Below are 115,343 nucleotides of genomic sequence, written 5' to 3'. Positions count from 1 at the left end.
TCTGGGGTTCCCGGGATCTGATCCCTTAAATTGCACGGTCGCTTTTCCGTTTAAATCGGTGACAGAGGTTGCAACATATTTCAGTGCGGAGACCGGCTGGTTGATCCATGGGATTTTAGCCAGCGGAGGTTTGGGGTTTTCGGTACTTCCGCCACCACCTCCCGAACCAGGCTTGTTAGACATTATGGTGATGGTCTGACCAGCTGCCGGCTTTCCCCACTGATAAGTATAGAAGTCGGCAGAAATAGTTTCTCCGGGGTCGAGTCTGATGACATTTTGGTCACACCTAATGTACCATCCTTCCGCCGCTTCCCGGCAAAGCAATATGGTATTCTTGCCAAATCTTGCTAACAAAAGGACTTGTCTTTCTTTTATTAATAATTGTTGAGCCGGGGTTATGCTGATATCCCAGATACCTCCTGTATTGAGTAGCCATTGTGGGTCTGAGGGTACATTCAGCGTGGAGAGCAGCTCATAGGTTGCCGGGTCGAGATTTTGAGTAGTGTCGCTGCTGGAAATTGGTGTACCGGTGCACACTGCCAGGAATAGTTCTTTAAAAGCAGGGTAAGGGCTTCCCAGCGGATCTGCCATGGGAAACGACATTCCCAGGTCTACTCTTATTCTACCCGGTTGTACCAAAAAATTGGTGTCAGTGAAATAGCTTTGGTCAGTGGTCCACAGCCTTCTGGTTGCGGCAAACCTAAGAGGTTCCGTTTTTTTCCATGGGCCTATTGAACCAATAACTTTACCGAGCGAAAACCTGCCGTCCTGGTGTGCATAATAATAAGCAGATACAGAAAATCCGATGCTTAGTTTATTGTCCTGGGTCTCCTTTTTTAGTTCGGTAATCAACGGAATCTGAGTTGCCTTTTCAGCCCAGGTTATATTTTCAATTATGCTGACGTAATGCGCACCAAGACTTTGTCCGTTTCTAACGTAAGCAGTGTCCTGATTGTTTTTGGGGAACTGGCGGGTGCCAAGATCACGGAAACCTGTCGGGTGAAGATCTCCTTCTAACAGGAGGGAGCCGTCGGGAGCGCTTATTCTTATTTTAACTGCCCAAAGTTCAGAAGTCATTTGCATTTGTGGATCCAGGTCTACCATCTTTCCGGGAGCCCTGTCTTTAGCACCGGATAACTCAAAGCCAATCAGTTCTTCAGCACTAGCCGTACTGCCGGGGCTTGATGTAGTCTGACGGATCTTACAGTTAACAAGGTTAAACGTTGCGCCCCCATCAGGGTTCCACCAGCCGTTCTCAATACTGAGAGATTGACCATCGGGACCGTCTATGGTCTCAGGTGCTGCCTGAAAGCGCTTTTCAAAAGTTTTAATGTCGTAGTGTCGGACATCATTATTTACTGTGGATACATCCGACTGAAAGTCGCCGGAAAATGTGATCCCTGGAGAGTTGAGATAAGACATGCGTTAATTGAGTTAGTATTGTTGTAAACAATTTGTTCTTCCAAGTTAATGAGATTTTTTCTTTTTTTTTTATCAGCAATGAATGTGTTTGCAAAAAGGGGTTTTGCTTATAAAAAGGACATACTATCCTGTTGCAGGTTATTTGTGGTTTGGAAGTACGAAATTCGCTAATCATCTCAAATCATGCAGAAAAAGTCCCGGGATTTGTACACGGGGGATGACGTTAACCGACGGATTTTTCGTTTGAGCTTACCTTGGTATATTTTGCATCATATTTAGACAAAATAAGAGCAGATTCACTTTTAATTTTTGATGATATTTATCGGGTCTATGGAGAAAGAGGCTAAATTGGCCTGGCTTATTTTAGAAAAAGACAAGTAAAACATTTTAAATTTTGAATATGAAAAAATATCTGTTGCTTTTATTAACTGGCATTTCATCGACCGGTTTAATGGCGCAAAAAAACATTGATGTTCCTTTCCAATTACAAGGGACGGTTAATTTGCCTGCTTACGATTCGGCCAATCGGGCAATTTATTTTACCTATCACAGAAATGGAAAAGATGTTTTAGATAGCGCGGTAATTAAAGACAATAAATTCAGTTTTAGAAGTACTGCTGATGTAGACATTAAAGCTTTATTACAATTTACTAAGCCAAATACTTCGCCAAATACAGCAGCTGACCCTAATTCGTTAAATTTATATCTCTATAAAGGATTGGTGACCGTTACTGCAAAAGGCTATTTGCGTAAAGCCATCATCAGTGGCTCTGTCGTAAATGATGATTATATGGTGTTTAAAAAGCCATATTTAAAGTTAGATACTTCATTGCGCTTATTAGGTTGGAAAAAAAGGCGGGTAAAAGCCGAAGATACCATTCGAGGGAAAAGTGTGGATGTAGAGATAGATAGTGTGAAGAATTTGAAACTTGCGCAATTGTCGGAATTTTTATCGAAAAATATTACCAAACCTTATGCTGCCGAAGCGCTGCTAATTTATGTAAGTACTGACGGTTCTGCTTTCAATGTCAATAAAGCGCAACAATTTTTTGATCAGCTGCCGGCCAAACAAAAAAATGCTACGCTGGGTAAGGAGATCACAAATGCCTTAACCAGGTTAAAAGAGAAGACGGTAACGGTTAATGTTTTAAAAAATGTTGATTTTTATGATGGTTATGCACAAAAGGTAGCTCAGCCGGTGGCTAAGGGGTTGACACGCATCAGCAATGCAGAGTACTTGTATCAGCTTAGTTCAGCCGAAATAGACAAGATTGGTCAAACATTAAAAATAAAAGTTACCGTAAAATCAGGATGCGATAACTATGATAGAATTGGCCACGTGACTTTGGCACTTATGCCAAAAGGTGAACAATTTAAGTTAGAAAAAGCGGAGCAATTTGAGCTTTTAAGGATCATGACACCATTTATGTATCGTACTCGTCAGCCAGACCATATTCCTTACGAAGCACAGATAGACCAAATGGTTAGTACGATAAAACAAGCTGGAAAGGATGTTTATTTATTGACAGAAGTATTTGGTACAACCGGAGCCGGGCAACGGGAGGTAATCGGTTGCGATGGCTCATTGTTAACTTTTAATGTGTCTGTAGATTTAATCAGCGATAAAACGAAAAACCTGTCTACCCGGAAGGGAATTTCATTATTAAGTTATTATAGTTTAGACGGCAAAGATAAAGCTGCCGGGAAAAACAGCAAACAAGTGAGTTTCGAACTGCCTGACGACACTAAAACAACCGTTCTTTATGTCATTTCTTCAGGACATGGAGCGGCCGAAGGTGGAGAAGAATACAATTGGAGAGAACATATAGTAGATCTGGACGGTAAAGAATATACCAGATTAGAAATGAGCCAGAATTGTGCACCTTTTGAAATGTATAACACGCAACCTAATGGTATTTATTTCGGTGACATTAGTAAAGAACGTCGTTCATGGTGCCCCGGAGGACCGGTACAAACGCGTATGATCAACCTTGGTCCATTAGCAAAAGGAAAACATACCTTAAAAGTATCAATCCCCGATGCCGAATTTGAAAAAACAGATAGTAAGTATTATGTGTCGGCCTATTTGGTAACACAATAAATTGATATCCTGAGAATATAAAGCCCTTTCTGCAGCAGGGAGGGCTTTATCGTTTTTGTGCCGGGCGTGGCAGCCAACTAGTGACTACCTTCCTACCTGATTAGCTGATTTGCCAGTTGATCGGAGCTTTACCTTCCTCAATTAGCTTCGCATTTGTTTTTGAGAAGTGTTTGCTTCCAAAGAAACCGTTGTAAGCTGAGAAAGGAGAGGGGTGAGCGGCAGTAAGAATGGTATGCTTACTGGTATCAATTAGCGCAGCTTTATTTTGTGCATACCTTCCCCAAAGGATGAAAATCAGTCCTTCTCTTTGCGCAGACAATTCACTAATGATCTTATCTGTAAAGGTTTCCCAGCCCTTTCCCTGATGAGAGCCGGCAGTTTGTGCGCGCACGGTCAGGGTTGCGTTCAATAATAACACGCCCTGATCTGCCCATTGGGTAAGATTTCCATGTGCAGGAATCTGGAAACCTGGAATATCTTCCAGTAGTTCCTTATAAATGTTCTTTAAAGAAGGGGGAATGGTCATTCCTTTTTGTACCGAGAAGGATAAGCCATGGGCTTGTCCGACACCATGATAAGGATCCTGCCCCAAAATCACGACTTTTACTTTATCAAAAGGAGTATGGTTCAGTGCATTGAAAATATCTGCACCTTTTGGATAGATGGTATATCCATTTTCTTTTTCTTCCAGTAAGAATGCTTTTAAAGCTTTCATATATGCTTTATCAAACTCACCGTCCAGGGCTTTTACCCAGCTTTTATCTAAATCAACAGGCATAACATTATTTTTTTGCTAAGATACTCAACATATCTTTTTCAAGGGTCTCTCTTGGTGATTCTATGATACGGCCTATTTCTTTTCCCTTTTCTGTGAAGATAAAGGTTGGCACGTGTAAAATATTTAATTGGTCTATCAATCCGTTTTCTGCCTTTTTACTCCGATCTACACAAATGAGTTCCGTTTCGTTTTCAGAGATCTTCAGTGCATCCAGAATCTTGTAAAAGTGAGGAACCTGCAAATGACTGTCACCGCACCAGGTGCCCATCACAATCGTGATTTTCTTTCCTTTTAACAGCGGTTTTAATGCCTTTAATGTGGCGCTGTCGGGTTGATAGTTGGGGTATTCTACATCATACCTGCTCTTCATTTCCGGGATGGTACTTAAACCTTCCCTGGTACAGGTATTGATCAATCCAAGTACATTTCCTGCATCATCCTGGATTTTCTTATTGATTTCTTGTGAGCTGGCATTCATAGCGAATAGTAATAGTATGGCGCTGATCAATTTTTTCATAGTATAACGGCTTATAATGATCTATAATCGCTTTCCACGTTTAAAGAGGTCAGCGCTCCTTCTTTTTTTGTTGAAATTATAACTTTAAATCTACTTTTTGTTATATAAACACGATATTTGCAAAAAATAATTTAAAAGGAATATGCCAAATATAGTTCGCCTTATTTTAGGTTTTGCAGTGTTAGGAGGGGCGATTGCCCTGATGGTCTTCGGTTTATGGGGATGGGGAATTTTAGCATTTTTCATAAGTATTTTAATCCTGGTGACTTACTTCTTCAACGAAAATATGTTGCTTGCGCAGTGGTATCTGAGAAAAGACAATATGCCTAAATCAGAAGTTTTTCTGAATAGAATTACCAATTATGAAAAACAACTGATCAGGACCCAACATGGCTACTATAACCTGTTGATTGGTTTGATTGAGTCTAGAAAAGCACCAATGGCTTCAGAGAAATACTTTAAGAAAGCACTTTCTTTAGGGATGACAATGGACCACAACATTGCGTTGGCTAAATTAAGCCTTGCAGGAATTGCAATGGGAAAGAGAAACAAGAGAGAAGCGCAGATGTATCTGACAGAAGCGAAGAAAGCCGATAAGAATAAATTACTTGCTGATCAGATCAAACAAATGAAAGATCAAATGGGATTGATGGACAGACAACAAATAAGATACAGATAACATCAAAAATAAATCAAATAAAAAGCCACATGCAAATGTGGCTTTTTATTTTTCACTCAATCTGTCGAAATTCTCAATGCTGTCACGCGTAGTTCTGCTGATGATATCATCTTCCATATAGTCTTTCTTTTTGCTGAAAAACAATTGCTCCGACTGGATCCTGGTGATCAGCTGGCGGATTAAGGTTAAATCAAAGGCTTCTTTGCTCAATTTGATGCAGTATTCTTTTTCGGTTATTTCTAAACTTGAACTGTTCATATTTTCTATCATTTAAATATGCCTAAAAATAAAAAAGGCTTGCTACAAATAATGTAGCAAGCCTTTAAATTTTTGTTATCAGTTTGTTAAGAAAACCAGGCAGTTACGTCTTCTTTTGAAGGCATGGTTAATTCTAACTTCATTTTCTTGCGCATTCCACCTAAATCATTGAAAACCTTATTTGGACTGGCAGCTTTCAGTTCTTCAATTGTATTGATATTCATTTTTCTAATCACCTGAACCCATTCTGCAGGGATTCCGGCATTGACGAAATCTTCATCAGTAGTAATCTTTGCTTTTTTCTCCGGTCTCATTTGAGGGAAGAACAAGACTTCCTGAATGGTAGACTGGTTGGTCATCAGCATCACTAACCTATCAATTCCGATTCCTAAACCTGAGGTAGGAGGCATTCCGTATTCCAGGGCACGGATAAAGTCATCATCCATCGCCATCGCTTCATCGTCACCTCTTGCAGCCAGTTTCAACTGATCTTCCAGACGTTCTTTCTGATCAATCGGATCGTTCAGCTCAGAGTAAGCATTTGCGATTTCTTTTCCGTTTACAAATAACTCGAATCTTTCTACCAGACCTTCTTTGCTTCTGTGTTTTTTCGCAAGAGGAGTCATTTCCAAAGGATAATCCGTAATATAGGTAGGTTGGATCAGGTTGGCTTCTACTTTCTCACTAAACAACTCATCAATCAGTTTACCTCTGCCCATAGAAGCATCAACTTCAATGTTCAGGCTTTTGCAAACGTCTTTGATTTCGTCTTCTGTCATGGCAGAAACGTCAATACCAGTGTATTTCTGGATCGACTCATACATGGTCAGTTTTTCGTAAGGACCTTCAAAGTTGATGGTATGTTTACCAACTTCGATGGCTGCCTTTCCATGAATGGCAAGGGTAATTTTCTCCAGACATTCTTCTACCATAGCCATCATCCAGATATAATCTTTATAAGCTACATAGATCTCCATTGAAGTGAATTCCGGATTGTGTGTACGGTCCATACCTTCATTTCTGAACATCTTACCGAACTCATATACCCCGTCGAAACCTGCTACGATTAACCTTTTAAGGTATAATTCGTTGGCAATACGAAGGTATAATGGCATATCCAGGGTGTTGTGATGGGTTGCGAAAGGACGCGCTGCAGCACCACCATGAATCGGCTGAAGGATCGGTGTTTCCACCTCCATCCATCCCTGTTCATCAAAATAGTTCCTCATGGTATTAATCACTTTGGAACGGTTGATGAAGATCTGTTTGAATCCAGGGTTTACGGTAAGATCGACATAACGCTGTCTGTAGCGCATTTCAGGATCGGTGAAACCATCGTAAATATTTCCTTCCTCATCACGTTTTACCACTGGTAAAGGTTTTAAGGATTTAGAGAGCAATTTGAATTCAGTGACGTGAAGGGAGATTTCTCCTGTCTGAGTCGTGAAAACATAACCTTTAACGCCGATAAAGTCGCCAAGATCTAATAACTTCTTGAATACAGTGTTGTACAAGGTCTTATCCTCATCAGGGCACAGGTCGTCTCTTTTCAGATAAACCTGGATTCTGCCTGTGGAGTCTTGTAATTCTACGAAGGAAGCACTTCCCATAATTCTACGGGTCATGATACGACCTGCAATGCTGATATTCTTATAAGCTGTTTTATCTCTTTCGTAGTTAGCTAAAATATCTGCAGCATTAGCATTGATTTCAAATGCTTCGGCAGGGTAGGGATCGATCCCTAATTCACGGAGTTGATTTAGCGAATTTCTGCGCAATAACTCTTGTTCTGATAGTCCTGTACTCATATATGTGATCTGTCCGGCGTCACGCCGGAAAATGTTTGTTGTGTTATTGATTGAATACTGATTTCAGTATTTACGCAAAAATAGTGATTTGAACCATAATATGCATAAATGAATATTTGTAACGTGTATGTTATTTACAATAAGAGCTCAAAAAGGTTGTCCTATTAGTCTGCCTCAACAGACTCCGTATACATTTCATCAATGTTTGCCGCATACTTTTTCTCAATCACCTTTCTTTTTGCTTTCAGCGTTGGGGTCATTTCTCCATCCTCGATGCTAAAAGGATTCCTTTTGATCTTGAAATTTTTAATGCGCTCAAATTTCGCCAGGTCATTGGATAGCTTTTTAATGTCCTTTCCAATCCATTCCACAATCTCTTTGTCTTCTATAAATAGTTCAGGTTTCTGGAAAAACGATTCCGGAAGTTTGAATTCCTCTTGCAGATTTTCCTTATTAGGAATGATGAAAGCTGTCAGGTATTCTCTTTTATCACCAATTAAAAACAGCTGGTCAATCTTAAGGCTTTTCAGGTAAATGTTTTCTACCGGGGTAGGGTATACATTTTTACCATAAGCATTGACGATCATGTTTTTTAACCGATCAGTAATTTGAAGGTTTCCCCTATAGAAACGACCGATATCTCCGGTATGGAACCAGTCATTTTTATCTATCGCTTCTGCAGTCTCCGCAGGTTTATTAAAATACCCTTGCATTACACAATGACCACGAACGATGATTTCTCCTTCTTCACATTCAAAATCTTCTTTAAAAGTTTCATGCGTCTGAATGCTCAGTATTTCTTTCGTTTCTATGTTTTGAATGCCAATTTCTATCCCTGGAATGACGCGTCCTACCGTACCATAAACCTGTCTGTCGTATTCTGTCACCGCCATCACCGGAGAGGTTTCTGTTAATCCGAATCCTTCCAGTACTTTGATGCCCAGGTTACCAAAAAACTCACCTACATTCTTCGGTAGTGCAGCACCACCGGAGAGCATGAATTTTAACCTTCCACCGGTCTTTTCTTTAATCTTACTGAAGACCAGTTTCTCGGCGATGGCTTTTTTACCGGATAAGATGATCCCGGGATTTTTGCCCGCTTCTTTTTGTCTGCGGTACTCTTGTCCGGTTTCCAATGCCCAAAGGAAAATTTTTGCTTTTAACCCACCTTCTGCAGTACCGCTTTTGATGGCCTTATCGTGAATCCTTTCCAGCAGACGTGGGACACAACTCATCACTGTGGGTTTGATCTCTCCCATATTTTTTGCCAGCAATTCCAGGCTTTGTGCATAGGCGATCTTGCAACCTTGTGCGCAACACACGTGGTAAGTTGCAGTACGTTCAAATACATGAGACAGTGGAAGAAAGGACAAAAAGGTATCTGTTTCGTTGATCACCGTGATCTGCTCCAGACAGGCCCTTACATTTTCGACAAAATTGTAATGCGATAACATGACTCCTTTAGGCGTTCCGGTAGTACCGGAGGTATAGATCAGGGAAGAAATATCTGATGGGCGTAAAGCCGTACGTAAACGCGTGATTTCTGAGCTGTTTTCATCGCTTACCGGAGTCTCCAGTAGTTCAGAAAAAGGGATCACCTCCGTTCTCATGTCTTCCGGTAAAGCGATCTTTTGATATTCGGCAAAAACGGGGATGATGTATTGTAGTTGCCTGCAGTTTCCTGCTATTTTGATGATTTTTTTATAGAGAAAAGGATTGCCTATTAATATGGCCCTGATTCCTGAATCGTTGATGATGTATTCTACTTCGTGTTCTGATAAAGTAGGGTAGATGGAGACATTGATGGCACCAATCTGTTGAATGCCCTGATCATAGTAGACATATTCAGGTGAGTTTTCGATCATCAAACCCATTCTGTCGCCTTTTACAATTCCTTTATCCAGGAAAAAGGTAGCTACTGCATCCGCGTGTTCAAGTGTTTTCCCAAAGGAGATCTCTTCCCATTCTGTATTCTTCTTATGAATCAGGAAGGTTTCCTCTGGTTTATGGATGTTTTCTACCACATTTCTCAAGAGGCTTGGGACAGTAGAAAACTCATTGAATAATACCATATTGATTTATTTTGTTTGATTGGAGGGACAATGATAAACTTTTTTCTTTGGAAATGAAAAAAGGGCACTATTGTGCCCTTTAAAATAAATAAGGTTTATCTTTTAAACAGAGAAGCTTTCGCCACAACCGCAAGAGCGGCTTGCATTGGGATTATTGAAGTTAAATCCCTTTCCGTTTAAACCATCTGTAAAGTCAAGTTCAGTGCCTGCAAGATATAGGAAGGATTTCATGTCTAATGCGATCCTGATTCCTCTATCTTCAAAAAACTGGTCTCCGGCTTTCTCTTCGTTATCAAAATCTAAATTGTATGATAAACCTGAGCAGCCTCCACCTTTTACAGAGACACGCAAAAAATATTTTTCATCCAGATGCGAATCCTGCATCAGGTGATCAATTTTGCTTTTCGCTTTATCGGTTATCGTAATCATCTTTTTATAGTATTTAATTTCAGGAATGATCGTTCAAATGGTATACCAAAACTAAAATCAGAATAGAAATTAGTGATGAGATTTAGGCATTGCAATCGGCTCCATACCATTTTTAACACGGTAATCGTTGATTGCTGATTTGATCGCATCTTCTGCCAATACCGAACAGTGAATTTTTACCGGAGGTAAAGCCAGTTCTTCCACGATATCCATATTGTCGATAGTCAATGCTTCATCAACAGTTTTTCCTTTTAACCATTCTGTAGCTAAAGAAGAAGAAGCAATTGCAGATCCGCAACCAAAGGTTTTGAATTTTGCATCTGTAATTACATTGTTTTCATCTACTTCAATCTGCAGGCGCATTACGTCACCGCACTCAGGTGCGCCAACTAATCCTGTTCCAACAGATTTACTATCTTTATTTAAAGTACCAACGTTTCTTGGGTTGGTATAGTGTTCCATTACTTTCTCTGAGTATGCCATTTTATTTTCCTCTAAATCCCCGGTTAGAGGGATTGATTTTAATGTTATTTATTTAAGGGTTTAAGCTTAGTGCTCAGCCCATTCAATTTTGCTTAAGTCAATTCCTTCTTTAAACATTTCCCACAGTGGAGAAAGATCTCTCAGGTGGTTTACTGCTTTTTTAGTGTTTTCAATAGCATAATCAATCTCTTCTTCAGTCGTAAAACGACCCAATCCGAAACGGATAGATGAGTGTGCTAAATCATCCGAAAGACCTAAGCTTTTTAACACATATGAAGGTTCAAGTGAAGCGGAAGTACAAGCTGAACCCGAAGATACCGCCAAGTCTTTCATTGCCATCATCAGGCCTTCACCTTCTACATATTTAAAGGAGATATTTGCTACATGTGGTAAACGGTGTTCTACATTACCATTTACATAACTTTCTTCCATCTGGCTTAAAGATGCTTCCAGTTTATCTCTTAATTTAGATAAACGTTTTGCTTCTTCGTCCATTTCAAGGCGACAAAGCTCACATGCTTTACCCAAACCAACGATTCCAGGTACATTTAATGTTCCTGAACGCATGCCACGCTCATGACCACCACCATCAATCTGTGCAGTAACTTTAACCCTTGGGTTTTTACGACGTACATATAATACACCAACACCTTTAGGACCGTACATTTTGTGTGCAGAGAAAGCCATTAAGTCAATTCCGTCCGCATTTACATCTACAGGAATCTTTCCTACAGCTTGTGTCGCATCAGTCATGAATAAGGCACCGAATTTATGTGCAATTGCAGAGATTTCTTTAACTGGCTGAACCACACCGATCTCATTGTTACCATACATAATGGTGACTAAGATCGTTTGTTCTGTCATTGCTGCTTCCAGTTCCTGAAGATCGATCAATCCATCTTCTTTCACTTTCAGGTAAGTTACTTTAGCACCTAATTTCTCCAGGTGTTTACAAGTATCCAAAACAGCTTTGTGTTCCGTAGTCGCGGTAATGATATGGTTACCCTTATCCGAGTACATTTCAAAAACCCCTTTGATACCTAAATTGTCTGCTTCTGTTGCACCTGAAGTAAAGATAATTTCTTTTTCAGTACAGCCAATCAGTTTTGCCGCTTGTTCACGTGCGTAATCAACACCTTCTTCAGCAACCCACCCAAAAGCGTGGTTACGGCTGGCAGCATTACCAAATTTGCTGGTGAAATATGGTAGCATCGCTTCTAAAACCCTTGGATCAAGAGGAGTAGTCGCATTGTTATCTAAGTAAATAGGAAGTTCCATCGTATATATTTATTCTTATTAATACACAAAGGTACAAAAAAAGAATGCCAACAATTATAAATAATAGCTATGACCGTATAGTTAAAACATGCATTTTTACATTTTTCTAACCGTTTAATCAGAATATGAGGAAAATTGAGCATATAGGTATTGCTGTGAAGGACCTGGATTCATCCTGTGATCTTTACGAAAAACTATTAAATACCACTTGCTATAAAAAAGAAGAGGTGGCTTCGGAAGGGGTGAACACTGCCTTTTTTAAAACCGGAGGAAACAAGATTGAATTGTTATCTGCCACAAATGAAGACAGTCCGATTGCAAAGTTCCTGGAAAAAAGAGGAGAGGGGATTCACCACATTGCTTTCGATGTAGCAGATATCCTCGCCGAAATGGAACGCCTGAAAGGAGAAGGGTTTACCTTATTGAATGAGCAGCCTAAAAAAGGTGCAGACAATAAACTGGTTTGTTTTCTTCATCCAAAAGGAACAAACGGAGTACTGATAGAGTTATGTCAGGAAATAAAAACGACGTAATGGACGACCTGAAGTCATTAACGACCATCATCAGCAGGGATTTTGAGATTGAAGATTTATCATCAGAGGCCCTGTTAAGGGAAAGACTGGTACAGGCTTTTGCCTATCTGCTGGACAACGATATCTCTAAAATGATGAATATATTGTACCGTACGGATGTAAATGAGGATAAATTGAAAAAGCTATTGATCAGTAATTCGGAGCTGCCTTCGGCTGAAGTCATCGCTGATGCCTACTTAGCAAGGCAAAAAGAGAAAATTGAGACCCGGAAAAAGTATAGTAGATAATTTTTCCACACTTACTTGCTATTGAAAAATAATTTTAGGATATTTGCAACCTTAAAAATAAGCGAGAAATAAGGAAATATAATATATAAACATTATGAAAAAAGATCTGCATCCATCAAACTATAGATTTGTAGTATTTAAAGATATGTCAAACGAATATTCTTTTTTAACTAAATCTTGTGTAGATACTAAAGAATCAATTCAGTGGGAAGATGGTAACGAATATCCTCTTTACAAATTAGAGATTTCACACACTTCACACCCTTTCTATACTGGTAAAATGAAGTTGGTAGATACTGCTGGTCGTATCGATAAATTTAAAACTCGTTACGCTAAGAAGTAATTCCACCAAAAAAGGTAATTATTTTAAGTCCCGATGCTGTTGCTTCGGGACTTTTTTTATTTTTGTAGCTTATGACAATCAATTTATTTGATGATAATGCCTGGCTATCTCTTCGCCCGTTATCTTTCACAAGACCAGTTGCGGACCTTCGTGTCGGGATTTTAACCATCGCTCAAAAATGGGAGAAACACCTGGGGGCTACTGCCGGTTTTTTTACCAGTCCTTACCTTGCCCTTAAATATCCTACACAAACCGGAGCTACTTTAGCCATAAATGGTTCTGTATGTCCGGATGCCGGATTACTGGAAGCCATCGGAAAGCTTCGCGAAGGAGAGGTTTTAAAACAACTGGACCTGGTGATCGCTTATCGTGTAGCAGCAGAGATGCAATGGGAGCAGGCTTTAACACTGGCCCCGGTAACTTATACCCAGGAGCTGACCAGAATTTACTATCCGGAAGATATCTTCAGGAACAATGATGGAGAACTGAAGAAAGATTTTGATTTGCTCACAAAAGGAAGAACTTCGGAACCTTTAAGTGCGACTAACGTTTTAATCGGCGATCAGATCTTTGTAGAAGAAGGTGGAGGGGCAGAATGTTCAACATTCAATAGCTTAAACGGACCTATATATATCGGTAAAAACAGTCAGGTTTGGGAAGGAAGCCATATCAGAGGCTCTTTTGCACTTTGTCATGATTCACAGGTAAAGATGGGCGCTAAAATTTACGGACAGACCACTATCGGGCCTTTCAGCAGGGTAGGCGGGGAGATCAACAATGCCGTCATCTGGGGTTACTCGGGGAAGGGACATGAAGGTTACCTGGGAAACTCGGTGCTGGGGCAATGGTGTAACATTGGCGCGGATACCAATAACTCCAATCTCAAAAATAACTATGCGGAAGTAAAACTCTGGGATTATGCAGAAAAAAGCTTCCGTAAAACCGGACTTCAGTTTTGTGGAATGATCATGGCCGACCATGCCAAATGCGGCATCAATACCATGTTCAATACCGGAACAGTAGTGGGCGTAGGTGCCAATATTTTTGGTTCCGGATTCCCGAGAAACTTTATCCCTGACTTTGCCTGGGGCGGTGCACATGGCTTTGAAACCTATCAACTCGATAAGTTATTTGAAACCACAGAGAAGGTCTTTGAGCGGAGAAAAACTCCATTTGACGAAGTGGAACAAAATATTTTAAAAGAAATCTTTGAGCTGACTCAGGATTACAGACGTTAAATCATTAGAAAAACCAGTAGAATTGAAGCGCTAATTTGCCTCATGCCTGCTAAAACAATAAACATATGACCAGAAAAAAAATTGTTGCCGGAAATTGGAAAATGAACCTGGATTATGCCGAAGGCATATCCTTGTTTTCAGAAATTGTAAACATGGTAAGAGATGAGAAAAAAGGAGATCAAATCGCGATCATCTGCTCACCTTACCTTCATTTAAACAGTTTGGCAAAACTAGGTGGCGAAACGGTTAAGATTGGTGCTCAGAACTGTCATCAGAATGAAAGCGGTGCCTTTACAGGAGAGATCTCTGCAAAGATGATCAAATCTGTGGGTTGCGAATATGTGATCATTGGTCACTCTGAAAGACGTCAGTATTTCGCAGAAAGCGATGAGCTGCTGGCACAAAAAACGGTGATCGCTTTGAAAAATGGACTGACGCCTATTTTCTGTATCGGAGAGACTTTGGACGAAAGAAATAACGGAAGCTATTTTGAAGTACTTAAATCTCAGCTTGACCATGGCGTTTTCGGATTGGATGCTGCAGATTTTTCTAAATTGGTAATCGCTTATGAACCAGTATGGGCTATTGGAACCGGCTTAACAGCAACTTCAGATCAGGCTCAGGAAGTTCATGCTTATATCCGTAAAGAAATCGCCGCAAAATACGGTCAGGAGATTGCAGATGCAACTTCTATCCTTTATGGCGGAAGTGCTAATCCTAAAAATGCAGCGGAATTGTTCGCTCAACCTGATATCGATGGTGGCCTGATTGGTGGTGCGTCATTGAAATCCAGAGATTTTGTAGATATCGTTAAAACTTTCAATTCTTAATGCAGTATATACAGGTAACATTCAGCTTTACAGCGATAGAAGAATATCAGCAGGATTTGCTGATCAGTGATTTGGCGGAGATCGGCTACAATACATTTGAAGATACCGAAAATGGATTTGCCGCGTTTATTGATTTCGATAGTTATAAAAAGGAGCAGCTTGGTGATGTTTTAGCCAGGTATGAGGGAGAATTTGAATCCAATTACACCATCACAGAAATCGCTGCAGAGAACTGGAATGAAGAATGGGAAAAGAATTTTGAACCACTGATCATCGATGATCAGTGTTATGTCAGGGCAACTTTTCACCAGCCACAGCCTCAATATCAATATGAGATCGTGATTGATCCTAAAATGGCTTTTGGAACGGGACATCATCAAACCACTACGATGATGATGCAATATATCCTGTCCACTGATGTTGCGGGTAAGACCGTTCTTGATATGGGTTGCGGAACAGGGATCCTGGCGATCCTTGCTTCAAAAAAAGGAGCATCATCATTGGTTGCGATAGACAATGATGATGTATGTTACCAGAGCACTTTAGAGAATTCAGCCTTAAACCGGATCAGCAATATTACCGCTGCATGTGGTGGCAAGGAAACGATTCCTGCACAGCCTTTTGAGGTGATTCTTGCCAATATCAACCGGAATATCTTACTCGATCAGATTGAGGTATATGCTTCAGTGCTGACTGCCGGTGGCAGTATCTTCTTCAGTGGGTTTTACGAAAGTCCGGACCTGGATATGATCAAGGCGGAATGTGAAAAGTTCCAGATCAGATATATCGATCATAAAAAAATCGGAGAATGGGTTGCTGCCCGCTTTAAAAAAGATTAATACCGCTCCGGCGGTATAATTTATTCATCATTATCATAGACATATGCGCGTACATTTTATAGCTATCGGTGGTAGTGCCATGCACAATCTTGCCATTGCATTACATAAAAAAGGATATCAGGTAACGGGATCTGATGACGTTATTTTTGAACCTTCTGTAAGCAGGCTTGCCCGACATGGTATCTTACCCGAAAAAATGGGCTGGGATGCCGGTAGAATTACCACTGATTTAGATGTGGTGATTTTGGGGATGCACGCCTTACTGGATAACCCGGAGCTGTTGAAAGCCCAGGAACTGGGGCTGAAAATCTACTCCTATCCGGAATATATTTATGAGCAGACGAAAGACAAGCTTAGGGTAGTTATCGGAGGAAGTCATGGAAAGACCACAATCACTTCCATGATCCTGCATGTGCTCAACTATTATAACAGAGATTTTGATTACCTGGTAGGTGCACAACTGGCTGGTTTTGATACCATGGTGAAGGTTACAGATTCAGCCCCATTGATCATTATTGAGGGGGATGAATACCTGGCTTCTCCGATAGACCGCAGGCCGAAATTTCATTTGTACAAAGCAAATATAGGCGTGATCAGCGGAATCGCATGGGACCACATCAATGTGTTTCCTACTTTCGAAGATTATACCCATCAGTTTGACTTGTTTATTGATACCATTCAGCCGGGTGGGAAGTTAATTTATTGCGCCGAAGACGAAGATTTAAATGCAATGGTCTTAAAATCAAGGGCCAATGTAGAAAAAATAGGTTATGAAATTCCTCAGCATGAGGTGAAAGATGGTATAACTTCCCTGTTGCCTGATCACACTGTTTTAAATGTCTTTGGAAATCATAACTTGATGAACCTCAATGCCGCCAGGTTGGTTTGTAATGCTTTATCGGTAAATGACGAGCAGTTCAATCAGGCAATTTCTTCTTTTACAGGAGCTGCAAAAAGGCTGGAACTGCTCAGTAAAACAGAACAGACGAATGTATACAAAGATTTTGCCCACTCGCCTTCAAAGCTGAAAGCGACGATCCAGGCCGTGAAAACTCAATTTACTGAAAGGAAATTGGTGGCGTGTATAGAGTTACATACATTTAGCAGTTTGAATAAAGATTTTTTAGCACAGTATGCGGATACGATGAACGAAGCAGACCATGCAATTGTATATATTGACGAAAAAACTTTTGAGCACAAAAAGATTAAACCTTTTAGCAAATCAGAGGTTCAAATGGCGTTTCAAAGCAAGGAATTGCAGTTTTTTAATAATTCCGATGCGCTTAAAGATTACTTATTAGGGTTGAATTTTGTTGGTACTAACTTATTGTTAATGAGCTCCGGAAATTTTGGTGGGATGGATTTGCCGAAATTGGCACGTGAGTTGAATACAAAATAAATTAAAGTACTAACTATAATAATACACCTAAATTAATAACATGAATATCATTGGAAAAAACATTAGACAATTACGCCAGAAAAATGGCTGGAGCCAAGGGGAAGTGGCTAAACGTCTAAATATTTCTATTCCTGCCTTTTCTAAAATTGAAACAGGTATCACAGATATTAACATCTCAAGATTAGAACAGATTGCAAACCTGTTTGCAGTCTCCACTATGGACATTATCTCTAAAGAAGGAGAAAATCCTCAGTCGCTTAATTTTGAAGAAATCAATAGCCTGAAAGATAAACTTTCTTTGAGAGAAGAAGAGATCATCAAACTTCAGAAGAAGGTGATTGACCTCTATGAAGAAATCAGAGAAAAATAAATCTTTTTAGAAGATTTTACGAAGTGTCAGGTGTCGCTTACCAAAAGTGGCACCTGTTGCTTCATGAATAGAAAGCATTTTGTCGTTAAAATCTCCTACCCAGGAAAGCTCGAGTTCATCATACTGATTTAAAGGCAATACATATTCCTTCAGCTTAATAAACAGCGCGGATTCAAGGCCGTGTTTCTGATAGGCTTTCTTAGTTCCCATCACAATCGCACGCATCCTGCTTACACCAACCCAACGTTTGTAAAGAAAAGTCAGCTTTTCGATCAGACCCAGTTTGCCGTTAAAACCTTTGATCATTTGATTGGCGTCAGGAATGATCACCACAAAAGAAGCAGGTTCTCCGTTGACATAGGCAAACCAGATGAGTTTCTCATCCATGATCTCTGCCATTTTCTTAAAACTCTCTTCCAGTGTTTCTTTTTTGATAGGCACGAAGTTTTCAAAATCCTGCCATCCGTCATTGTAAATTTCCATCAGGTCCTGTACATACTTTGCCGCATTTTTCTTAGAAAAATACTCAAAAGTATAACCTGGTTTATTGGCTACCCAGTTGGCGATTTTTGTAAAACGTTCCGGGAAAGGTTTTCTGACCGCCAGGTGATTGGTGATTTGCTGATAGGACGTCTCAAATCCATAATCTTCAAAAAAGCGATGATAGTATGCGTGATTGTAATTCATGCCGTAAGAAGGCGGCGTAAAGCCTTCTACGAGCAATCCCCAGAAGGAATCATTCTCTCCAAAATTGATGGGGCCATCCATGGCTTTCATTCCCTGTTCCTGCAACCAGGTTTTTGCCGTATCAAACAGCAGGAAAGCTGCTGCTTTGTTGTCGGTGCATTCAAAGAAACCCATGCCGCCGGTAGGTTGTTCATACTGGTAGGCTTTCTTTTCGTTGATAAAGGCAGCCACCCGGCCAATGGTATTTCCGGTATCGTCTTTTAAAATCCAGCGCTTACAGGTACCGTGTTTAAAGAAAGGATTTTTTGCTGCGTCGAATATCTGTTCAATTTCCGCGTCCAGCGGACAGATCCAGTTGGGATCATCTTTATATAGAAAACGGGCAACGTTTAAAAAATCTCTTTTGGTCTTTGAATCGGATACTGCTATAATCTGCATCTGTTGGGCTGGAATTAAAATAAAAAGCATCCTGAGAAGGATGCTTAAAAATCATTATGTTCTATCTGTTAATAGTCGTCGTCGTCATCATCATTGAAGTTCTCGAAGTTATCCAGATCGTCTAAAGGCATATCAAAATCGTCATCTTCATCATCCTGATATGACTTCTTTTTACTGGTTTCTTCACTTGAATCATCCATCTCAGTTTCAGGGTCAACTAAAGGGCTCTTGTTAATCGGTGTTTTTGGAGTTTTCATTACAAAAAAAATAAATTCAGTAAGGTTTTTATTGGTACGTTAAAAATACAAAAAATCTTTTTAAATATAAGCAAAGCTGTTTTATTTGATTTTTTGGTGCATCAAAATTAGTATAAAAAACTTTTACGGGAAGAGTTATTTAAAAATAAATAACAGATTTATTTTGCGTAGCAAAAAGGAGGGAGGAGGGCAAAAAAAAATGGTAAAGTTTGAGGCTTTACCATTTTTTAACACACAAATGAAACCTGAATTGAGATATAGTTTTAGGTTAGGTAAAATATCTTTGATCAATTCTATAAGAACGCTTTTTACAAACTATGTTTGTTTTAATATCTATAACAAGTTTAATGCAAATTTAAGCAGGATTAATATAGAATTAGTAAGTGGTATGTATAATTGAGTAAACGGTAATTTAGGGCATTAATGGGATAGAAATGGATACAAAAGTGCCCGAAATCCCGGTCTGTTGTACCTTTATCTGTATAGGATTAGCTTCAACCTGGTTTAATAAATTGATGCGTTCTTTGGTCAGGTCCATTCCTTTACTCTGGTGATCACCTTTTCTGTTCCTGAGGGAATTGTCTATACCAACACCATCATCAATGATTTTTATGATCAGGTGATCGGGTCCCTGCAGGTCAATCAGCAGGTCGATTTTACCACCTTCCTCCTTAGGCATGATGCCGTGCCAGATGGCATTCTCAATATAAGGTTGCAGAATCATCGAAGGAACCATCGTTTCTTCTTTGTCAATGGCCGGGCTTACCTTGATCTGGTACATCAGTTTATCACCGAATCGTTTTTTCTCCAGGCTCAGGTACAGTTCCAGGTAATCCAGTTCTTCCTCCAGGCTAATGAAACTTCGGGTACAGATTTCCAGGTTCTTCCTGATCAGCTTCGCAAAGCCCGTCAGGATTTTATTGGCGGAATTGGTATCCTTTGTATTGATGTAATGCTGAATCGAATTCATCACATTGAAAACGAAATGGGGATTCATCATCGCCTGCAAGGCACGTTGCTCCAGCATCAGTATTTTGTTCTTCAGCAGCAATTGCTCCTGTTCTTTATTTTTTTGTCGCCGGGTAACAATAACTGCCAGCTTATAAAAAGCAAAACCTGCCAGCAGGAAAACCAGGATCAGGAACCAGGTGGTTTGCCAGAAATGTGCTTTGAGTACGAAATTAACCTTCGCAGGGCTACTCCAGTTGCTGTTATTTGATTTGGCACTCAGTTCAAAGCTATATTCTCCAGGTTCCAGAGAAGAGAATTCAATCCTCCGGCTTTTTGTTTCTGTCCATGGGGCATCTGCTTTTAAGCGGTACCGGTAAAGGATGTTTTTGTTCTGGAAATCTATGGCACTATAGTAAAAGGTAATGCTGTTGTTGGAAGGATCCAATACATGGTCCTGATGGTCCATTCCCAACTTACTTTTGTTGTTGACTACAGAAGTGATGTATACTTTTGGTGCTTCCTTATTGTGTTCAGATTGGTTGTAAGCAAAATAAACTAGGCCATTATTGGTCGCAAAATAGGCGTTCTTATCGTCAATATACAGACAATTCACATCATCGGTCAGCAGTGCATTCGTGTATTCAAAAGATTCGACGTTCGCATTTTCCCCATCGAAGTAAATCCTGTTGATCCCATTATTGGTGACCACCCAGGTCTGGTTGTTTTTTACAAACAGGCGTTTACAGATGTTGTCCGCTAAGCCATCTTCTTGTGTGATGACCTTGACGATCCGTCCCTCTTTCATAAAGAGCAGTCCGTTTCCATCCGTTGCGAGCACAAGCGTACGGTCGGGAAGCTCCTGAATGTCGTTAATCCGCTTGGTTAACAGGGGTTGTTTTTCAAAGAAATTAGTTAAGGTTCCCTTATTGAACTCGGATAAGCCATTGATGTTGGAAAACCATAAGCCCTGCTGCCGGTCGTAAAATACCCGGTAAGACCTGTTGTTAAAGAAATCTTCGCCCTGCTTGAAGGAAAGGGAAGTGAATTCAAATTTCTTTAGCCTGTCCGGGATAATCACCACACCCGAAGAAAGGGCCAATGCCAGGTTTTTAAGTCCTCCTGAGGAGATGCTGAAACTTTTGATGACAAACATGGAGCTGCTCGTTTCCCGGAGATAATCGATATTCCTGTTGTTTTTGTCGCTTTCATTTATCCTGCCCAAACCATAATCAGAAGCAAAATAAATGGAATGGTCAGTGCTGTCGAAAGCAAGTTGTTTAATGATGTTGTATTTCTTTTTATCCCCTAATGAGATTTGATTGATCTGACTGCTCTGCTGATCAACAACATTGATCTTTGCTTCGTCCATACCCAGCCACAACCTGTTTTTGTCGTCCTTTATAATGCTTTTTACCAGGTCACTGCTCAGCCCGTTGGCTTTATTGACGACATATAACCGTTCATTTTTCTGAGGGAGCATATAAATGCCATTGGTCGTCGTAAACCACATATTCCCTTTCGCATCCCTGATCGCCTGACTGGAAGAGATATTGTCCAGGTAACGCTTAGTTTTTCCGTCGGATTCAATATGGTAAATGCCGGAAGCATTGCTTAACCAGAGGTCTTTATTTTGATCCAGGTGAAAATACCCCGGATCATTACTCAATAGCGCGTTATTTACTTTTGTCAGTAATCTTTCCTCGTTGCCTGTTCTGATCTTCAGACCCGAAGCATCGAGGTAGGCGAGGGTTTTATCGGGAAGGTTGAGCGCTGTTTTATAGGAAATCGGTAAACTGCTATGTGGGGCAACTTTGAATTTATTTCCTTGCAGCATCCGCACAGAGGTATTGCTGACTGCCCATATTTTTCCGGTACCATCTTCATGAACAAAAGTATTGATAAACTGCCGGTCATGGTCGGCCGAAATGTATTTTGTAATGTGTTTGCCATGATACATCACGAGCACATTCTTGTTCGTTCCCAACCAGATCCTTCCTTTACTGTCCTGGAAAAATGAAACAATCACGGCATTGAACTTGAGTAATTTCAATAAATTGTTGTTGGTCTCATTGTAAATCTTTCCATTGAAAAAATAGCTGAGCTGACCATTCAAGGCGAGAAACCAGATCTTTCCGCTTTTATCTTCTTTTAACTGGAGGATCTGGTTGTCGGGAAGACCATCATTGATCGAAAATGTTTCAAATATTTTACCGTCAAAACGACTTACCCCTGCATCGGTAGCGATCCAGATGTATCCTTTACTATCCTGTAAAGTATAAAAACAATTGTTACTTGGAAGTCCGTTCTTTGTACTGAAATGCTGAAGGTAAGTGCTTTGTGAAAAACCAGTTGTGCTGAACAAAAAGCTTAAAATGCTGATCGTAAAAAGCTTAACGGCGTTTATTTTTTTCTTATTTATCACTTTCAAAACGGGTATATGATTTAATCTTCTCTGCGAAATCACTGGCCCTTCTTCTTGAAACCGCAATTTTTTCTCCATTCTTCAGGATCACTTCCATACCATTCTTAGAATTATATTCCTTTAAATAATTCAGGTTGACGATGCTGGATTTATGGATTCTGACAAACTGTTGTTCCGGAAGGATTTCCTCATATTCTTTTAAAACCTTGGAAACGGTAATGGTTTCTTTATTGGCCAGGTGAAATATGGAATAATTGCTATCTGCTTCAATATGAATGATATCATCAATATTGATCAATGAATAGCCCTGCCCATTGGGTAAACTAATCTTCCTGATCTCATTTCTTTCTGATAAATGAACAGCCAGATTTTGAAGACTTTCATTTCTGTTGTGCTCTTTTTTATTCAGGGCGATATATTTACCGGCTTTTTCTACGGCCAGTTTCAGCTCATCAATATCTATGGGTTTTAACAGATAATCCAGCGCATTGGCCTTAATTGCCCGGAGTGCATACTGATCATAAGCAGTGGTAAAGATCACATGTGATTTACTGAGTTGTGCCTGCGGAATCAGGTCAAATCCATTCTCTCCGGGCATGGCAATGTCCAGGAATATCAGGTCTATCTTGTTGTTGCTCAGTAATTGTCGCGCTTCAGCTACAGACTTGGCAATCCCCGAAATATGGATGTTCTCGCAGTTTTCCTGTAATAAGAAATAAAGAGAGGAACGGGCAAATTCTTCATCGTCAACAATAATTGTATTCAGCACAGTTTATCAGTTTTATAGGGTGAATTTATTAAAAAATTGAGGGAACTAAGAATATTTCTTCCGCTGTCTGAAAACCGTCCTTCTTTTTCTCTCGTAGATGCCTTTATAAAACCCAATAAATTTTATGAACCTGAAACCTGCGCAGGTAAGCTTCATAAGCTTTAACCCAAAACCAAAAACTATGAAACGATCATGATCTTACAGATGAACTAACGAAACGAACATCATGATCGCTTCATGGCCATAAAAAAATAGCCTTATGAAAAACTTACAAGAAGAAAAAGAAATGCTGCAGGAGGAAAGCAGTATTTTTAACTCCACATTGCAGCGTCGTTCTTTCCTGCAATATGCAGGTGCAGGAGCAGCAGGTATTGCATTGATTGCTGCCGGTTGTAAAAAGGACCGAAATAATCCAATGGAACCGGGAAAAACCGGCGTAACGCTGGATTTTAAAGATGATTTTGGTGTATTAAATTATGCCTATGCATTGGAGCAGCTGGAGGCTGCCTTTTATATTCAGGTAGCTGCCACTCCCTATGCCAATATCAGTGCGGCAGAACTGGCGTACTTCAAAGACATTCAATTTCATGAGATTGCCCATCGTGAATTTTTCAAAAACGCATTGGGAGCAGCAGCGATAGGCAGCCTGGAGGTTGATTTTTCAAAGATCAATTTTGCGGACCGGACCAGTGTACTGGGAACTGCAAAAGCTTTTGAAGATTTAGGTGTTTCCGCTTATAATGGTGCAGGAAGTTTATTGAAAAGTACCGTTTATTTAACCCTTGCCGGTAAGATTGTTTCCGTGGAGGCCCGCCATGCGGCTTATATCAGAGAATTGATTTCTCCTAATTCCTTCTCTAATGTGGAAGTGGTGGATATGGTCAATGGCCTGGATAAATCCCGGAACCCTTTGGAAGTACTGGCCATTGCAGGTGGATTTGTAAAAACAAAAATCAACGTAACCAATTTTAACGCCTAAACCTGGAAAACATGAATATCGTAGATATATTAGAAGAAATTGAAAAAGTGGATGGAGAAGTGTATGAACGCTTTAGTCCGAGAAGAACCGCTATGAAGGAGTTTTTCAATATCGGTAAAAAGGTAAGCCTTGCAGCCATTCCTATGGCATTAGGTTCGATGTTTACCAAAGCATACGGACAAAGTACTTTACCCTCAGGCGTAAAAGCGGTACTCCAGTTTGCACTAACATTGGAACATTTTGAAGCAGCATTTTATACCCAGGCATTAAAAGCAACGGGTGGTGCAGATTTTCCGGGATCAGCACAGGGCACTTTGGATAAAACCGCGATTGGCATCATCAGCGGACATGAAACGTCACATGTGAATTTCCTGAAAGGCGTGATTGGTTCAGATGCTGTTGCCGCAAAAGCGAGTTACGACTGGACTGCAAGTGGTGCTTTCCCAAACCCTTTTGCAGTTGGCAATTATGGGGTCTTCCTGGCAGTAGCACAAGCTTTGGAAGATACCGGTGTTCGCGCTTATAAAGGACAGGCTCCTGCTTTAGTAGGACAGGGAGGGGTGTTGACGGCTGCATTGAACATTCATTCTGTGGAAGCCCGTCATGCGGCTAAAATCCGTTACATGCGTGCACAAAATGGCTTTGCCATCAAACCCTGGATTACCGGAGGAAATGATAGCGGGGTGCCAAATGCGGCGGCGGTATATGCGGGAGAGGAAACGACTACTCAGGCTACCATTTCAATTATCGGAATTAACGCAACTGCAGTGAATGCTGCGGCGGCCTCAGAATCATTTGATGAGCCCTTAACTACCCAACAGGTGTTGGATATTGTAAAATTATTTGGAGTTTCTTAAGAGGGATGATTGTTTAAGTTTAAGGTGAGAGGGGAACGTAAGTTCCCCTCTTTTTTTTAGTAATTGATCACCTGTTCTTCCAGGTGTTCCGGAAGATCGCGGTAATTGTATTGCTGACCACGAAGCTGAGGTTCAAAACCGGCTTCTCTGATCGCATCCTGAATTCCTTTCGCCGTAAAGCGGTGTGGTGCACCAGCTGCAGAAACAACATTTTCTTCAATCATGATGGACCCGAAATCATTTGCTCCGGCATGTAAACACAATTCTGCTACATTTTTACCTACAGTAAGCCATGAGGCCTGAATATTTTTAACGTTAGGCAGCATGATCCTGCTCAGCGCCAGCATTCTGATGTACTCATCGCCGGAAACATTATTGCTGATGCCCCTTAATCTTTTTAGTAAAGTACCGTCATCCTGGAAAGGCCATGGAATAAAAGCAAGGAAACCTTTGGCATCTGCCGGCTTCTCACTTTGAACCTCCCTGATCCATACCAGGTGTTCAAAACGTTCTTCAATAGTTTCTACATGTCCGAACATCATGGTCGCCGAAGTGGTAATGTCCAGCTGATGTGCAGCGCGCATCACGTCCAGCCACTCTTTTCCGCCACATTTCCCTTTGGAAATCAACCTTCTGACACGGTCGTTCAGGATTTCAGCACCTGCACCAGGCAGGGAATCCATTCCGGCTGCTTTCAATGCACGCAGTACTTCCGTATGAGAAATGCCTTCCAGTTTTGCCACGTGTGCAATTTCCGGCGGACCTAAAGCATGTAGTTTAAGATCAGGATATAATTCTTTAAGTTGTTTAAACAGATCGGCATAAAATTTTAAGCCAAGGTCAGGATGATGTCCGCCCTGAAGCAGCAACTGATCGCCGCCTAATCTGAAAGTCTCTTCAATTTTAACTTTATAAGTCTCGATATCTGTAATGTAACTCTCGTCGTGGCCAGGTCTTCTGAAGAAATTACAGAATTTACAATTGGCAATACATACGTTTGTAGTGTTTACATTTCGGTCTATCTGCCAGGTTACTTTCCCGCTGGGTACTTGTTTTTTCCTCAGTTCATTGGCTACATAGGCCAGTTCGGCAGTTGATGCATGGTGATACAAAAAAACGCCTTCTTCCTGGGTAAGAAAGTCGAAATGTAAGGCCCTATGCAATAATTCGGCAGTATTCATACTGCAAATATACCATAAGTTCCTTTCTTTTTATTTCACATTATTATCACATTTCCCTTTTGCTTTATTCCTATATTTGAAACAATTATTTTAATAGATATGGTAGATTTTAACCGTTTTACATTGGCCAATGGATTGCGTGTCCTGGTACACGAGGATGATACAACGCCTATGGCGGTGTTAAACATTCTATACGACGTTGGTGCAAGAGACGAAGAACAAGATAAAACCGGCTTTGCCCATTTATTTGAGCACCTCATGTTTGGGGGCTCTGTAAATATTCCAAGTTATGATGAACCCCTGCAAAGGGTCGGTGGAGAGAACAATGCTTTTACAAGCAATGACATCACCAATTATTATATCACCCTTCCTGCCACCAATCTGGAAACTGCTTTCTGGCTGGAGAGCGACCGCATGCTGAGCCTTGCCTTTTCTGAGAAAAGCCTGGAAACACAGCGCAATGTGGTGTGTGAAGAGTTTAAACAGCGTTACCTGAATCAGCCTTATGGCGATGTATGGTTGAAACTGAGACCTCTTGCTTATAAGGAGCACCCTTACCGCTGGGCCACCATCGGACAGGACCTGAAGCAGATTGAAGATGCCAAAATGGATGATGTAAAAGCATTTTTTCAAAAGCATTACAATCCTCAAAATGCCATTATGGTAGTTGGGGGTAATGTAAAGACCGCAGAGGTGAAAGCACTTGCCGAGAAATGGTTCGAACCAATCCCGGCAGGAGAACGTTACCTCAGAAACCTGCCAACTGAACCTCAGCAAAAGGAAGCACGCCAGGAAACAGTAACCGCAGAGGTTCCGCTGAATGCCATCTATATGGCTTTCCAGATGCCCGACAGGGTGGATAAAGACTACCAGGTTTACGACCTGCTGTCGGATATCCTTTCACAGGGACAATCGTCCAGACTGTACAATAGCCTCCTGAAAGAACAACAATTATTCAGCGAGATCAATGCTTACCTGACGGGGAGTATTGATCAGGGATTGTTCATCGTAGAAGGGAAACTGGTAGAAGGGGTAACCATGGAAGCCGCCGAAGCTGCGATCTGGAAAGAACTGAATGCCATCGCAGCGGAAGAAGTAACGGTAGATGAACTGACCAAGGTGAAAAACAAATCCGAATCCATCATTGTATTTGCCGAAATGAGCCTTTTAGATAAAGCCATGAATCTGGCTTATTATGAATTATTAGGAGATGCGAACCTGCTGAACACGGAGATTCATAAATACCATGACGTCACTTCAACACGTATTTTAGAAGTTGCACAACGTACCTTCGTAAAAGAACAATCTTCAATTTTATACTATTTAACTGCTCAAGATGCTTAATCGTACGTTAGCGCCTGAATCGAAACAGGTAGATGAAATAAATTTTATTGAACCATTAACGCAACAACTGGATAATGGGATTCCTGTATTTACGATCAATGCAGGTAAACAGGAACTGGTACGCATTGAGTTTATATTTGAAAATGTAAACTGGGACCAGTCAAAACCCCTTCAGGCGGTAGCCGCAAGCCATTTGATCAATAATGGAACAGCAAAGCTAACTGCCAGAGATATTGCAGAAAAAGTAGATTATTACGGTGCTTTCCTGCAAACGGAATATGGTGCCGATCAATCAAGTGTCAAAGTCTATACTTTAAATAAACACCTGGCGGCGGTATTGCCGATCCTCAGGTCGATCCTTAATGAGAGTATTTTTCCTCAACAGGAACTGGACATTTTTATCCAGAATCAAAAACAATCTTTACAGGTGAGCTTGCAGAAGAATGATTTCCTTGCGAGGAAACATTTTGCGCATGCCATTTTCGGAGATTCTACCTACGGTTCTAATATTGAAGCTGCTGATTACGATGCCGTACAGCAGGCAGATTTATTGAGCTATTTTAAAGCGGCCTATAAACCCGAAAACTGTACGATTATCGTGGCCGGGAAGTTCGAAGAAAAAGAATTTGACCTGCTGAATAACTTTCTTGGAAAAGAATGGGACAACCACGAAAAATCGGTGGTCAACAAATTTGAGTTTAGCGGAGGAAGAAAAGGAGAAGTGCTGATTGAGCGTCCTGATGCGATCCAGTCGGCCATCCGGATGGGTGCGCTCGCTATTACCAGAAAACATAAAGATTTTCCGGGATTCCAGGTGATGAATTGTTTGCTGGGTGGTTATTTCGGATCCAGACTGATGGCAAATATCCGTGAGGATAAAGGTTATACTTATGGTATTGGTTCTGCAGTGGTTTCCTTAAAAGACGCCGGTTATTTCTTTATTGCTACAGAAGTAGGAGCAGACGTTTGCAGCAGTGCATTGACGGAGATTGAAAAAGAGATTGAACTGTTGAGAACAGAACCCGTGACTGAAGAAGAATTGAACCTTGTCCGCAATTACATGCTTGGGTCAATGCTGGGTAGTCTGGAGAATGCTTTCTCTCATGCCGACAAGTTTAAAAATGCTTATTTCTCAGGTTTGGATTATACCTATTACGATAACTATATCGAAACCGTAAAAACGATTACCGCTGAAGAACTGAAACAGCTGGCCAATCAATATTTAAATCCTGCCGACTTTACCAAAGTCGTGGTTGGAAAGAAATAAAAGGAAATATCCTGGCTATTCTATTTTAGCCAGGATACCTTTTTGTTTGTCCGCCTGATACAGCTTTTTATGAAAAGCGACATAATCATTGTATTTTTCAGCAGGATATTGTTTGTTAATGATAGACTTTGTCCGCGTGTAGATAAGGGTATTATCTTTGGCAACAACCTTTGCCGTATATTTTCCAAATTCAGACTCGATCAGAATATCCTTAGGGATAAATTCTACTTTAAATCCCTTTGGGATGGTGTATATGACCTCATCTTCATCCAGGTAACCATAATTAAGCGAGAAAGGAGTCTTGCGCTTTTCAATTGGTGTCAGCGTATTTTCCTGTCTGTTCAACAGGTTCATGGTGATGAACATTTTCCCACCACCTCCGGTTAACAGCTGACTGCTTTTCAGGCTGATGCTTTCATTCAGTAAAGGCTGATCTTTATCCGGCTGGGTATACTTCAGCGAGCTGATCTCCATATTCGGGATGCCCAGGGAATTCATGATGTTTTTACGCTGCGTTACAGGCTCTATCAGCATTAATCCAATGTTGTCTTCATATTGTGCGTTTGCATATTTGGTGTCAATCTGGATGTCTGCACTGCCTTCTTCATTTAGGTTAACTTTTGTACTTCGTTTCATATAATTGGCGGAAGCATTCAAAAGCGGGGTTTCCACGAGTTTACCACCATCTTCTGTCACCAATAAAACCGTTCTGCCGGAATTGTTATTTCCGATAAAACCCGTTGGATCATAAGAACTCGTACATTCCAGCCAGGTCGTATCTTTTTCTAAAGGGACACAAAGAATCATGTGATTGGCCTGATTCATACTGGCATATTTGCGGTTAAGAGAAGGCATGCCATTCCCGATCACAACCAGGTTTGATTTAATTCCAGCTTCCTGAAGCATCGCTTTCATGTAATTGGAAAGACCTTTACAATCTCCATAGTTCACTGTAGATACTTTCTCGGCAACGATAGGGGTAAACCCACCGATACCAAGCTGAACGCCCACATACCTCGTGTTTTCCTGTAAATAGCGGTAAAGCCGTTTGATTTTTTCTTTTGGTGATTTGGCATCTTTGATGAGCGCCTGCACTTTTGATTTTGCTGATTCCGGTAAAACCTGGGATCCACTGCTCAACTGGTATAACCAGATGCCCAGATTTTGCCAGTTTTCAATGTTTGCTTTGGAACTGTCATATTCAAACTGATTGGGAGCCAGGCTGACCCATGGCGTTACCGTCTTTAATCCCGTACTCATGGGTTCATGGACCAATGCAGGGACAGCAGTGCAGGACCATTGATACTGCATCAGGTCTTTTACCGCCGTAGAATCCGTTTTCAATCCAACGCTGTTCAGCCGTTTAAAGCTAAATGATTTCGGGATCTTAAAAGTATAGGACGATTTCTCTACTGCCATTGCCCAAGAGGATGCCGGATTCCAGGAAGGGTAGTTTAGAATGCCGCTGTAATCGACGCTATAGCTGTATTCAATCGTATAAGGGAAAGAAGCATATAAAAATTCCATGTACTTTATTCTGCTATCCGAATATAGTGTGCCTCCTGATACAGCACTCCCGTCTTTGAAATCAGAAGAACGATATTCCTTTATTTTGGCTCCTTTTGCATCGTAAAGCGTTGCTTTTAAATTGTAAACATTGGAGAATTTATCATAATGCTCATACATGTTAGAGGCACCTTCTCCCTTTTTATTTAAAATGGTGACCGCTGTTTTATAATCTTGTCTGGCAGTTCCCAAGCCCTTAACCTCATAGACCATTTCTTCATTTCTGACCACAAGGGCGGCATTTTCCGTTAGCGCAGCAGGAATTTTGCTGACATCATATTCTCCCTGTGCATAGCTACAGATCCCGGCAAAGCTCAGCATGGCCGTCAACATTAATTTCTGTTTCATTAAATCTTTTTAAATACGATTTGTTCCGCCTGCTTTCTCACAATGTTTTTAAACAGTTCTTTTAAGTCCTGATATTCTTCCGGCGTATAAAACGCTTTTTTAAGGGTGATTTTGCTGGATAGTAAGAGTTTGTTTGCCTCTGTTGCCGTCATAAAAGTAAAAGAGGCACTCTCATCCGGTAATACAATTTTTTCATTTTTTGGCGTCTTGTCCAGTTGATATCCTGTAGGAAAATCAATGGTAATGCGGTAATTCTCCTCCGTAGGATAGCCAAAATCTACAGGGAATTTACGCTCTTCCAGTTTGAATGGGTTTTCTTTAGTCCGGTCATACAACAAGGGGCTGAGGTATACTAAATTACCGGCTTCTTCCACGTTATCCTCGATCAGCACATCCATCACTTCTGCTAAAGGCTCTTCCACGAGATTTAAATTTGTGACCTGGTAGTTCTTAACGCTTAGTCCGGGTTTGTCTCCTTTATATTTCTTCAGGTATTCTTCTTCATTTGCCGCGGCATGATAGCTATCGCGGTGCTCCAATCCTTCATAGTTCGTGAAGGAAAGAAATAGCTTGCCTGATAATTTATTTTCGGCATCGAGCACCAGACTATAGGTGATGTTTTTCCGGCTGATTTTATCTTCTTCAAGAGAAATCCATTCCCCGTTTTCCGATGCCATATCTACCTTGAATCCTTCGTGATTAAGGTTTTCGTAAGAAATTAATCCTGGGGTATGGTTCTTGTCTGTCGCATCCAGAAGGAGGTACTTTTCGCCGGTCTGCACAGCTACGATCACATTGTCAAACTGCGTCAGCATTGGGAATCCGGGATGCATCCCATTGGATCTGGTACTGAGCAATACGGGAAATGCTTTAAGGTCTGTTTCATTCAATAAGCTATATAAACTCAGGTTGATGTCTGCGGAATTCCCTGATTTCTTCTCAAAAACCGCTTTTGGATTTGAAACCGTCGCATACTTGCTGTTGTCATCATCCCATTTTACATTATTTTTTACATAGTTAAAGAGGATTTTGACGATGCTGTCCTGATTCTTTTCCCCTTTGATCAGTTGTTGAACCAGGTTTTTATGGTAACTTCTCTTATCAGTGAAGGTGCCAAACTTTTCATTTTCTTTTAACATCTTCACGATCTTTGGCCAGCTGGAGGTATGCTCCTGATACATCGCACCCGGAAAACGCGTGGCACTCAATTCAAACTCAATCTTGCTCACATAATCCCTCAGGGTGGTAATGAAACGTTCTGTTTTTAGGGCCGGAACATTTTCAGCAATATAGGTGCTCTGGTTAACCACTGTAGAGAGTTGATCTCCTTTCAGCATAAAGGTTTGATTTTGCGGCTCATGACTCGGATTTAAATGAACAAAACCTCCGGCTGTTGTTTTGTAAGTGTAATATTCAGGAATTCTGATCTGAAGGCTGGAGTATAAAACGGGAATCTCTTTCTGAAAATACCAGGGACTGAGTGTGAAGGTAAAGTCAGAACGCGTCCGGTATTTATATTCTATGATAGCACCTTCCTTTACATTGGGAAGGGTGAATTTCTTCATGGTGAAGTTCTTGTCCTGTTTTTCAGAAAACTTAGCGTCTTTATTGATCTTGCTCACCACCATTTTACCATTTTCCATGTTATAGGTAGCTGCCTCCATATAGTCGAGTGAGGTTTCATAGCTATTTTTTTTGTAAAACTGGATCTCTAAATTCGCGAGGTCATAGCCATTTTTATTGATGATCTTATAACGGGTATGCCGTTCAAATACATAGACAAAATCATTGGTTTTAGGACTTAATTCAAACCAGCCTTTACCCACGTCGAACAATGCCACGGCTGCGGCGGCAGAATCTATACCCGTTACTTTGGTGTCGAATTCTGTAGGATCGATCTTTCCATATTTGAAGTTTTTTGGGGTAACAGGTTTATTCTGAGCGTAGGAGCAGAGCGAAGCCAGGAAGAAAATGCCGGATAACAGCAGCTTTATCTTATTCATGAGTGGTTAATTATTTTAGGCAATTATAGCTGTTTTTCCTCAGAAGAAAAATTCTATTTTTTTGTTTTTCTACACTGTAACAATTCGATCTGTTGTGGCAACCGGAATATAACTTTTGATTAATACCTACATTTTTCCACAATCATCCAAAGGGTTAAATAGAAAAGAATTATTTATTGATATTTGTGCCCAATTAAAATCTTTAAGATAAATATGTCTCCGAACAAAATACATGCGAATGACCTTACTTATAAAATCAACCCTGATTTATCCACTGTGGACTGGACTTACGTATGTGAGCTGTTTTCTAAGGTAGACTGGAGGAAAAGGGAAGAAGCAGAAATAGAAGCCGCATTCAGAAGAAGCAGCTGGACACTATTCATTTATAAGGAAGATCAGCTGATTGCTTTTGGAAGGACGGTAGACGACGGAAGGTATTATGCAGTATTGGCAGATATTATTGTTGATCCCGACTTCCAGGGAAATGGGTTGGGTAAATATCTGGTCAAAACCCTGAATGAACAGCTGGGTGATAATTATCATTTCGTAAACTTAACTGCTGCTCCTGGAAAAGGAGATTTTTACAAGAGTCTGGGATGGAAAAAACAGTCCACCTGTTATATCTGGCCTCAGGGACCAAAACAACTCAGACAACACACCGAACCTGAAGAAGAAGCCGGTAACTAATCCGTATCTAAGCTCGCTATTTTTAATTCTTTGAAGGTGGAAGGCCTTCGTCCGGTCATCTGGAAGAAAGTATTGCTAAAGGAGGAGATGCTATCGTAACCAACCTCATAAGCGATTTCGCTAATGGTGAGGTCGCTTTCCAGGAGTTTCTCCATGGCTTTAGTGATCCTGACGAGTTTCAAATATTGAAAAAAAGAAATGTCCAGGGAAGCCTGGAATACCCTCGATAAGGTACGTTCACTAAAACCTGTTGCAGCAGCGATGACCTCCAGCGTCAGGTCGTCCGCCAGATGCTGATGAATATACAAGAGCACCGGCCTCAGTCTTTCATTATCTGTAGTGGGTACGACAATAGGTAAAGGATGCTTGCTGATGGTAGGGAGTATATTTTGTATCGTGTTTAAAAAGCCATACTCATGTGTTCCTGGAAAAATGTCGCCATTCCAATGCTCAGAAAATTTAAGCATTTCCAGTAACAGCCCATTCACCGGGTAAATTCCGATATGGTCAAAAAAAGGATTATCCTCTTCGGGGGCCGTATCAAAATAAATATTGCGGACAATGGCTGCGCGGTAACGGTGTTGCAAATGATGCTCCACACCGGCAGGAATCCAAAGGTAATGACGTGCCGGAATAAAATAGGATTTGTCGTTCGCATAAAGAAAAATCACTCCCCCTTCCACATAGGTTAACTGCCCCTTGATGTGTTTATGGTGCCGGAAACGGTCTTCAAATTTACTATGCCATACATAAGTGCTTTCCTGATGCGCATCAATTGCAGAGAGTAAGGATTCGTTGCTTAAGGTATTCATGTGGCTGGTTTGAACAAATATATGTCGGTTTAGATAAAATAAAGAAACAATTCTTATCCGAAATTTGTGCCATTAATTAATCTATATGAATTTTAGTCCGTATAAAAGAAAGTTTGGGATGTGCATGTCCGTTCTTTTATCCTCTCTTTTCGTCCATGCACAACACCCTTTTAGTCCTGAAATCCCATTGACCATCAAAGAGGTCTGGCAATTAACCGACAGCAATAGCAGGAAGCTTCAGATGAAGCAGCTGGAGGTATTGGCTGCAGAAGCCGGTATTCAGGTGGCCAGATCAGAAAGACTACCTGAAATTGCTGCCAATGGCGTACTGGCGTATATTTTTCAAATGCCGATTTACGAAAAAGGCTTGTTTCATACGCCCTCACAGTATCCGGTAGAGCCTAAATATTACAAGGTTTCTGCAGATGCTTATCTGAACATTTATAACGGCGGAAAAACCAATAGGGAGATTGCTGTATCGAGGAGGGAGAATGAGCTGGCGACCGCCAGAAAGAACCTGACTAAGCAGGAAATCCATTATATCGCAGCGGTTTATTTTTACGATGTATACCGCAATAAATCTTATCAGCTGTTGCTGCAACAAGACATTAAAGACCGGGAAAAGCAGCTCCATGAAATCAACGAATTGTATAAAAATGGTACGGTGTTAAAAAGTGATGTCCTGCGCGCCGAACTGCGCTTGTCGAGACAGAGAATGATGCTGACCGAAATTGAGAACAGCATTGTAATCGCCTCGCAAAAGCTGAACCTTTTAACCGGCAGGGCAGATGATGTGCGGTTGAACCCGGTCGTTTCTGACACGGAAGCCGATCCTGTAATGTTAAAAGGATTGTCAGATTACCTGTCTGAAGCCGAGTCAGGTTCCTTTAAAGTTCGGATTTCGGAAAAAGAACAGGAGCTGAGTGCACTAAAGCTGAAGCAAATAAAATCCAATGTGCTTCCTTCAATTGGCTTGTTCGGGGAGTATATGTATGCTTATCCTCAAATCCAATTCTATCCTTATGCCCTTTCACTGTATAGCAATGGAATGGCCGGGATTAAGTTAAAAATACCTGTTTCTTCCTTTTATACGAATAAACACAAAGTGAAAGTGGCGGAAATCCAGTTGCACAGGCAGGAAGTGGAGGATGAAGAAGTAAAGGAAAACCTGCGCCAGGAAGTTCAGGAATATTATATCCGGTATACAGAATCGCTGAAAAGAATAGAAGTGGCCTCAGAAAACATTACACAGGCTTCAGAAAGTTACCGCATTGTACAAAACACGTATTTCAACCAGTTGGCTTTATTAACCGATCTGCTGGACGCAGAAACGCAGTTGTTACAATCGAGGTTTGAACTGACGACCGCAAAAGTAAACGCCAGAATTCAATATTATCAATTACAAAAAGCAGTAGGCACCCTATAAAAATGAGCACTAAACAACAAAATAAAACAGATAGAATAATTTCAGGTGTCACGACCGTGATTGCGGCCATTGTAGTGGTCGTATTGCTGTTTTGGGGAACAAGAACGGTATTTACTTATTTAAAATATGAGGATACCAATGATGCCCAGGTGGAAGAATATATCAATCCGGTAACGTCAAGGGTAAATGGTTATATCAAATCGGTACGATATGTAGAGAATCAGGAAGTGAAAAAAGGAGATACCCTCCTGGTGATCGATGATAGTGACTATACCGTGCAGCAGGACGAGGCCCAGGCTTCATTGTCCAATGCCAAAGCCCAGGTTTCTGTATTGCAGAGTAACATTCAGACTGCCGGAACAAGCGCAGGAGCGAGCAAAGCAAAAATCGCTGCGGCGAAAGCAAAACTATGGAAACAGCAGGCAGAATACGACCGCTATAAAAAGCTGTTCGATGCCGAATCTGCTACCCGCCAGCAACTGGAAAGTATGCAAAGTATGCTGGAAGTTGCGCAGGCGGAGTACAATGCCGCTCAGGAAGATTATGCTGCTGCCCTTTCCAAAACAAACGACATCAGGGCACAGACTGAAGTGTTGCTTTCTGAAATTCAGCGGAGAGCGGCGGTGGTAAAAAGGAACGACCTCAATACCTCTTATACGGTAATTGTAGCGCCTTATAACGGAAAGATGGGAAGAAGAACGATTCAGCCGGGTCAATTGGTGCAAAGCGGTCAAACGATTGCTTATATCGTAGATCGCGATGCAGGGAAATGGGTGATCGCCAATTTTAAAGAAACACAGATTGGGAAGATGTATGTCGGAGAGCCGGTCGCCATCGAAGTAGATGCTTTTCCGGGGAGAGAATTTTCAGGAAAAATAGAATCCTTATCAGCGGCTACAGGGTCCAGGTTTTCTCTTTTACCTCCGGATAATGCGACGGGGAATTTCGTGAAAATTGCACAAAGAATCCCGGTAAGAATCCGCCTCGAAGGAGCCATGGAGTCCTTATCGAATCTGAATGCCGGAATGAGCGTTACCGTACATATCAAAAAGAACAATGATTAAGGCGGTACCCATTTTTAAATCCTGGGTGCCGGAATGGCTGATCCGGCTGAGCATCATGCTGCTGCTGCTGTCGTCTGTGTTGCTGTTTGCCTTATCTACAGCTGATGGAAGTGCTGCTGCGGGATATTATGGGATGGAACCGGCAGATGTGCAGTTTTCTTTGCTCTTGTTTTACGCAGCTGTTGCCAGTTTTGCGGGGGTAGAACGGAGGTTCTTTGAACGGATCGTGACCAAAGAGTATTTACTGATCTGTATTGTACTGGAGATTTTAATTGCCTATTGCTGTTACCATACCCGGGAGATCTGGCTGGTCTTTACTTTCCGGTTTTTACAGGGATTGGTGAACTGCGGAATTACGAGCATCTGCTTAAATCTACTGTTCGGACGGCTAAAATCAGAACATGCCAGAGAAGTAGGCTATACGATATTTTATGCGATGATCCTGTGTGTATCTCCCGTAACGGCGTTATTTGCGGCACCTTTGGTGGAAAATTTTGAATATAGTGTTTTGTATAAGGCGATCATTTTTTGCTTTCTTCCCAGTGCGGCCTTGCTATTCATGATCTTAAACAGGGTTCACATTTTCCGGAAAAAACCTTTATATCAATTAGACTGGGCCAGTTTTTTATTGTTTGTGGTGATGCTTGTACTCATCGCCTATGTATTGATCTATGGGCAGCAAAAAGACTGGCTGGAAGATTCAGGGATGGTGTACAGCATTGTCGCCATTTTATTGTTGTTTCTGACCTCCGTTCTGAGACAGCGATCATTAAAACGTCCTACAGTAGATCTGGCGGTATTTAAATACCGGAATTTTAGTATCGGGATTGTTTTTCTGGTGATCCTTTACCTGATCCGGGGAGCGTTCGGATTAACCACTACTTATTTTATCACGGTTTTAGGGATGGATTCACTACATGCAAATGAACTGATGATTTATAATATTCTGGGAATCATCACCGGCTCTTTTATTGCCATCCGGTTTTTAATCCTGCAAAAGATGCTGCGGATTTTATGGATTGCGGGTTTCGTTTTATTAATGGTGTTTTTTGGAATGATGTGTTTTCTCTTCGCTACGGAAGCTGATGCGGAAACATTTATTATCCCTTTGTTTCTTCAGGGCCTGGGAGCAGGAATGGTGATGTCGCCGATTGTGATGTTCATTGTTTCTGCTGTGCCGGTACAAATGGGGCAATCTGCAGCTTCAGTAGGGGTTTTTGTTCGATTCTCTGCGTTCAGCCTGAGTGTGTCACTGATCAATTATTGCCAGCTGTATTTTAAAGGAGGTCATAGTAAGGATATGGGGAAAGGACTGTCTTTCCTTGATTTCGGCCTGGCAGAGCGGTTGCAGATTTACCAGTCGACCTTATCAGGTCATGGCATGTTGAAAGATCAGGCGGCTAAAGTGGCCACTGGCTTACTAAACAAAGCCGTTCAGAAGCAGGCCTTCCTTCAGTTTTGTATTGATTACTACGAAATGATTGCCATACTATGCCTGATTACCATCGTATTGATTGCCTTGCAACCAGTCATTAGCAGGACGATAATTAATGTAAAAGGAAAACATCCTGCACCCGCTGGATTTTAAGAGAAATGAGTTGATTTTACAGAGGGTAATAACAATGATTTTCCTGGTTACGGGCTCGTTCGGAATAAGGTAGAATGAAAGCAGAATCAAGCCCGGATAGAACAGGGATCAAACACGGAATTTGTCCCTGTTCTATCCGTGTTCTATCCCTGTTTGATCCCTGTTCTATCCGGGCTTTATCCGAAGCAGTTCCGATTTTGTTTCCTCTATAGAATGATCCAGTATCCGGTACTTAAAAATACGTTATTTTTTAGAGTTTAGCCGGAAGATTTAACTGCGTAATCCTTCTTTGATTTCATGGTAAATCTGCTGGGTTTCTGCGACCGGAATTTCCAGGGCTTTGCCATAATCAATAATGGCTCCGGCAAATAATTCGAGTTCTGTATTTGCTTTTCCGGATTGTACATCCAACTGCAAAGAGGTAGGCGTCTGATAAGGAAAAGATGCGGCTTTTTGGAAGGTCTTCTCAATGATGTCTTCAGAAATCGCAATTCCTTTCCTTTTCGCTATCGCTTCAATCTCTTTCATTATCAGCGATGCCCTTTCATGGAGTGCAGATTCTTCCACTACCTGTCCGATTGACTTATTGTATCGCGCTGTGACTAAGCCAAAGCTGGCAATGAAGAAATATTTTGTCCAGATATCCGGGAAGGAATTTTCTTTATAATCCAGGTCAATACCGGCGTCTTTTAGCAGCTCCGCAATTTCCAATGCATCATATTGCGGATTTTCAGGGTCTCTACCCATTACAATTTTACCTGGATTGCCTTTATGCTCTACTATTCCCTTTTCTTTAATATGGGAGGCTACATATACGCAGGAGGGAAGCACGATCCCATTAGAAATAATCTTACGAATCCGCTCATAGATATCTACCCCGTTCATTAAAGGTAAAACAACAGTGTCTTCCTTAATGCTGGATTTTAACTGCAGGCAAATGTTTTCCAGATCGTATTCCTTTACACAAAGGATGAATACATTGGTTACAGGCAATTCTGCTACATTGCGGTAGATCTGATGGGGATGGGCAACCGGGTTTGCATGTTCTGCAGAAAGTAAGGTCAGCCCTTTTTCTTTTACGACCTCATAGGTTTGCGCCCTGGCAACAAATGAAATGTTCGCCGCATCGGATGAAGCATATTTCTGAGCGAGTTTAAACCCGAAATAACCTCCAACACCACCAAGTCCTATTATAGTCAGTTCTTTTGTTTTCATTAGAATGTGATTTTTTATTTTTGGTTATGAAGCTATCATGATCCTGGTAATCAGTCGTTATGTGATCTGTAAGATCATGATGGTTTCATTTTCTCTTTAGGAATTTGTTTTTACTATTTATTTCATCGAGGGGAGCAAAGTACACACAATATTGGATTTTCATAGCGGATTTTGCAGCGGATGTTGCGTTTTCGGATTGTTTAAAACAATTCCTGAATTAGGAAGTATTTATTTAAAATGATTTATAATTTTGAAATGGACAATAAGTCAGATCATTAAGGTTTGTGAGGCAAGGGAAAAAGGAATGAGCACTGATAAAAAGATTAAACAGATATGACATCTATATGAAAGAACTAATGATATCGACCGATCGCCTCTTCATCGCTGAAATGACTTTAGATGATGCTGAATTTATTTTGAAGTTATTGAATACGGAAGGCTGGAAAAAGTTTATTGGCGAGAGGAATGTAAACAATAAACAGGAAGCGGAAGTGTACATCCGGAAAATTATAGATAATCCTAATTTCAGCTACTCCGCAGTACGGCTTAAAGGTGGAAATGTTCCCATTGGAATGGTCAGCATGATCAAGCGCGATTATCTTGATCATCATGATATTGGTTTCGCTTTTCTTCCAGACTATAACGGAAAAGGATATGCCTTTGAAGCAGCATCAGCGGTTTTAAATCATCCTTCTACACTTGCTGTACATACGAAGATCCTGGCTACAACCCTGAAGCACAATAGTAGTTCTATTCAGCTTTTAGAACGCCTCGGTTTGGTTCTGGATAAGGAAATAAAAGTAGAGGGAAAGGAGCTGTTTCTGTATAACGTCGGGGTGGATGAGCTCTTGTTAAATCAGCTTACCCATCGTTTCTTTGGCATTTTTAACAATACAAATGAGGACCAGCCGGACTGGGGAATGATTAACGAAACCTGTTTGCCGGAAGCCATTTTCATTAAGAAAACAGGTCTGGAAGAGGAGGTTTATCATTTACAATCTTTCATCGCCCCCAGAAGGAAAATACTTTCTGATGGAACGTTAAAAGAATTTAAAGAATGGGAAACCCTTGCAGAAACAAAAATCTCTGGAAACATCGCACAGCGCTTTTCAAAATATGAAAAAAGCGGTGCTTTAAATGGAACTTCATTTAAGGCATCCGGAAATAAGATCTTTCAGTTTATTAAAACCTGGGAGGGCTGGAGGATTAGTGCCGTAGTCTGGGAAGATGTTACTGCTGGTTAATCAGGGTCATCTCTTGTAATACATGCCTTTCGATTCGGGCATGGTATCCTTGAAGCCGAAATTCCATGCTGTAAGGTAACTCATGTTTTTAGGTTAAAATCCGGCTTTACTACGCTGAGGGCCGAAGGTAATTCTGCTTTGCAAAGATAAAGAGATTCAGAAAAGGAGTTTCGTTTAATGGTTCTTTTTTGAAGCATAGCCATTGCCGGAAATAGCGGTTTTTAACTCCTTGTAAATGAGTTGGAATTGAAGAGGGCTTAACAATTTGTTTATAGTAAGCGATTAAATTTGTCTTTCAATAATCAAAGCTTAACGCAATTCAAATGGAAATTCAAAATGGCAGGGGGTATCAGCTGATCAAACTCCTGATGTCGGGATTTTGTATAGGATTAATAATGATATCAGGGGCCTGTAAAAAGGACAATATAAAAAAGGAATATCCACAGGGAAGTAATGAGCAAATCAATACCTGGATCCTGGATAGCCTTAATCGCTATTATTATTGGGCCAGTGAATTGCCGAAGAAACCTGATTTAGGGCAGTTACCAACGAGTTTTTTTAATTCGGTAAGAAATACCAGCGATCGTTTTTCTCAGCTTTATCTGCCCAATCAGGCAGGTGCCCCAAGTTCCCGTTCGCTATATGGCTTTGATTATGCGGTTATTCAGGAGCCGCTCAGTCAGCAGGTTTTTGGACTGATAAAATGTGTTTTGAAAGGATCCCCTGCAGAAAGATATGGCCTTAAAAGAGGCGCTTATATTCGTAAAATTAACGGGAAAACCTTTAACAATAGTAATGTGGCTACACTTGATCAGGAGTTGCTTACCGGCAGGACAACTAAACTGACGCTGACAGAACTAAAAGAAGGGATATATACTGATCAACCGGAGCTGAATATGATTGCAGGCTTAACTTTTGATCAGCCTCCGGTTCATCAGGTGATAGAATGGGGAGGGGCGAAAATTGGATATGTCTACATTGATGGTTTCTCGGGAGGCTTAAGCAGGACCCTTATTCCTGTTTTCTCCGGATTTAAAAACGATGCAGTTTCAGACCTGATCATAGACCTGCGGTATAATTCCGGTGGAGATGTATCAGAAGCTGCAGGGCTTTGCGCGATGATTGCCCCGGGAATAAATTACAATACAGATTTTATCACTTATAAGGGAAATAAGAATGGCGGACAAAGGAAAGAATCCATTGGTGCGGCTGCAACCTTCGATAAAAGGGTGGAGTTCAATTCGCTTCTTCAAAGTAACATCAGTATGAAGCGGATTTTTGTACTGGCAACAGGAGCCACCGCCTCCGCATCGGAAGTGCTGATCAATAACCTTAAACCTTATATGCAGGTAAAAGTAATTGGAGAAAAAACAATGGGTAAAGACGAAGCCAGTTTTTTAATCCGGGATGAGCGGAGCCCTAAACAGGTAGATTGGGAGATGTATCCGATCATCTATAAATTATTCAATGCACAAGGGCAGGGTGGATACCAGACCGGAATTCTTCCGGACACAGAAGTCAGCGAATTTTCGGTACTTCCATTGGTTCCATTTGGAAATGTGAATGATGCTTTGTTAGGTAAAGCTTTGGCTCAGATTTCATCACAGGGAAAGATTGGCCAGAAGCTTTCTTCTCTTGCTGAACCTAAATCTGCTCCCCAAAATAGCGTTGTCCTCTCCGATAGTCATCTTAGTAAAGCAAGCAGGAGTATTGTGCTTACTCACCGGTAATCTTAAAAATAGAAAAGACGTTAACACATTTGATTTAGGCTTAATACTAAGTTAAAATAGGGAAGCTAATTTCGGAGGTATAAAAACTGAAGAAATTTTATCCCTATATATCTTGAAACAGTTAGACAAATCCTTGCTTGAGAAATTAGTTGTTTTGCTTCGCGAAGGTGATACCGCTGCCTTTAATGAGTTGTATTATCGTTATAAGGGGAAAGTTCATCAGTTTGCTTATCGTTTTGTGAGGTGTTCTGAATCCGCGACTGAGCTAACCCAACTCGTCTTTGTACGCCTTTGGAAATACAAACATACGATAGATGAATCCCGTGATTTTGATGCTTTTTTGTTAACGATCACCAGAAATCTGGTGTTCAAAGAGTTTCAGCGTAAAGCTAAAGCGGATGCCTATCAGAATGAACAATTGAAGATAGAACAGGTTTATGATCCTGTGGCCAGTTTTATGGATTTAAAGGATTACCGGAATCTGGCCGAAAGGGCAATCAATAGTTTACCGCCACAAAGTAAAAAGGTGTTTAAGCTGAGCCGTGAAGAAGGGGCCACGTATGAACACATTTCCAATCAATTGAACATTTCTAAAAATACAGTCCATAGCCACATGGCCAAATCTTTGAACCATATCAGGCAATATTTCAGAATCCATACGCCGGAAACGGTATTGATATGGTCTATTATACTCTCGGTCTTTTAAATTAATCAACCCCCTCTTTAAGAGCAGCCTTTTGAAATTCAAGAGGCTGTTTTTTTTTGTGTTGATTATCAATGTTTTGTGAATTATTTAAAATTTATTTCATTCCCGACTAGACATCTGGCCATTTAGCGGGGTATATACTTATAGACAGGCAGAAGTTTAGCCGTCTTAAAGTAATGAAAGTGAATACTAACGAAGAAACAAAGAAATTATTTAAACTTTATCTGGAAGGGAATACGACTCCCGAGCAGGAAGAAGAATTGTTTTCCTATATCCGCGGGCAGGAAGAAATAGACGAATATTTCGAAGAGTTGACTGCAACGGCATGGAATGAAGACAACAGCTGGAGAGATGATTCATTATCTGCAAAGGTAGAGCTGCAATCGGTCTGGTCAAAGATAGCGGAAGAAGAAGATCTTCGCAAAAAAGCAAATTCATCCTGGTTAAAATATGCGGCTTCCTTTATCCTGGTTTGCGCTGCTGCTTTAGGCTGGTACTCGGTAAAAACAGAAACAAAAGAAGGAAGTCAGCAGATCGCCTTAATGACTAAAATCACCAAAAGAGGGGAAAGAGTTAAGCTGTTACTTCCGGATAGTTCTGTGGTTTATTTAAATGCAGTGAGTAAGCTGAGCTTCCCTCAACATTTTGAAAAAGGTAAAACCAGGGAAATTCACCTGGAAGGAGAGGCCTTTTTTGAAGTGAAGTCTGATGCCAGTCGCCCGTTTATTGTGCATAGCGGAAATTTACAAACCAGGGTACTGGGAACGTCGTTCAATATCGATGCTTATCCGGGAAGTCAGCATTTCAGTGTCTCTGTACGTACGGGAAAAGTTGGGGTCTCTGCTTCAGGTGAAGGTAAACTGACACACCTTTCTTTCCTGACTCCTGGGAAAAACCTGGTCTATAAATTAAGAGATTCGAGCTACGCAGTGAATGAAACTAAAGCTGCGGACCTTAACAGCTGGACAGAAAACCGGTTCATCTTTAAAAATGAATTGCTGAGCGTCATCCTTACCCGCCTGGAGAGGAGCTACAATGTGAGTTTTAACGTGAAAAATGAAAAGATGTTGAAGAGCCGTTTCAATGCGACTTTCCACAATAAAAATATCAAACAGATTATAGAACAACTACATATTATGAGTAGCGGTAAGATACATTATGAATTTAACGTACATAAAACAATAATTACTTTATGGGGGGAGGAAGCCAATGATTAGCTAAGTTTTTATTAAAACCGCCACATCCCTATTGGCTACGCTATGAAAAATATAATTCAATAATTACAAAAACAAACCGCCCTGCTGTAACAGGACGGTTCTTAAAAATGTTTCGTAACTCTCGATAATTAAAAAACTTTCAATGAATATAACGCTATACTTTTTAATAATAAAATACTTCAATAAAATAAAACACCAATCTCTTGTGATGACGGCTTTACTTTCGGCATGCTGTATTTGCAGTGTCTCAGGAAACACCAAGGCTCAGAATGCAACGGAAAACAGAATCAGCTTAAAGCTTTCCAATGTTAACCTGACCAAAGGGTTGACTGCTGTAGAAGACAAAGCAGGATGTGTCATCAATTATAATCCTGCAATTTTTAAAACGGCACATCAGATCAGTATCGATGTCAAAGATATGCCAGTTGCGCAGGTGGTTCAGAAAATGCTGGAAGGAACCGGCGTGACTTACAAGGTGAGCGACCCTAAAACCATTCTTTTATATAAACTTCCGGATCCGGTAAAACAAGGTAAAATCAGCGGTAAAATCCTGGACGAAAAAGGAGAGCCATTGCCAGGTGCAGGGATTAAGATTGTAGAACTGAACCGTACGGCAAGCAGTTCTGTAGATGGATCGTTTAGCATTAGTGTTGATCCGGGAAATTATACGGTAGAGATCAGCTATGTGAGTTATCAGGGCAGAAGGGTAACCGATGTGATCGTTAAATCAGGACAGAACACGCCATTGAGCATCAGTATGAAACCTGCTTCGGAAACTTTAACAGGTGTGGTGATTACCGGTGGGTATAAAAAAACATCGGCTGAAGGACTTTTGGCGAAGCAAAAAAACTCCGCGGAGCTGAGCAATGGAATCAGTGCCGAACAGATCAGTAAAACACCCGATGCAAATTTGGGTGAAGCACTGAAAAGAATCACAGGAATCTCCACAGTAGACAATAAGTATGTAGTGGTTAGAGGAATGGGCGAGCGTTATAACGCAGCCACATTAGATGGGGCACTATTGCCTAGTACGGAGATTGGTAAAAGAGCATTTGCATTTGACTTGATTCCATCAAACCTGATTGATAATGTAACGGTTAGTAAAACCATTACACCGGATATGAATGCGACTTTTGCAGGTGGCCTGGTGCAGATCAATACCAAGGATATTCCAGATGAGAACTTTACAAGTGTTTCCATTGGTTCCTCTGTAAATGACAATAGTATCGGTAAAGATTTTTACGCTCCTCAACGTGGTAAATATGATTATTTAGGCTTTGATGATGGAAGAAGAGATTTTCCAAAGGACCTAAGAATTACAGCAGATGTTGTCGCTGGGCGGCCGGATGCACCTAAAGCAGAAGATAAATATGCACAAAGCAGGCTTTTTACAAAGGACAATCTTTCTTTATATAAAACACCTGCGTTTATTGGTCAAAATTATCAATTTACGCTTGGTAGGGCAATGAAACTGGACACTTCAAATGTGTTGGGTATCGTTGGCTCTTTAAGTTACCGGAATACTCAGAACATCACTGATATCAGTGATGCAAGACGTGGTAGTTTCTTACTTGAATCCAATAATTTTGGGAACAGCTATAATTTTAATACCACCTGGGGCGCAATTTTGAATGCCGGACTTAAATTAAAAAACCATAGAATCAGTTTAAGAAATACCTATACCCGGAAATTTGAGAACAATACCTCTATCATTAATAACTATCGCAATGATCAGATTGATGATTTTAAGGCGGGGATTCTTCCTCAAAATCAGCGTGTTGAAGTCAACCCTACCTTTTTGGATTTATTACAAAATAAACTGGGACTTCAACACCAATTCGGTAAACTAAAATTAGAATGGGATATTGCCCGTACAGGGATCGTGCGCAATCAAAAAGATGTGGTAAGGCGTGATCTGGAACCAGAACTAATAGATGGTGTGTATGTGCTTAGGACCGGAACGAATTCTACACAAACCGGAGACTTTCCAATTTCCCGCCATCATTATCTGAATAAGGAGACTGATTATAACTGGAATATTTCAGGAATAATTCCGTTTAATCTGGCGAATACCCGTCATACCCTTAAAACCGGTTATGGAGGAATTCAGAAACATTTGACACTGAATTGGGCCGGTGCACAATTAAACCATAATGTGCAAACTTCAGCAGCACTTTTAAACCTGCCGCTTTCTGAAAAAATCAAAGCAGAAAATCTTAATCCCAAAGGTTTTGTCTGGGAAGTTCAACCCTTTTTGCTGGATGCCTATGAGGGAAAGAGTAAGCAGCATGCAGGGTATCTGATGTTCGACAACCGTTTTAACGAGCAGTTCAGATTGGTATGGGGCCTGCGTGCGGAGTATTATAAGTACGATGAAATAAGAAATCCTTCGAATTCCAAGCAATATGCCGGGGACGAGAATAGCCCAAATGCAGTGAAAGATCCTGTCTGGAGATGGTTGCCTTCAGCGAACTTTACTTACAGTCCAACTCAAAAACTTAACCTTCGCCTGGCGTTTTCCCGAACAGTAATTCGTCCGGAATTTGTGGAAAGGGCACGTTTCCAGATGTATAATCCTGATCTTAATGCCAATGTCTATAGCTTATCGGGATTAACCAGCACAAGGGTGGACGGACTCGATTTCAGAGCAGAATTGTTTCCTGATCTGGGAGAAACCATATCAGTAGGCGCTTTTTACCGATACTTTGACAAGCCGGTAGAAGTATCAAAACAACTTGCATTGGATTCAAGGTATGAATATGTTACCCGTAATTCAATTAGCGCTAAAAATTTTGGGTTGGAGCTGGAATTCCGTAAGACTTTAGCATTTATCGGAGATCAAAACTGGTTAAAGGATTTAACCTTGTTTGGGAATGCCACCTATATCAAATCGGAAGTTATTCAGCCTACTATAATACAGGCGGGAGACAAAGATGCCATTCCAGGTAAGAATAAAAGACCTTTATATGGACAAACCCCATATTTAATCAATGTTGGAATTCAATACGATGCCAAACAATTGGGGCTGAATCTCGTATACAATCGGACGGGTAGAAAAATGTACCTGGTTGCAGCAAGAATGAGGGACAATGAATACCAGATGCCATTTGATCAGTTAGATGCGCAGCTCAGCTATAAATTTCTAAAGCCAAAGCTGGAGCTGAAATTAAATATGGCCAACCTCCTGAATAAGAAAATTCAATATTATGACAATATCGGTAGTTATCGCCCTGCTACCCCAGAGGATGGTATTCCTCTTGAAAACACAGATCAATGGGTTAAAAAGCCTGGATTTACTGACAACTACGAAAATGGGGATACCAGAACATTTACCCAGCGTATTGGACGGAGTTTTAGTTTGCAACTGAATTATAATTTTTAATTAACATAAAGTTCAACTCTCAAAAATGGAAAGGAGAAAAGACGAAGGTTTTTGAACTACTGTAAGGAAAAAAGGCAGGGCTGTTGTGAGCCCTGCCTGATAAAAGCCTGTGCTACCCCAATCGGCGCGACAGTATAAACAGTTCGAAAACTGCTTTTAATATTAAATAAATCTCTCAAAAAAGCTTGAGGCCAAGGGCCAGATCGCTTAAAGCATTAGTCAGCTTCATTACGACTGCAATTTAATAAAAAAAACATGAATTGTTAACATCATTTGTGTTTAGAATCAATATAAAGAAATCAAATCATCCAAAAAACCCAATACTATAATTAATATTATGAAAAATATATTATTCACTGGTTTAGCTTTAGCGGCCTTAACATTTGCCTCTTCTTGTAAAAAAGATCAAAATTCTAACGATACCAGCTTTGGACAACGCAGCACAAAAGCAAGCTATGCTTCAGCATCAGCATTGCCAGTTCAGACTGTAAGTGGAAGCATTACGACTAACACTACCTGGGATAATTCTAAAGTATGGGAAGTAAGTGGTGTGCTAACTGTTACAAATGGCGCTACTTTAACTATTCAGGCTGGAACTTATATCAAATCAACTGTGAATACTCCAAACGTTCCAAACGGAATTATTGTAGTTCAAAAAGGTGGTAAAATTTCGGCTGTAGGAACAGTTGAAAATCCTATCGTATTTACAAGCCGTTACAAATTAGGTGATGCAACTAAAGCTCCGGCTCCTGGTGATTTCGGTGGTATCATCCTTTTGGGTAAAGCACATGTAAATACTGGTACCAAGTATATCGAAGGTTTAACAGGAACTGATTATGCTTTTGGTGGTAACATCGAAGATGATAACTCAGGAACTATTCAGTATGCACGTATCGAATATGCTGGTTTTAACTTAACAACTGACAATGAGGTTAATGGCCTTACTTGCGGTGGCGTTGGAAACCTGACTACTTTAGATCATATTGAAGTAAATTATGGAAGAGATGACTCTTTTGAATTCTTCGGAGGATCTGTTAATGCATCTTATTTAATCTCAAAAGCTGCTGATGATGACAACTTTGATTTTGATAACGGATATAACGGAAGCATTACTTATGCAGTAGCTATTGCTGATAAAAATTCTACACATAGCTTAAGCGGTACAAACGCTGATTCAAATGGTATCGAATCAGACAACAACGCTCCAGGAGAAGATGCTACGTTCAGCTTAACGCCGAAAACCCGTCCTGTGTTGACTAACATCAGCATCATCGGAACATCTACTTTAGTTAAAGATGCTAACAACAAAGATCTTTATAAATTCGCAGTTCGTAACCGTCGTGGTGCTGAAATTGAATTATATGATTCAATCATCACTGGTTATCCTTCAGGTTTTGTATTTGACGGAACAACTCCAGGTGCTTCTGTATTAGATGGTAACGATTTCCATGGCTTCAACGCTGCAATTACTCCTGCTGGAACTTATGCTGGAAACAATCAGGTAACTGGTAGCCCGGCTTCAGCATTCGGAATGTCACAACCATTCTTCAACGATGGTACTGTAAATTTATTAGGTGCAGCTAAAGGTGCTTTCCCTACTTCTACAAACTGGGCAGCTAGCTGGTCAACTCTATAATCCATTTATCTAATATAAATGTGGTGATTGCAGCTTTATTGCTGCAATCACCTTTTTAGAAATTATACATGAAAAAATATATACAAGGTGTTCTTTTTATTGCGTTAAGCGTTTTCTTTATTGGCTTTCTGGGTTGTAAAAAGCAGGAATCAGCCGAGATTAATATTCCTAAGGTGATGTTGTTAAGTATTCAGGGAACCAAAGGTGTTAAGGATACCCTGGAATTTGTGAAAAATAATATAGTGATTGCCCAGATAGGTAATGAAAATCAGAGTTTTCTGACTAGCGTCAAAGTCTCTGCTGATAAAAATCCCGAAATAATTGTCAGACGCAAGGGACATGCTGAAATATTAGCCACCAGAACCCTTTCCCCTGACTCAGTTAAACAGACGATCAGTTGCTATTACGACGGTGAGAAAGTATATGGAAACTCCATAAAATTAAAAGTTAAAGGTTATGCGATCACCGGAACGCTTGAGCTGTTGCTTGATGGTAAAGTAATAGGATCAGGTACTGGAGCTGAACTAACGAAAACCCTGGATTTGGGGGTTGATGATGGTAAAAACCGACAAGTACAAATCCGTAAAAAAGATGAAAATACCCCATTATTGACTAAAGAAATTGTAGCCAATGAGCTTACTCAATCCTTGGTTTTTTACTATGATGGGACAACAATAGTGGATAAAATTGATGCCGGACTTCCGGTTAACCCTGCCAATATGTTGCTGAGTGCGAAATTCAGCAGTAAAGTTGATGTGTTTAGGGCGCCCGCAGATTTGATTATTCTGAAAGAGAAAGCGGGTGTTTATACACCAACAGATTTGATTGTTCAATTGAGCTCCGATGGTTCTTTCAGCAAGGCAATAGAGCTGCCAAGTTTAGCTGCTGAGCCAGGATATCAGTATGTGTTTAAAACAGTTAAAAGGGGAACTACAGACGAATTACCATATGATCTGACAAACGCAACTAAGCCTATAAAACCTGACAGTGGAAGAAAGCTGATCTTTTTTACTGCGGGATCTTCATCAATATTAGTGATTACAGATGAGAAAACAGAAACGACTACAGGGCCTGCTACCAGACGCGGGACACTGATCTCATTAACTACCATAGATATCGGCCAGTATTTTAAATAATAAATAACCTAATAATTAACGCTTTAATTATGAAAATCCAGATCGTAAACATTTTGCTTTTTTCCAGCTTAGCCATTTGCTTCTCCTGTAAAAAAGAGGTTGCTTCTCAAGCCAATAATGGGTTCGAAAAGAGAAATTTAAAAGCAAGCTATGCCGCTGCTACTTTATTGCCGGTACAGACGGTAAGTGGAAGTATAACGACTAACACGACCTGGGATAATTCCAAAGTCTGGGAAATCAGCGGAGTTGTAGTGGTGAAAAATGGTGCTACTTTAACTATTGAGCCAGGAACCTATATAAAATCCACAGTGAATCTTTCTGCTCTTCCAAACGGAGCTTTAATAATTCAAAAAGGATCTAAAATTTCGGCTGTTGGTACTGCGGAAAATCCTATTGTTTTCACCAGCCGTTATTTATTGGGGGATGCCTCCAGAGCTCCCTCGCCCGGCGATTTTGGTGGGATAGCCTTGCTGGGAAATGGATATGTAAATACCGGTACTAAGACGCTTCCGGGCCTTCCTATGGGAGGTTTTGACTTTGGTGGTAATAATGCTGCTGAAAACTCAGGAAGTATTCGATATGTACGTATTGAGTATTCTGGCTATATTTTAAGTACTGATAATGCTTTGAATGGACTTACCTGTGCAGGAATTGGAAGTGGTACCACTTTAGATCACATAGAAATTTCTTATTCAAAAGCGGATTCATTTGCTTTTTTTGGTGGATCTGTAAATGGATCCTACTTAATCTCTAAAGGAGCTGATGATGATAATTTTGACTTTAATAATGGATACAATGGTTTTATTGAGTACGCGGTAGCCGTTGCTGATAAAAATTCTACCCATAGCCAAAGCGGTGGTTCTTCAGATTCACATGGTATTGAGTCTGACAATAATAGCCCTGCCGAAGATGCTACATATAGTTTAGTGCCGAAAACTCACCCGATGTTTTACAACCTTACTATCGTTGGTACTTCTTCAAATAACTCCGGATATAAATTTGCAATCCGTAACCGTCGTGGTGCAGAGATCGAATTATATGATTCAATCATTACCGGCTATCCTTCTGGTTTAGTATTCAATGATGGTACCGGAGTTTTCTACACAACTGGTATTTCTGTATTAGAGCGTAATGATTTTCATGGCTTTACCGCTGCAGTTACTCCTGCTGGAACTTATCCCGGAAATACACAATCGACAGCTTCCGCTGCTCCACAATTTAGCATGGATCAACCTTTCTTTAACGACGGTGCTTTAGATTTCTCCGGAGCTACTAATGGTGCTTTTAATGCTGGTAACTGGACTACCGGTTGGTCCACTTTATAAAATTCTCTCTCGTTACGTCATGTTGGTCTTTGTTCCCCATCCCCCTGATTGCAAAGGCCGCATGACGTTTTTTAAGTTTTCTCTTATCTTTGCTATATGTCAATCCAGCAAAGTATTGCCTGTCTTCAGTATCTGTGTGATACCATTCCCGCTTTACTAACCCATATCCCCGAAACAGCGTTTTCGCATAAACCTGCTCCCGGAAAATGGAGCAATAAGGAAATGCTTGGACACCTGATAGACAGCGCAACAAACAACCACCAGCGATTTGTAAGGGCGCAGTTTGAAGAAATCCCAACCATCGTTTACGATCAGAACAACTGGAATACCTATAGCCATTACCAGGTGCTCGACAGCAAACAGCTGATCTCATTCTGGGAAACCTATAACCGGCATATCCTTGAATTGGTCCAACATATCAGTCCTGAAAACCTCAGTAAAACATGCTGGAATGGGGGAGAAGCTCCTCAAACCCTCGAATGGCTTTTCATCGACTATGTTGCCCATATGGAACACCACCTGAAACAAATGCTAAGCTACTCCTGAAACAAATGCTAAATACTCCTCAATAAACGTTACCTGATCAGTACCTCCCTTTTCCAGGATTAAGGAATCTTAATCTTAGTGTAATCTTTTAACTCAAACCAGCTATATTCAGAGAACTGTTGCAGGAAAGCCAAAATAATCGTATGTTTGCCCGGCAAATAGTAACTCCTAAATTATTTGCTATGCAACTCGATCCCAATAAATTTATCTCTGAAGGCTTAACATACGACGACGTATTATTAGTCCCTGCTTATTCTGAAGTTCTGCCACGTGACGTGGATACCGGAAGTTTTCTTACCAAAAAAATACGCTTAAATGTCCCTGTAGTTTCTGCAGCAATGGATACCGTAACTGAAGCTGGTCTGGCAATTGCCATCGCCCAGGCAGGTGGTATCGGAATGCTTCATAAGAACATGAGCATCGAGCGTCAGGCGGAAGAAGTCAGAAAAGTAAAACGTTCAGAAAGTGGAATGATCCAGGATCCGGTTACTTTAAATGCGGATGCTAAAGTAGCAGATGCATTCCAGATCATGAAGGACTTTAAAATAGGTGGAATTCCTGTAATTGATGCGGACAATAAACTGGTAGGTATCATCACCAACAGAGATCTTCGTTTCCAAAAAGACATGCAACGTAAAGTATCAGAAGTGATGACCAGAGAAAATCTGATCACTGCTCCTGAAGGTACTACCCTTTTACAGGCAGAAGAGATCTTACAAGATTATAAAATTGAAAAACTTCCTGTAATTAATGCAGAAGGACACCTTGCCGGTTTAATCACTTTCAAGGATATCCAAAAATATAAAAACTACCCTAAGGCCTGTAAAGATGAGCGTGGAAGATTACGCGTAGGTGCTGCGGTAGGTGTGGCAGCAGACAATATCGACCGTGTAGCAGCATTAGTTGCAGCAGGAGTAGATGTGGTTACTGTAGATACTGCACATGGTCATTCCAAAGGAGTGATCGACATGGTGAAAGCCATCAAAGCAAGGTTCCCTGATTTGCAGGTGATTGCCGGAAATATCGCTACTGCTGATGCAGCAAGAGCATTGGCTGAAGCTGGTGCTGATGCAGTTAAAGTAGGGATCGGACCTGGTTCCATCTGTACCACAAGAATCATCGCAGGAGTAGGTGTACCTCAGTTATATGCGGTTTTTGAATGTGCGCAGGCATTGATCGGTACCGGTATCCCTGTCATCGCCGATGGCGGAATTAAACAAACAGGTGATATCGTTAAAGCGATCGCTGCAGGAGCAAGCTGTATTATGGCAGGTTCATTGTTCGCAGGAGTAGAAGAATCACCAGGTGAAACGATCATCTATGAAGGACGTAAATTTAAATCTTACCGTGGTATGGGTTCTGTAGAAGCCATGCAACAAGGATCTAAAGACCGTTATTTCCAGGATGAAGAAGATGTTGTGACCAAACTCGTTCCGGAAGGAATCGTAGGCCGTGTTCCTTACAAAGGAACTTTAGCAGAAGTGATCTATCAGTATGTTGGCGGATTAAGAGCAGGAATGCACTATTGCGGTGCGGCAACGATCGAAGATTTACAAAAAGCAAAGTTTGTGCGCATCACTGCTGCAGGTATGAGAGAAAGTCATCCACATGATATCTCTATTACTAAAGAAGCACCAAACTATTCGAGTACGAGATAATTCAATTGTCAGATAATTTATTGCCGGAGAGGCTGTATCAGTTTTGAAAAGATGATGCAGCCTCTTCTTATTTTAAGTATTTATGAAATCTATAGGTGTTTATTGCGGTGCCAACTTTAATGGCGATCCGGTTGTATTGGCAGGAATTGAAAATCTTGCCCAGACTTTTACAGACCATCAGATCCGACTGGTTTATGGTGGGGGAAGTGTTGGCGTAATGGGCATCATTGCCGATGAAATGTTAAAACGTGAGGGACTGGTAACGGGTGTCATTCCTCAATTCCTGATGGACAAAGAAGTAGGTCATACCGGACTTACAGAAATGATCATCACAGAAAATATGCACCAACGTAAGCAAAAGATGGCAGACCTCGCAGATGGTTTTATCATCCTGCCCGGAGGATTTGGAACCCTGGAAGAGTTCTTTGAAGTCCTCACCTGGTTACAGTTGGGCCTTCATACCAAACCAATCGGTGTATTGAATATCGGTGGCTTCTATGACCATCTTTTTGCGCAGATGGATGTGATGGTACAACATCAGTTTCTGAAACAAAGCAACAGAGACCTGGTATTCAATGAAGCTGATCCAAAAATTCTGGTCAATAAAATGATGACATTTGATGTCCTTCCGGACGATAAATGGTTCAAAGACAGAAACCTCAGCTAGTTTATAAGAATTCGTCCGGACCTATTTCCCAGGTCCAGGGCTTCTTAAAGCTTTGGAAGGTGCGTAGGGTTTTAAACGGAAAATCTTCCGAAACGGTTTCATTCGCGGCATCTCTATTGTGGGTCTTTCCCGTTGTCACGAGACGCTTTCTGAGAATGAAATCATATTTCTTATGGGTCATCTCTCCGGAGCTTTCATTGTAATACTCGTTGCCGGCCTTTTCCAGAAACCAGTTTTTGTCCTGATATCTGAAGGTATAGTTGAGCTTCCAGCGCCAGTCGCCACCCCCTTCAAAGGATAAAACGAGTTTATTGGAGTCAATTTTTAAGGGACGCAATGGATCACCCATGATGCCCCCCTCCGCAGAGCGGAGAATGAAGTTGTTGTTTTGTACGCCGATCTGGTATCCTTCTCCGTTTGCACGTTTAAAATAAACAGCCAGAATTCTTGGCTTCTGAATTTCCGTAATGATTTCTGTAGTATTGTCGCCATAAGCGCGACTTTCCCGAACCTCCTTATGGTATTCCATCACAAAAGCAAGGTCATTCAGTTGGTCATGGTTCAGGTCGCCGGAAATAGAATCCAGGATTTTCCAGTTTGCAGGAACCAATGCCGACAACGATTTTCCCTGATTTGGAAGAGTCGGATATTTAAAGTTTTGCGCGTAAACAGCCGTCTGACAAGCTAAAAAAAATAAGACCAGTTTAATCCTCATACGTTTAAAAGAACGATAATCATGCCGAAATAGTGTTTCCTCCTGTTCGGAACGTTGAAAAGATCTTGCGATAACTCAGGAAAGATCTTGTGATAACTCAGAAAAGTTCTTGTAATATTGTACCATGATGAGTAAAAAGATCAGCCTTTTCAACTGGAGCGGGGGTAAAGATAGTTGCCTCGCCCTGCACCATATTTTAGCAGATGATGATTTTGAAGTCAGGTATTTGCTGACCACCGTAAATGAGGCTTTTAACCGGGTCAGTATGCATGGGGTCAGGGAAGAACTGCTCCTTACGCAGGCCGCAAGCGTTGGACTTCCATTGTACCAGATCCGCTTACCGGAATCTCCAAAAATGGAAGACTACGAAGAAAGTATGCACCGTCATTTAACAGGATTACAGCAGGAAGGAATAACACATTCTATTTTCGGAGATATTTTTCTGGAAGATTTAAAGAAATACCGGGAAAACAAGCTGGAGGAAATCGGACTGAAGGCAGTATTCCCTTTATGGAAACAGGATACCAGGGCCATCATCCGGGAGTTTTTAAGTCTGGGTTATAAAACGGTGATCGTCTGTGCAAAAGAAGGGCTGGAAGCATTTTGTGGAAGGGTGATCGATGAACGCTTTATGGACGACCTTCCCCCGGGAATTGATCCTTGTGGAGAGAATGGTGAATTTCATACTTTCGTTTTTGATGGACCAATATTTAAATCACCGGTTCATTTTACCCTGGGGGAAAAGGTGTACAAGACTTTCCCATCTCCGGTAGATACAGAAGAAAAACCTGCCGGTTACTGGTATATCGATTTGTTGCCCGCTGAACAAAAGCCTATTGGATAATTAATTTCAGGGAATCTGCTTTTACCCGGTTTTTTAGCCATAACCTGAGCCTGTTTTGATCGGCAGCAGGTACCGGTTTTGCAAATGTGGCAACGACCATAGTCATGGTGTCGGCGCGGTTGGAATCGGTGCGGTTAAATACGGTATTGGAGATGCTGTAAGCCTTCAGGTCGGGATAGAGCACTTTTAGTTCTGATCTGAGGTCAGGCAAGGGCAAGTCCAGTGCGGCAGAACCTGTATTGGGTTTAACCGCGGTTTCTGCATTGCTTTTGAAAACATCTTCCAGAATGCTGGCCTTGATTTGAGAAAGGTCGATTTCATTCTTGGCATTCAACCCTTGTCTGATGATGAGTTTTGTTCCTTTCAGCTGATAGCCTTTTAGCTGGTTATTCAGGGAATCGAGCTGGCCCGCAGAAAGTTCTTTTCCGAGTAACAATAAATCAATTTCGCTTCCTTTTCTATTGTATTTGAAACTTTTAGAAATGACCTGTGTGTCTTTATAATTGAGCTCCTGGTGCACAAATTTGGCAGCATTGTTCTCAAATATGCTTTTGTCGACGATGCGGTAGGCGAGATACACACTTGGTGCTGCAGTAATGAGTACAATCATGAGGATGTAACGGCTTACTTTTTTCTCATAGGCTTTGTCGCCAAAATCTTTCTTATGAAATTTAAGGTAACGGACGATCAGAAAGGTTGCTACGCAAATGAAAACACTATTGATAAAATAAAGATAAATGGCACCGAGGAAAAAGTAAAGGTTGCCTGTGGCGATCCCGAAACCGGCTGTACATAATGGAGGCATCAAAGCGGTGGCAATCGCTACTCCGGGAATTACATTGCTCTTTTCCTTTCTTGTGGCTGCCACGATTCCTGCAAGTCCGCCTAAAGCTGCGATAAAGACATCCCATAAGGAAGGAGAGGTTCTTGCCAGTAATTCCGACTGTGCTTCATGTAATGGGGTTAAGGTAAAATACAAGGAGGAAGCGATGATGCTGATGATGGTGGCTATGGTTAAATTTCTCAGTCCTTTTTTTACCAGTTCAAAATCATTGGTGCCTATCCCCAAGCCTATCCCCATAATTGGGCCCATTAGCGGAGAAATTAGCATCGCGCCGATAATTACAGCGGTAGAATTTACATTCAGTCCTATACAGGCTACAAAAATGGCGAAGATTAAAGTCCATAAATTTGCTCCCCTGAATTCCACATTCTTCTTAATGGATTCTACGGTTTCCGCCTGTTCCTCACTGTCTTCATGCAGATTGAACCGGTAGGATATAAAATTTTTTATGGAAGTATAGATGTCGTTCATTTGGAGGTTTTCAATTAGAAGGCAATTATCGATCCTAAAATAATTGCGTAAATGTAACCACTCAATATACTAAAATATATAGATTCGATAGTATAGGGGGTATCGGGGGATACATCTCATATACTAAAATTTTAGCTTACCAGAACTTAAATAAATTTCAATATGAAAAAATTGTTGTTGTTAAGTACGGCTTTGTTGTGTCTTAACATTTCCGCAAATGCGATGTATATTACTTCTATTTGGAACAGGCCGGTACAGGTGCGGCAGTGCTTCAGGATGAACAGGGATATGCCTTGGACACCTGAAAATGGGAAATGCTTCCTTCTTAGATTGAATGTGGAAGAATGTCGTTTTGAGCTTTCAAAAAGAAAGGAGAAATAAAAATGTATATGGAAAATGATAAACAGCAAAGACTTCGCCTGTTGATCCAGTCGTTTTTTAAGGAATACTCCTTTGATGAAATTATAGACGTGTTGTATGTACTTTACAGGGGCTGGGCACTTCAGGTATCTATTAAAGTGGACCGGGATGAAAGGTTAAGGGTCCTGATGTGCTATAGCGATTTAAAGGAATTTCTGGAAGAATTCAGGGACCTGTATCATCCGGAACTTCCGGTTATAAAAGAGCTTCCGGAAGAAGATCCCCTTTAGGATGAAAAGGCTGGTCGCCGGATATGGGCTCCAGGTTCTTTGGGCAAGATCGTCTTTTTTGTGGCTGAAGATAAATATTTGCAACAAATTTATAACGGAATGCAAAACAAATGAAAGCTTTGTACCAAAGCCCGAAACGGACTTTTGTTTCAATGGAAAATAGATTTAACTTGCCCCAATGAATATAGAGTTCAACAAAAACGAAGACTTGAACAAACAATCCGTTTACGAATTAAAGACAAGACTTAAAAAGATATATCAGGGTGGGGGAGAGAAGAGTGCTGCAAAGCAAAAGGAAAAAGGAAAGCTATTGGCGCGTGAGCGTATTGCCTATTTAATTGATAAAGAAAGTGAATTTCTGGAAGTGGGCGCATTGGCCGCTGAAGGGATGTATGCCGAACAGGGGGGGTGCCCTTCTGCAGGCGTTGTTTGTGGAATTGGCTATGTTTCCGGCAGGCAATGCATGATCGTTGCAAACGATGCAACGGTGAAAGCCGGCGCATGGTTTCCTATGACGGCAAAAAAGAACCTCAGGGCACAGGAAATCGCAATGGAGAACCGTTTGCCGGTGATCTACCTGGTGGATAGTGCAGGGGTTTACCTGCCAATGCAGGATGAGATCTTTCCGGATAAAGAACACTTCGGGCGAATGTTCCGCAATAATGCACTCATGTCTGCGGATGGAATCGTACAGATTTCTGCCATCATGGGTTCTTGCGTTGCAGGAGGTGCTTATCTTCCGATTATGAGCGATGAAGCCATGATCGTAGATGGTACAGGCTCTGTATTCCTTGCAGGTTCTTACCTGGTGAAATCGGCCATCGGCGAAGACATCGACAATGAATCTCTTGGTGGAGCAACCACACATTGTGAAATTTCAGGGGTCACCGATTATAAACATCCCAATGACCAGGCTTGTCTGGACAGTATCCGTAACATCATGAGCATGTTAGGCGCTCCGGAATCTGCAGGCTTCGACAGGGTTAAACCTGCAATGCCTAAGCTTGATCCGGAAGAAATTTATGGCATCCTGCCTGAAAACAGAGAGAAACCTTACGACATGCTGGACATTATCCACCGCCTGGTAGACAATTCCGAATTTGAAGAGTACAAGAAGTTATATGGCCAAAGCATCATCTGTGGCTTAGGCCGGGTTGATGGTTGGGCGGTTGGTATAGTGGCCAATCAGCGCAAAGTTGTGAAGTCCAAAAAAGGAGAAATGCAATTTGGTGGGGTTATCTATTCAGATAGCGCAGATAAAGCTGCCCGTTTCATTATGAACTGTAATCAAAAGAAAATCCCTTTGGTATTCTTACAGGATGTGACGGGATTTATGGTGGGCAGCAGGTCTGAACAGGGAGGAATCATTAAAGATGGGGCGAAAATGGTGAACGCAGTGGCGAACTCTGTAGTGCCTAAATTTACCATCGTTCTGGGAAATTCTTATGGTGCAGGAAACTATGCGATGTGCGGTAAAGCTTATGATCCGAGATTGATCTATGCCTGGCCAAGTGCAAAGATTGCGGTAATGGGTGGATCGCAGGCCGCAAAAGTGTTGCTGCAAATTCAGGAAGCTTCGTTAAAATCAAAAGGGGAGACCATTACCCCGGAAAAAGAAGCGGAACTGCTGAAGGAGATTACCGATCGCTATAACAGTCAGACGACACCTTATTATGCGGCATCAAGGCTATGGGTGGATGGCATCATCGATCCTAAGGAAACGCGGAAAGTGATTTCTATGGGGATAGAAGCAGCCAATCAATCGCCGATAAAAAAGGCCTTTAATGTAGGGATTATCCAAACCTGATCTGCTGAAGAAGAGAATAAAAGCACTGATTTATAATCCATTAATCATAATGCGGCCTTGTTGCATTTTGTCACTTGTTCTAAGCGGGATAAAAGTGTAATTTTGTATCATAATAGAAAGAATAAATAATATGTCAGAAGAAATAGAACACGTTCAATGTTTAATTATAGGTTCAGGACCGGCAGGATATACTGCAGCAATTTATGCGGCCCGCGCAGACCTGAAACCAGTAATGTACACCGGTATGGAGCCGGGTGGACAATTGACACAAACCACCGATGTTGATAATTTTCCGGGATATCCGGGTGGAGTTATGGGGCCGGAAATGATGGAAGACTTCCGTAAGCAGGCAGAACGCTTTGGAACGGATATCCGCTTTGGTTATGTGAGTGCTGTAGACTTTTCTGCTATGCCGCATAAAGTGGTGGTGGACGACATTAAAACTATTACTGCAGATACGGTAATCATATCTACCGGTGCTACTGCAAAATGGTTAGGTTTACCTTCGGAGCAAAAATACAATGGATTTGGTGTTTCTGCATGTGCTGTATGTGATGGCTTCTTCTTTAAAGGACAGGATGTCGCAATTGTTGGTGCTGGTGATACGGCTGCTGAAGAAGCAACTTACCTGGCTAAACTTTGTAAAAAAGTATACATGTTGGTGAGAAGAGATGAATTCAGAGCTTCAAAAGCAATGGTTCACCGTGTGTTGAATACCCCTAATATCGAAGTGGTATACCATACGGAAACTCAGGAAATCATTGGTAATGGTAAAAATGTAACTGCAGTGAAAGTGTTGAACAACCAGACTGGTGTGGAATCAGAAATTCCGGTAGAAGGTTTCTTCGTTGCGATTGGTCATAAACCAAATACAGACATCTTTAAAGGATGGTTGGATATGGATGAAACAGGTTACCTGCAAACCATTCCAGGTTCTACAAAAACAAATGTAGAAGGCGTTTTCGCTGCTGGTGATGTTCAGGATCATTACTATCGTCAGGCAGTAACTGCTGCAGGATCAGGATGTATGGCTGCATTGGATGCAGAACGTTACCTGGCTGCTAAAGAACACGAAGTTAAAGCTTTATCTTAATAGATATCAAGATACCATGACATCATAATGTCAAGAAGGCGGGCTCCATAAGGAGCCCGTTTTTTTTGCGGTAAAATAACCATCGGTAGTCAGATTCGGATATATTAGACCTATGAGTCCATTAAAGAATGTTGTCGTACCGGATGAGGTTGTCCTGAGTAAGATTTACTTCCTCAGAAACCAAAAAGTAATGCTGGATAGAGATCTGGCAGAATTGTATGACGTTAAACCGATCAGGTTGCGGGAACAGGTTAAACGAAATAAGGACAGGTTTCCTGAGAATTTCATGTTTCAGCTGACAGAAGAAGAGGTCAATAACATGGTATCGCAAAATGCGATACCATCCAAACAGGCCCTTGGAGGCGCTTTTCCCTATGTTTTTACCGAACATGGGGTCTTAATGTTATCCAATGTCCTGAAAAGCGAAAGGGCTTTACAGATGAGTATCCGTATCATAGAAATTTTCGTAAAACTCAGGGAGACCTTATTGTTACATAAAGATGTGGCGTTGCTGGTAGATCAGGTAGAAAAACGAATGGGCAAACAGGATGATAAAATAGAACTTTTGTTTAGTTACCTGAGTCAGTTTATGGAAAAGGAAGAAGAACCCAGGAAGTCAATAGGTTTTAAGTTATAACCTTTCTTAAACCTTATTTTAAAGGATTTTTTTTATCTTGTGCATTAATTCAAAGCAGATTATTGAACTCAACTTTTGGGAATGACCGGCTGTTCACCAGGCTGAAGAAGTTCCAGGAGATTAAAACAAAGCATTAAACACAAAACACACAAATGAAAAAACTATTTACTATTGTTCTGCTGGCATTTCTCGCAGTAGAAGCATCAGCACAGCAAGATCCGAACATGGGTATCATTCCTGCGCCAGTGTCCGTTAAGAAGAACAGCGGAACCTTTAAACTGGATAAAACAGTCGTTTTAATATCCAATGAGCCTAAAAATTCAAGGATGGCAGATTTGCTAAATGCTTTTGTCACCACAAAAGGAGGTTTCGCCCTGAGAGAGGCGAAATCTGAGAGTGCAAACGAAAAGGCCATCATCCTGACCTCAGAAGGTGCAGGTCAATTGCCTGCTGAAGGTTATAAAATCAACATCACCGATAAAAAGATTACGATTATTGGTCAGGAAGCAGGGTTATTCTACGCAGTACAATCCATGACGCAGCTGATGCCGGAAAGACAAAATAACGAGATTTTGATTCCGGCAGCGGAAATCAATGACTATCCCCGTTTTAAATACAGAGGAATGCACCTGGATGTATCCCGTCATTTCTTCCCGGTTTCTTTGGTGAAAAAATACATCGATGTGATGTCTCAGTATAAACTGAATAACTTTCACTGGCACTTAACAGATGATCAGGGATGGAGAATAGAAATTAAAAAATATCCAAAGCTGACTTCAGTTGGGGGCAGCAGAAATGGAACAATTATCGGACACCACCCGGGTGTAGGAACAGACAATAAAGAATATAAAGGTTTTTATACGCAGAATGAGGTAAAAGAGGTATTGGCTTACGCAGCAGCAAGGTTTATCAATGTGGTTCCTGAAATTGAACTTCCGGGACACGCTTCAGCAGCAATTGCCGCTTATCCTGAATTGAGCTGTTTTCCGGAAAGAGATACTTTTGTAGATGCGAAAACGCCATGGTCGGGAAGCAGAAAAGGCAAGCAGGTACAACAGCAATTTGGCGTATTTGATGATGTGTTCGTACCTAATGACAATACCTTTAAATTCCTGGAAAATGTATTGGATGAAGTGATCGCATTGTTCCCTTCCAAATACATCCATATCGGTGGCGATGAATGTCCTAAAGAATATTGGAAACAAAGTGAATTTTGTCAGAAGCTGATTAAAAAATTAAACCTTAAAGATGAGCACGGACTACAGAGCTATTTCATCCAGAGAATTGAAAAACATGTCAATAAAAGGGGCCGTTCTGTAATAGGATGGGATGAAATCCTGGAGGGTGGATTGGCACCTAATGCAACTGTCATGTCATGGAGAGGTACTGACGGTGGAATTGCTGCGGCAAAACAAAGCCATGATGTGATCATGACGCCTAATGCAGGTGGTCTATATTTTGACCATAAGCAAAGCAATTCTGCTGATGAGCCTACTAATATCGGTGGTTTTGCTCCTTATACCAGCGCTTATGCTTATGATCCAATGCCTAAAGAACTGAATGCTGATCAGCAGAAATATGTAATCGGTGTTCAGGCAAACCTTTGGACAGAATATATCCAAACGCCTGTAAAAGTCGAATATATGATCATTCCAAGGGTGTTCTCTTTAGCAGAAATTGCCTGGAGCCAACCAGAGCGTAAAGACCTGAAGAACTTCTCTGAAGAGCGCCTTCCGTTGCACCTGGCAAAATTAGATCAAACAGAGACTAATTACTGGGTACCTACACCACTTGGCTTAAATGAAAAGGTGATGAATGGAGAAAACTTCAATATTGAACTTAAAGCTCCGGTACTAGGCTCGAAAATTTATTATACATTAGACCTTACCCGTCCTTCAGTTAATGGTAACTTGTATACTAATGGTGTGAAAGTGATCGTTCCTAAGGGAGAAAAGCGCGTTTTGAAAACCCTGGTGATTACACCCGCAGGTAAACAAAGCGTGGTAACAGAAACCATTTTAAACAATGGTGCTGCGGATGTAAAAGTTAAATAATTGTTCGTTAAAAAAAATAGATGATGAACCTGGGTAAATATTTCATGAAGCTGCCCCTGCTGTTTGCAGGGCTGCTTTTATTCGCTTCCTGCGGAGACAGCGCTTCCGAAAAGATGGCCGCTAACAAATCCGCTCAACCTGATGTTAAAAAGCCTGCGGGCCAGTTTCCTTTTTATAAGGACATTGCCATTCGTCCGGGGATTAACTTTGAAGTGGTGAGCTGGGGTAAGGGAGTGGATAGTGTAGGCGGATACCTGATTTTATTATCAGATACCCTTAGAAATAACTACAAGTCCTTTTCCAATGAACGTAAAGGTGTCATTACCGATGCCTGGAATATGGATCTCGACAATGATGGCAATCCGGAACTCTATATTGAATTGCTCAGTAAGAAAAATGTACTGGACCTCAATGTTTACGAATATGCAGGTGGCGAATTCAGAAAGATCAGTTTTCCTCCTTTAAGCAGTTCGATGAAAAAGGCGTATCAGGGTGGAGATAAATTCATCATTAAAAATGGCGATTTATTCCGTTCTTTCCCGATGGTAAATCCTAAAGATACCACCATTAAAGCCGGAGCAATAAAAATGCTGCAGTACCGCTTAAACGGGAATAGCTTCTCCACGAATGAAATAAAAGAATAGGCCGGTTTCCGGAAAGATCACAACAAAAGGCTGGTTTTTAAACCAGCCTTTTGTCTTTTGCAACCTGTATGGCTTCGGACTTTGAATTCACATTGAGCTTGCTGTAAATATTTTTAGTATGGGTTCTCACCGTTTCTATTTCGATGAACAACTCTTTTGCAATCTGTCCGCGGTCTTTACCCGTGGTCATCAGTTCCAGGATTTGGGTCTCCCTTTTGGTGAGCGGGGAATCCGGATTTCTTTGTAAAGAAAGGATCACTGTTTTAGCCACATCAGGACTCATCGGGCCACCACCCTGAACCACATCCCTGATGGCTTCAATCAATTTGGCTGTAGGCGTATTCTTAGTGAAATAACCGGAAGCACCATTTGCCAGGGCATCAAGAATGGTCTTTTCAGTTTCATAAACCGTAAGCATAATAATGTAAACATCCGGCAGTAATTTTTTGAGGATCGGTAAGGCATCAATACCATTCGTTCCGGGAAGCTGAATATCCAGTATGATGACATCAGGATTGTCCCTGCCAATTTTATTTCTTGCCGAATCAAAAGATGGATAGGTCGCCACCACCGTATAAGGGGAGGTATGGTTAATTAAATAAGCATAACCCTCCCGGATAGTCTGGTCGTCTTCGATGATCACGATTCTTGGTTCCGGCTGACTATACATTTGTAGCGCGCATTAGCGTGGAAAGATTAACCCTTAGCATGATCTCTGTACCGGACTGATCCGAATTGATATTTAGTTTTGCGTTGATTCTCTGTGCTCTCACGTTCATATTGTTTATTCCATGCCCATCCATGGAGGCTGCAGCATCAAGTCCTTGTCCATCGTCTTTAACCCCGATTTCGAGCACCCCATCCTGCACTGTTGCTGAAAAAATAACCACTCCGGCTCTGGAATGTTTCAGCGTGTTGTGTATCGCTTCCTTAAAGATCATCAGCAGGTTCCTGCTCATGTCTAACGGTAGTTTTCCGTCATGATGATTCAAATGAATGTGATCTTCAAACCGGATCGGAGTGCTGTTAAACATCTCCTTTCCGAATTCCCGGATGTGCTCCAGCAATTCGCTCAACTTATCGTTTTTAGGATTTAACGACCATAATATATCCTTGGTACCCCTATATAATTCATTCACATTGTCGTTGATCTTTGAGATGATATTCCTCTTTTCAGTATCTTTCTCATCAATCATACTGCTCAATACTTCTGATAAGACGGAGATACGGGTCAGTTTGTTACCAAGATCGTCATGAAAATCTTCAGCAGTCTGTTTTCTCACCTTAAACTGCTCTTCCAGCTTGATCTTTAACCTCAGTTTCCGCTTACGTTCTTTCAGGTTGATGATGATATAAACGGCCAGAAGAATGAGCAGGACAATGAGCACAAAGATAAACAATCTGAATACACCGGTCTGATAATAGGGGGGAGTAATTTCAAAAGTAAAAGAGGCCGCATTGAGGGAAGAAGTGCCGCTCTTTGTAATGGCCTTTACCTGAAAGGTATACCTGCCCGGAGGAACAGAAGTAAAGTTCATGGAGGTATTGCTGATGGTCTCACTAAACTTGGCATCCAGTCCGATTAAGCGGTATTGGTAGAGTAATCCGTCCGGATTGGTTAGGAAAATGCCTGTAAAATTGACGATAATATTGTTTTGCTGGTAGGGGAGTGTGATGATCCCGCCCAGGTCTTCTGCTTTAAAAGTTGTTTGTTGCTTTTGCTGATTTCCCCTGTTTTGTGCAAAGGCCGTCACAGAATTAATGTAGATATAGGGTTTGCCGGATTTTGGAATATAGGAAGCACTGTTGTAAACAATGGCCCCCTTGGTCGTGCCAATCCAGACTTTGTTTTGATCCTGAAGAATCGCATTTTGATTGCACTCTACGAGTAATGCCTGTTCATTGTTATTTTTGATCACGCTGAAATCACTGCTGTTGATCTTATTGATGCCTTTCCCTGTTCCCACCCAGATGATGCCCTGGTCGTCGGCAAGCATGCTGTAAATGTGATCTGAGGCTAATCCATCACGGGTATTGATGGCCCTGGTCTTTCCTGTTTTCGGGTTCCATACCAGCACCCCATTATCTGAGGTTCCGAAAAGAACGGAACCTGCTGATTTAGACATGCAAAGGATGCTGGACCCTGCCAGCTGAGGAAGTTTGAGCTGGGAGATTTCATGTTTGGAATTGATCAGATAGGCGCCATCCTGTGTTCCGACCAGGATTTCCCCCTGGTACGTTTCCAATAGCGTACTGCCAAATTGTTTGCCAATCCATTTCAATTGTTTACGCCGCTGATCCAATAGAAAACAGCCGGCATTGGTCGATAACCAGATCTGGCCACGGCTGTCTTCCAGAATGGTGTTGTAAGCTATCGCATGCTGGTCTTTGACCATTTGCTCCATGCGCTTGCCGTTGTACCTCCAGAGGCCACCATATACGGTTCCTATCCAGATGTTTTTCGCCCGGTCATTGTACAGGAAGTTGATGTTCCTGCTGCTTTCCATATTGGAAGGAATGCTGATCTCTTTGATCTGACCTTCTTTATATTGAAACAGACCACCATAGGTGCCCATCCATATTTCGTCCGCTGAAGGGCCTTTGGCCAGACTCATGACGATCTTACTCCTCAATCCCTGGGACTCATCAAAAATGACATAGCTGCGGTCAACAAATTTAAATAATCCGGTGCCATCTGTAGCCAGCCAGATGTTGTTCTCTGCATCCTTAAAAATGGCATTCACCATGTTGTTGCTGAACCCGTTCTTTCCGTTGAAATGAATCAGCGCAGTATCTGTCAGGTAATAGGCCCCGTTTGCAGCACCAATCCAGATATTGCTTTTTGAATCCTGTTCTATTACTTTGAATTTTCCAGAAACGTATTGAGATATCTTGCTGTTTTCTGCGGCAAAAAGTCCCTCACTAGTCAGAAACCATAATTTGTTCCGGTGAAACCTGTCGCTGAAAAAATCGGTAATGTATAAGTTCTTTAACTGATCATTGAGGGGGTGTGGTCTCCATTTTTCATTTTCCAGATAGAAAATGCCCTTTCTGAGTACGGCAATGGCTACTTTTCCATTGTCATCTACCCTTAATGCGGTTACATTATCGTCGGCCTCCGGACTGATGTTCAGGAACTCGGTTCCGGTTTCACTGGTCTTGAAGAGTTTTGTTGAGCTGAGCCCATATACGATTCCCTCATGACTGGTGACCAGTTTTCCTACCCATTCCTTAGTCTGTTTATAATTGTTGAATTTCTGTCCGTTAAATTTGGAAATTCCCCAGGCAGTTCCAACCCATATTTCATCATTTTTATTCAGGCTAAGCGCCAGGGTAAAATTGTTGTTTAAACCATTCGTCTTGGTATAACTACAGAATTGCTTTCCATTAAAACAGCTGACCCCACCAAGGGTAGTGACCCATAACCTGCGCTTGCTGTCCTGAGTAATGGCCGTAACCTGTGATTGCGTTAAGCCGTCTTCAATGTCGTACTGACGGAAGTTATAGCGCTGCGAAAAACTGTATAAACTGTTAAACAGCAGAAGTAATCCAATGAAAATAATCTTTTTGTAATGCAATTTGGTGGGAATTCAGAGTTTAAACCAGTGTAAATATATTTATCCCTGCACAATTAAAAAATACCCCTTAAGGGGTGATATTTTGTGGAAAATGAAATATACCCCCTGAGGGGGGAACAGACAGTGATTCAGCAATGTTAATTTTGTTAAATAATTTACAAAAGAACTCATCTTCGCAGGTTTTTTACTATGGATTTCGAACAAAAATATAAAGTAGTCTATGTGACGGACATCAGAAGTTCGCTGGATTTCTTTATGAAAAAGGTCGGGTTGAAAAAACAGGAAGAATTGAACATCCCAGGGAGAGATTGTGCGGTATTGGAAATGTTCAATGGTGATTTTCTAATGTTGCTGCAAAATGAAGAATTGGAAACCGCTCCGGTTGTTTTATATACGGATGATTGTCTGAGAGACCATCACCGGCTCAAAGCAGGACGGGTGGATGGTTTAACGGAGCCTGTTTACAGGGCAGATGGGGTGGCCATCGAATTTCCGGATCCCTGCGGCAACAGGTTTGTATTATTGGAAGAGAGAGATTATACCGATGCCTAATTAAAGAAGAGATGAAGTATCAGAGAACACTGGTCAACAAAAATGAAGTCATAATTGAATCTGCCTATGATTCTTTTCATCCGGAAATTTCCGGCAGGTACGCCATTGACATGATCTTTAGCGGATCTGCCGATTATACGGCTTCCGGACGTGACCTGACCCTTTTCTCCGAAAACTTCATCTTTTTTAACCAGCAAACTGCTTATACTAAAAGGATCAACTCTCCGTCGAAAGTCCGCTCTATGTCGGTGTTGTTCGATCCTGATTTTGTGAGTGATTTTGAATATTCAAGAACGGCGGGCGATAGCATCCTCCTGGATGATCCTGAAAATTACAGGAAAGAAGCACCGGTTTTTGTAGAGGCCATTTATCCTTTGCAGGGAAATATGAAGTTTAACATGCTGCATTTGAAAAAACACATCGACCAGGGAAGTACCGATGCTTTGATGCTAAGCAGTTACCTCGAACATTGCCTAATCAATTATTATGAGATTTATCATTCTGAGGTGATCAACAGAGAAGCTTCCCTGAAATTCCTCAGCCATACCACCAAATCTGAAATCTTAAGAAGACTCTCCATTGCCAGGGATTACATCATCAGCAATTACAATAAAAATATCTGTCTGGAAGATATTGCCAGAATTGCCTGCCTGTCTGTAAATCATTTCCTTCGTACTTTTAAACAGGCTTACCAGCAATCACCACATCAGTTTTTAACGAGCATCAGATTGCAGCAGGCGAAATATTTTCTGCGCAATACGGATTACCCGATCAATGAAATTGTAGATATTGTTGGTTTCGAATGCCCAAGCTCATTTATCCGTCTGTTCAGGAACTCTTTTCAGGTAACTCCGGGACAGTACAGGTAACCTTTTTATTACCATTTCTTCTGGCTAAAAGTGTTTTTAGCATATTGATATTCAGTTGTTTATCTGAACTTTAATAAAAAAAAATATCTCATGAAACACAAGCTAACAATGTGCATGGCAATACTGTGTATTGGTTGCACTTTCGCCTTCGGTAAGTCTTTTGAAGACCGCCCCCCAAAGAAGAATCTAAACAGCAAACCAGTTGATGTAGTTGGCGCTTTCATTGATGCTAATCTGCATACGGATGCGAAGCTGTTTGACCAGGTGATGAGTGAGGATGCCTTCGTCAGTTTCTGCAATGGAAAAAAAGCGCAGAAGCAGCACAAAGCAGATTTATTGGCATTCTACAAAAAAATGGGACCAACAGACCTTAACTGCGATTCAGATTACGAAGTTTTATCGAGCAGCGGGAATGTGGTGATGGTACGTGTTGATTTTAAATTCCCTACATTTTTACAACGTAATTTCCTGACGATTGAAAAGAATGAGCAGGGACTTTGGCAAGTTACACAAGTAAATAAATTTAACGAAAACCGCTAGATTGGTGATTTTCGCCTATCGCAGGGGGATGATGGAGGCTATATTTGTAGCAGGATGATCCACATATAAGTTCGGATGAATTAGATTTGGGTTAGTTAATAGTAAAAAGTCATCTCCGATTAGGAAGATGACTTTTTTTATAACCCGGGGTCGCCGGGTTAGTCCCCTATGGATCATGCAGGATTTAAAAAAAAACATATAAAACAGAAAAGAGAAACCCTGAAGTTTCTCTTTTGTATTAAATTGTTTTTCTGATTTAAGACTGTGTTTTGAACTGACTTCCAAGTCTTTCGAACTTTTCAATCAGCAGGGCGATTCTTTCCCTGTCTTTTTTGATGACTGCCTTGCGGACTAAAGTGGAACAAAAGATCATCCATAAAAACGAAAAGAGGACGATGAGGATCTGTGCCCATAGTTCCATATAAGTCACCACTTCGATGAGGTATAACCCAACGCCCAGTGTCAGGGCAACTGCATAGATCCAGTACATTTTGTTGTAAAGGCTAAACCTGCTCAGCTGGTATTGTTTCAGGCTCACCAGAAATTCGTTGGGATGTGTCGTGAAATCATTTCTGGAAATCAGGCGGTGTCCCTGAATTAAAATGATGGTCAATGCGGCAATAGCCAGCAGAACAATCATTATTCCGGCATAGGTAGTCCAGGACTGAAAGTTGATGAAAAGACATAGACTGCCAACAGCGACAAAAGAGGTGACCATTCCTGCAATGTTAAGTATCGATCTGTTGCTGATGGAGCTTACTTCCTTTTTTGCCTGTGCCAACATTTCATCTGAAGAGATCTTCACCTCTACAGAATGCGATTGCCAAAGCGATTGTATATGATCAAATTCTTGCATGCTGATTGTATAATTCTGTAAGTTTTAATTTAATGCGGTGGATTTTTACCCTTAGGTTTCCCTCGCTAATCCCTGATATCTCCGCGATCTCATGGTAAGGGAGTTCATCCAGCACCATGGTAATGATCAAACGGTCATTTTCTTCCAATTGAGAAATCGACTTGTAAAGTAAGGCCACCTGTTCGTTCTTTTCAGAAAATTCCTCAGGCCGGGTTTCGATAATATTGTCGGTTAATTCATCTTTTGCCTGTCGCTTTTCTGATCTTAAATAGGTAAGGCAGGTATTTACGGCAATCCGGTAAATCCAGGTAGAGATCAGCGACTTATTCCTGAATTTGTCCAGGTTTTGCCAAACCTTTAAAAAGGTTTCCTGGAGCAGATCATTGGCGGAATCCTCATCCCCGGTATACCCGTAGCATAGGTGGAATATTTTCTTGGAGTTAGTGTCAAAGATTTGTTTAAATAACAGGTCTTTCTCTTTCAATATGCGTCTTTTTATTATTGGTTTAGATATAGGCAGGGGCCATTTGTTACAAAATGCAAGGTATAAAGTTAGTTCCTTTATCAATAATATTTAGAGAATAATTTAATTGTTGTAGTTTTACAGGCTGTACAATTACTTTAAAAGCTTACGATGTCAAAGAACAACAGGTTAACATTTTTCATTTTTCTTGCCTTAATATTAGGGATCGCTCTCGGGTATTATTTAAATGTAAATTCATTTAAAGACTATAATGGAGACATTACCAAAGCAGAGGTCAGAATAAAAGGCATAGAGGTCAAATTAAACAACCTGAAAGACACGACTGTTGTTCAGTATGCAGAATTAAACGTTCAGAAGGTTGCTGCCCAGAAGGCCCGTGTAGAAGCGGAAAAGGTCAGAGAGAAAAAACTGGAGCCGCTTACCTTATTGAGTGACATTTTCCTGCGACTGATTAAAATGATCGTTGCACCGCTGGTTTTCTCTACGCTTGTAGTAGGCGTAGCCAAAGTAGGGGACATCAAGGCCGTTGGAAGGATTGGCGGAAAAACCATGTTATGGTTTATGAGTGCCTCGCTTTTATCATTGGTACTGGGAATGATCATGGTGAACATCTTTAAGCCTGGCGAAGCGATGCAGCTGCCTTTGCCTCCGAGTAATGCAGATACCGGGATTCATAAAGTGGCGGTATCCCTTAAAGATTTCATCTCTCATATCGTTCCTAAGAGTATGACGGAGGCGATGGCCACCAATGAGATCCTGCAAATTGTAGTTTTCTCTTTATTCTTTGGGGTAGCCACCGCTGCGATAGGGGAAAAAGGACAAGTGATCATTAAATTCTTTGATGCGGTAGCGCATGTGATCTTAAAAGTAACGGGGTATGTGATGAATTTTGCACCTTTTGCGGTGTTTGGGGCGATGGCCGCCATTGTGGCCAAACAGGGGCTCACTGTCCTGTCCACCTATGCGCTGTTTATCGGGGAGTTCTATTCGAGTATGTTATTGCTCTGGATCCTGTTGATTTTTATCGGTTTTACGATCCTCAAAAGCAGGGTGTTTAACCTGATGAACAGAATGAAAGAACCGGTGTTGGTGGCTTTCAGTACGGCGAGCAGTGAAGCTGCTTACCCAAAAACGATGCTTCAGCTGGAACGTTTCGGTTGTAAAGAGAAAATTGTAAGTTTTGTATTGCCCCTGGGTTATTCTTTTAACCTGGACGGCTCTATGTTATATATGACATTTGCTTCCTTATTTATTGCACAGTCTTATGGCATTCATTTGTCTTTTGAGCAACAGGTCTCTATGTTGCTGATCCTGATGTTAACGAGCAAAGGAATTGCAGGTGTGCCAAGAGCATCTCTTGTGGTGATCGCAGGAACGATCGCTTCTTTCAATATCCCGGAAGCAGGTCTGGCTTTACTGATTGGCATCGATCCTTTACTGGATATGGGAAGATCGGCAACTAACGTGATCGGAAACAGCATCGCTACTGCGGTAGTGAGCAAGTGGGAGGGAGAGCTCTCAGAGCCGCTGGATTAGCCTTAAAAAGAATATTATACTAACAACAATAAAATAACATGAGTAGCAAAGCGAAGAAAATCTTCCTATTATTAACCATTGTCGTCCCTTTCCTGGCCTATTGTGTCATTTATTACACGCCAATGTTTCGTAATGCACCGTTCAAGTCGACAGAATTCGAATCTATTGATTTTAGTTGGGGCTTAGGGAATAATCTGGAGAACACTTATAATTCTAAAACAGGGGATTATCAGTATGTGGACGGGAAAGACTCGGTGATCAAAACAAATGTAAAACTACGGCCGAATGACATGCTGTATTTACATAGCAAAGCGGCAGAAATTGGTTTCTGGAATTTCCCGGAGATCATTGCCAACCAGGGAACGAACCTGGATTCTTCGAAAGTATTGCGCTATGTGATCCAGTTCAATTATAAGAAGAAATCTAAAAAGGTGGTCTATCTGACTGATTACGTAGAAATCCCCAAATTGAAGGGCCTTGCAGAGCAAATGAAAACCCTTGTGTCACAGAGCATCAACGACGCAGAAGAAAGGTATGGAAAGAAAAAATAAATCTGTTATGGATTTAGAATAATTAATTCTATATTTGCACCTCGATAAAAAAATAAACAGTTTAAAATAATAATTATTTAACAATGTACGCAATAGTAAATATAGCAGGACAGCAATTCAAAGTTGCAAAAGACCAGCACCTTTTTGTACACCGTTTGCAAGGAGATGAAGGCGCTAGTATTGAATTTGACAATGTATTGTTGGTTGAAGATGGTGGTAAAATCACAGTAGGAGCTCCTACTTTGAAAGGTGCTACGGTTTCAGCTAAGATCGTGTCTCATTTAAAAGGTGATAAAGTAATCGTTTTCAAAAAGAAACGTAGAAAAGGTTACAAAAAGAAAAATGGTCACCGCCAGTACTTCACTAAAATCCAGATCTCTGGTATCAGTTTATAATTAGTTGTTAAACAAAAGAATTGCCGGAATATCAGGTGATTTGTAAAATATAAAACAAGATGGCACACAAAAAAGGAGCCGGTAGTTCGAGAAACGGACGTGAATCGCATAGTAAACGCTTAGGTATTAAAATTTTTGGTGGTCAGGTAGCTATCGCTGGAAACATTCTGGTACGTCAGCGTGGTACTAAACATCATCCTGATAAAGGAGTAGGTATTGGAAAAGACCATACTTTATTCGCTTTGGTTGATGGTACCGTAATCTTCAAAAAGAAACAAGATAACAAATCATACGTTTCTATCTTGCCTTTACCGGTAGTTACTGAAGAAGTAGCAGAGACAAAAGCGCCTGTAGCTAAAGCTGCAAAAGCTGCTGCTCCAGCTACGGAAGAAGCTGCACCGGCTAAAAAAGTACCTGCAAAGAAAGCAGTTAAAGCTGAAGAAACTAAATCTGAAGCAGCTGAAGAAGCAGCTCCGGCAGAATAGTAAAACATTAAAATATAGAAAAGGCCACGACTTTATGTTGTGGCCTTTTTTTGTGATTATGAAGTCGCTTCTGTTCGTTTGTTCTTAATTTGTACCAATTCCTGCTCCAGCTTTGCCAATGAGTTGGTGAAGCTTTTTAAAGTGCTTTCCAGGTCTTTAATCAGCAGGTCAACCCTCACTGTCGGCTCTTCAGTTTGCACTCCGCTAATGCCATGTAAAAGCCATTCATAACTCTTGCTATAATATCTGGCAATACTATGTAAAGTATGGAAGGAGGGGTATTGATTTCCAAGTTCTATTTGGGAGTAATTGCTTCGGGATAAATTTAGTATTTCAGCTATAAATGACTGAGAAAGGCCATTTTCTAATCTTAAATCCTTTATCCTGTCACCAATATCCTTCTTTGATAGAATTTCTTGCATAAGTAATATATATTTCGTTGATTTGTGATGAGTACGAGCGTTAATTCTTTTGAATGTAAGGCAATTATAGCTCCATAAAGTTCGTCAAAGTATCAGTTTATAATAAATAAGGTTTAATTATGTTAATGCTAAAGCTAGGAAATGAATATCAGGTAAATTGTATTTATGCCGATTTATGTTCATTTAGTGGCATAAAAGACGTCAAACATGCCAATTAGAAGGATGTGCGAAAGCGCAAACAGTTCATTTTTCCTCATTGATAAAAATTACAAGCTTGCATTTTTCAAGATAGAGTCCCAGCATAATCTTGGCGGCTTTCTTGCTAAAAGTCCCGAAATTGGGGATTCTGCTGTGGAAATGATTGCTCAGAAATACAGGAAGAATTTTCAAAGCCTGTTGGGAAGGTGCTTCCTTGGGCATAGTTTCAGCATAGAGCAACGCTTCGCGATAGAGGAATCAACGGATCTTTTTCTACAGATTATTTTTACCCCTTTATCCAAAGAAGGGGAGGAAGATCAGGTCATTTGTACCCTGATTAACAATACGGAGATCCTGGGGCCGATGCAAATGCTGAGTGAGTATTCACACCTCACCTCGCATGAGTTAAGGGCACCGATTACCAATATTTTAAGCCTCTCCACCATCACCAATTATCATCCACTGGAATCTTACGATATTCTGAAGATCAATCAGTTGCTGGGCGACATCAACCTGCAGGCGTTAAAACTGGATGAAATCATTAAAATGCTCAACTCCATGCTGCACCAGCAGGAAAATACGGATTTGTTTGATGCATTGAATGATAGAGGAGAGAACAAACATATTGTGTTGGTGGACGATGATGTCATCACCAACAGGTTACATCAGATGTTGATCAGAAAGCACCATAGTGATAAGAAGATCGCACTTTTTGATGATCCTGAAATTGCATTGGGCTATATTAAAGAAAACAATCCCGATCTGATCCTGCTGGACCTTCATATGCCGGAGATTGATGGCTGGAAGTTTCTTCACATGATGGAGGAACACAATATATTTATCGATGTGGTCATCGTTTCTTCTTCGATTGACCCAAGAGAACGATTAAGGGCAAAGTCTTTTATGTGTGTAAAGGACTTTTATGTGAAACCACTCACCTCTGAAAAAGTAAAGCAGCTATTAGAAGATTAACTTTGTCTTCTAATAGCTGCTTTATATTGTTTTAAGCTGATTTTAAAGCGCCTAGTGCTCTCTGTTCATCAATTGATTAGACAACAGTATCAATTCTCTTTTACGCTCTTCAGGGACCGCTAAAGCGCTCAGTGCATTAAACGCTTTTTCAGAATAATTTCTCATTTCTGTGGTGGCCAGTTCCCTGATGTTGTATTTGTTATACAAAAGGGTGGTATTGCTGATTTTATCTTCAAAATCCTGACTTACACTTTGTTTCTCGAGTTCCTGCAAGTCTGAATCTCCGGCAAGCTCTTTTAGCTTCAGCAGGAGTAAGGTCTTTTTATTGGCAATGATGTCTCCGCCAACCTGTTTTCCGAACTTTTCCGGATCACCATAAACGTCAAGAATATCGTCCTGAAGCTGGAATGCAATCCCTATGTTTTCTCCGAACTGATATAGCTGTTCCGCTTCCTCTGCTGTTGCACCTGCCACCTGGGCACCTAATTTCATGGCACCCCCCAGCAATACTGCTGTTTTCAGGCGGATCATATTGATGTATTCCTCAATGCTCACGAAATCACGTTCTTCAAACTCCATATCGAGCTGCTGGCCTTCACATACCCCCTGTGCAGTGGCATTAAAGGTGTTCAGCGCATCTTTTAGAACCGCTGTATCCAGCATAGAAAGGTGTTTGTTGGACTCTACCATCATTACATCACCACTGAGAATGGCATTGTTTACCCCCCATTTTTCATGTACGCTTGGTTTACCTCTTCGCAATGGGGCATTGTCCATAATATCGTCATGGATCAACGTGAAATTGTGAAAGGTTTCTATGGCCAGGGCTGCAGGAATGGCTTTATTAAGGTCCGCCCCGAATAAATCAGCGGCCATCAATACCAATGCTGGTCTTATTCTTTTCCCTCCCAGGCTCATGATATAACTGATGGGCTGATAAAGCCGCTCAGGATGTGAAGGATATGGAACGTTCTGAATCGCGTTTTCTATGATTTCTTGTAATTGGGCAGGAGTATACATTTTTTGCAAAGGAATTTACCGAAGTATCTGTTTTATATTATTGTATTAAAGAAAAATCTATCTGTCTTTTCGAGAGGTCTACTTTCTTGACTTTTACCTGTACTTCATCACCCAGCTGATAAGTTTTCTTTTTACGCTGTCCGATGATACAGTAGTTCTTTTCGTCAAGTACATAGAAATCGTCTGCCAGGTCCCTCAGGCGAATCATGCCTTCACATTTATTTTCTACCAGCTCGACATACATTCCCCATTCGGTAACCCCTGAAATGATCCCCAGGAAGGTATTACCAATGTTCTCTTCCAGGTATTCTGCCTGTTTGTATTTGATGGAAGCGCGTTCTGCGTCTGCAGCGCGTTTTTCCATAGAAGAGGAGTGGGATGCTGCTACTTCATATTCTTCGGCATTTGCCGATTTTTCGTTGTTCAGGTAAGCCGCAAGCAAGCGGTGTACCATCACATCAGGGTAGCGCCTGATTGGGGAAGTGAAGTGGGTATAATGGTCAAATGCCAGGCCGTAATGGCTGGTTTTCTTAGTCGTATATACTGCTTTCGCCATAGAGCGGATCGCAAGCTGTGTTAATACATTCTGTTCCTTTTTGCCTTCCACATCTTCCATCAGGTAATTCAATGATTTCGCAATGTCCTTGTCGGATTTCATATTGATCTTATAACCGAAACGTGCGGCGAAGAGTGCGAAATTACCCAGATTTTCCAGGTTTGGCGAATCATGGGAACGGTAGATAAAGGTATATTTCTGTTTTCCTTTTCCTTTCTTGGCGATAAATTCTGCTACCTTTTTATTGGCCAGTAACATGTAATCTTCAATGAGTTTATGAGCGTCTTTACGCTCTTTAACGAAGACACCAATCGGCTTTCCGGTTTCGTCCAGTTTGAATTTTACTTCCGTACTCTCAAAGCTGATGGCTCCGTTTTTAAACTTCTTGTCCCTTAAAATATAAGCCAGTTCATTTAATTTAAGGATTTCTTCTGCATGGTCGCCGGTCTTGGTTTCGATCACTTCCTGAGCTTCTTCATAGCTGAAGCGCCTGTTGGAATGGATTACCGTTCTTCCGAACCATTCGGTAATGATGTTGGCTTTATCATCCAGTTCAAACACTGCAGCGAAGCAGAGTTTATCTTCATGAGGACGCAAAGAGCATACCCCATTACTTAAGCGTTCAGGAAGCATAGGGATTACACGGTCTACTAGGTACACGGAGGTCGCCCTTCCGTAAGCTTCTTTGTCCAGCGGAGAGTTAGGGATCACATAATGAGAAACATCGGCAATGTGTACGCCGATTTCATAGTTTCCGTTTTCCAGTTTCCTGAAGGAAATCGCATCATCGAAATCTTTGGCATCTGCCGGGTCAATGGTAAATGTTACGGTATCCCTGAAATCCTTACGGCCTTTGATTTCTGCTTCAGTAACCTGTTCAGGAATCGCATTGGCCTCTTTCTCTACCTCTGGAGGGAAGCTTAATGGGAAGCCATATTGCGCAAGAATGGCATTCATTTCTGTATTGTTCTCGCCTTGTTCACCAAGGATCGTAATGATTTTACCAATCGGGTTTTTCGCGCCATCAGGCCAGTCGGTAATGCTAACCTGGACTTTTTGTCCGTTTTTAGCACCGTTAAGATCGCTCAAAGGAACAAAAATGTCCTGCATCATTTTGCGGTCGTCGATATTTACAAAAGCGAAACGGTCGGAAATCTTGATGACCCCAATGAAGTCGGTTTTTGCCCGTTCGATAATCTCCACCACTTCACCTTCATTTTTACGTCCGCTTTTCTTAGCGTAGATGTAAACTTTTACCTTATCGCCATGTAAGGCATTGTGAAGCTTTCTGGAAGAGACAAAAACGTCTTTCTCGAACTCATCGTCGGGAATGATGAAAGCTGAACCATCAGCGGTCATGTCTACTTTACCTGTAAGGTATACCTTCAGGTCTTTTAAGCGGAACTTTCCTCTTTCAGGTTCTGCAAATACCCCTTTACGGGTTTGTTGTTTTAGTATGTCTAAGATGGTTTCTTTCGAAGCGGTATCCGTAATGTTTAATTTTGCAGAGACTTGTTTGTAATTTAAAGCCTCTTTATTGCTTTTCTCCAGAACATCGCTGATTAATTGTATTAAAACGAGTTCTAAGTGAGATGATTTATTTTTTGCCATAGTATAGATATGAATCTTTCGAAGGTAACAATTTGAACTGAAAAAGCGACCGAAACCCTAGTTAAATGTGTTTAAGAGGGATTTGAAATGACAGTTTGGTAGGGATCTTCTCCGTCACAAAGTAAATAGTCATAATTTTCAAAGGTGCTGATCTCTTTCATTAATACCTGCTCACTAAGTAAGTCTGCTCTGACCTGATGAATATCTTCCTCAATTTCAAAAATAACTTTGGTATTGCTGTCAAATTTAATTGCCGGAGCTCCATCCTCCAGGTATTGACCACCAATTTTGTGCAATCCAATTTTGCAGTTGCCCGATCCTGGAAGCAACTATTCCGATTGATATTCCTCCAGAATCTCAAGTTTTAAAATGTCAACATAAAAGGATTTAAGTTTGTCAATATTCTGAACAAAGATGATCAACGTTTCAAAATTTAGTTTCATTGCAAAAAGCTTTAATTAAAGACCATTTTCAGCAAGAGAACGGGGTTTTCATTGTCGTTTAATATTAGCATATTTATGGCATATTTCTATAAAATATCTTTAATTAAATCGGGAACTATCATCATATGGACGTTACTCCATTCATCATCAGAAAAGCAACCCTCGAAGACACAAATGGGATTTTTGAACTCTATAAAAGGGTCAGTAAGGAAATCGGTGGCCTTGCCCGGATAGAGAAAGAAATCAGCAAAACATACATCGAAAACTTTAGCTATAAATCATTTGATAACGGATTGCAGTTTGTAGTTACTGAAGCATTAAATGAACAGGCAATTATAGCCGAAATTCATTGTTATCAACTGGAACCAGGTGTCTTTAAACATATTTTATCTGAATTGACGGTTGCAGTACATCCTGACTGCCAGGGGAAGGGTTTAGGGAGACGGCTTTTTCAAACTTTGCTGGAGGAGATTCGATTCAACAGACCAGATATTTTAAGAGTGGAGCTCATTGCGAGGGAGTCTAATTCAAAAGCGATTCAGTTATATGAACAACTTGGTTTTAAAATAGAAGGAAGGTTTGAAAACAGGATCAATAATGGTAATAATTCGTTTGAAGCCGATATTCCGATGGCTTGGTTTCCTTCAAAAACACGTTAGATTTTAAGCATTCTGCTTGGTAACATCCGGGAATTAAACTGTTCCGACAATTTTTTATACATTTATTGGCGACCAGATTTGAATGTCATATCTAAAAACGGTCTGACTTCTTTATGAACAACGAACAATTCACATTCATTAAAACGGATAAAAAGCTGATAAAATTATATTTTGATGATATCACAGTGATCAAGGGTTTAGGGAACTACGTGGAAATTTCAACAGTAAGTGAAAAGAAATATGTGTATTACAAATCACTCAGAGATTTGATAGAGAATTTGCCTAATGAATTCATGAGGGTTCATAATTCTTACATTGTGAATATGACTAACATAGATCTTTTTGAGGACAATCATATTTTTTTAAAAGGGCAGAAAGTTGCGGTAGGCAAAAGCTATAGAGATTGCTTACAGTCTACTTTTAATAAGTTTTTATTGTAATCTACATCAGAAAAACAACCAACCGGATAATAACACTGTACGTCAGCATAAAAAAATTTAAGGCACATTTAATTATGGTTTAGTTTGCTCGGAATCGAAAGACTAAACCATAATTGAATGAAAATACTTTTTTACATCATGTTCCTGTTTCCCCTAACCGGGTTTGCCCAGATTTTCATTTCCGGTAAAGTGTCAGACCGGAATAAAATGCCCATTCCATTTGTTAATGTCCTGATTAAGCAGGATTCATTACTTATTGCCCAAACGACAACAGATACGCTGGGGAATTATAGGGTGAAAATTAATAAGGCCGTTTCGCATGATCTCTTCTTTCAGGATATCAATTTTAAAAGACAAAGGTTATCATTGTTGATTGCTAAAGATACCATAGTGAATGTCGAGCTTGAAGAGGTCAGCAATAAATTAAATGAAGTCCTGATTAGTTCAAGGAAAAACCTCATCGAAAGAAAAGCAGATAAATATGTGATAGATGTTGCCAATAGTGTCACGGCGATGGGAAGTGATGCCTTTACCTTGCTTGGAAAAACCCCGGGCGTAAGGACTTCATCGAGGGAAATTGGTCTTGTCGGGAAAAGTGGGGTTATGGTGACAATTGACGGCAAAGTACTGCAGTTATCCGGGGAGGATTTGGTAAGTTTTCTAAAAACCATTCCCTCCAGTGATATTGCTAAAATTGAAGTGATCACCAATCCATCGGCAAGTTACGAAGCGCAGGGGAGTAGTGGGGTACTGAACATACTGACGAAGAAAAACAGTCAGGAGGGCTATAGTGCGACTGTGAACCTGAGCTATAAGCAACACCGGTACGCAAATTTTAATGAGAATGCCAGTGTCGTTTTCAACAAAGGGGGCTGGAGCTTGAATGGGGGACTGTCCTTTGCCTCCGGAACAGATTTGGAAAGAAACGAGATTGATACTTATTATCCCGGCCAAACCTGGTATCTCCAGGGAACGGGTATCGATAAGAACCATAGTTTCAATTCCAATCTGGATATTCAATACCGTATTTCAGATCAAACACAGGTTAACTTTAGCTTTTCAGGTGCAAATAAAAAATCTGATAAAAAGACGAATTACACGACTAATATTTTTAATATTAACCAGCATCTGGACTCAATAAGTAACGGTATTACTGCCCTGGACAGGAAAAACAGGCAGTCCCTCTTTGGTTTTCAATTGAACCATCGCTTTAATTCCGATGGGAAATCACTAGCTGTAGTGACAGAATGGTTAGACAGGGGCGAAAATAGAAACCAGAATTTGTGGAGTCAGAATTACCTCAGTTCTACTGAAAACCAATTGGGCAGCCAGTCTGAGGCAAGAACTGAAAACAAAGCAGGTTTAGGGGTATTCACGATCAATACAGAGCTGAAACTTCCTTTTGACGGGTATGAACTGTCTGTTGGAGGTAAGGCTACCTTTATCAATTTGAGGAATAATTCGAAAATATTTGAAGGCTTAAACGGTCAATATGTTTTTAATGCCGCACAATCGCCTGTTTCTACTTATAGAGAGAATAGACAGGCGGTGTTTTCAGATCTAAAAAAGACATTTGATAAATGGAAGTTTCAACTGGGTTTGAGAATGGAATATACGCAGACCAGAGGGCTGTCTGCAGCCATTCAAAAAACTTCTTTCCAAAAAGATTATTTACAGCTTTTTCCCTCATTAAGTATAGGGTACAGTCTGAATGAAAATAATAATTTTGATCTGACTTATGGAAGGCGAATAGACAGGCCTGGTTTTAGGCTGTTGAATCCATTCAGGGTATATGTTAATGCCTATGATTATTGGGAAGGGAATCCTTTCCTGAGGCCATCATTGACCAACAATCTGAGTATTTCCCATACTTTTCATCATTCTTTCATTACTACTTTTTCTTATTCAAATACCAAAGATAATTTTGAACAGATTGCTGTTTTTCAGCCGAATAACGTTGTTGCTCATCAGGCATTAAATTATATGAATACTAGTGTGTATCAGTTAATGTTAACCAAATCAATCCGCACAACAGGATGGCTGGAAAGCAATGTGCAATTGCAAGGGTTTTATAAGGAAAACCTGGCTAAAATCAACTCTATATCAGATACGAAGCTTAAAGGATGGTATTTCATGATCAATAACCAAATTCTGTTTAATGAGGCAAAAACCATCTCGGCAGAACTGAATTTCTGGTATCAATCTTCAAATATAGAGTTAGAAGCAATTTACGGGAAACAATATAACCTGGATTTGGGCTTGAAGTTTTTACTGTTTAAGAAGGATCTTAGTTTAGGACTGAATGTTTCTGATGTCTTAAAATCTAATTCGCAGAGGTTTTCCACCCGGGTGAATGCGATTCGTCAGAATTTTTACAACTACTGGGAGCCCAGATTTTTTAGATGGTCATTACAATATAAATTTGGAAACAAAAAAATCAAATATGACAAACCAAATCGTTCGAATTCAGAAGAAGACAGAAGGTAAATCACGGAAGTCGGTATTTACCACCCCATTCACTCAATTGCTTAAAAATTGGCCCGAATGCTAATGCCATCTCTGTAAGTTCATATTCTACCCTTGGAGGAACTTCGGCATAGACCATGCGTTTAACGAGTCCGTCCTGTTCCATTGCACGTAACTGTAAGGTGAGCATACGCTCTGTCATATATGGAAACTCTTTTTTTATCTCCCCGAATCTCATTTTTCCGGATTCCAGTTTGCTGATGATCAATATTTTCCATCTGCCGTTGATTTTGTTGACAGCATAGGTAAGATCACATTCAATGATGTGTGCTTCATTACGGGTATAGGTCGAGTTTTTCTTTCGGGCTGCCATTACTTACAAGTTTGTTCGTACCGCACAATTGGCTGTAACACAAGTAAAATTAGATGCTTCGGACTACTTTTACAAAGGAATTTCTGAAAAATATTTTTTAACCAGATTGCTTTAGCGGTAGTCACTTTAATTATAAAATTATGGATCTCTATTTAAATGGTCAAACAGCAGTAGTGACTGGCGCGAGTCGGGGATTAGGACGGGCGATTACAAAAGAATTGGCCGCCGAGAGAGTGAAAGTCTTTGCAACAGGAAGAAATGAAGATTTACTGGATAGTCTGAAAACCGAAATCAGGGAAACTGGCGGCACAGAACCGGTTATCTTTGTTCAGGATTTTGTTGCTGCTGATGCCCCCGAAAAGATTGCTGCTGCAGCATTGTCCAGCTTTGGATACATTGATATTCTGGTAAATAACGCAGGTCGCAGCCGTCCATTGGATGTGATCGGGGCGGAAGAAGAATGGGCTGCATCGATGACACTGGATTTTGATCGCCACCGGCAACTAACGCAACAGCTTTTGCCTCAGTTTATGGAGCGCAGGCATGGCGCGATCCTGAACATTACCAGTACCTATGAACTAAGGTCCGTCAATGCTTCAGCTGTTGCTAAAGCGGGAATAGTGGTCTGGTCCAAGCAATTATCAGGACAATTGGGGAGATATGGCATCCGGGTCAATTCCCTGCAACCGGGACTGATAGACACGGAAAATATCCGCCGTTTCTTTACTGATGAACAACGTAAAGCATATGCGGAGCGGGAAATCCCTCTTGGAGATTTCGGCGAAGCTCAGGACATTGCCAATATGGCTGCTTTCCTGGTGTCTCCGAGGGCGAAATACATCACTGGTACCGTAGCCGTTGTGGATGGTGGAGGACGTCATTACGCTTTTTGATCAACCATGGAACGTTTTTTTACCTGAATAAAATCACACCATGAATTTTGTACCTTTGCTTTTACCGGAGGAAATGAGGCTTTTTTATTAAAAACTCCAGTTTAAAATGATAGAAGATAAAGAAAGACAAACAGGGAAGGAGTTACTAATGATCCTGGGCAAAGCGTTAATTTGCCTGGTATTGGTTTATTTTTACATCAGTAATCCGGAGATTTATACAGAATTTCCGACGCTGGATAAAATTGCAGATACTGCCATTCTTTTTTTAGGACCAAGTCTAATTATCTCTATCCTCCGGCTGATTGTTATTTATTGGTACATTAAAAAACACAAGCTAAAAAAGAACATCAAGGATAACTTTATTCTTGGGATAAACAGGGTGGTTTCTATCCTGAATACCGTCGTTTTTGCGATTGCATTTACCTCTTTCTTCGATGTCGATCCAAAAGATCTGATTTTTAGTGTTTCCATTGTTGCAGCTGCTCTGGCAGTAACGTTTAAAGATTACATTGCCAATATGATCAATGGTCTGATCATTATGTTTTCAGACCGTCTTTCCCTGGGCGATCATATTCGTTTAGGCGAGCATGAAGGAAAGATCCTGGACATTACCCTGATCAATATGATTCTTCAGAATGAAGATAGTGATATGGTGATCATTCCAAATTCTGTAGCTTTTAGCTCTGTCATCATTAACCAGTCTAAACAAAATACGAAGAAACTCAGTATTGAATTTGATATGCCTTTGAAAAATGGATATACGCCCGCTTTTCTCGAAGAATATCTGAATAATGCGATTGCCAATAATACAGAAAACGTGATGGAAGGTGGGCTGTCGGTAAAGACAATTGCCATCAATAAGGATGCCGCCATATTTAAAGTAATGGTACTGTTAAAACATTACGATAAAGTTAAAGAAAGAGTGGTCAGGCGTTTGCTCAATACCGCTTTATTACGTCTTGCTGCCGGCCAGGACGAACTGGAAGTCCATTAGAGATTTTATCTGCCGGGAATTGCTGCAATCAACCTTTTAGTATACTCGGCCTGTGGACGGTTGTAAATATCTTCCGGAAAACCCGCTTCTTCTACTTTGCCTTTATTCATCACAATCATCCGGTCAGAAATATGTTTCACTACGGAAAGGTCATGTGAAATGAAAATATAGGTCAGGCCGAAATCCTGCTGCAACTGGCGCAACAGGTTCAATACCTGTGCCTGTACGGAAACATCCAGCGCTGATACCGATTCATCACAAATGATGAATTTAGGCTGAAGTGCCAATGCCCTTGCGATCACAATTCGTTGGCGTTGCCCACCCGAAAACTCATGCGGATATCTGTTAAAGTATTCCGCTTTCAGGTCTACCCGTTCCAGCAATTCGAGCACATGTGCTTTTCGCTGTTTGTCATTGTCAAATACCCCATGCACCTGTAAAGGTTCCATTAGTGCATTGCCGACCGTTAACCTGGGATTTAAAGAAGAATAAGGATCCTGAAAAATAATCTGTACCTCTCTTCTCATTTTCCTTAGCGCAGTTTTGTTCAGGGAAAGAATGTCTGCCCCTTCAAATAACAAGGCTCCCGAAGTTGGCTCAACAAGCCTGAGTATGCTTCTTCCCAGCGTGGTTTTTCCACAACCGGATTCTCCAACGAGTCCCAGTGTTTCACCTGGGAAAATATCAAAGGAAATGTCATCAACTGCTTTAACAAAGTCGGTGGTTTTGCCAAATAAGCCCTTTCTTATCGGATACCAGGTGCATAGATTTTTGACCTGAAGAATAGGAGCCTGTGCATATAATATTTTTCTGCGCGCTGCAATTTCCTGGAGGGTATAAGCATTATTTTCCAGTAAATGGGCGACTGCCATTTCTTTATTCTCGTTTAGAAAATCGGCAACAACAGGTAGTTTCTTTAATAAATGTTTCGGATCAGGTCTGCAGGCGAGTAGGCCTTTGGTATAAGGATGTTCCGGCGATTCAAATAAATATTTTGCCGGCCCTTGTTCAACAATGTTTCCTTTATACATCACTGCTACCTCATCTGCAATTTCACGGATGACGGCAAGGTCATGGGAGATAAAGATCATGGCCATCTGACGTTCTTCTTTTAACCTCAGCAAAAGCTCCAGGATCGTTTTTTGAACGGTTACATCCAATGCGGTGGTGGGTTCATCAGCGATTAGTAATTCCGGATTACAGCTCAGCGCCATGGCAATCATTACCCTTTGTTTTTGTCCGCCGGAAAGCTGATGCGGATAGCTTTCAAAGATCTGCTCAGGACGGGGGAGCTGCACTTCTTTAAACAATTCGATGGTCTTCTCCCGGGCTTCGCTTTTACTGGTATGCTGATGCAGGATGATCGCCTCCTGAACCTGATAACCACAGGTAAATACAGGATTTAGTGAGGTCATGGGCTCCTGAAAGATCATGGCGATTTTATTGCCTCGGTATTTTCTGATCTCTGCAGGAGATAAAGCAAGCAGATCTATTTTATCGAATTCGATGTCGCCGGTAATTTTTGTGCTTTCCGGATCGTGGAGCCTCATGATAGAAAATGAAGTCACCGATTTTCCAGATCCTGATTCCCCGACTATTCCGAGAACTTTTCCTTTTTCCACTCTGAAACTAATGTCGTTCACAGCTTTTTGCCAGGATTTGTCTTCTTTATTCAGGAATTGTATGTCGAGGTTTTTAACGTTTAGCATCTGACAACCAAGGTAGTGTTTTGATCTTAAAAAAATTGAGATCAAGATAGGCAATTTTATGGCCTGAATTCCGCGTTATTGTGTTATTTTTGCAAAATGGAAAGAGAAATTCTGGATACCAAGCGTAAAGCTTTGAAGATTAACTTAAACCCTAAGATCTACGGAACCTTTGCAGAGATTGGTGCAGGACAGGAAGTGGCCCGTAACTTTTTTACCGCAGGGGCTGCTTCAGGAACGGTTGCTAAAACCATGTCTGCTTACGACATGACCTTTAGTGATGCGATCTATGGTGTTGAAGAATCAGGGAGATATGTGAGTCAATCCAGGTTATTGAAAATGCTGGGCCATGAGTTTGCCTTGTTAAACGAAAGGTTAAACGGAGAGAAATACGATGACCGTACTTTCTTTGCCTTTGCAGATACGGTAACAACTTTAAATTACAACAAATCAAATGATCCGCATGGCTGGATCGGAATCCGTTTCCAGGCGGAGCCGGGAGGGGAGCCCAATGAAATCTTTTTCCATGTGAGGTTACTCGATACCGATGCTGCCTTGCAGCAGAATGTATTGGGGATTATTGGTGTAAACCTTGTTTATGCTGCTTTCTACTATAACCAGGATCCGAAAACAATGATCGAATCTCTGGCAGATAACCTGACTGTAGGTTCTGTAGAGATCGACTTAATCTCTGTAAACGGACCTGCATTTAAGAACATCAATAACATCCTTTTGAACCTTTACCTGATCGTGAAGGACTTCTCGGATGCCGCTATATTTGATTCCCTGGGTAATCCTTGTTTACCTAAGGACCTTTTGTACAAAAAGGACATCATGATCTTGCGGACCAAATATGCGCAGAAATCCAATCCTAACTTTAGCATGTTAAATAAGGCAGTGGATCAGTTTGTGCACTCAGAAAGTGTCAGCAAAGAGAACTTAAGTGTTTTGATTGAAGTACTGATGTCGAATGTATTGAGCTCAGGAGATGAAGAACCGGAAAGCTTTGATCTGGAGGCGGTGGCCAAAAGAGCAGAAGATATGTGTAAAACAGGCAACCTGGTGATGGTCTCTAACTTTACAAGACATAACAAACTGGCCAAATATTTAGACCGTTGTAAGCCAAAAAGTGTGGGGATCTCTACGAACATCAACAACCTTAAATTTGTGTTCAACTCCAGCAATTTCGGAGAGAATTATTCCAGTCAGCTTTTGAGTTATGTGAGTGATATGTTCAGCAAGAATGTGCGCTTATTCGCTTACCCGTTTTTAGATAAAAAGACCAATACGGTGATTACGAGTGCCAATATGCCGGTAACACCGGATGCAAAGCCACTGTTCGACTTCCTGATTCTGAACGGATATATCGCCGATATCAGGGATTACAGTGAAGGAGATGTGAAAACGGTTTAAAGGTAAGCGTCTTTGATAACAACCGCCATCAGCCTTTCCGGATGTTCTATGTGCTTAAAGCCGAATTGTTCATATAATCCATGAGCATCCATGGTGGCGAGCATGTATCTTCTTAACCCTTGCAGATCAGGGTGGAAAAGCATGAGGGACATCAGCTTTTTTGAAAGGCCTTGTCCGCGGTAGATCTCGGAAACATAGACATCGGCAAGGTAAGCAAAGGTCGCCTTATCCGTAATCCATCTGGCAAATCCAACCTGCGCTGAATCTTTATAGATTCCAAAACAAAGCGAATTGTCTATAGACTTCTGTACTGTTTTTAAGGGGATGTTCTGCGCCCAGTAGGATTGGGTGCTCAGGTAATGGTGGACCGCAACAGCATCTATTTTCTGTGGGTCGTCTGAATAAATAAAACCACTGTCAATAATTTCCATGAGTATCGGTTTATACTTATAAAATTACCTCATCTTATTTAAAGGAAAATTCTGAAGATAAGATGAGGTAACAAAGATTAGTTACGCATATTGATGAATTGTAATGGCTGTCCGAAGTCTTCGCCTCTGCAAAGAGAAATGACTGCCTGAAGGTCATCAATGCTCTTACTCTGTACACGAACCTGGTCATCCATCATTGAAGCCTGAACTTTTAGTCCGCTGGCTTTTATTTTTGCAACAATTTTTTTGGCGGTTTCTTTGTCAATACCTTCTTTTACAGAGATCTCTTTTCTGATCATATTTCCTGAAGCATACTGCTCTTTACCAAAATCCAGACTGTTTGAATCCAGTCCTTGTTTGACCATTCTGGAAATAATAGCGTCCTGAATTGCTTTTAAACGCATATCATCCTCTGTTACAATAGTGATCTGATTGGTCTTCTTATCATGGTCTATTGTACTTTTAGAAGTGTTGAAATCATAACGGTTTAGGATTTCTTTTTTTGCATTGTTCATCGCGTTATCAAAAGTTTGCGCGTCAACTTTACTTACAATATCAAAAGTGGGCATGATTATAGCTTTAGAATAAAAAATATATTAGATTTAACGTAAAAATTAACCCATTAAGGGTTGTTCTCACAAATATAAAACATTAAACAAAGAATACGATCAACAATAAAACTTATAAATAAAAGAATATGAAAGGCAATAAATCAAGAGTACAGAAGAAAGCTGATAAAAAGGCAGCCAAAAAACAATTGGAAAAGAGTCTTAGCGATAAGTTCTTTGAAGTAGTAAAACATTTAGGCCATGATGCCGAGAAAATAGGTGATGATATTGCTAAAGCGAGTAAAGTTGTCGCTGGAAAGTTATCTAAAAAATTCCTGGAAGTAAGGAAAGCAGTAAACGAGAAACTGGAAGAAGCAGCTGCGGCAAGTGATAACGTTAAAAAGAAAGCAGAGAAAGCTGGAAAGAAAGCGGAGAAGAAAGCCAAATCTGTAAAGAAAGAGGTAAAGAAAGAAGTTTCCAAAGATGTTAAGAATGCAAAGAAAGTCGTTAAAAAAGCCGTTGCAAAAGCGAAACCGGTAGTTCAAAGCGTAAAGGTTGCAGCGATCGCTACAGAAGAAAAAGCGGCTGATGCCATCTCTAAAACTGTTAAAAAGGTAGTAGCTAAAACAAAGCCTGCTGTTAAAGCAGTAGCTGCGGGTGCTGCTGAAGCGAAAAAAGAAGTGGTTGCCGCAGTAAAAGCACCTGCAAAAGCAGCGGCTAAGCCTGCAGCAAAACCTGCTGTTGCGAAGAAACCTGCCGCCACTAAGGCTGCGGCCCCGAAACCTGTTGCTGCCGCTAAACCTGCAGCGCCAAAAGCCGTAACACCAACACCTGCTCCGGCGAAAACAGAAGCTACCGAGGCAAAGCCTGAGTCAGCTGCAACGCCTGTGAAGGATGCTGTAGAAGGCAAATAGTGGGAGGTTAAGTTTTAATTCTATGGTTAGGTGATAATTAACAATTACTTAACAATAGAATTTGCAGTTTTGAGCATCCCTGTTTCTTACAGGGATTTTTTTATTTTATACATGACGAGAAAAAAGGCACCATTTCTAAATAGAGAGATCAGTTGGTTATATTTTAACGAGCGGGTCTTGCAGGAAGCTGCAGATGAAACGGTTCCCCTGATTGAGCGGATCAAGTTCCTGTCTATATTTTCTTCCAATCTGGAAGAATTTTATAGGGTTAGGGTGGCCACAATGAGTCGTTTAGCAAACCTGAACGAGAAAGCAAAGGCCTTATTGGGCTTCAATCCCAAAAAGATCTTAAATGAAATAAAGAATATTGTGGTTAAGCAGGAACGTAAGTTTGAACAGCTGTTCCAGGCCACCCTGATTAATGAACTGGCACAAAACAGGATTTTTATCCTGAATGAAACCCAGCTCAACGTGGCGAGGGGAGAGTTCGTAAGAAACCATTTTCGTGATAAGATCCTTTCTAACCTTGTCCCTATCATGGTGGATCTCGATAAGCCTTTTCCGGAACTGAAGGACCGCTACCTTTACTTTTTCGTAAGATTGTCTAAAAAGTCATCTAAAACAAGTGCAAGGTATTCCCTGATTGAATTGCCTCCCGACCTTCCCAGGTTTCTGGTCTTACCGGAAACCAATGGCCTTAAGTTCATTATCCTCGCAGAAGACATTATTAAATACTGCCTGGACGATATATTTTATGTTTTTAGCTACGATGAGCTTGATGCATATTCCATCCAGCTGACCAGAGATGCCGAGCTGGACATCGATAAGAATGTAAGTGATAAGTTTATTGAAGAACTGAGAACCAGCCTTGATAAACGTAAAAAGGGAAAGCCGATGCGCTTACTATACGATACGGAAATGCCTTTCGAAATGCTGACTGTACTCGTGAATAAGATGAAGATTGAGGCGGAAAGCCTGATCCCGGGAAACCGTTACCATCGGTTTGGCGATTTTATCTCCTTCCCGAACGTAGGGGGAAAAGAACTGGAATATGCGCCAAATCCACCGATCAAAGTCGCTGGATTGCATCGCACGGAAAGTATTTTTAATAAACTGGCCACACGCGATTACCTGATTAACCTGCCTTATCAGTCTTACGATTACATCATTCTGTTCCTGAGGGAAGCCGCAATCGATCCGAAAGTAACAGAAATCAATATCACCCTATACCGCCTGGCGGAAAATTCAAGGGTAGTCAATGCCCTCATCAATGCCGCTAAAAATGGGAAGAAAGTAAACTGCCTGGTAGAGCTGAAAGCCAGGTTTGATGAACAGGCGAATATTTTCTGGAGTACCAGGCTTAAAGAAGAAGGAGTCAATGTAAATTATGGACTTACTGACTATAAAGTGCATTCCAAGATCTGTCTGGTAAAAAGAATGGAAAAGGGAAGGGCGGTTTATTACGCCAACTTGGCTACCGGAAATTTCAACGAGAAAACGGCCAGAATCTATTGTGACCATAGTATCTTTACTTCCAAAAAAGAAATCACCCACGACCTGTTGAAACTTTTTACCGCTTTGAATAAAAAGACAGTGGCAACAGGCTTCAAACATTTGATCGTTTCTCCGTTAGAGTCAAGAACAAAGTTCTATGGCCTGATCGAACGGGAAATAAAGATTGCCAAACAAGGAAAGCCTGCTTATATGATCCTGAAAGTAAACAGTCTGGCGGACGAGGGTGTCGTGGAAAAATTATACGAAGCGAGTAATGCAGGAGTAAAGATTAAAATGATCGTGAGGGGAATCTGTACCCTGGTGCCTGGTATTGTAGGTTTTAGCGAAAACATTACCGTGATCAGCATCATCGATAAATTTCTGGAACATGCCCGGGTTTTCATCTTTGGGAACAATGGAAAAGAAGAAATGTTCCTTTCTTCGGCAGACTTGATGAGCCGGAATTTTGAACACCGCGTAGAAGTAGGTTTCCCGGTGCTGGATAAGGAAGTGAGACAGGAAATCAGGGATATCATCGAATTTCAGTTGCAGGATAATGTGAAAGCCCGTGACATCACTAAGCTGAACAACAACAAATACCATAAAAATAGAATCAATACAAAAGTTAGGGCGCAGGTGCAGACCTACAATTATTTAAAAAATAAACATCAATAAAACCAATGCTTAGATATGCTGCTATAGATATAGGGTCAAATGCCGTTAGGTTATTAATTGCTGATATCACAAAAACTGACGAAGGATTCGGTTTTAAAAAGAATACTTTAATCAGGGTTCCCTTACGATTGGGGGATGATGCGTTTTTAGACCATCGGATCTCTGAGCGTAAAATGGAAGACCTGCTGAAAACAATGGCTGCTTTCAAAAACCTGATGGATGTGTATCAGGTCTCTAAATACCTGGCTTGTGCCACTTCTGCTATGCGCGAAGCTGATAACGGAGCCGAGATCATCAAAAAAGTAAAGAAACTGACAGACCTTGACCTGGAAATTATCGAGGGACAAAGAGAAGCCAATATCATCTATTCCAATCATATTGAAGAGAACCTGGACAACAAGAAAAGTTACCTTTATATTGATGTGGGTGGAGGTAGCACCGAGCTTTCTGTATTCGTTAACCGCATTCCGATCGCTTCTAAATCTTTTGACATCGGAACGATTAGAATTCTTGACAATCAGGATCGGGAAGAGACCTGGGAAGAGATGAAACTCTGGGTAAAAGAAAACACGAAGACCTTAAAAAATATGGCGGCTATCGGTACTGGTGGAAACATCAATAAACTGTACCGCATGTCTGATGAGAAAGAAGGAATGCCGATGTCTTTCTTAAAATTAAAGGGCCTGTACAACAATCTGAATGCACACTCTTTAAAGGAAAGAATTCAGGTTTTTGGACTAAATCCGGACCGTGCAGACGTGATTATTCCTGCCTGCGAAATATACATCACCCTGTTAAAATGGACGGGCATTAAACAAATTTATGTGCCTAAAGTAGGAATGGCCGATGGGATCATCAATCTGCTGATTGAAGAAAATTTGGTTCAACCAGCCTATAAATAGGCTAAAGCAAGGTATCGGCCATGGTGACTCACTGTGGCCGGAGCCGTGTTTCTATAACTCAGGTCTGAAGGGTCATAACTGCTGATCCTGATCCTCGCCGCTTCAACGGGAAAACTTTCTCCGGCTATGGTATGAATAAAGTCAGGGCATAGGGAGCTTTGGGTAAAATACCGTACCCGCTGACAAGTAACCACGCCGCTCGCACATTGTCCACTGATCTTTACTTCCGTGCAGCACAGTTTTCCCGGTGCAAAAGCCTGCCAGTTCTTCTTTCGGGAATGAATCTTATAAACGGCTTCTTTCATACTCCATAACAGCCAAACCATCTGGCAGGGATTAGAAGAGGTCTGAATGAGCTGTTGCTCTTCCATCGTAAATACTTTCTGAAGGTATCCCTTTCTGCGCCAGTTACTGTCGGCATCTGCCTGATATAAATCAACAATATCGTTCCCGATCACTTCTCTTTCAATTTTGTTTCAATAATCTCTATGGCTGCACTGACATTGAGCATGCGCTCCATAGACAGGTTGTCTATTTCAATGTCGAACTCTTCTTCGACATCCAGAACGACATCCACCAGATTGGCAGAGTTAATCTTCAGGTCTTTGGTGAAATCAGTGGTTTCGTTGAGGTATTCTAATGCATCCTTGTCATGACTGTAGCTGGCAACAATGGTTTTTAACTTTGAGAGTAATAATTGTCTGTCCATGTTTAATCCTTAATACCTCTATCAAACAGATCAGGAGGCAATATGTTTTTTTAAAATAATGCAGGCATTTACATCGCCAAATCCAAAGCTCGCCTTTGCAATGATATCGATGTTTTTGACCATTGTTTGTTGTGGGATTTTAGCCGCATCTATTATGGCCGTAATCTCCGGATGCAGGTCTTCGCAGTTGAGGTTGGCAGCAATAAAACCATGATGAAGCTGTAATATCGCAGCAACAGACTCAATACTTCCGGCAGCACTTAAACAATGCCCAACCATAGATTTTAAAGAATTGATGTAAGGGAAATCTTTGCCCGACCTTTGCAGGGCGATGCTCCAGTTCTCTATTTCCATGGCATCCTTAGAAGTAGCAGTGAGGTGTCCGTTGATCAGGTCGATGTCTTTCGACACTATACCGGAATCCCGCACCGCTGTGGCAATGCAGCGCTGAACAGCAATGGCATTTGGAGCGGTCATGGTTCCTGTTCCGCGTTGCCCGCCGGAATTCAGATTTCCTCCCAGTACTTCGGCATAAATCCGGACACCCCGGGAAAGCGCGCTTTCCAGCGACTCTAAGACCAGCGCCCCTGCACCACTTCCCGGAACAAAACCACTGGCACTGGCACTCATTGGTCTGGAACCTTGCTCAGGCGACTGGTTGTGTTTAAAAGTACAAACACGCATGGCGTCGAATCCGCCCCAAATATAAGGCCCACTGTCGCTGGTGCTGCCGGCAAGCATTCTTGTCGCCTGACCGGATTTGATGCGCTCATAAGCCATTAAAATGCTTTCTGTGCCCGTTGTGCAGGCGGAAGAGTTAGTGCTGACCTGGTTGCCGAGCCCAAGCTTACCTCCAATATAGGCACTGATGCCGCTGGCCATAGTTTGTCCCACCACCGTACTGCCCAGTTTACGGGCCTGGAGCTCATCTATCTTATAAACGGCCTCCCGGAATTTATCGACTCCGGAAGTACCGGTTCCAAAAATGGTTCCGCTATCCCAGTCTGGTTCTTTTTCATTTGCAATAGATAACCCAGCATCTTTCCAGGCATCCATTGCGGCAATTACACCATAAAGAATTCCTGAGCTGTTAAAGTTTTTCAATTCCAGTTCAGAAAAATAATTGGCAATTAACATTGCGGAAAGCTCGGGTTTTCCTGCAATCTGACAGGAAAACTGAAGCTGTTCTAATATCGGATCATAGGCGATCCCGGAATGGCCTTGTCGTATTGCTTCCAGGAATGGGGTTAATCCAACTCCATTTGGTGCTACCACACCCAGACCGGTAATGACGACCCTGTTAGGCATTCATTTTATTGGTCACCATTCCTGCGATGGTTCCTTTACATACCACTTCGCCTGCGGCATTGGTCATCTGAATGGTACAGTTTAATTTTTTAAAACGGAAATAAACCTTTTCTGCAGTTACCGTTACCTTTTCTCCTGGGAAAACGGGTTTCATAAAATCGATCGCGGTAGAGGTCAGCATTACGTGTCCGGGAACACCTGCAGCTGCGGTTGCTGTTAAATAAATACCGAGGCAAACCAAACCAATCTGTGCCATTGTTTCTGTTAAAATCACACCTGGTGTTACGGGATGATCTTTGAAATGGCCTTTGTAAAAGTCGAGGTCTTCAGAAAAAGTATAGGATCCGGTCACGCCGTTTTCATCGATGTGCTGCAGTTCATCAACAAATAAAAATGGCTTGCTATAAGGTAAGTGGCTTAGTATTTCTGTTGTATTCATGTTTTTTCTATAATTAATCCGCTAATTTACCACTTTAATAATATTCTCTGTGCAGAAAAACCAGGTCCGAAACTGAGCATCAGCCCAAAATCTCCCTTTTTTTGAGGGAGATCCAGGAAACGGGCCAATACATAAAGTACTGTTGCGCTCGACATATTGCCGTATAGCCTCAATACTTCTTTGGTGTCATCAATGTTTTTCCCGAGTTTGGTAAATAATTCTTCCACCACCTGTATGATTTTCTTTCCTCCGGGATGAAAGATTAAATGATCTATCTCTGAAATGTTTAGTCCGTGTTTAGCAAGAAAAGGATGAATGATCTGGGGGAAATGCAGCTCAATCTGTTCTGGAACACCAACATCCAGCACCATGGTTAAACCTGTGTTTTTCATTTGAAAACCCATCAGTTGCTCCGCATCATAAAAATGATACATCTCTTCCCCAATGATTTCGGGCCCTTCATCACTTTCATCGGATGATAACAGTACACAGGCCGCCCCATCGCCAAAAATAGCCGCACTCACGATATTGGCCATCGAAAAATCATTCAGCTGAAAAGTGGCTGTAGGAGATTCTACGGCAATCACTGCGGCACGTTTTCCGGGATTTGCCTGCAGGAAGTTTTTGGCGTAGATCATGCCGGAGATCCCTGCCGCACAGCCCATTTCCGTAACAGGCAAACGCACAATGTCTTGCCTGAGCTCGAGGTTATTGATGATATAGGCATCCATCGAGGGAATCATCATACCGGTACAGCTCACTGTAATGATATAATCCAGATCTTCTCCTTTCCAGGAGGCCTGTTCTAAAGCCAGCTTTAAACAGGCTGTACCAAGCTTAATGCTTTCCCTGATATAGATGTCGTTCCTTTCCTCAAAAGATATCTTACTGAAAACTTCTTCCGGCGACATGATCGAGTACCTCCGGTCTACCATTGCATTTTCAAAGATCTTTTTTACTTTTCGGATAAACCGATCCTCTTGTCCGGACAACCAGGCATCCAAAAAAGGTAGGATCTCGGCTGTCGTTCTGGAGTATTCGGGCAACGACTTCGCTGCAGTTTTGATTCTTACACTCATATTGAAGGAATTATCCATTGGTAACGGAATGCCCATTTCCATCGGATGCTGGTGTTTTTTAAGTTTAATTGATTGGAATAACGCTGCAGATCTGCTTTTTTAAAACCTCTTAGAATCGAAACCAGGCCATCGTCTTTTGACATGCTGTTGAGCCTAAAAACAAAACATAAAGCCATAAAGAGGTAATAGGGAAGGGCACTGCGCTGTAAATCATTGATCACGATACCCAATTTCGACTTTTCTTTAAAACCTTTAAGCAGTGTTAAAATCTCTTCATCTTTAAAATGATGCAAAGTAAGGGTGCATAGAATCAGGTCGTATTCCTTTTCCAAAAGGATTTCTTCAAAGATGTCTGCACATAAAAAATTGATGTTTTCATAGTTTTCAGACAGCCCCCGGGCATGATTAATGGTAAATGCATTGGCATCTATGCCTGTCAGCTGGAATTTCAAGTGCTTTTCAATGGCAAAATCTGCGAGGGTTCTTAACATATCTCCGTTTCCACAACCTACATCCAGAATTCTGATTTCCCGTTCAGGAACGGATTCTTGTTTCTGTTGCCGGTCTTTGCGAAGTAATTGTTGTACCCCTTCCAGGGTCACCTTGTTCCCACCAAGAAGCCTGTTGATCCCCGCGATTTTATCCAGCGCATCCCTCAATATTTCTCCCTCCATAGAAAAATCATCCATGATTTCCGGGGCTTTGCTTCTTTGAGAGGTATTTACCATCATTTAGCCATTATGGGTTTTCCATGGGTTTGCTTTATCAGTGCCTGTAATAGTGCAGGGAATTTTATTAATATACGCAGTAATCTGGTAGAGAGTTGCTTCCTACTCAGAATTCGGGAGATTATTTTTCCGATACTTAGTCTTTTATTAAAATTTCTTTTCCAGGAACGCTCGTACTGTGCTTCCATTTTTTTACGGGAACCCGTCTTTCCTTCCAGATAAGAAATCACTGATTCTGCGCAAAGCTTAGCACTATGGATCGCCATGGCCATCCCATTTCCGCAAAGCGGGTGAATCAAGCCGGCAGTATCTCCAATCATTAATACATGTTGTGATACTGCATTTTTGGGATCGAAAGAAATCTGACTGATCACCAGGGGCTGATCGAACAACATTCTGGAATTTTCAAATATCGTTCTTAAATGCTCATTCTTGTACAATACCTGCATTCTGTGTTCGGGAATGCTTTTGTAGCGTTTAAAGGAAGCATAATCTACCAGGTAACAGATGTTGATCCGGTTGTCTTCTACTTTAGAGACACCACAATATCCACCCTCAAAATTATGGAGGGCAACCAGATCATCGGGGAAAGGTCCTTGGTAATGTGCCTTTACTGCCAGCCATGGTGATTTTTTTTGAATAAAGGCACGCGATAATTTCTGGTCTAAGGCATCTCTTTTACCATAAGCACCAATCACAAGCCTTGCAGAAATGATTTGTTTATTACCCAGACTTACCTGGAACTCATCCGCATTAAAAGTGATGTCGGTTACGGTTTCATGAATAAACTGGCAGCCATGGGCAAGTGCATGTTCGTAAAGAAGTGCATCCAGAACATACCGGCTAATGCCAAAGCCTCCCAATGGAAGCTTTGCATTCAGGCATTTGCCCTCAATTGTAGAAATCTGGAAGTTTTGAATCCTGCTGGCTGCGGCTGAGTCAATAGCTAAGCCCAACCATTCCAAATAGGGAAGGACCTCATTAGAAATGTATTCACCACATACTTTATGCTGAGGATAAGTATTCTTTTCTATAATTGTAACCGGGAACCCTGATTTTAAAAGATGAATGGCTGCGGTTAATCCGGCCAATCCTCCTCCTGCGATCAGTATGTCCATTTTGGTTTCCATAACCGGTAGATAAGCGTTTTTCTAATAACAAGGTAGCAAAAGAATTGTTCTTTAACCTGACTATAGGTCTTTGTGGGGCTGACCTATCCAGGCAGCAAAATAACAATTCAGTATAACGTTGCGCTAAAAAACGTAACACCTGGTTAGTCTCGTTTTTCTGTCATCTTTCTTATTGAGATACAACCCTGCAGAAATCTCATGACTTCCACCGCCATATCCCCTGAGTTTGCCTAGGGAATAATCATAAGAATAGCCAATCCTCAGATCCGGTGTGGCAAAGATCTCGGTAATCAGACCAATAGAATTGCTGGTTGGAAGGTTTAATTGCAAATTATTACTGTGGAGGTTATAACTGCCTCTGTAAAAACCGCCAATCCATACCCGTTCTTTGATCAAAAAGAAGGCATTAAAATCAACAGCAGTGGGGCCTTTGAAATCATCTTTAACCAAAATACTCGGCTTAATATGGACCTCATCACTCAATGGAAATAAAGCGCCGGCAGTCAGGTAAAAATGGGGCTCGGGTATGGGAACGAGAAAATCGTTGTTGCGTGTGTCAGACATATATCTGGCAACGAGGTTGGTGGCGGAAATACCCGCAAAATATTTCTTTCCGGAGTAATAAATACCGAAACGGGCATCCGGATAAGTACGTGTTTGCGATAGATAGGGCGTTACCGCTCCATCTCCGGGACTAATTTCGATCAGTTTGTTTCCGTTAATCCCCATCTGCATCATCCCTGCAGCGAGTCCAAAGGAAAGTGCCGAGCTTCCTTCCTCATCTAACTTTAAGTGATAAGCGTAATTGGCAAAGGCGGTAAGGCTGTTTTGCGCGCCGATCTGATCGTTGGCAATGATGAGTCCAAGACCAACATTTCCATCATAAAAGGAACCATCGGCCGCAATAGAGAATGATTTCGGAGCGCCGGTAACACCCTGCCACTGGGAACGGTAAGAAGACTGGATATAATAATCGCCCTTCGTGCCGGCATAAGCGGGATTAATATGAAGTCCATTGAAAATATATTGTGTAAACTGGCTATCCTGCTGTGCTTTGAGTCCCTGATGAATGCTGAGGAACAGGAATAATAATAAAACTTTTTTCATTGGAACATATTGTCTTTTAGCGGTTATGAAGCTATCATGTGCCTATTCATTGCTTTTTGTAAGCGGTATGCTTATGATGGTTTCATCAGAATAATGGGTATGAAGCGATCATGATCTTTATTCATTATTCATTTTGTTATGTGATCTGTAAGATCATGATGGTTTCATCTTGATAGTTGTTGGGGTTTATTTCCCGCGGATAATGGTGATGAAACCTTTGTAAACCTCCCATTTGTTCGATGCAGATTTGATTTTCAATAAGTAGAAGTAGGTACCTTCATTTAATTGACCTCCATCCCAATCATTTTTATACCCTTTTTTGTCGAATACAGTAGATCCCCAACGGTTGAACATGGTGAGCTCATTGGCTTCAAAAAATTCCAGGCCAGGGATGGTAAAGGTGTCGTTTAGTCCATCCCCATTTGGGGTAAATACATTGGGAATGGTAATATTGGTAACAGATTTAAGGTCGGTTGAGCTATTGTTGCTCATATTGGGATCCTGTTCATTTGCGGTTACCGTAGCGGTGTTGCTGATCATCCCTGGATTTAAGGCCTTGACCTTTATCCTGAGGTCCGCAGTCTGCCCGTTTTCCAGTTTAACGATTTCCCATACAATTGTTTTGCTTCCCTGGTTATAATTCGCGAATCCGAGGGTAGGCCGGCCAAGATCTTCCAGGCTTAATTCATTGGGAAGCACGTCATGAACCTTGATCATATTTGCTGCACCGGCACCGTTATTCTTCACCTGAATGGTGTATTCAAAGGTGTTGTTGATACTGACTCCTTTTGATTCGGATTGTTTTTTGATCATAACATCCGCACTAACCGGGCCGACAGGGTCGGCGGTAAGGACCAAAGGTGGGGAAATGTCGGAGGCACATCCCTCTGCATTAAATGAAATTACGGTATAAGTACCCGGAACAAATGCCTGGTACTCTTCCTGCGTAGCGCCTGGTATGGTTAATTCGTCTTTGATCCATTGATAAGATACGGCACTTACAGAATTGGCCCGCAACTTTAACGAAGACCCATTTGGGATATTCGCAGTGGCGGAACCGGAAGATTGCGCAAAGCATGCCGTTGCACTTAGCAACAGCATACCCGACACAAAACTTTTTCTTCTATAGGACATGTATTTATCAATCAATAGCCATTCCTGGCATTTATATTATTTGGTTAGGAAACGGTAATGGTTGGTGTTCCTGGTTTAGGCGCTACCGTGATGATCGTCGATTCTGCTTGTGTACAAGCTGTACCGCCCGCAGATTTTAGTGTTTTTCCTGTACCGCTTACGTTGTATTTTACGTTTGAGGTAACAGTATAACTTGCAGGAGTAGTAGAAGTCATGTTAAACTTTTTAGAATCTGTACCATCCACAGCGCCTGCACCTGCAGTTGTACCAATCCAGTCGTAATCAAAAACTACTCCTGTTGGAAGTGTTGAAGCCGGTGTTGCCAGTGAACTCACAATCGTTTTCGTCGTATTTGTTGTTCCGGCCACACAATAAGAAGTTGCTGCAGGACTCACGGCCACTGTAAAAGTTGGCAACATATAAATATCGATCGCTGCAGAAACATCACCCGTACAGGCTGCAGGGTCTGCACTGATCACATGGGCTACCCAGAAGTGTTCGCCGGCAGTGGTCATATCGGTACCGCCGGCAACGGTAAGGTCTGCACTGCCTGCAGTTCCAGAGTAAGTGTTGGTTACGGCTGCAGATCCACTGACAGGGGCTCCGGCGCCATCTACTTTTTGCCAAACGACCTTATCCCCGGAAACAAGGGTGTAGCTTCCGGTATAGGCAAGAGTAACTGATCCGGTTCCGCATACATAGATGTCTGGTACAGCGGCAAAAACACCCATAGGTAAGATGAATAATAGACAAAATGCCATTGCTAATCTGATTGTTTTACTTGTCGTTTTCATAATTTTAAGAGTTTAAATTTGGATAAATAGTTAAGAGGGTTATTGAGATAATATATGAGGAGCCCCGGGTTTGGGGTTCACTTTTAATTGGACATTTACCGTGTTGCTGCAACCATCCCCCGTTAAACTGAATACATAGGTGACAGTAACAGGAGCATTCGTGGTGTTAATCAGGGTTTCATTAATGGCATTGGTTGCGGCTGATCCCGAAGCGTTGCTGATGCCGGCAACTGTTGCACGGGTCCAGCTAAAGCTGGTACTGCCTATACTGCTGGTTGCGGTATAACTGAATGTGCTACTACTGCAAATGGCAGGTGTTAAGCTACTCGTTAGGGTAGGTAAGGGTTTCACCGTAAGGATTGTCGTGACCGAATTGGAACAGGTGGTGGTTGGATCTGTATAGGTATAGGTGATGGTACTGCTTCCGGAAGTAACCGTGCTCACCACCCCTGTACTGCTGTTTATAGTGGCTACTCCTGTAGCACTGCTGGACCATACTCCTCCGGCTGTCGTGCTGCTTAATGTGGTGCTTTGATTTAGGCAAATACTGGTGGTTCCGGTAATCGCGGCTATGGTTGGTAAAGGGTTAACTGTGACAATTGCCGGCAATCTCAATGATTCTCCTGTACATCCGATTTTAGCGGTCGCTGCATAATAGGTTGTGGTTGTATTTAATGTTGGTGTAGTAAAACTATTGCCGGTAAAAAGAAGAGTGCCACTTGCATTATACCAAAGGGTTTGGTTTCCGGAAGGGGCACTCGCAATTAATGTCGCTGTAGAATTCGTACAAATCGTTGCATTTTGAACGGTGAATACCGGACTGGCACTGGTTCGCTGAATTTCATGAACGTGTAAGGTCACCAAAAGGCCTAGTACGGCGCTATAATTTATAGAAAGTCTGTCGAAGGGGAGACTGGGCTTGACGGAAACCGTAATTGGTGCCCCTGTATTAAAAAGCCCAAGCAGGTCAAGGCTTAATACTGCCCCAAGATTAGTGGTCCAGACAGGTGTCGTATTACTGCCATTGTAGGCATTTACCGTGATGTTACTAAGTAAGCCGAGGCTTAATAACGAGGGTGGAATGGAAAGTGTCGCCTTTACTTCATCGTTTGTAACAGAAGGTCCTGAGAAATAAAAGCTCTGTTCAACAGTGCTCAAAAGGAGGGAAGGAGTAACGTCTGAATAGGTGGTCAGGTTACCATCTATTGCATTTCCTGAATTCACTACTGTTCCGTTTCCAGACCAGGATGTACCTATTGATGATCCGCAGTCGGCGGTATTTGAGGTGCTATAAAAGGCATAAAATACATTGGCACTAGCTGTTTCTGCGGGGGCACCTAAAAGTCCCCCACCACCTCCGGTTACAATAAAACGGACCTGATTGAATACACTGCTTGCATAAACCCCTATATACTGAGTGCCATCGCCTGCTACTAGGTTGTAAAAAGTTGAACCGGTGGCAGCAGTGGAGTTATTGTACGCTACAGCGCTAACAGAACTTGCTATTGAGGGAAGCGTTATTGAGGAAACCTTTATAAATACGATCGTATTTGATGGGATGTTAGATGCAAACTGTAAATTGATATGCACCGAAACCGCAGATCCGCCCAACGCGCCTGTTGTTCCCGTAGCAGAAAGACTCGCAGGCGTTGATCCTGCTGGGGGAGTTGTAGTACTGGCTCCTCGGACATTCGCCAGACCAGTAACAGTTCCGGTTCCTCCTTGCGTACTCAATGTAGCGTAAGTTCTCAACTGCCCCTTCGCTACATTCCCTCCTCCAACCACTAACACTAAAGTCAGTAGCAACCAAAAATAACCGGTAAACTTATTTTTCAGTCTGAACAAGAGCATAGTAAGGGGCATTTATGACTATTTTAAATGCCTCTGAGAGCGTTAAAATGGTCAACTGGTTTTTTATTACCTCAAACTTAGGTTACAGGAGGGGCTTAATTTCTGTTCATGTTGTTCATTTTTAATGGTGTTATTTGTGTTTTTTTTATTCAAAAAACATCAAATAGAAAAATGATCTGCCTGTAATCATCTATCAGTCAAGTTTTTTTGCTTTTTATGAAAAAACTATTCATTATGTTCAGGATTGTTGCGATAATAATCGATGTTTTTGGGGCTTTCATCTTAGGGAATCGAGCAGCAATACCAGAAATATAAGAATAGCGTTGGTTGTAATGTCACCATGATGGGACAAATGCTAAAGGTCAGATGAGGATCTTTACATACGAAAAAGGGCATCCGAAACCGAATGCCCTTTTTGCTTATCCCTTCCTCCTGGGAATCGGGGTTTATTATGTACTAATTAGCTATCCAGCAAAGCTGCTGCAGCATCGTCTAAAAACCAGGTTACACTTCCATCAATGGGCTGAATCAATTGTGTGGGATATAATTTGGTGTTCTTTTTCTTATCCTCAATAACATGTTTTACCGCATTGGCTTTGTTTTCTCCAAAAACCAGGAAAGCAATATTTCTTGCTTTGTTAATCAGTGGCGCTGTAAAGCTGATGCGATAAGTAGATAGTTTCTCTACAAATACAGAATCCACTTCTACTTCCTTGCTGTTTAATATGGAAGTTCCCGGAAATAGGGAAGCCGTATGTGCATCATCGCCCATTCCTAAAAGAATCAGGTCGAAATTTAGGTCTGAGCCTTTGAAATGCGCGTTGATTGCTTTTGTATATTCAATAGCCGCCTTTTCAGGAGCCAGTGTAGTGTCGACATAAAAAATCTGATCCTCAGGGATCTCCAGGAGGTCAAGCATGGCATTCTTTGCCATCAAACCATTGTAACTCTCATGAGTCGGCATCACATTGCGCTCATCTCCAAAAAAGAAATAGACTTTAGTCCAGTCGATCTTTTCTTTATAGGTTGTCGCCAGCGAATGGTACAGCGCTTTTGGAGAGTTCCCCCCGGTCAATACAAAGTTGAACATGTCATGTTCTTCAATCGCTTTATTTGCAATTGCCACAATGTAGTCTACAAGATCTTCCTGTAATTCTTCCTGGGTTTTATAAATCAATAAGTTCATCACGATTTGTTTTTATTGTCAAGAGGCCAATTCTAAAGCTGTATACAACCGCTTTAGTATTAGCCTCTTAAAAATGATATTTATTTTTTAATCCTTATTCAATGGTAAAGTAAACCAGTGAAAACCATCTCTGGCAATCAAAGCTTCCGCATCTTCCGGACCCCATGAATCCGCGGTATAGTTAGGAAAGCTCAATGATTTTTTAGTCTCCCATGCATGCACGATCGGCATCAACAGCTCCCATGCACTTTCTACCTGATCTGCACGCATAAACTGTGTTTGATCTCCCGTCATTACATCCAGTAACAAGGTTTCATAAGCTTCCGGAGCCTGCGAAGTATAAGTTCCTTTATAGTCGAAAACCATGTCTACAGGATTTAAGACCATGTCTAGTCCCGGTCTTTTCGCCTGAACCTGTAAACGGATGCTCATCTCCGGCTGGATGCTGATGATCAGCCTGTTTTGTTGCCAGTGTTCGGTTACTCCCGAAGGGAAAACCTGGTGAGGTACATCCTTAAACTGAATGGTAATCAGTGATGAAGTCTGGAACAAACGTTTTCCTGTACGTACATAGAAAGGAATTCCCTGCCATCTCCAGTTGTCTACAAAGAACTTAATGGCAGCAAAGGTTTCTGTATTTGAATCCGGATCAACCCCATTCTCATGGCGGTATCCAGGTACCTCTTTACCCTCTACCCATCCTTTGGTATACTGTCCGCGGACAGTGCTAAACCTGATGTCTTCCGGACTGAAAGGACGCATTGCCTTCAATACATCTACTTTTTTATTTCTGATCTCATCCGCATCAAAGTTAATCGGAGTTTCCATTCCAATTAAACAAAGCAATTGAAGCAGGTGATTCTGGATCATGTCTCTCAATGCACCAGCACCCTCATAATAACCACCTCTATCACCGACACCCAGCTGCTCTGTTACCGAGATCTGTACGTGGTCAATATAAGTCCTGTTCCAAAGTGGCTCCAGGAAGGAGTTGGCAAAACGGAATGCCATGATGTTCTGAACCGTTTCTTTACCCAGGTAATGATCGATGCGATAGATCTGTTTTTCTGTAAAGATCCCGGTCAGGATGCTGTTCAGCTCTCTCGCTGTTTCCAGATCCCTTCCAAAAGGTTTTTCAATCACGATTCTGCAATTGTCTTCCTCTCCGGCCAGGTCATATTCTGAAAGGCATTTGGCGATTAGTGGAAAGAGGTTTGGTGCTACCGCAAGGTAGTACAGGATCTGTGTATCCGGACCAAATTCTTTCTGGTACTTCTCAATATTGGTTTTTAAAACACCAAAAGTTTCCGGAGCTTCTACATCAACCGGGCTGTAATGAATATGTTCTGCAAATTTGCTCCACTTTTCTTCCTTCACCTTACCGGATCTGGAGAAGCTGTTTACGCCTCCCATCAATGTTTTTCTGAAGTCATCATCAGTAAGCTTCTTTCGGGCTGTACCAATGATCGCATATTTTGCCGGCATAAAGCCATCAGAATACAGATTGTAAAGTGCAGGCGCAAGTTTGCGCAAATTTAAATCACCGGTACCACCAAAAATGACGATTATGGTTGGATTGAGGTTGATGCTTGTTTTCATTGTTGTGAATTTGTGTCTTTTTTCACTGGGGTTATTTATAAATTGTCTGAATTCCAGTCCGCGTGAAATATTCCTTCGCTGTCTGTGCGTTCAAAAGTATGTGCGCCAAAAAAGTCTCGCTGTGCCTGCGTTAAGTTCAACGGTGAATTTGCTGTTCTTAACGAATCATAATAGGTTAAGGCAGAGGCAAAACATGGTACGGCAATACCATGATTGATTGCGGTAACCACCACATTTCTTGTTCCTGGAATGATGTCTTTCAACTGTTGTTGAATGCCCTCATCAGAATAAAGATGTGGAAGCTGCGGTTGTTTTTTATAGGCCTGATAAATATCTTCCAGCAATACTGCTCTGATGATACATCCACCACGCCAGATCTGAGAGATCTCCTGTAGGTTCAGCTCATATTTATATTCTATAGAAGCCTGAGTTAATAAATGTAAACCCTGGGCATAAGACGTGATCATCGCGAAATAAAGCGCCTGTTCTAAATGAACGATAAATTCTTCCGGATTGTCAATTTTTACGGAAGGATGAGGTAAAGCTTTATCAAGCGATACCCTTAAGTCTTTAAACTTAGAAAGATCTCTGGCACTTACCGATTCATTAATGGTAGGGATTGGTAGCTGAAGGTCCATAGAAACCTGAGAAGTCCATTTTCCCGTTCCTTTAGATTTTGCCTGATCTTTGATCACATCAATCAGGTAACCTCCGGACTTTTCATCCTTAACTTTGAAAATATCTCTGGTTACTTCTAACAGGAACGATTTCAAACGGCCATTGTTCCATTTTTCAAATACCGCATAAATCTGCTCGTTGTTGTAGCCCAGACTGTTTTTCAACAGGTCATAAGTTTCCGCAAGGATTTGCATCATGCTATATTCAATGCCATTATGCACCATTTTCACGAAATGTCCGGAAGCTCCGGGGCCAATATATGCCACACATGGATCTCCGTTTACTTTTGCAGAAACTGCTTCAAGAATTGGCTTCACCGCCTCATAAGCTGCTTTATCACCTCCTGGCATCATGCTAGGCCCGAATCTTGCACCTTCTTCACCGCCGGAGATGCCCATTCCGAAGAAATGGATGCCCCGGTCAGCAAGCTCCAAAGAGCGTCTGGTGGTATCTGTGAAATGTGAGTTTCCACTGTCAATGATCAGGTCACCTTTATCCAATAGAGGAAGAAGTTCCTGGATAACGCTGTCTACAATCGGTCCTGCCGGTACCAAAAGAACGATTCTTCTTGGTAATTCCAGGCTTTGGATGAAATCTTCAAGGACAGCATAACCTTTCAATTGATGTGCTTTTCCGTCCTCTTCCAGCTTCTTTAACATGTCCTGACTCTTATCATAACCTGTTACTGAGTAGCCATTGTCGGCCATATTAAGCAATAAATTGCGGCCCATTGTGCCCAGGCCAATCATTCCTAAAGTGTACTTGTTCATTATCTGCTATTTATTTTTTAGGGTGTGTGGTGAATACATGAAATTTCTCCTCCAGGTCCCATAATTTTGCACCGCCCTTGATTCCGTCTTTATTGGAAACCAGTTTGATGTTATGGTCTAATGGGAAATTAATCTCTTTGGAGTTGCCACCACCGATATATAGGGTATCGTAGTTAAATACGGTTTTGTAAATTTCAATCACGCGTTCCAGGCGTTCATTCCATTCTTTTTTTCCTTGTTTTTCAAAAGCTTTATTGCCCAGATAGTCATCGTAATCCTTGGTTTTGGTGATCGGAAGATGCGCCAGTTCCAGATGGGGGAGCAGGTCTCCGTCGAATACCAGGGCAGTACCGAAACCGGTTCCCACGGTAAAGACAATCTCAAAACCTTTTCCGGATACAATTCCAAGTGCCTGCTGATCTGCATCATTGATCAGGCGGACTGGTTTTCCGAAGGTATCGCTGATCTGTTGAGCCAGGTCTACATTGGTCCACTTGTTTTTTGCAAGGTTTGGTGCAGTTTGTACAACGCCACATTTTACATAACCGGGAAAGCCAATAGAAATTTTCTCGAAAGGAAGGTCTAGTGTCCCAACCAGTTCCTTAATAGATTTGATGACTTCCTCCGGACTGGAGTTTTTGGGAGTGGGAAGTTTTTTAAACTCAGAAAGCTGTTCACCCTTAGGGTCTAAAATACATGCTTTGATGCTCGTTCCACCTATATCGATGGATAAAATATTGCTGTTTTTCTGTTCTTCAGGCATGTAGGATTTGTATAAAGATAACCCGGTGTACTAATAACACTCAAAATAACGAAAAATCAGGCATTTAAAGATGCTAAACCTCAAGATAATACAATAAAAAAACATTACTCCCTGTTTATCGGCATCTTAAGCCTATAGGGCCAACTGGTGTCTCTCACGAGCAACTGCTAAATTTTACGCTTAATCTTCTTCTGATCAGAACTGATTTTTCTTTCAGTTTCTGGAATAAAAGCCAAACGACGCAAAGGCCTCCTATGCGGGGGAAATCATTTAGAAACAGAAGGCGAAATCTCAGGCTTTATCGCGAAGAAAGATCAATTCTTGTTTAATGCCCGCCTGATCTCTGTATACAGCAATCCGCTTCCGCCTCCAAAATGATAAACTACAGGGATCTCCGGACGTTGCTTTTTCAGCTCAGCTTCCAGCTGCTGTTCCACTTCCGGCGCTAAACCGGCGCCAATTAGCACAAGTTCATAAGGCCTGGAAGCAAAGCTGGTTATGGCTTCCTCCGGAGAGGTAACCGCAGTTCCAGTCATTCCTTCCCCTTTGTCGATTAATCGGATAATGGTTGCTGAAATCTCCGGATGACAACATACCACTAGAATTTCTATCTTTTTCATGACTTAATAATTCATAGGAACTTCCATCAACAAAATTTCTGCACCTGTTAGCGTTTCCACATCAATTGATCCGGTTTCCCATAAGCCATAACCATCCCGTTCTTCTAATTCCTGTTCGTTTATTTTTAATGAGCCTTTGATCACAAAGACATAAATGCCGTTTTCTTTGTTTTTTAAAGTATGTGTCAGTTTAACCCCGGCTTTAAATTTACCGATATGAAACCAGGCATCCTGATAGATCCAGACACCAGAAGCCTCCTTTTCCGGAGATAAAATCTCGGTGAATTCATTTGGCTTTAACAAAGTATCGTAGCGTTTTTGCTGATACCGTGGGCTCACATTTCTTTGATTCGGAAACAGCCAGATCTGGAGGAATTTTACCGGCTGGGCGGGGTCTTTATTGAATTCCTTATGATAGATTCCTGTTCCGGAACTCATCACCTGTATCTCTCCCGGTTCAATAATGGCCACATTTTGCATGCTGTCTTCATGTTGTAATGAGCCTTCCAGGGAAATGGAGATGATCTCCATATTGTCGTGCGGATGTTCTCCGAATCCCATTCCCCCATCTACAACATCGTCGTTTAGTACCCTTAATGCACCGAATTGTACACGTTCAGGATCATAATTCATTCCGAAGCTAAAGGTTTGAAAACTTTTTAGCCAGCCATGATCTGCAATGTTGCGGGTATTGGCTTTATGTAATATCGTCTGTGCCATAATCTTATATTGATGAGGTTTTTATAAATGAAATACCATTTTTCGGGCCAGTTCCAGTTCCTGGTTACTAATGGTATGTACCCTTCCAGGGTAAATCTTTACCTGTACATCTGCGTTCATTTCCTTCAGGATTGCTCCGCTTTCTTCCACTCTGGATACCGGAACATGAGGGTCAGGATTTCCAGTGCTGATGAATACAGGGGTTTGCATGAAATCGCCTGTATACTTAGAGCGGTCAATAGTCTCGCCAATCAGGCCACCGGTAAAAGCAATAGCTCCACCATACCGGGCTGCGTTCCTGCTGATGTATTCCAAAGTCAGACAGGCGCCCTGAGAAAAGCCGGCAAAAAACACCTTGTTTAAGGGAATTCTATTGGCAACAATTTCAGCAACCAGGTCATCGATCAGTTCCAAAGCGGAATCCAGTGCAGGCTGATTTTCCTTTTCCGGTGCCATAAACCCATAAGGATACCAACTGTGGTTGCTTGCCTGAGGGGCAAATAAAGCGGCGTCAGTTACCTTTAAATGTTGATTTAATTGGATGATGTCTGCCGCAGAAGCGCCACGGCCATGTAAAAATACAATGGCTTTATCTGCGCTTTCCATTGGAATTCCGGCCGTGATGATGTTTTTCTGGTGTATATACATATTAGCTTAATTTTGGTAAAATGCCTTCAATCATTACCCTGTTGCTTTCGTATTGCGCAGGCAATTTAAGGTTGCTGCCCAATTCTTCTAAAGACTCATCAACAGTGAAACCCGGATTGTCGGTTGCCAGTTCAAAAAGTACGCCTCCCGGTTCACGGAAGTATAAAGAATAGAAATAATTACGGTCAATCTTTTCGGTGATGTTCAAGCCCAGCGCCACAATCTTATCCCTGAAATACATCAACGTTTCCTCGTCCTTAACGCGGAAGGCAACATGGTGTACCGAACCACCGGCAACATGTCCGACAGCTTCTCCGGGAGCCTCTACCAGATCTACAATTGCCGCATGTTCTACCTTGTCAGTAATGAAGCGGGACCGGTTCACCTCAGTTTCCTGTAAACGATAACCCAATACATGCGTTAAAATAGCTGCAGTAGCTTCCATTTTATTCGTTGTAATGGTAATGTGGTGGAATCCATGAACCGCATTTTCTTTGCTGACTTCTTTAGTTTCCCATTGTACCCTGCTATCCGGAGTTTTTGCTTCTGTTAATTCAAATTTTAATCCGTCCGGATCCAGGAAGGTCAAATACCTTTCTCCGAATTTTACCGCAGGTTTATTATAGATAACGTTGTTTTTTTCTAATCTGTTTTGCCAGAAATCAAGACTCCCTGCAGGTACACTGTAGCCAATTTCAGTGACTTGTCTGGTGCCTCTTCTGCCGGTTCCGATTCCTTCCCATGGAAAGAAAGTCAAAATGCTTCCCGGAGTTCCGTGTTCATCTCCGTAATAGAAATGGTAAGTATGGGGATCATCGAAATTAACTGTTTTTTTAACTAACCTTAATCCCAATATCCGGGTGTAAAAATCATAATTCTTTTTTGCGTTTCCTGCGATGGCGGTAATGTGATGAATACCTAAAATTTCGTTTTTCATTGCTCAATTATTAATTACAACACAAAATTACGGCTTAGGTTTCTGCGAAATCTTACCATATCGTAAGAAATAACTTTTTTGTATCTTTAAGAATGTCATGATAATTTCATAACTATTATTGGAAAATTAAATTTTAACGAATCCTGCATAAGTTTGTCTTTCGCAAAAGTTCATCCTAATGAAAAAGAATTACATATCCAATTCGTCCGAATCTGTTAGAATGTTTAAGAGCTCATTATTAGAGGGGTTGTCTAAGGTTCCGTATTTTGTCCCTTTAATCGTATTCATTCCCGTGATCGGATATTTTTGCTGGCAATCATTTGTGATCAACAGTCCGCTTACCGCAGTGGGACAGATTTTGCTTGGCCTTTTTGTCTGGACTTTAATCGAATATGTGATGCACCGTTTTGTGTTTCACTTTTATCCAAAGTCGGAATGGGGCAAAAGAATTCATTTCATCTTTCATGGGGTACATCATGATTATCCGAACGATGCACACAGGTTAGTGATGCCGCCATCAGCAAGCATTCCTTTAGCTACGGCTTTTTATTTTCTTTTCCGGGCCTTTGTTCCGGTAAGTATGCTGGACGGCTTCTTTTGCGGATTCATATTTGGTTATCTTGTGTATGACATGACCCATTACATGTTGCATCATGCAAAATTTACCGCCCCCTTCTGGAAAAAGTTAAAACAACACCACATGTTACACCATTACGATGATGCGACCAAGGGTTATGGCGTGACTTCCGATTTGTGGGATAAGGTTTTTGGTTCTGAACTTTCTAAAAGAGAACCGAAGAAGTCCTAGTGTAAGTTTTAGTCTCCTGCATATTATATTGATAAGAGTCACTTGGTACTTGTTTTTCTCTAAATGATGAAATTCGATAACAACATCAAACGTACTTTCATACGGCCGGATCTTCAGGGAAATGCCAAAAAAGCTTAACATTTTGGCAATTAACGCCAATCTTATAAATGAAATTCGCCCTTTCTTTGAAAAGGTGCCTTCAGCTTATTTAATGGCGCTTAATACCGGACAGATCATGGAGATAAATTTTCTAAAAGGCAAAGCTTGCCATCGCTTAACGTTTATTGTTGGTTGTATCATCGCTCTTGGCTTACCGCAAAGAGGAACAGCGCAGCTATTTACAGATAAGAATTACGTAAAAATCAGTCCGGCAGACAAAGAAGCCGATATCATCAGAAAAGCAGCAAATGTAACGCCTTCCCCGCGACAACTCAGATGGCAACAGCTGGAATTGACTGCTTTCATTCACTTTGGAATCAATACGTTTACGAATAAAGAATGGGGCGACGGTACCGAAGATCCAAAAATATTTAACCCTGAAGAACTTGATGCCCGTCAGTGGGTAAAGGTTTGTAAAGATGCCGGCTTTAAACAAGTCATTCTGACCGCTAAACACCACGATGGCTTCTGTCTGTGGCCAAGTAAATTCACGGAACATTCTGTTAAAAATAGTCCATGGAAAGGAGGAAAAGGAGATATCGTAAAGGAAGTCGCCGAAGCTTGTAAAGCGTTTGGTATTGGGTTTGGAATTTACCTTTCTCCATGGGACCGCAATTCTCCATATTTTGGAAGCATGCAATACAATGATTATTTCATCAATCAGCTGACGGAGCTGCTGACACAATATGGACAGATCGATGAAGTTTGGTTTGATGGTGCGAACGGGGAAGGACCAACAGGAAAAAAACAGGTCTATGAATATAGCCGTTGGTATAGCCTGATCCGTAAACTGCAGCCCTTAGCTACAATTGCGGTTTCCGGACCGGATGTAAGGTGGGTAGGCACAGAAACGGGATACGGAAGGGAAACGGAATGGAGTGTGGTTCCAGGGGATCAGATGATCCCTGAAGCAATCGCTGCAAACTCTCAAAAGGACGCAGATTTCGCACCGCGAGACCTTATGTCCAATGACCTGGGGAGCAGGGAGAAAATTGCCAAAGCAAAAAGTCTGGTATGGTATCCTGCAGAAATAGATGTGTCGATCCGTCCGGGATGGTTCCACCATCCGGCAGAGGACACCAAAGTGAAAACGCCGGAGAAATTGATGGACATCTATTATAGTTCAGTAGGTAGAAACGGAGTCTTGTTGTTAAATATTCCACCTGATAAAAAAGGAAAGATCAATGATAGTGATGTAAATGCTTTAAAAGGATTCAGGAAACAACTGGAGGAGACCTTTGAAAATAATCTGCTGAAGCCGGCAACACTAAAGGGCAGCACCGCAAAAAAGACAAACCTGTTGTTTGATGGAAAAGATAGCTCTTACTGGAAAACAGGAAAGGCGGATGGAAACCTGGTGATGGAGTTCCAACTGGATAAAGATCATAAATTTAACCTGTTGCTGCTTCAGGAAAACTTACAAATAGGACAACGGGTAGAGCAATTTGTACTGCAATATAAAGAGGGAAATACCTGGAAAAAAGTAACAGAAGGAACTACCATCGGCTATAAACGTTTACTGCGTTTCCCTTCTGTAAAGGCAAAAGAATTAAGGTTAACCATTCTTTCTTCCAGGCTTCAGCCTGCTATTGCGGAAATTGGTCTGTACCTGCGCCCGGAAGCTGATGTAAAGTAAATGTTCTGATCTCCTCATTGTGTATTCTTTTTCCGGTATGGCCTGAGGCCTTTCTTTTTTTGATCTCGGTCATCATTTGCGCAAAATAAAAGCCATGTCCGATAATGGTGCAATCTTCATTTTTCTTTTCCAGAAGGTCTAGAAAATGGCTGATCCGCAATTTAGACTTTTCCCGAACTTCTGCCTGTCTCGAAGAATTGAAATACCATTGCAGCCGGCCGGCAATCATCCAGATGATAGTTGGTAATTTAAGGGAGGTGTCGATAAAAGAGTTCAGGGGGATTTCATTCAGCAAAGCTGTCCTGATCAGTTCTTTGTCTCCAATGAGAAAAGCATGAGCGGTTTCTTCTGCTCTTTTCAGCTCGCTGATGTACACGCTTTTTCCGTTCAGCTTTAAGCTTCCGGAGGTTAAGGTAGGCGCATGATCGTAGGCTCCGCAAGCCAAATCAAAATCCTTGGAATGATAAAAGGTTTTCCATTTGAAATCAACTTTTGAATGCCTAATGAAAGTAATGTTCATGTCGGTAAAGATAAGAAGAAGGTGGGGAAGCCTTTTAAATAAATCGAAATGGCATCCGGTAGCTAACAGTACAGGAAATAAGACAGATAACTGAGTCTGCCGTCTTAAAAAGAAAACGACCGGAAATATTTCTGCTTTTCCATTCTTCGGAACCACTTTTAGCCATCGATGACTTTGTTTGGTAATCCATACACTGAAGAATATATATGCGAATAAATTAGTTTTAATTTAAAAATAATCCTCTTTGAAAGTACTTTAAGTATATTTTTATCTTTTTTTTATATCGTATTGATTTTAACGTAAAAATGGCAGAATTTTTGATGTGTCATTTATAGTTAATTAATAGCAAACCCTAAAATAAAAAGTTATGGCTTTCAAAGCAAGATTAGACTTTTCGGGCAAGGAGTATGATGTACTCCACTGTGCCTATTCCCTAAACCGTGATGTAGATGCAAAAGGAAGACCTTCTTCCGGAGTGTATGGTGGAACGATCGATATCGAGATCGAATCAAC

At 41.3% G+C, this 115,343-nt stretch carries 109 protein-coding genes (1 of these 109 running past the window's edge); 57 read left to right on the top strand and 52 right to left on the bottom strand.

Going from position 1 to position 115,343, the window contains the following annotated elements:
* Positions 1–1,422: the 5' portion of a hypothetical protein gene (locus BLQ87_RS08750; protein ID WP_074605786.1), read on the bottom strand. It extends 501 nt beyond the left edge of the window; the window shows 1,422 of its 1,923 coding nt (coding positions 1–1,422); it begins with the start codon at positions 1,420–1,422; the stop codon falls past the left edge of the window.
* 400 nt (positions 1,423–1,822) lie between these two features.
* Between BLQ87_RS08750 and BLQ87_RS08745 the strand changes: the two genes are divergently transcribed.
* Entirely contained in the window at positions 1,823–3,523 is a 1,701-nt protein-coding gene (locus tag BLQ87_RS08745) for a peptide-N-glycosidase F-related protein (protein ID WP_074605785.1), read from the top strand.
* Between the two features lie 100 nt (positions 3,524–3,623).
* Here the strand turns inward: BLQ87_RS08745 and ung are convergent, their stop codons facing one another.
* Both ung and BLQ87_RS08735 read right to left on the bottom strand, forming a co-directional pair.
* Entirely contained in the window at positions 3,624–4,301 is a 678-nt protein-coding gene (ung, locus tag BLQ87_RS08740; RefSeq protein WP_074605784.1) for a uracil-DNA glycosylase, read from the bottom strand.
* Positions 4,302–4,305: 4 nt separating this feature from the next.
* Positions 4,306–4,818 carry a thioredoxin family protein gene (locus BLQ87_RS08735; protein WP_074605783.1) on the bottom strand — a complete coding sequence of 171 codons (513 nt, stop codon included), beginning with the start codon at positions 4,816–4,818 and terminating at the stop codon, positions 4,306–4,308.
* 142 nt (positions 4,819–4,960) lie between these two features.
* On the opposite strand from BLQ87_RS08735, the gene BLQ87_RS08730 reads away from it, so the two are divergent.
* Positions 4,961–5,497, top strand: a complete 537-nt coding sequence (locus tag BLQ87_RS08730; protein WP_074605782.1) for a hypothetical protein — start codon at positions 4,961–4,963, stop codon at positions 5,495–5,497.
* 45 nt (positions 5,498–5,542) lie between these two features.
* Here the strand turns inward: BLQ87_RS08730 and BLQ87_RS08725 are convergent, their stop codons facing one another.
* The 6 genes from BLQ87_RS08725 to BLQ87_RS08700 form a co-directional block, all read right to left on the bottom strand.
* Positions 5,543–5,755, bottom strand: coding sequence for a hypothetical protein (locus tag BLQ87_RS08725; protein ID WP_074606884.1), 213 nt, complete (start codon positions 5,753–5,755; stop codon positions 5,543–5,545).
* Positions 5,756–5,841: 86 nt separating this feature from the next.
* On the bottom strand, positions 5,842–7,563 hold the full coding sequence (gene lysS / locus BLQ87_RS08720) for a lysine--tRNA ligase (RefSeq protein WP_074605781.1): 1,722 nt from the start codon (positions 7,561–7,563) through the stop codon (positions 5,842–5,844).
* 164 nt (positions 7,564–7,727) lie between these two features.
* A complete protein-coding gene (locus BLQ87_RS08715; protein WP_074605780.1) occupies positions 7,728–9,635 on the bottom strand; it encodes an AMP-dependent synthetase/ligase in 1,908 nt (635 codons plus the stop codon).
* 102 nt (positions 9,636–9,737) lie between these two features.
* A complete protein-coding gene (locus BLQ87_RS08710) occupies positions 9,738–10,064 on the bottom strand; it encodes a HesB/IscA family protein (protein ID WP_074605779.1) in 327 nt (108 codons plus the stop codon).
* 69 nt (positions 10,065–10,133) lie between these two features.
* Complete coding sequence (iscU, locus tag BLQ87_RS08705; RefSeq protein ID WP_037445199.1) at positions 10,134–10,547, bottom strand: Fe-S cluster assembly scaffold IscU; 414 nt, start codon at positions 10,545–10,547, stop codon at positions 10,134–10,136.
* A 66-nt stretch (positions 10,548–10,613) separates the two neighbouring features.
* Positions 10,614–11,825: an IscS subfamily cysteine desulfurase gene (locus BLQ87_RS08700; protein ID WP_073232850.1), complete on the bottom strand. Its 1,212-nt coding sequence runs from the start codon at positions 11,823–11,825 to the stop codon at positions 10,614–10,616.
* Positions 11,826–11,950: 125 nt separating this feature from the next.
* Between BLQ87_RS08700 and mce the strand changes: the two genes are divergently transcribed.
* The 8 genes from mce to BLQ87_RS08660 all read left to right on the top strand — a co-directional run bounded on the left by mce (position 11,951) and on the right by BLQ87_RS08660 (position 17,664).
* The gene (gene mce / locus BLQ87_RS08695) at positions 11,951–12,358 is read left to right on the top strand and encodes a methylmalonyl-CoA epimerase (protein WP_074605778.1); all 408 of its coding nucleotides are present in this window, start codon (positions 11,951–11,953) and stop codon (positions 12,356–12,358) included.
* On the top strand, positions 12,358–12,645 hold the full coding sequence (locus BLQ87_RS08690) for a hypothetical protein (protein WP_074605777.1): 288 nt from the start codon (positions 12,358–12,360) through the stop codon (positions 12,643–12,645). The genes mce and BLQ87_RS08690 overlap by 1 nt, the downstream gene beginning before the upstream one ends.
* A gap of 94 nt (positions 12,646–12,739) precedes the next feature.
* Positions 12,740–12,988, top strand: a complete 249-nt coding sequence (locus BLQ87_RS08685) for a type B 50S ribosomal protein L31 (protein ID WP_069377557.1) — start codon at positions 12,740–12,742, stop codon at positions 12,986–12,988.
* A 71-nt stretch (positions 12,989–13,059) separates the two neighbouring features.
* Positions 13,060–14,226 (top strand): GlmU family protein, encoded by a 1,167-nt coding sequence (locus BLQ87_RS08680; RefSeq protein ID WP_074605776.1) that lies wholly within the window; start codon positions 13,060–13,062, stop codon positions 14,224–14,226.
* A gap of 65 nt (positions 14,227–14,291) precedes the next feature.
* Entirely contained in the window at positions 14,292–15,056 is a 765-nt protein-coding gene (gene tpiA / locus BLQ87_RS08675; protein WP_074605775.1) for a triose-phosphate isomerase, read from the top strand.
* Positions 15,056–15,895: a 50S ribosomal protein L11 methyltransferase gene (gene prmA, locus BLQ87_RS08670; RefSeq protein WP_074605774.1), complete on the top strand. Its 840-nt coding sequence runs from the start codon at positions 15,056–15,058 to the stop codon at positions 15,893–15,895. Before tpiA ends, prmA begins: the two co-directional genes overlap by 1 nt.
* Positions 15,896–15,938: 43 nt before the next feature.
* Positions 15,939–17,294 (top strand): UDP-N-acetylmuramate--L-alanine ligase, encoded by a 1,356-nt coding sequence (locus BLQ87_RS08665; protein ID WP_074605773.1) that lies wholly within the window; start codon positions 15,939–15,941, stop codon positions 17,292–17,294.
* 40 nt (positions 17,295–17,334) lie between these two features.
* Positions 17,335–17,664, top strand: coding sequence for a helix-turn-helix domain-containing protein (locus BLQ87_RS08660; protein ID WP_073232843.1), 330 nt, complete (start codon positions 17,335–17,337; stop codon positions 17,662–17,664).
* A 6-nt stretch (positions 17,665–17,670) separates the two neighbouring features.
* Here BLQ87_RS08660 and BLQ87_RS08655 read toward each other — a convergent pair whose 3' ends face one another.
* The 4 genes from BLQ87_RS08655 to BLQ87_RS08635 all read right to left on the bottom strand — a co-directional run bounded on the left by BLQ87_RS08655 (position 17,671) and on the right by BLQ87_RS08635 (position 23,188).
* Positions 17,671–18,789, bottom strand: coding sequence for an N-acetyltransferase (locus tag BLQ87_RS08655; protein ID WP_074606882.1), 1,119 nt, complete (start codon positions 18,787–18,789; stop codon positions 17,671–17,673).
* 68 nt (positions 18,790–18,857) lie between these two features.
* Entirely contained in the window at positions 18,858–19,046 is a 189-nt protein-coding gene (locus tag BLQ87_RS08650; protein WP_074605772.1) for a hypothetical protein, read from the bottom strand.
* A 412-nt stretch (positions 19,047–19,458) separates the two neighbouring features.
* Positions 19,459–22,419: a ligand-binding sensor domain-containing protein gene (locus tag BLQ87_RS08640; RefSeq protein ID WP_245723823.1), complete on the bottom strand. Its 2,961-nt coding sequence runs from the start codon at positions 22,417–22,419 to the stop codon at positions 19,459–19,461.
* Complete coding sequence (locus tag BLQ87_RS08635; protein WP_074605770.1) at positions 22,409–23,188, bottom strand: LytR/AlgR family response regulator transcription factor; 780 nt, start codon at positions 23,186–23,188, stop codon at positions 22,409–22,411. The genes BLQ87_RS08640 and BLQ87_RS08635 overlap by 11 nt, the downstream gene beginning before the upstream one ends.
* Positions 23,189–23,447: 259 nt before the next feature.
* Here BLQ87_RS08635 and BLQ87_RS08630 point away from each other — a divergent pair, with 259 nt between their 5' ends.
* Positions 23,448–24,167, top strand: coding sequence for a ferritin-like domain-containing protein (locus BLQ87_RS08630; RefSeq protein WP_074605769.1), 720 nt, complete (start codon positions 23,448–23,450; stop codon positions 24,165–24,167).
* An 11-nt stretch (positions 24,168–24,178) separates the two neighbouring features.
* Positions 24,179–25,024 carry a ferritin-like domain-containing protein gene (locus tag BLQ87_RS08625; protein ID WP_074605768.1) on the top strand — a complete coding sequence of 282 codons (846 nt, stop codon included), beginning with the start codon at positions 24,179–24,181 and terminating at the stop codon, positions 25,022–25,024.
* A gap of 56 nt (positions 25,025–25,080) precedes the next feature.
* Here BLQ87_RS08625 and BLQ87_RS08620 read toward each other — a convergent pair whose 3' ends face one another.
* Entirely contained in the window at positions 25,081–26,205 is a 1,125-nt protein-coding gene (locus BLQ87_RS08620; RefSeq protein WP_074605767.1) for a CofH family radical SAM protein, read from the bottom strand.
* A gap of 99 nt (positions 26,206–26,304) precedes the next feature.
* Between BLQ87_RS08620 and BLQ87_RS08615 the strand changes: the two genes are divergently transcribed.
* Together BLQ87_RS08615 and BLQ87_RS08610 are read left to right on the top strand one after the other, a co-directional pair.
* Positions 26,305–27,549 carry a M16 family metallopeptidase gene (locus BLQ87_RS08615; protein WP_074605766.1) on the top strand — a complete coding sequence of 415 codons (1,245 nt, stop codon included), beginning with the start codon at positions 26,305–26,307 and terminating at the stop codon, positions 27,547–27,549.
* Positions 27,542–28,816: a M16 family metallopeptidase gene (locus BLQ87_RS08610; protein WP_074605765.1), complete on the top strand. Its 1,275-nt coding sequence runs from the start codon at positions 27,542–27,544 to the stop codon at positions 28,814–28,816. The genes BLQ87_RS08615 and BLQ87_RS08610 overlap by 8 nt, the downstream gene beginning before the upstream one ends.
* Before the next feature lie 15 nt (positions 28,817–28,831).
* Here BLQ87_RS08610 and BLQ87_RS08605 read toward each other — a convergent pair whose 3' ends face one another.
* Both BLQ87_RS08605 and BLQ87_RS08600 read right to left on the bottom strand, forming a co-directional pair.
* The gene (locus tag BLQ87_RS08605) at positions 28,832–30,730 is read right to left on the bottom strand and encodes a DUF3857 domain-containing protein (protein ID WP_074605764.1); all 1,899 of its coding nucleotides are present in this window, start codon (positions 30,728–30,730) and stop codon (positions 28,832–28,834) included.
* Positions 30,730–32,733 (bottom strand): DUF3857 domain-containing protein, encoded by a 2,004-nt coding sequence (locus BLQ87_RS08600; protein ID WP_074605763.1) that lies wholly within the window; start codon positions 32,731–32,733, stop codon positions 30,730–30,732. The genes BLQ87_RS08605 and BLQ87_RS08600 overlap by 1 nt, the downstream gene beginning before the upstream one ends.
* 213 nt (positions 32,734–32,946) lie before the next feature.
* Between BLQ87_RS08600 and BLQ87_RS08595 the strand changes: the two genes are divergently transcribed.
* A complete protein-coding gene (locus tag BLQ87_RS08595) occupies positions 32,947–33,420 on the top strand; it encodes a GNAT family N-acetyltransferase (RefSeq protein WP_083361770.1) in 474 nt (157 codons plus the stop codon).
* Here BLQ87_RS08595 and BLQ87_RS08590 read toward each other — a convergent pair.
* On the bottom strand, positions 33,417–34,232 hold the full coding sequence (locus BLQ87_RS08590; RefSeq protein WP_074605762.1) for an AraC family transcriptional regulator: 816 nt from the start codon (positions 34,230–34,232) through the stop codon (positions 33,417–33,419). The genes BLQ87_RS08595 and BLQ87_RS08590 overlap by 4 nt on opposite strands.
* A gap of 85 nt (positions 34,233–34,317) precedes the next feature.
* On the opposite strand from BLQ87_RS08590, the gene BLQ87_RS08585 reads away from it, so the two are divergent.
* The 3 genes from BLQ87_RS08585 to BLQ87_RS08575 are packed head-to-tail and all read left to right on the top strand — an operon-like array spanning position 34,318 to position 38,310.
* Positions 34,318–35,658: a TolC family protein gene (locus BLQ87_RS08585; RefSeq protein ID WP_074605761.1), complete on the top strand. Its 1,341-nt coding sequence runs from the start codon at positions 34,318–34,320 to the stop codon at positions 35,656–35,658.
* A 2-nt stretch (positions 35,659–35,660) separates the two neighbouring features.
* Positions 35,661–36,722: an HlyD family secretion protein gene (locus BLQ87_RS08580; protein ID WP_074605760.1), complete on the top strand. Its 1,062-nt coding sequence runs from the start codon at positions 35,661–35,663 to the stop codon at positions 36,720–36,722.
* Positions 36,715–38,310, top strand: a complete 1,596-nt coding sequence (locus tag BLQ87_RS08575; protein ID WP_074605759.1) for an MFS transporter — start codon at positions 36,715–36,717, stop codon at positions 38,308–38,310. The genes BLQ87_RS08580 and BLQ87_RS08575 overlap by 8 nt, the downstream gene beginning before the upstream one ends.
* 270 nt (positions 38,311–38,580) lie before the next feature.
* Here the strand turns inward: BLQ87_RS08575 and BLQ87_RS08570 are convergent, their stop codons facing one another.
* Positions 38,581–39,525 (bottom strand): ketopantoate reductase family protein, encoded by a 945-nt coding sequence (locus BLQ87_RS08570; protein WP_074605758.1) that lies wholly within the window; start codon positions 39,523–39,525, stop codon positions 38,581–38,583.
* A gap of 344 nt (positions 39,526–39,869) precedes the next feature.
* On the opposite strand from BLQ87_RS08570, the gene BLQ87_RS08565 reads away from it, so the two are divergent.
* From BLQ87_RS08565 to BLQ87_RS08515, 11 genes are all read left to right on the top strand, one after another.
* Positions 39,870–40,769, top strand: coding sequence for a GNAT family N-acetyltransferase (locus BLQ87_RS08565; protein ID WP_074605757.1), 900 nt, complete (start codon positions 39,870–39,872; stop codon positions 40,767–40,769).
* A gap of 323 nt (positions 40,770–41,092) precedes the next feature.
* Complete coding sequence (locus BLQ87_RS08560; RefSeq protein ID WP_083361769.1) at positions 41,093–42,499, top strand: S41 family peptidase; 1,407 nt, start codon at positions 41,093–41,095, stop codon at positions 42,497–42,499.
* A gap of 112 nt (positions 42,500–42,611) precedes the next feature.
* Positions 42,612–43,205 carry an RNA polymerase sigma-70 factor gene (locus BLQ87_RS08555; protein ID WP_074605756.1) on the top strand — a complete coding sequence of 198 codons (594 nt, stop codon included), beginning with the start codon at positions 42,612–42,614 and terminating at the stop codon, positions 43,203–43,205.
* A gap of 182 nt (positions 43,206–43,387) precedes the next feature.
* Entirely contained in the window at positions 43,388–44,422 is a 1,035-nt protein-coding gene (locus BLQ87_RS08550) for a FecR family protein (protein ID WP_172664772.1), read from the top strand.
* A 142-nt stretch (positions 44,423–44,564) separates the two neighbouring features.
* Positions 44,565–47,804 (top strand): TonB-dependent receptor, encoded by a 3,240-nt coding sequence (locus BLQ87_RS08545; RefSeq protein WP_083361767.1) that lies wholly within the window; start codon positions 44,565–44,567, stop codon positions 47,802–47,804.
* Between the two features lie 337 nt (positions 47,805–48,141).
* Positions 48,142–49,440: a hypothetical protein gene (locus BLQ87_RS08540; RefSeq protein WP_074605753.1), complete on the top strand. Its 1,299-nt coding sequence runs from the start codon at positions 48,142–48,144 to the stop codon at positions 49,438–49,440.
* Between the two features lie 68 nt (positions 49,441–49,508).
* A complete protein-coding gene (locus BLQ87_RS08535; RefSeq protein WP_074605752.1) occupies positions 49,509–50,576 on the top strand; it encodes a hypothetical protein in 1,068 nt (355 codons plus the stop codon).
* Between the two features lie 29 nt (positions 50,577–50,605).
* Positions 50,606–51,901: a hypothetical protein gene (locus BLQ87_RS08530; RefSeq protein ID WP_074605751.1), complete on the top strand. Its 1,296-nt coding sequence runs from the start codon at positions 50,606–50,608 to the stop codon at positions 51,899–51,901.
* A 96-nt stretch (positions 51,902–51,997) separates the two neighbouring features.
* Positions 51,998–52,447 carry a DinB family protein gene (locus tag BLQ87_RS08525; RefSeq protein ID WP_074605750.1) on the top strand — a complete coding sequence of 150 codons (450 nt, stop codon included), beginning with the start codon at positions 51,998–52,000 and terminating at the stop codon, positions 52,445–52,447.
* A 182-nt stretch (positions 52,448–52,629) separates the two neighbouring features.
* A complete protein-coding gene (gene guaB, locus BLQ87_RS08520) occupies positions 52,630–54,105 on the top strand; it encodes an IMP dehydrogenase (RefSeq protein ID WP_074605749.1) in 1,476 nt (491 codons plus the stop codon).
* An 82-nt stretch (positions 54,106–54,187) separates the two neighbouring features.
* Positions 54,188–54,772 carry an LOG family protein gene (locus BLQ87_RS08515; RefSeq protein WP_074605748.1) on the top strand — a complete coding sequence of 195 codons (585 nt, stop codon included), beginning with the start codon at positions 54,188–54,190 and terminating at the stop codon, positions 54,770–54,772.
* Position 54,773: 1 nt separating this feature from the next.
* On the opposite strand, the gene BLQ87_RS08510 is transcribed toward BLQ87_RS08515, so the two are convergent.
* Positions 54,774–55,487: a hypothetical protein gene (locus BLQ87_RS08510; protein ID WP_074605747.1), complete on the bottom strand. Its 714-nt coding sequence runs from the start codon at positions 55,485–55,487 to the stop codon at positions 54,774–54,776.
* Positions 55,488–55,611: 124 nt separating this feature from the next.
* On the opposite strand from BLQ87_RS08510, the gene BLQ87_RS08505 reads away from it, so the two are divergent.
* A complete protein-coding gene (locus BLQ87_RS08505; protein ID WP_216857754.1) occupies positions 55,612–56,331 on the top strand; it encodes a Dph6-related ATP pyrophosphatase in 720 nt (239 codons plus the stop codon).
* On the opposite strand, the gene BLQ87_RS08500 is transcribed toward BLQ87_RS08505, so the two are convergent.
* Positions 56,321–57,646, bottom strand: coding sequence for a TIGR00341 family protein (locus tag BLQ87_RS08500; protein WP_074605746.1), 1,326 nt, complete (start codon positions 57,644–57,646; stop codon positions 56,321–56,323). The two genes, BLQ87_RS08505 and BLQ87_RS08500, sit on opposite strands and share 11 nt — an antisense overlap.
* Before the next feature lie 162 nt (positions 57,647–57,808).
* Between BLQ87_RS08500 and BLQ87_RS33475 the strand changes: the two genes are divergently transcribed.
* The 7 genes from BLQ87_RS33475 (at position 57,809) to BLQ87_RS08470 (ending at position 64,531) form a co-directional block, all read left to right on the top strand.
* A complete protein-coding gene (locus BLQ87_RS33475) occupies positions 57,809–58,027 on the top strand; it encodes a hypothetical protein (RefSeq protein WP_143010387.1) in 219 nt (72 codons plus the stop codon).
* A gap of 8 nt (positions 58,028–58,035) precedes the next feature.
* Positions 58,036–58,296 carry a hypothetical protein gene (locus tag BLQ87_RS08495; protein ID WP_143010386.1) on the top strand — a complete coding sequence of 87 codons (261 nt, stop codon included), beginning with the start codon at positions 58,036–58,038 and terminating at the stop codon, positions 58,294–58,296.
* A 178-nt stretch (positions 58,297–58,474) separates the two neighbouring features.
* Positions 58,475–60,103, top strand: a complete 1,629-nt coding sequence (locus tag BLQ87_RS08490) for an acyl-CoA carboxylase subunit beta (RefSeq protein ID WP_074605744.1) — start codon at positions 58,475–58,477, stop codon at positions 60,101–60,103.
* 130 nt (positions 60,104–60,233) lie between these two features.
* Positions 60,234–61,196 carry a thioredoxin-disulfide reductase gene (trxB, locus tag BLQ87_RS08485; protein ID WP_074605743.1) on the top strand — a complete coding sequence of 321 codons (963 nt, stop codon included), beginning with the start codon at positions 60,234–60,236 and terminating at the stop codon, positions 61,194–61,196.
* A gap of 112 nt (positions 61,197–61,308) precedes the next feature.
* Entirely contained in the window at positions 61,309–61,833 is a 525-nt protein-coding gene (locus BLQ87_RS08480; protein ID WP_074605742.1) for an ORF6N domain-containing protein, read from the top strand.
* A 152-nt stretch (positions 61,834–61,985) separates the two neighbouring features.
* Positions 61,986–63,887, top strand: coding sequence for a beta-N-acetylhexosaminidase (locus BLQ87_RS08475; protein ID WP_074605741.1), 1,902 nt, complete (start codon positions 61,986–61,988; stop codon positions 63,885–63,887).
* A 20-nt stretch (positions 63,888–63,907) separates the two neighbouring features.
* Positions 63,908–64,531, top strand: a complete 624-nt coding sequence (locus tag BLQ87_RS08470; RefSeq protein ID WP_245723822.1) for a hypothetical protein — start codon at positions 63,908–63,910, stop codon at positions 64,529–64,531.
* Positions 64,532–64,568: 37 nt separating this feature from the next.
* Here the strand turns inward: BLQ87_RS08470 and BLQ87_RS08465 are convergent, their stop codons facing one another.
* Positions 64,569–65,201 carry a response regulator transcription factor gene (locus BLQ87_RS08465; protein WP_074605739.1) on the bottom strand — a complete coding sequence of 211 codons (633 nt, stop codon included), beginning with the start codon at positions 65,199–65,201 and terminating at the stop codon, positions 64,569–64,571.
* Positions 65,194–68,109 (bottom strand): sensor histidine kinase, encoded by a 2,916-nt coding sequence (locus tag BLQ87_RS08460; RefSeq protein ID WP_143010385.1) that lies wholly within the window; start codon positions 68,107–68,109, stop codon positions 65,194–65,196. The genes BLQ87_RS08465 and BLQ87_RS08460 overlap by 8 nt, the downstream gene beginning before the upstream one ends.
* 189 nt (positions 68,110–68,298) lie before the next feature.
* Between BLQ87_RS08460 and BLQ87_RS08455 the strand changes: the two genes are divergently transcribed.
* The 3 genes from BLQ87_RS08455 (at position 68,299) to BLQ87_RS08445 (ending at position 70,070) form a co-directional block, all read left to right on the top strand.
* Positions 68,299–68,661, top strand: a complete 363-nt coding sequence (locus BLQ87_RS08455; protein WP_074605737.1) for a VOC family protein — start codon at positions 68,299–68,301, stop codon at positions 68,659–68,661.
* A gap of 11 nt (positions 68,662–68,672) precedes the next feature.
* Positions 68,673–69,530 (top strand): helix-turn-helix transcriptional regulator, encoded by an 858-nt coding sequence (locus BLQ87_RS08450; RefSeq protein WP_074605736.1) that lies wholly within the window; start codon positions 68,673–68,675, stop codon positions 69,528–69,530.
* Positions 69,531–69,620: 90 nt separating this feature from the next.
* Complete coding sequence (locus BLQ87_RS08445) at positions 69,621–70,070, top strand: nuclear transport factor 2 family protein (protein WP_143010384.1); 450 nt, start codon at positions 69,621–69,623, stop codon at positions 70,068–70,070.
* 256 nt (positions 70,071–70,326) lie between these two features.
* On the opposite strand, the gene BLQ87_RS08440 is transcribed toward BLQ87_RS08445, so the two are convergent.
* Together BLQ87_RS08440 and BLQ87_RS08435 are read right to left on the bottom strand one after the other, a co-directional pair.
* Positions 70,327–70,926 (bottom strand): hypothetical protein, encoded by a 600-nt coding sequence (locus BLQ87_RS08440; RefSeq protein WP_074605734.1) that lies wholly within the window; start codon positions 70,924–70,926, stop codon positions 70,327–70,329.
* On the bottom strand, positions 70,913–71,410 hold the full coding sequence (locus tag BLQ87_RS08435; protein WP_074605733.1) for an RNA polymerase sigma factor: 498 nt from the start codon (positions 71,408–71,410) through the stop codon (positions 70,913–70,915). Before BLQ87_RS08435 ends, BLQ87_RS08440 begins: the two co-directional genes overlap by 14 nt.
* Positions 71,411–71,560: 150 nt before the next feature.
* Between BLQ87_RS08435 and BLQ87_RS08430 the strand changes: the two genes are divergently transcribed.
* The 4 genes from BLQ87_RS08430 to rpmA all read left to right on the top strand — a co-directional run bounded on the left by BLQ87_RS08430 (position 71,561) and on the right by rpmA (position 74,377).
* Positions 71,561–72,946 carry a dicarboxylate/amino acid:cation symporter gene (locus BLQ87_RS08430; protein ID WP_074605732.1) on the top strand — a complete coding sequence of 462 codons (1,386 nt, stop codon included), beginning with the start codon at positions 71,561–71,563 and terminating at the stop codon, positions 72,944–72,946.
* Between the two features lie 38 nt (positions 72,947–72,984).
* On the top strand, positions 72,985–73,497 hold the full coding sequence (locus BLQ87_RS08425) for a hypothetical protein (protein ID WP_083361766.1): 513 nt from the start codon (positions 72,985–72,987) through the stop codon (positions 73,495–73,497).
* Between the two features lie 83 nt (positions 73,498–73,580).
* Complete coding sequence (gene rplU / locus BLQ87_RS08420; RefSeq protein WP_074605730.1) at positions 73,581–73,892, top strand: 50S ribosomal protein L21; 312 nt, start codon at positions 73,581–73,583, stop codon at positions 73,890–73,892.
* 59 nt (positions 73,893–73,951) lie between these two features.
* Positions 73,952–74,377: a 50S ribosomal protein L27 gene (gene rpmA, locus BLQ87_RS08415; protein ID WP_074605729.1), complete on the top strand. Its 426-nt coding sequence runs from the start codon at positions 73,952–73,954 to the stop codon at positions 74,375–74,377.
* 56 nt (positions 74,378–74,433) lie between these two features.
* On the opposite strand, the gene BLQ87_RS08410 is transcribed toward rpmA, so the two are convergent.
* Positions 74,434–74,799: a helix-turn-helix domain-containing protein gene (locus BLQ87_RS08410; RefSeq protein WP_074605728.1), complete on the bottom strand. Its 366-nt coding sequence runs from the start codon at positions 74,797–74,799 to the stop codon at positions 74,434–74,436.
* Between the two features lie 207 nt (positions 74,800–75,006).
* On the opposite strand from BLQ87_RS08410, the gene BLQ87_RS33180 reads away from it, so the two are divergent.
* Positions 75,007–75,969 (top strand): response regulator, encoded by a 963-nt coding sequence (locus tag BLQ87_RS33180; protein WP_083361765.1) that lies wholly within the window; start codon positions 75,007–75,009, stop codon positions 75,967–75,969.
* Positions 75,970–76,020: 51 nt separating this feature from the next.
* Here the strand turns inward: BLQ87_RS33180 and BLQ87_RS08400 are convergent, their stop codons facing one another.
* The 3 genes from BLQ87_RS08400 to BLQ87_RS08390 all read right to left on the bottom strand — a co-directional run bounded on the left by BLQ87_RS08400 (position 76,021) and on the right by BLQ87_RS08390 (position 79,452).
* Positions 76,021–76,989, bottom strand: coding sequence for a polyprenyl synthetase family protein (locus BLQ87_RS08400; RefSeq protein WP_074605727.1), 969 nt, complete (start codon positions 76,987–76,989; stop codon positions 76,021–76,023).
* Positions 76,990–77,026: 37 nt separating this feature from the next.
* Positions 77,027–79,156 carry a ribonuclease R gene (rnr, locus tag BLQ87_RS08395; protein WP_074605726.1) on the bottom strand — a complete coding sequence of 710 codons (2,130 nt, stop codon included), beginning with the start codon at positions 79,154–79,156 and terminating at the stop codon, positions 77,027–77,029.
* Between the two features lie 71 nt (positions 79,157–79,227).
* On the bottom strand, positions 79,228–79,452 hold the full coding sequence (locus BLQ87_RS08390) for a hypothetical protein (RefSeq protein WP_143010383.1): 225 nt from the start codon (positions 79,450–79,452) through the stop codon (positions 79,228–79,230).
* 272 nt (positions 79,453–79,724) lie between these two features.
* Between BLQ87_RS08390 and BLQ87_RS08385 the strand changes: the two genes are divergently transcribed.
* From BLQ87_RS08385 to BLQ87_RS08375, 3 genes are all read left to right on the top strand, one after another.
* The gene (locus tag BLQ87_RS08385; RefSeq protein WP_074605724.1) at positions 79,725–80,258 is read left to right on the top strand and encodes a GNAT family N-acetyltransferase; all 534 of its coding nucleotides are present in this window, start codon (positions 79,725–79,727) and stop codon (positions 80,256–80,258) included.
* Positions 80,259–80,371: 113 nt separating this feature from the next.
* On the top strand, positions 80,372–80,698 hold the full coding sequence (locus BLQ87_RS08380) for a LytR/AlgR family response regulator transcription factor (RefSeq protein WP_074605723.1): 327 nt from the start codon (positions 80,372–80,374) through the stop codon (positions 80,696–80,698).
* Between the two features lie 117 nt (positions 80,699–80,815).
* Positions 80,816–83,185 carry a TonB-dependent receptor domain-containing protein gene (locus tag BLQ87_RS08375; protein ID WP_074605722.1) on the top strand — a complete coding sequence of 790 codons (2,370 nt, stop codon included), beginning with the start codon at positions 80,816–80,818 and terminating at the stop codon, positions 83,183–83,185.
* A gap of 1 nt (position 83,186) precedes the next feature.
* Here the strand turns inward: BLQ87_RS08375 and BLQ87_RS08370 are convergent, their stop codons facing one another.
* Complete coding sequence (locus BLQ87_RS08370) at positions 83,187–83,537, bottom strand: winged helix-turn-helix transcriptional regulator (protein ID WP_074605721.1); 351 nt, start codon at positions 83,535–83,537, stop codon at positions 83,187–83,189.
* 140 nt (positions 83,538–83,677) lie between these two features.
* Between BLQ87_RS08370 and BLQ87_RS08365 the strand changes: the two genes are divergently transcribed.
* Together BLQ87_RS08365 and BLQ87_RS08360 are read left to right on the top strand one after the other, a co-directional pair.
* Positions 83,678–84,430 (top strand): SDR family NAD(P)-dependent oxidoreductase, encoded by a 753-nt coding sequence (locus BLQ87_RS08365; RefSeq protein ID WP_074605720.1) that lies wholly within the window; start codon positions 83,678–83,680, stop codon positions 84,428–84,430.
* 106 nt (positions 84,431–84,536) lie between these two features.
* Positions 84,537–85,424: a mechanosensitive ion channel family protein gene (locus BLQ87_RS08360; protein WP_074605719.1), complete on the top strand. Its 888-nt coding sequence runs from the start codon at positions 84,537–84,539 to the stop codon at positions 85,422–85,424.
* Between the two features lie 5 nt (positions 85,425–85,429).
* Here the strand turns inward: BLQ87_RS08360 and BLQ87_RS08355 are convergent, their stop codons facing one another.
* On the bottom strand, positions 85,430–87,133 hold the full coding sequence (locus BLQ87_RS08355; RefSeq protein ID WP_074605718.1) for an ABC transporter ATP-binding protein: 1,704 nt from the start codon (positions 87,131–87,133) through the stop codon (positions 85,430–85,432).
* A gap of 96 nt (positions 87,134–87,229) precedes the next feature.
* On the opposite strand from BLQ87_RS08355, the gene BLQ87_RS08350 reads away from it, so the two are divergent.
* The gene (locus BLQ87_RS08350) at positions 87,230–88,543 is read left to right on the top strand and encodes a nicotinamide mononucleotide adenylyltransferase (protein WP_074605717.1); all 1,314 of its coding nucleotides are present in this window, start codon (positions 87,230–87,232) and stop codon (positions 88,541–88,543) included.
* On the opposite strand, the gene BLQ87_RS08345 is transcribed toward BLQ87_RS08350, so the two are convergent.
* Both BLQ87_RS08345 and BLQ87_RS08340 read right to left on the bottom strand, forming a co-directional pair.
* On the bottom strand, positions 88,540–88,974 hold the full coding sequence (locus BLQ87_RS08345; protein ID WP_074605716.1) for a GNAT family N-acetyltransferase: 435 nt from the start codon (positions 88,972–88,974) through the stop codon (positions 88,540–88,542). The genes BLQ87_RS08350 and BLQ87_RS08345 overlap by 4 nt on opposite strands.
* 77 nt (positions 88,975–89,051) lie before the next feature.
* The gene (locus BLQ87_RS08340; protein WP_074605715.1) at positions 89,052–89,543 is read right to left on the bottom strand and encodes a YajQ family cyclic di-GMP-binding protein; all 492 of its coding nucleotides are present in this window, start codon (positions 89,541–89,543) and stop codon (positions 89,052–89,054) included.
* 128 nt (positions 89,544–89,671) lie between these two features.
* On the opposite strand from BLQ87_RS08340, the gene BLQ87_RS33725 reads away from it, so the two are divergent.
* The 3 genes from BLQ87_RS33725 to BLQ87_RS08325 all read left to right on the top strand — a co-directional run bounded on the left by BLQ87_RS33725 (position 89,672) and on the right by BLQ87_RS08325 (position 93,507).
* Positions 89,672–90,436, top strand: a complete 765-nt coding sequence (locus BLQ87_RS33725; RefSeq protein WP_083361764.1) for a hypothetical protein — start codon at positions 89,672–89,674, stop codon at positions 90,434–90,436.
* Positions 90,437–90,547: 111 nt separating this feature from the next.
* Positions 90,548–92,605: a polyphosphate kinase 1 gene (gene ppk1 / locus BLQ87_RS08330; protein ID WP_074606868.1), complete on the top strand. Its 2,058-nt coding sequence runs from the start codon at positions 90,548–90,550 to the stop codon at positions 92,603–92,605.
* Positions 92,606–92,610: 5 nt separating this feature from the next.
* On the top strand, positions 92,611–93,507 hold the full coding sequence (locus BLQ87_RS08325) for a Ppx/GppA phosphatase family protein (RefSeq protein WP_074605714.1): 897 nt from the start codon (positions 92,611–92,613) through the stop codon (positions 93,505–93,507).
* On the opposite strand, the gene BLQ87_RS08320 is transcribed toward BLQ87_RS08325, so the two are convergent.
* From BLQ87_RS08320 to BLQ87_RS08230, 19 genes are all read right to left on the bottom strand, one after another.
* On the bottom strand, positions 93,498–93,965 hold the full coding sequence (locus BLQ87_RS08320; protein WP_074605713.1) for a 4'-phosphopantetheinyl transferase family protein: 468 nt from the start codon (positions 93,963–93,965) through the stop codon (positions 93,498–93,500). The two genes, BLQ87_RS08325 and BLQ87_RS08320, sit on opposite strands and share 10 nt — an antisense overlap.
* Positions 93,962–94,216, bottom strand: a complete 255-nt coding sequence (locus BLQ87_RS08315; RefSeq protein ID WP_074605712.1) for an acyl carrier protein — start codon at positions 94,214–94,216, stop codon at positions 93,962–93,964. Before BLQ87_RS08315 ends, BLQ87_RS08320 begins: the two co-directional genes overlap by 4 nt.
* Positions 94,217–94,246: 30 nt before the next feature.
* Complete coding sequence (locus BLQ87_RS08310) at positions 94,247–95,524, bottom strand: beta-ketoacyl-[acyl-carrier-protein] synthase family protein (RefSeq protein ID WP_074605711.1); 1,278 nt, start codon at positions 95,522–95,524, stop codon at positions 94,247–94,249.
* Positions 95,517–95,963: a 3-hydroxyacyl-ACP dehydratase FabZ family protein gene (locus BLQ87_RS08305; protein WP_074605710.1), complete on the bottom strand. Its 447-nt coding sequence runs from the start codon at positions 95,961–95,963 to the stop codon at positions 95,517–95,519. The genes BLQ87_RS08310 and BLQ87_RS08305 overlap by 8 nt, the downstream gene beginning before the upstream one ends.
* A 26-nt stretch (positions 95,964–95,989) precedes the next feature.
* The gene (locus tag BLQ87_RS08300) at positions 95,990–97,042 is read right to left on the bottom strand and encodes a type III polyketide synthase (RefSeq protein ID WP_074606866.1); all 1,053 of its coding nucleotides are present in this window, start codon (positions 97,040–97,042) and stop codon (positions 95,990–95,992) included.
* Positions 97,039–97,773: a methyltransferase domain-containing protein gene (locus tag BLQ87_RS08295; protein WP_074605709.1), complete on the bottom strand. Its 735-nt coding sequence runs from the start codon at positions 97,771–97,773 to the stop codon at positions 97,039–97,041. Before BLQ87_RS08295 ends, BLQ87_RS08300 begins: the two co-directional genes overlap by 4 nt.
* Positions 97,770–98,900, bottom strand: coding sequence for an NAD(P)/FAD-dependent oxidoreductase (locus BLQ87_RS08290; RefSeq protein ID WP_074605708.1), 1,131 nt, complete (start codon positions 98,898–98,900; stop codon positions 97,770–97,772). The genes BLQ87_RS08295 and BLQ87_RS08290 overlap by 4 nt, the downstream gene beginning before the upstream one ends.
* A 123-nt stretch (positions 98,901–99,023) precedes the next feature.
* Positions 99,024–100,007: a PorP/SprF family type IX secretion system membrane protein gene (locus tag BLQ87_RS08285; RefSeq protein ID WP_074605707.1), complete on the bottom strand. Its 984-nt coding sequence runs from the start codon at positions 100,005–100,007 to the stop codon at positions 99,024–99,026.
* 186 nt (positions 100,008–100,193) lie between these two features.
* Positions 100,194–101,141 carry a T9SS type B sorting domain-containing protein gene (locus tag BLQ87_RS08280; protein WP_074605706.1) on the bottom strand — a complete coding sequence of 316 codons (948 nt, stop codon included), beginning with the start codon at positions 101,139–101,141 and terminating at the stop codon, positions 100,194–100,196.
* Between the two features lie 44 nt (positions 101,142–101,185).
* Complete coding sequence (locus BLQ87_RS08275) at positions 101,186–101,935, bottom strand: hypothetical protein (RefSeq protein WP_143010382.1); 750 nt, start codon at positions 101,933–101,935, stop codon at positions 101,186–101,188.
* 39 nt (positions 101,936–101,974) lie between these two features.
* Complete coding sequence (locus tag BLQ87_RS08270; protein WP_143010381.1) at positions 101,975–103,798, bottom strand: Ig-like domain-containing protein; 1,824 nt, start codon at positions 103,796–103,798, stop codon at positions 101,975–101,977.
* Between the two features lie 448 nt (positions 103,799–104,246).
* Positions 104,247–104,972: a 6-phosphogluconolactonase gene (gene pgl / locus BLQ87_RS08265; RefSeq protein ID WP_074605703.1), complete on the bottom strand. Its 726-nt coding sequence runs from the start codon at positions 104,970–104,972 to the stop codon at positions 104,247–104,249.
* Between the two features lie 87 nt (positions 104,973–105,059).
* Positions 105,060–106,571, bottom strand: coding sequence for a glucose-6-phosphate dehydrogenase (zwf, locus tag BLQ87_RS08260; RefSeq protein ID WP_074605702.1), 1,512 nt, complete (start codon positions 106,569–106,571; stop codon positions 105,060–105,062).
* A 35-nt stretch (positions 106,572–106,606) separates the two neighbouring features.
* On the bottom strand, positions 106,607–108,019 hold the full coding sequence (gndA, locus tag BLQ87_RS08255; RefSeq protein WP_074605701.1) for an NADP-dependent phosphogluconate dehydrogenase: 1,413 nt from the start codon (positions 108,017–108,019) through the stop codon (positions 106,607–106,609).
* Positions 108,020–108,029: 10 nt separating this feature from the next.
* On the bottom strand, positions 108,030–108,782 hold the full coding sequence (locus BLQ87_RS08250; protein WP_074605700.1) for an ROK family protein: 753 nt from the start codon (positions 108,780–108,782) through the stop codon (positions 108,030–108,032).
* Between the two features lie 314 nt (positions 108,783–109,096).
* Positions 109,097–109,402 carry a response regulator gene (locus tag BLQ87_RS08245; protein WP_074605699.1) on the bottom strand — a complete coding sequence of 102 codons (306 nt, stop codon included), beginning with the start codon at positions 109,400–109,402 and terminating at the stop codon, positions 109,097–109,099.
* A 3-nt stretch (positions 109,403–109,405) separates the two neighbouring features.
* Complete coding sequence (locus BLQ87_RS08240; RefSeq protein WP_074605698.1) at positions 109,406–110,122, bottom strand: pirin family protein; 717 nt, start codon at positions 110,120–110,122, stop codon at positions 109,406–109,408.
* A gap of 21 nt (positions 110,123–110,143) precedes the next feature.
* Entirely contained in the window at positions 110,144–110,770 is a 627-nt protein-coding gene (locus BLQ87_RS08235) for an alpha/beta hydrolase (protein ID WP_074605697.1), read from the bottom strand.
* 1 nt (position 110,771) lies between these two features.
* Positions 110,772–111,707 carry a ring-cleaving dioxygenase gene (locus tag BLQ87_RS08230; protein ID WP_074605696.1) on the bottom strand — a complete coding sequence of 312 codons (936 nt, stop codon included), beginning with the start codon at positions 111,705–111,707 and terminating at the stop codon, positions 110,772–110,774.
* A gap of 178 nt (positions 111,708–111,885) precedes the next feature.
* Between BLQ87_RS08230 and BLQ87_RS08225 the strand changes: the two genes are divergently transcribed.
* Entirely contained in the window at positions 111,886–112,515 is a 630-nt protein-coding gene (locus BLQ87_RS08225; protein WP_074605695.1) for a sterol desaturase family protein, read from the top strand.
* 142 nt (positions 112,516–112,657) lie between these two features.
* Positions 112,658–114,310: an alpha-L-fucosidase gene (locus BLQ87_RS08220; RefSeq protein WP_245723821.1), complete on the top strand. Its 1,653-nt coding sequence runs from the start codon at positions 112,658–112,660 to the stop codon at positions 114,308–114,310.
* Here the strand turns inward: BLQ87_RS08220 and BLQ87_RS08215 are convergent.
* A complete protein-coding gene (locus tag BLQ87_RS08215) occupies positions 114,261–114,830 on the bottom strand; it encodes a histidine phosphatase family protein (RefSeq protein ID WP_074605694.1) in 570 nt (189 codons plus the stop codon). The two genes, BLQ87_RS08220 and BLQ87_RS08215, sit on opposite strands and share 50 nt — an antisense overlap.
* 367 nt (positions 114,831–115,197) lie before the next feature.
* Here BLQ87_RS08215 and tssD point away from each other — a divergent pair.
* On the top strand, positions 115,198–115,343 hold a 146-nt coding region (tssD, locus tag BLQ87_RS08210; protein ID WP_317048276.1), incomplete at its 3' end, for a type VI secretion system tube protein TssD.

The sequence above is a fragment of the Pedobacter steynii genome (assembly GCF_900103665.1).
In the GTDB taxonomy this organism is placed as follows: Bacteria; Bacteroidota; Bacteroidia; order Sphingobacteriales; family Sphingobacteriaceae; genus Pedobacter; species Pedobacter steynii.
This window is presented reverse-complemented; position numbering and strand designations above follow the sequence as displayed.

Coding starts and splice junctions, on each gene's coding strand:
- rpmA (WP_074605729.1), top strand. CDS start 73,952: ATGGCACACAAAAAAGGAGCCGGTAGTTCGAGAAACGGACGTGAATCG.
- BLQ87_RS08305 (WP_074605710.1), bottom strand. CDS start 95,963: ATGAATACAACAGAAATACTAAGCCACTTACCTTATAGCAAGCCATTT.
- BLQ87_RS08570 (WP_074605758.1), bottom strand. CDS start 39,525: ATGAAAACAAAAGAACTGACTATAATAGGACTTGGTGGTGTTGGAGGT.
- BLQ87_RS08700 (WP_073232850.1), bottom strand. CDS start 11,825: ATGGAACTTCCTATTTACTTAGATAACAATGCGACTACTCCTCTTGAT.
- BLQ87_RS08280 (WP_074605706.1), bottom strand. CDS start 101,141: ATGTCCTATAGAAGAAAAAGTTTTGTGTCGGGTATGCTGTTGCTAAGT.
- BLQ87_RS08270 (WP_143010381.1), bottom strand. CDS start 103,798: ATGCCCCTTACTATGCTCTTGTTCAGACTGAAAAATAAGTTTACCGGT.
- BLQ87_RS08585 (WP_074605761.1), top strand. CDS start 34,318: ATGAATTTTAGTCCGTATAAAAGAAAGTTTGGGATGTGCATGTCCGTT.
- BLQ87_RS08650 (WP_074605772.1), bottom strand. CDS start 19,046: ATGAAAACTCCAAAAACACCGATTAACAAGAGCCCTTTAGTTGACCCT.
- BLQ87_RS08215 (WP_074605694.1), bottom strand. CDS start 114,830: ATGAACATTACTTTCATTAGGCATTCAAAAGTTGATTTCAAATGGAAA.
- BLQ87_RS08455 (WP_074605737.1), top strand. CDS start 68,299: ATGGATTTCGAACAAAAATATAAAGTAGTCTATGTGACGGACATCAGA.
- BLQ87_RS08350 (WP_074605717.1), top strand. CDS start 87,230: ATGGAAAGAGAAATTCTGGATACCAAGCGTAAAGCTTTGAAGATTAAC.
- BLQ87_RS08310 (WP_074605711.1), bottom strand. CDS start 95,524: ATGCCTAACAGGGTCGTCATTACCGGTCTGGGTGTGGTAGCACCAAAT.
- BLQ87_RS08580 (WP_074605760.1), top strand. CDS start 35,661: ATGAGCACTAAACAACAAAATAAAACAGATAGAATAATTTCAGGTGTC.
- BLQ87_RS08545 (WP_083361767.1), top strand. CDS start 44,565: ATGAATATAACGCTATACTTTTTAATAATAAAATACTTCAATAAAATA.
- BLQ87_RS08325 (WP_074605714.1), top strand. CDS start 92,611: ATGCTTAGATATGCTGCTATAGATATAGGGTCAAATGCCGTTAGGTTA.
- BLQ87_RS08525 (WP_074605750.1), top strand. CDS start 51,998: ATGTCAATCCAGCAAAGTATTGCCTGTCTTCAGTATCTGTGTGATACC.
- BLQ87_RS08745 (WP_074605785.1), top strand. CDS start 1,823: ATGAAAAAATATCTGTTGCTTTTATTAACTGGCATTTCATCGACCGGT.
- BLQ87_RS08355 (WP_074605718.1), bottom strand. CDS start 87,133: ATGCTAAACGTTAAAAACCTCGACATACAATTCCTGAATAAAGAAGAC.
- prmA (WP_074605774.1), top strand. CDS start 15,056: ATGCAGTATATACAGGTAACATTCAGCTTTACAGCGATAGAAGAATAT.
- BLQ87_RS08685 (WP_069377557.1), top strand. CDS start 12,740: ATGAAAAAAGATCTGCATCCATCAAACTATAGATTTGTAGTATTTAAA.
- BLQ87_RS08515 (WP_074605748.1), top strand. CDS start 54,188: ATGAAATCTATAGGTGTTTATTGCGGTGCCAACTTTAATGGCGATCCG.
- BLQ87_RS08375 (WP_074605722.1), top strand. CDS start 80,816: ATGAAAATACTTTTTTACATCATGTTCCTGTTTCCCCTAACCGGGTTT.
- BLQ87_RS08655 (WP_074606882.1), bottom strand. CDS start 18,789: ATGCAGATTATAGCAGTATCCGATTCAAAGACCAAAAGAGATTTTTTA.
- BLQ87_RS08510 (WP_074605747.1), bottom strand. CDS start 55,487: ATGAGGATTAAACTGGTCTTATTTTTTTTAGCTTGTCAGACGGCTGTT.
- BLQ87_RS08380 (WP_074605723.1), top strand. CDS start 80,372: ATGAACAACGAACAATTCACATTCATTAAAACGGATAAAAAGCTGATA.
- BLQ87_RS08490 (WP_074605744.1), top strand. CDS start 58,475: ATGAATATAGAGTTCAACAAAAACGAAGACTTGAACAAACAATCCGTT.
- BLQ87_RS08680 (WP_074605776.1), top strand. CDS start 13,060: ATGACAATCAATTTATTTGATGATAATGCCTGGCTATCTCTTCGCCCG.
- BLQ87_RS08730 (WP_074605782.1), top strand. CDS start 4,961: ATGCCAAATATAGTTCGCCTTATTTTAGGTTTTGCAGTGTTAGGAGGG.
- BLQ87_RS08470 (WP_245723822.1), top strand. CDS start 63,908: ATGATGAACCTGGGTAAATATTTCATGAAGCTGCCCCTGCTGTTTGCA.
- BLQ87_RS08710 (WP_074605779.1), bottom strand. CDS start 10,064: ATGATTACGATAACCGATAAAGCGAAAAGCAAAATTGATCACCTGATG.
- BLQ87_RS08540 (WP_074605753.1), top strand. CDS start 48,142: ATGAAAAATATATTATTCACTGGTTTAGCTTTAGCGGCCTTAACATTT.
- BLQ87_RS08665 (WP_074605773.1), top strand. CDS start 15,939: ATGCGCGTACATTTTATAGCTATCGGTGGTAGTGCCATGCACAATCTT.
- pgl (WP_074605703.1), bottom strand. CDS start 104,972: ATGAACTTATTGATTTATAAAACCCAGGAAGAATTACAGGAAGATCTT.
- BLQ87_RS33725 (WP_083361764.1), top strand. CDS start 89,672: ATGAAAGGCAATAAATCAAGAGTACAGAAGAAAGCTGATAAAAAGGCA.
- BLQ87_RS08450 (WP_074605736.1), top strand. CDS start 68,673: ATGAAGTATCAGAGAACACTGGTCAACAAAAATGAAGTCATAATTGAA.
- BLQ87_RS08445 (WP_143010384.1), top strand. CDS start 69,621: ATGAAACACAAGCTAACAATGTGCATGGCAATACTGTGTATTGGTTGC.
- BLQ87_RS08465 (WP_074605739.1), bottom strand. CDS start 65,201: ATGTATAGTCAGCCGGAACCAAGAATCGTGATCATCGAAGACGACCAG.
- mce (WP_074605778.1), top strand. CDS start 11,951: ATGAGGAAAATTGAGCATATAGGTATTGCTGTGAAGGACCTGGATTCA.
- BLQ87_RS08315 (WP_074605712.1), bottom strand. CDS start 94,216: ATGGACAGACAATTATTACTCTCAAAGTTAAAAACCATTGTTGCCAGC.
- BLQ87_RS08230 (WP_074605696.1), bottom strand. CDS start 111,707: ATGAAAAACGAAATTTTAGGTATTCATCACATTACCGCCATCGCAGGA.
- ppk1 (WP_074606868.1), top strand. CDS start 90,548: ATGACGAGAAAAAAGGCACCATTTCTAAATAGAGAGATCAGTTGGTTA.
- zwf (WP_074605702.1), bottom strand. CDS start 106,571: ATGAAAACAAGCATCAACCTCAATCCAACCATAATCGTCATTTTTGGT.
- BLQ87_RS08360 (WP_074605719.1), top strand. CDS start 84,537: ATGATAGAAGATAAAGAAAGACAAACAGGGAAGGAGTTACTAATGATC.
- BLQ87_RS08290 (WP_074605708.1), bottom strand. CDS start 98,900: ATGGAAACCAAAATGGACATACTGATCGCAGGAGGAGGATTGGCCGGA.
- BLQ87_RS08560 (WP_083361769.1), top strand. CDS start 41,093: ATGGAAATTCAAAATGGCAGGGGGTATCAGCTGATCAAACTCCTGATG.
- iscU (WP_037445199.1), bottom strand. CDS start 10,547: ATGGCATACTCAGAGAAAGTAATGGAACACTATACCAACCCAAGAAAC.
- BLQ87_RS08715 (WP_074605780.1), bottom strand. CDS start 9,635: ATGGTATTATTCAATGAGTTTTCTACTGTCCCAAGCCTCTTGAGAAAT.
- BLQ87_RS08535 (WP_074605752.1), top strand. CDS start 49,509: ATGAAAAAATATATACAAGGTGTTCTTTTTATTGCGTTAAGCGTTTTC.
- trxB (WP_074605743.1), top strand. CDS start 60,234: ATGTCAGAAGAAATAGAACACGTTCAATGTTTAATTATAGGTTCAGGA.
- BLQ87_RS08690 (WP_074605777.1), top strand. CDS start 12,358: ATGGACGACCTGAAGTCATTAACGACCATCATCAGCAGGGATTTTGAG.
- BLQ87_RS08625 (WP_074605768.1), top strand. CDS start 24,179: ATGAATATCGTAGATATATTAGAAGAAATTGAAAAAGTGGATGGAGAA.
- BLQ87_RS08610 (WP_074605765.1), top strand. CDS start 27,542: ATGCTTAATCGTACGTTAGCGCCTGAATCGAAACAGGTAGATGAAATA.
- BLQ87_RS33475 (WP_143010387.1), top strand. CDS start 57,809: ATGAAAAAATTGTTGTTGTTAAGTACGGCTTTGTTGTGTCTTAACATT.
- BLQ87_RS08345 (WP_074605716.1), bottom strand. CDS start 88,974: ATGGAAATTATTGACAGTGGTTTTATTTATTCAGACGACCCACAGAAA.
- BLQ87_RS08410 (WP_074605728.1), bottom strand. CDS start 74,799: ATGCAAGAAATTCTATCAAAGAAGGATATTGGTGACAGGATAAAGGAT.
- BLQ87_RS08660 (WP_073232843.1), top strand. CDS start 17,335: ATGAATATCATTGGAAAAAACATTAGACAATTACGCCAGAAAAATGGC.
- BLQ87_RS08425 (WP_083361766.1), top strand. CDS start 72,985: ATGAGTAGCAAAGCGAAGAAAATCTTCCTATTATTAACCATTGTCGTC.
- guaB (WP_074605749.1), top strand. CDS start 52,630: ATGCAACTCGATCCCAATAAATTTATCTCTGAAGGCTTAACATACGAC.
- BLQ87_RS08250 (WP_074605700.1), bottom strand. CDS start 108,782: ATGCCTGAAGAACAGAAAAACAGCAATATTTTATCCATCGATATAGGT.
- rnr (WP_074605726.1), bottom strand. CDS start 79,156: ATGGCAAAAAATAAATCATCTCACTTAGAACTCGTTTTAATACAATTA.
- ung (WP_074605784.1), bottom strand. CDS start 4,301: ATGCCTGTTGATTTAGATAAAAGCTGGGTAAAAGCCCTGGACGGTGAG.
- BLQ87_RS08475 (WP_074605741.1), top strand. CDS start 61,986: ATGAAAAAACTATTTACTATTGTTCTGCTGGCATTTCTCGCAGTAGAA.
- lysS (WP_074605781.1), bottom strand. CDS start 7,563: ATGAGTACAGGACTATCAGAACAAGAGTTATTGCGCAGAAATTCGCTA.
- rplU (WP_074605730.1), top strand. CDS start 73,581: ATGTACGCAATAGTAAATATAGCAGGACAGCAATTCAAAGTTGCAAAA.
- BLQ87_RS08495 (WP_143010386.1), top strand. CDS start 58,036: ATGGAAAATGATAAACAGCAAAGACTTCGCCTGTTGATCCAGTCGTTT.
- BLQ87_RS08615 (WP_074605766.1), top strand. CDS start 26,305: ATGGTAGATTTTAACCGTTTTACATTGGCCAATGGATTGCGTGTCCTG.
- BLQ87_RS08600 (WP_074605763.1), bottom strand. CDS start 32,733: ATGAATAAGATAAAGCTGCTGTTATCCGGCATTTTCTTCCTGGCTTCG.
- BLQ87_RS08245 (WP_074605699.1), bottom strand. CDS start 109,402: ATGAAAAAGATAGAAATTCTAGTGGTATGTTGTCATCCGGAGATTTCA.
- BLQ87_RS08565 (WP_074605757.1), top strand. CDS start 39,870: ATGAAAGAACTAATGATATCGACCGATCGCCTCTTCATCGCTGAAATG.
- BLQ87_RS08365 (WP_074605720.1), top strand. CDS start 83,678: ATGGATCTCTATTTAAATGGTCAAACAGCAGTAGTGACTGGCGCGAGT.
- BLQ87_RS08440 (WP_074605734.1), bottom strand. CDS start 70,926: ATGCAAGAATTTGATCATATACAATCGCTTTGGCAATCGCATTCTGTA.
- BLQ87_RS08725 (WP_074606884.1), bottom strand. CDS start 5,755: ATGAACAGTTCAAGTTTAGAAATAACCGAAAAAGAATACTGCATCAAA.
- BLQ87_RS08400 (WP_074605727.1), bottom strand. CDS start 76,989: ATGTATACTCCTGCCCAATTACAAGAAATCATAGAAAACGCGATTCAG.
- BLQ87_RS08605 (WP_074605764.1), bottom strand. CDS start 30,730: ATGAAACAGAAATTAATGTTGACGGCCATGCTGAGCTTTGCCGGGATC.
- BLQ87_RS08285 (WP_074605707.1), bottom strand. CDS start 100,007: ATGAAAAAAGTTTTATTATTATTCCTGTTCCTCAGCATTCATCAGGGA.
- BLQ87_RS08590 (WP_074605762.1), bottom strand. CDS start 34,232: ATGAATACCTTAAGCAACGAATCCTTACTCTCTGCAATTGATGCGCAT.
- BLQ87_RS08595 (WP_083361770.1), top strand. CDS start 32,947: ATGTCTCCGAACAAAATACATGCGAATGACCTTACTTATAAAATCAAC.
- BLQ87_RS08275 (WP_143010382.1), bottom strand. CDS start 101,935: ATGAAAACGACAAGTAAAACAATCAGATTAGCAATGGCATTTTGTCTA.
- BLQ87_RS08340 (WP_074605715.1), bottom strand. CDS start 89,543: ATGCCCACTTTTGATATTGTAAGTAAAGTTGACGCGCAAACTTTTGAT.
- BLQ87_RS08240 (WP_074605698.1), bottom strand. CDS start 110,122: ATGGCACAGACGATATTACATAAAGCCAATACCCGCAACATTGCAGAT.
- gndA (WP_074605701.1), bottom strand. CDS start 108,019: ATGAACAAGTACACTTTAGGAATGATTGGCCTGGGCACAATGGGCCGC.
- BLQ87_RS08480 (WP_074605742.1), top strand. CDS start 61,309: ATGAGTCCATTAAAGAATGTTGTCGTACCGGATGAGGTTGTCCTGAGT.
- BLQ87_RS08505 (WP_216857754.1), top strand. CDS start 55,612: ATGATGAGTAAAAAGATCAGCCTTTTCAACTGGAGCGGGGGTAAAGAT.
- BLQ87_RS08300 (WP_074606866.1), bottom strand. CDS start 97,042: ATGAGTGTAAGAATCAAAACTGCAGCGAAGTCGTTGCCCGAATACTCC.
- BLQ87_RS08630 (WP_074605769.1), top strand. CDS start 23,448: ATGAAAAACTTACAAGAAGAAAAAGAAATGCTGCAGGAGGAAAGCAGT.
- BLQ87_RS08530 (WP_074605751.1), top strand. CDS start 50,606: ATGAAAATCCAGATCGTAAACATTTTGCTTTTTTCCAGCTTAGCCATT.
- BLQ87_RS08370 (WP_074605721.1), bottom strand. CDS start 83,537: ATGGCAGCCCGAAAGAAAAACTCGACCTATACCCGTAATGAAGCACAC.
- BLQ87_RS08430 (WP_074605732.1), top strand. CDS start 71,561: ATGTCAAAGAACAACAGGTTAACATTTTTCATTTTTCTTGCCTTAATA.
- BLQ87_RS08385 (WP_074605724.1), top strand. CDS start 79,725: ATGGACGTTACTCCATTCATCATCAGAAAAGCAACCCTCGAAGACACA.
- BLQ87_RS08235 (WP_074605697.1), bottom strand. CDS start 110,770: ATGTATATACACCAGAAAAACATCATCACGGCCGGAATTCCAATGGAA.
- tpiA (WP_074605775.1), top strand. CDS start 14,292: ATGACCAGAAAAAAAATTGTTGCCGGAAATTGGAAAATGAACCTGGAT.
- BLQ87_RS08295 (WP_074605709.1), bottom strand. CDS start 97,773: ATGATGGTAAATACCTCTCAAAGAAGCAAAGCCCCGGAAATCATGGAT.
- BLQ87_RS08620 (WP_074605767.1), bottom strand. CDS start 26,205: ATGAATACTGCCGAATTATTGCATAGGGCCTTACATTTCGACTTTCTT.
- BLQ87_RS08500 (WP_074605746.1), bottom strand. CDS start 57,646: ATGAACGACATCTATACTTCCATAAAAAATTTTATATCCTACCGGTTC.
- BLQ87_RS33180 (WP_083361765.1), top strand. CDS start 75,007: ATGCCAATTAGAAGGATGTGCGAAAGCGCAAACAGTTCATTTTTCCTC.
- BLQ87_RS08225 (WP_074605695.1), top strand. CDS start 111,886: ATGAAAAAGAATTACATATCCAATTCGTCCGAATCTGTTAGAATGTTT.
- BLQ87_RS08735 (WP_074605783.1), bottom strand. CDS start 4,818: ATGAAAAAATTGATCAGCGCCATACTATTACTATTCGCTATGAATGCC.
- BLQ87_RS08575 (WP_074605759.1), top strand. CDS start 36,715: ATGATTAAGGCGGTACCCATTTTTAAATCCTGGGTGCCGGAATGGCTG.